The following is a 115,343-nucleotide window of genomic DNA, read 5'->3' as shown; positions in this document are numbered from 1 at the left end:
ACTGATGGTCACCAGACGAGAGGGACGCTCCACCTCTTCACCAGCTCTTGCGTACTCATAGAGCTTTTTTCCTTTAACCTTGACAGCTGAGTACATAGGTGGCACTTGGGTGATCTCCCCAAGAAAATGTGTCATAGCCTCGTCGATCATGTGTTCACTCAGACTCAGTGGGACCTGCTTTTCTTCAATCACTTCACCGCTTGAGTCCTCAGTCGTGGTTGCAAGACCAAGCGTGACTTCTCCCTCATAGACCTTGCCACTATCGGTCATGTACTCAATCACCCTGGTCGCTTTTCCAATAGCGATGGGCAAGACCCCCTCAACATCTGGGTCAAGCGTGCCACCATGACCGATTTTTTTCTCGCTTAAAATCTTTCGGAGCTGAAACACTGCATCATGCGAGGTCATACCCGCTTCTTTTTTCAAATTGATAATTCCATTTACCATATACCCTATTATATCAAAAAATGAATAGAAAAGGACGTTTAGGCGGTAATTTAAAGAAAATTAGTCGGTTTTCTGAACTAAAGCGTCAAATTTTGCTTTCATCGTTGGATTTTTACGGGTCAATTTTTTCACAGACACATCATCCAACTTGTTATTGGCAAGACGGAGTTGATTTTCACTGGTGGTGAGGGCTGCTTTGACCGCTTCCATGCGTTTAATAGCCTTGTCGATTTCATCAATGGCTTTTTGGAAATTATTGCTGGCAGACTGGTAGTTCTTGGCAAAGGCATTTTTGAAGGTTTCTAAATCCTCTTCAAAATGGGTGATGTCAATATTTTGTGCCTTGACCAAAGCCAGCTCTTGGCGATAAGCCAAACTATTTAAGGCAGCGTTGCGCAAAAGACCGATAAGCTGGATACAAAACTGAGGGCGAACCATATACATCTTGGGATACTTGTGGCTAAGATCGACAATCCCTGTATTGTAGTAGTCGCTGTCTGCCTCTAGCATACTGACCAAAACCGCATACTCACAGCCTTTTTCCCTCCTATCCTTGTCCAGCTCTTTGAGGAAGTCTTCGTTTTTATGCTTGGTCTTGGTGGTGTCGGCTTCATTTTTCATCTCAAACATGATGGATAAAAATTCCACCCCATTCTCATCCGCTTCACGAAAGATAAAATCCCCCTTAGAGCCACTGTCTGAAATCTGATTGTCCTTTTCAAAATAAGCATTGGGAAAGGCGAGGTGGCGCACCTTGTTGAACTCAGTTTCGATGTAGCGCTCTAGGCTTTCTCCTACCTCTTTGGTGGATTGTTGCGCCTTAAAGTCCTTGTAAAAAGCAACTTGTTCATTGGCTAGGGTCAGCTGGTTCTGGTAGTCCTGTTGTACCTTGTTAAGCTCTAGAGCTTGTTCTTTTTCTTGCAGAAGGAGTTGGTTTTCGAGTTCTCTTTGTTGCTGCTCAAGACCCGCTATTTTTTCTTGCCACTTGTGCTGCTCTAAGAGTTTGAGCCGCTCTAGGTCTTGCTCTAGTTGGCTAATGGCCTTATCTTTTTGCGCTAGGGCTTCTTGGAGTTTGAGATCGTGGGTTAGGGCGACTTGTTCCAAACTCGCTTTAAGGGATTGACTTTCTTGTTCTTTTTCGTGGAGCAGGGCTTGAAGACGCTTGTCTTCTTGCTCCTTGATGAGCGCTACCTCACGCGCTAAACGACTGTCCACCTCTTTTTCAAATTCTTGACTACGAACTTGCTCTAAAAGTTTGGCGTACTCACTTTCATTAACAGTAAAAACCGTCCCACAGTGGGGGCATTTAATATGATTCATAGATGATCCTTTCCTAAGATACAAAGGAGCGGTTCGCTTTAGCGAAAACTTCAAAAGAAAAATAGGAGATTTTTGGAAAAGTCCAAAAAACTTTGAAAAAATCTATCTTTTTTCTAAAGAAGTTAGCTCCATGTTCAGTTATTTAAGATACAAAGTTGCGATTTGCGTTAGCAAAATTTTCAATGGGAAAATAGGAAGTTGGACGCTGGAACCCTAAGTTCCAAGGACAACTTATCTTTTTCCCGAAGAAAATAGCGACGTGTTCAATTACTCTAAGATACAAAGCCCGTTAAGCGAACACAGGAAAATTAGGAAAGCTGACGAAGAACCCTAAAGTTCTAGGAAGCTTTATCTATTTTCCAAAGTTCGTAGGGCGTGTTCAGTTTCATAAGATACAAAGCCCGTTAAGCGAACACAGGAAAATTAGGAAAGCTGACGAAGAACCTTAAAGTTCTAGGAAGCTTTATCTATTTTCCAAAGTTCGTAGGGCGTGTTCAGTTTCATAAGATACAAAGCCCGTTAAGCGAACACAGGAAAATTAGGAAAGCTGACGAAGAACCTTAAAGTTCTAGGAAGCTTTATCTATTTTCCAAAGTTCGTAGGGCGTGTTCAGTTAGTAAGATACAAAGTCATGTTTTGCGTTAGCAAAATTTTCGATGAGAAAAAAGGAAGTTGGACGCTGGAACCTTTAGTTCCAAGGACAACTTATCTTTTTCTCGAAGAAAATAGCGACGTGTTCCACTCGCTAGTGCTAAAGGTCGCTTACGCTCCTCTTTATCACACACTTCTTGCTATAAGGCAAGAAGCTAGGCGACTGACTAGCTTTTTCATTCGGTCAATTTGACCTCAGAAAAAGCGTCGCAGTTTTAAGATACAAAGGGCGTGAAGAACGCACAGCAAAAACAGACCCCTAAATCATTTTCTCTCCATTATACCACAGGCAGGAAAAAGAGACGAGAAATTTCCTCGTCTCTTTGATGTCTTTATTATTCCACTTCCTTAATATCTGCTAGCAGGTCGTTGAGGGGGAAAGGTGTGGTGCGATAGGCTGCATTTTCCATTGGCAAATGTTGCTCAAAATCACCAATCAAACCAATTTCAACCCTTCCTTTGTCTAGGGTGTAATCCATGACATGTCCGCCAAAGGTTTTATCCTCTGAAATAAAATGCCAGTGGTAACCGCCAAGGCTAGGCCCGTGAAAAAGTTCAGGAGAGTAGAGACCTACCAAGGTGCCTGCGACCCCTTCTTTGAGATATTCTGGCTGATGGGCAGCAGCTTCTGTAAACTTGACCCCTGTTTTTGTTTTGGTAATCAAGCGCACATGCATGCTAGCAAAAACCCCGTCCACTCGAATGGATTGAAAGAGGTTTGGAGCCTTGCTTACCCCTTCAATCTTTTCCTCTAATGCCTTGTCATCCAAAGGTTGGTCAATCTCAAACGCCACATCTGCCGCATGATTGGTCACAGCAGCATAAGGGACTTGAGCATCGTCTGGAACTTCGATAACCTGAAGCTCGCCGTCCTCACTCTTCATCTGATAGGCTTTCCCCTCTAAAACGATGAGTTCACCGTCTAGTTGATCAAGCGTACCGATGCCAAAATGCCCTTTTTTGAGCAGGTCTTTCATGCTTAGCGTGCCGTCATAAAGTCCAGACATGAGCCCGATTAGGGTAGCATGTTGATACAAGCGTTGTTCTTTAGTCATGATACGCTCCTTAGAATTCCTCTGGTAAAAGGGTTTCCCCTAAAATCTTACTGTCCTTGTAATCGACGGGCACATCAATGATGACAGGACCATCTTCTTTAAGGGCAGCCTTAAAGAGGGTTTCAAATTCTTCTTTAGAATGAGCACGCATGCCTTTTGCACCAAAACTCTCCGCATATTTGACAAAATCCACAGCACCAAAGTCAATCCCTGAGCTTCTGCCGTATTTCATCTCTTCTTGGAATTCCACCATGTTGTAATGACCGTCGTTCCAAATCACATGAACAATCGGCGCCTTCAAGCGCACAGCTGTTTCCAATTCTTGGGCAGAAAAGAGGAAGCCACCATCTCCAGATACAGATACGACTTTTTTACCAGGGCGCACAAGACTAGCTGCGATTGCCCAAGGTAGAGCTACCCCAAGGGTTTGCATCCCATTTGAAAAGAGCAGGTGACGTGGTTCGTAGCTCTTGAAGTAGCGTGCCATCCAAATGTAGTGCGTGCCCACATCCACTGTCACAGTCATATCATCGCTGATATTTTCTTGGAGCACTTCCACGATAGAAAGGGGATGAAGGTGATTATCCTTGGTCTTTTGGCAATCAAACTTGACATCTTCTTCTCTTTGTTTTTTGAGATCGTGAAGGTAATCGCGTGACGCTTTTGGAAGGTCATAGCCTGCAATGGCAGGAATCAAGAGGTCAAGCGTTCCTGTGATATCTCCGATCAACTCACGTTCTGGTTGGAAGAATGTATCAATCTCTGCTGGCTTAACATCAATGACGATGATACGAGCATTGTTATCTGGGTTCCAGTTTCTTGCTTCGTACTCGATTGGGTCATAACCAATCGCAATCACCAAGTCTGCTTGGTTAAGAAGTTTATCCCCCATTTGGTTGCGGAAAAGACCAATCCGTCCAAAGAAGGTTTCTTCTTCTAAATCACGAGAAACAATCCCAGCTGCTTGGAAGGTTTCCACCACTGGAAGTTTGACTTGCTCAAGCAAACGGCGTAGGCTCTTTGTGACCTTGGCAGATGAAGCACTATTTCCAAGTAAAAGGACAGGTAACTTAGCATTTTTAATGGCTTGTGCCAAGTAGTTGATGTCCTCTACCGAACTAGAACCGTAGCGTGGTTCGGTTAGCGGTTTGATGGCTTTGGTTGCAACAGGGCTATCTACCACATCTTGAGGCACTGAGATAAAGCTAGCACCCTTGACCCCTGTTTTTGAAATACGGTAAGCATTGGCAATGATTTCAGATAAAATCTTTGCATCTTCCACTTCCACTGCATATTTGGTAATGGGAGTAAAGAGGGCTGCGTTATTCATGGATTGGTGAGCACGTTTGAGCAAATCCTCACGCTTGACCTGACCAGCAATGGCAAGGACAGGGTCGCCTTCCGCTGTCGCTGTCACAAGTCCTGTTGCAAGGTTGGACGCCCCAGGTCCACTCGTCACAAGCACCACCCCAGGTTCGTCTGTTAAACGACCAACACCTTGCGCCATAAAGGCAGCATTTTGTTCATGACGAGAAACGATAAGCTCAATGTCATCACGTTCTTCAATCGCATCAAAGACACGGTCAATCTTCGCTCCTGGAATCCCAAAAACATACTTCACACCATGATTGACAAGGCTATCTACGATTAAATTTGCACCATATTGTTCCATTTGAATCCTCCACATGTTATTCAATACAGTTTCCATTATACGCTTTTTTTCTTGAAAAAACAGGAAAAGAAATTAGAAAATCAAAATCTTATTTTTCTGTCTATTCTTGCACCAAAAACAAAAAAGAAGTTGGGCGAAAAAGCCAACTTCTTTTCATCTTATTCTTCCTCTTCTCCCTCATCAAACTGAGAATTGTAGAGGTCTGCGTAGAAGCCATTTTGAGCGATCAGTTCATCATGATTTCCTTGCTCGATGATATTTCCTTCCTTCATCACAAGGATGAGGTCTGCGTTTTTAATGGTTGACAGACGGTGAGCGATGACAAAGCTGGTTCTGCCTTCCATGAGGCGGTCCATGGCTTTTTGGATCAGCTCTTCCGTTCTGGTATCAACAGATGAGGTCGCTTCATCTAAGATGAGAAGCGGCGCATTTTTAAGCAAGGCACGCGCAATGGTCAAGAGCTGCTTTTGCCCCACAGAGAGGGTCACTGAATCATCAAGGAGCGTGTCATAGCCTTTTGGTAGGGTGGTGATAAAGTGATGCACACCCACTGCTTTGGCGGCTTCGATGACTTGCTCATCGGTAATCTGTTCTTGGTTGTAAATAAGATTTTCCTTGATGGTGCCCTCAAAGAGCCAAGTGTCTTGTAGTACCATTGAAAAGGCATCATGAACCGCTTCTCTGGTCACATCATTGATATTGGTACCATCGATTTCAATCGCTCCTTTGTCAATCTCATAGAATTTCATAAGGAGATTAACAATAGTGGTTTTCCCAGCTCCGGTCGGACCAACAATGGCAATCTTTTGACCAGCCTTTGCCTTAGCTGAAAAGTCATGAATGATGGTCTTATCCTTGGTATAACCAAAGGACACATGGTCAAAGGTCACATCCCCCTTAACAGCGCCAAGACTTTGTTTCTTATCTTTTTCATTGGTCATCTCAGGCTCACCAAGGAACTCTGAAATGCGACCAAGGGCTGCATTGGCTGATTGCAACTGAGTGAGACCTTGGGCAATTTGAGCCAAGGGTTGAGAGAAGATGCGCACATAAGTCATAAAGGCAACGATGGTTCCGATGGTGATCTCGCCATCCACCACAAGGGCAGCACCCACCACACAGACCATGACGTAGGCAAAGTTTCCGATAAACTGCATGAGCGGCATCATAATCCCTGAGAAGAATTGGGACTTCCACATGCTGCTGTAAAGGGCTTGGTTGAGCTCTTCAAAGTCGGACTTCATCTGTCCAGCAGCGCTGTAACTGGTGATGACATTGTGACCTGAATAGGCTTCTTCGACAAAACCGTTGACATTAGCTAAGTTTTGTTGTTGGCGTTTAAAGAGGGGCTGAGATTTGCCCATGATGACACCTGTCGCCACATAACCAATGACCACCGAACCAAGAGCGGTCAGTGCCATCTTGACATCGGTCGTAAACATCATGACGATGGAACCAGCTAAGAGAATCACAGAAGAGAGCAACTGTCCCACACTTTGCCCCAAGGCTTGGTTCGCGGTATCCACATCATTGGTCACCCGTGAGAGAGTATCTCCGTGAGAATGACGGTCAAAGTAAGACAAGGGCAGACGGTTGATTTTTTCAGAAATAGCCGTTCTCAAACGGTTTGAGAAGGTTTGGATAACGGTTGAAACGATAAAGCCTTGACCATAGTTGACTGCCCAACCAATTCCGTAGAGAACAAAGAGGTTGCGGGCAATCTCTGCTACCTTATCCGTATCAATCCCGTTAAGGTTGCCTTTTGCAATCAAAGCAAGGCCTTTGGTGATCTCATCTGTGATGGCCTTGAGCTGATCGGGTCCAATCACGGTGATGATGCTGGCTATGGTCGCTCCAATAACCGCAAGGACAAAGGGAAACTTGAGCCCCTTGAGGTAAGGAGCCATCTGGCTAAATAAAGATGATTTTTTATTTTCCATGTTCTAACTCCTCTCTTGATAATTGGGAATAAGCAATTTCTTGATAAACACTGTTGCTTTCTAGCAAGTCTTGGTGAGTCCCTTGACCAACGACCTTTCCTTGGTCGAGGACAAGGATTTGATCCGCGTCCATGATGGTTGAGATACGCTGTGCGACAATCAACTTGGTCATCTCTTTAGTCTTTTTGTTTAATTCTGTGCGTAGAATCTTATCAGTCTTGTAGTCTAGGGCAGAGAAAGAATCATCAAAGATGAGGACTTCAGGCTTTCTTGCCAAGGCACGTGCGATAGCTAAGCGCTGACGTTGTCCTCCTGAGAAGTTGGTTCCACCTTGGGCGACTTCACTATCTAGACCATCTTCCTTGCTCTCAACAAAAGATTTGGCTTGAGCTAGATCAAGCGCCTGCCAGATGGCTTCGTCTGAAAGAGGACTTTCCTTGCTCTTTCCAAAATCAATATTGGAACGAATGGTACCACTAAAGAGAACTGCCTTTTGTGGAATGTAGCCAACCTTATCATTTAAAGCTTCATGTGAATAATCAAAAAGCGGTACCCCATCTAGGAGGATGCGACCAGCCGTCACATCATAAAAACGAGACAAAAGATTCACCAAGGTGGATTTCCCTGAACCAGTCGAACCGATAAAGGCAATGGTCTCTCCACGTTTTGCGGTGAAACTCACGTCCTGCACCACGGCTTCTGAGGTTGGACTGTAACGGAAAGAAACCTTGTCAAAGACGATTTGGTCCGCTGAATCAGCTGCCACGTCTTTGGTTTCCTTAGGAAAGGCGACAGAAGTTTCCAAATCTAAAACCTCGTTAATCCGACCAGCTGATACCATGGCACGCGGCATGATAAAGAAAACTGCTACCATGAGCATAAAGCTAAAGACAATCTGCATGGCATAAGATGAAAAGACAATCATATCACTAAAGAGAGACACCTTGTCCGTTAGGGCAGCCTTGTTGATGAGATCAGCCCCAATCCAGTAAATCCCAAGGGTCAGCCCACTTGCAATCAAACTAAGACTTGGGTTTAACAGTGCCATGGTGCGTCCAACAAAGAGGTTGACACCGGTGAGTTCATTGTTGGCTGCTGAGAATTTGTCATCCTCGTAGCCTTCTGCATTGTAAGCCCGAACCACCCGAAGTCCTGTTAAAATCTCACGGGTAATGCTGTTGAGCTTATCGGTCAAGCGTTGAAGGACACGGATTTTAGGATAAGCAAGGGTCAAAAGCAAGGTGAGTAGTAAAAGCATAGCGCCAACCGCCACACCTGTTGCCACCAACCAAGCCTGACTTTTATCTACGATTTTACTAAGCGCCCAAACCGCCATGATAGGACCACGCACCACCACTTGAAGTCCCATAGTGATAAAGGTCTGCAAGTTGGTCAAGTCATTAGTCGTACGCGTCAAAAGACTAGGGATTGAAAAACCCTTAATCTCGGTTTGAGAATAGTCCATCACTCGGTTGAAAATCTTTGCACGTAACCTTGTGCTAAAACTAGCTGCTAAGCGTGCTGCGAGAAAACCGATAAAGACCGTCACCACAAAACTGCTAAGAGATAGGGCGATCATCTTGCTTCCTGGATTCATGATGTCTGAAACCGTTGTCCCCTTTTGGGTCAAAAGGGTGGTAATCTCCGACATATAAGATGGTACTTCTAATTCTAACCAGACGGTTAGTCCGATTAAAAGAATGCTCAAGACGACCATGCCAACTTCTTTGGCGGTCATTTGTTTGAACAATTTGAACATAAGGACTCCTTTTCTTTTTGAATATTTATTTTGAGTTGATGGAACACTCTTCGTGTGGCTTCCAAATCTTCTTTTGAGATCTGCGTCCAAAGGCGATTTCTCGCATCTTCGTGAAAGCGACTAATTTTCTGCGCTTTTTCAAGACCGATAGCCGTTAGGACAATCTGCTTATAACGTTTATCCTTGCTAGACGGGATAACTTCGATAAAGCCGTTTTTTTCCATACGCTGAATCAAGTTACTGGCTACCGACTTTGAAATCCTCAGATTTGCCATGATATCCTTGATAAAGATCTCCTCACCTTGATGCTGATAGAGATAAGCCACCGTAAAGCCCTGCGGACCAGACAAATGCTCGATTTCATGCGCCTTAGCCAGACGGGTCATGATGGTGTCAAAGTCATGCAGGAGTTCCTTGATTTCAATCATGCGATCTTTCACATCGCTCCACCTCCCTTGTTTAAATAATTCTCGTGAGAACTATTATACTTCCCATGAGAACTATTGTCAAGATAAAAACCTTCTTTTTTGAAATTTTTCTTTTCTGAAAACCTATCCCATCTTTTTTCTACACCAAAAAAGAAACGGACACAATATCCGTTTCTTTTCATAAACACGATTAAATCAACCCTTGTTGGGACATGGCTTCTGCCACCTTGAGGAAGCCTGCAATGTTGGCACCTACCACCAAGTCACCAGAGTGTCCAAAGTCTTCTGCGGCTTGGCTGGCGGACTGGTGGATGCCCTTCATGATGGCGTAGAGCTTTTCATCCACCTCATCAAAACTCCAAGATAAGCGCATGCTATTTTGCGACATCTCAAGGGCTGAAACAGCCACACCACCTGCATTGGCAGCCTTGGCTGGACCAAAGAGGACGCCTGCTTTTTGGAAGGCCTTGGTGGCTTCTAGGGTCGAAGGCATGTTTGCCCCTTCAGCGATGGCGATAAGACCATTTTGGATGAGGGTTTTGGCATCCCTTTCTTCTAATTCATTTTGTGTCGCACATGGAAAGGCGAGATCGGCCTTGAGATCCCAAATTCGTCCTTCTTCTCTTGGATAAAAGACTGCATCTGGATGGTGGTCGAGGTAAGCCTTGATCCGTCCTCGTTCCACCTCTTTGATTTGCTTGATGGCCGCAAGATCTAAGCCATTTTCATGGTAGATGTAGCCAGAGGAGTCGGAGCAGGCCACGACTTTAGCGCCTTTTTCCTGTAATTTCTCAATCGCATAGATGGCGACATTGCCAGAACCTGAAACGATAGCTGTCTTATCCGCTAGGCTATCGCCTTTTGCCTCTAGCATTTGCTCCATAAAGTACACCACGCCGTAACCGGTCGCTTCCTTGCGGGTAAGAGAACCCCCATAAGCCAAGCCTTTGCCAGTTAAGACACCATTTTCATAGCCATTTAAACGCTTGTATTGCCCAAAGAGATAGCCAATCTCACGCCCACCGACACCGATGTCGCCAGCAGGCACGTCAAGGCTTGGACCAATGTGTTTTTGGAGTTCCGTCATGAAACTTTGGCAAAAACGCATGATTTCAGCATCTGATTTGCCCTTAGGGTCAAAATTTGAACCACCCTTGCCACCACCAATAGGCAGACCCGTGAGGGAATTTTTAAAAATCTGCTCAAAACCTAAAAACTTGATGATAGACTGGGTCACGGATGGGTGAAAACGCAAGCCCCCCTTATATGGACCAATCGCAGACGAATACTGCACCCGATACCCCCGATTGACCTGCACCTGCCCCTTATCATCGAGCCAAGGCACCCTAAAAGAGATGATGCGCTCTGGCTCTACCAAGCGCTCCAAGAGATTCTCAGCGATGTAGTTAGGATAAGCGTCAAAAACAGGGGCAAGAGAGTCAAAAACTTCCTCTACTGCCTGCAAAAATTCCACCTCATGAGGATTAGCCCTCTTGACCTTTTCAAAGACTTCTGCCACATAGGCTTGACCTGCTGTTACCATAAAAACCTCTTTCTAGCCAAAAAACGGCTATTTTTCTTCTATTATCCTTTATTTTGGGGAAATGTGCAAGAATTTGAAATCGGTTGCCCAAACTTCTGTTTGTTCTCTGTAACAGCCTGTCAAACAAAAAGGGCAATATGTCTTATATACCTCAAAAAGAAAAAAGTTGAACCAAAATGTCCAACTCCTTTTTCTAGGCTTCCTTTTGACTAAACTGGCTCATATAGAGGTCGTAGTAGAAGCCTTTATCTTCTAGAAGGATCTCATGAGTCCCCTGTTCGATGATTTGTCCTTCGTTGAGGACAAGGATTTTATCCGCTTCTTGGATAGTAGATAGGCGGTGGGCGATGACAAAGCTGGTTCTGCCTTTCATCAACTCTTTCATGGCCTTTTGGATCAAGAGTTCCATCCGCGTATCAACAGATGAGGTGGCTTCATCAAGGATGAGAATCTTAGGATCTACTAGCAAGGCCCTAGCAATGGTCAAAAGCTGCTTTTGCCCAAGAGAGATATTGCTAGACTCTTGGTTAATCTCCATCTGGTAGCCACCAGGTAGGGTCTTGATAAAGTGATCCACATTGGTCGCACGGCATGCCGCCTCAATCTCTTCTTTGGTGGCATCGAGTCGTCCGAAGCGAAGATTTTCCTCAATAGTGCCTTCATAGAGCCAAGCGTCCTGCAAGACCATGCCAAACTGGCTGCGGTAACTCTGCCGTGACAAGGTTCTGATGTCCATGCCATCCACCTGAATACTGCCCTTGGTCACATCATAAAAGCGCATCAAAAGGTTAATCAGCGTGGTTTTTCCAGCTCCCGTTGGCCCAACGATAGCCACCATTTCACCAGGCTTGACCTCAAGATTGAAGTCACGAATCAAGGTCTTGTCCTTGCTATAACCAAAGTCAACCTGCTTAAAGCTAACCTGTCCTGTCAAGGGCGCTTCCAAAATGGCTGCTGCATTATCTTCCTCATCAGACTCATCCAAAACCGCAAAGATCCGCTCAAGAGAGGATCTGGCACTCTGGATGGTGCTGGCTAATTGAGTTAGGGTCTGAATGGGTTGACCGACCTGCCAAATATACTGCACAAAGGCCTGCATATTTCCGATCGTCAGCTTACCTGCTAGGACCTGCAATCCTCCTAAAAGGGCAAGGATCAGATAAGTCACATCGCTAATCCCATTTAAAATCGGCCAAGCTAGCCCAGAGGTGAAACTAGCTTTAAAACCAACTTTTTGCAGGTGATCCGTGATGCGGTGAAACTCTTCTTGAGATTTTTCTTCGCGGCCATAAAGTTTTAACACGTTAAAACCTGTCAAATTTTCCTGCACAAAACCGTTCATTTCTCCCAAAACATCCGCCTGCTCTTTGAAATAAGGCTGTGATTTTTTAAGAATGGCATTGGCACTGAAGTAGGTCAAAGGCATACTAATCACAAGGATCAAAGCCAGCTGAACATTGAGGTAAAAGACCATGGAGATGACTAGGATCAAGGTCACGACAGCATTGACCACCTGCAAGAAACTCTGCTGAAGAGCATTAGAGACAGTTTCCACATCACTGGTGAAGCGCCCCAAGAGATTTCCAAACTGCTCCCTGTCAAAATAAGAAACTGGCAGGCGATTAATCTTTTGACTGAGGTCAGCCCTTAGATCTCGCATACTGTTTTGCACGGTATCTGTCATAAAAGCATTGGCCCCGTAAGAACCTAGCTCATTAAACAAACCACGAATGCCGTAAAGCAATAGTAAAAAGGCGATATAAGAGACGTTGATTCCAGCTCCTGTTACACCTTTTGCCATAGCCATAAGATTATTGGTCAGCTCGGTAATGATCAATCCCAAGACAAAAGGCTCTAACACATTCATCAGCGCACTAAAGATTTTAAGAAAAATAGCCAAAAACAAGGACCAGCGATAGGCTTTTAAGTAAGTCCATAAGCGTTTCAATAGCACTGTATTAGACATTTCTCCTCCTTTACTCTTCATCTGTCAAACTCGCTTGATTGAGTTGAGAATTGGCGATTTCGCGGTAAATGCTATTGGTTTTCATCAACTCATCGTGAGTGCCTCGTCCGACAATCTCGCCCTTATCAAGGACAATAATTTGATCAGCGTCCATGATGGTTCCTACCCGTTGGGCTACAATAAGTACCGTTGCATCCTGCGTGACTTCTTTTAGTCGTCTGCGTAATTCAGCATCCGTCTTGTAGTCAAGGGCAGAAAATGAATCGTCAAAGATATAAATATCTGGCTGTTTCACCACCGCCCGCGCAATAGAAAGCCGTTGTTTCTGACCTCCTGAGAGGTTGCTTCCGCCTTCTGCTAGATGGGTTTCATAGCCTTCTTCCTTGCTCTCGATAAAGGCCTTGGCCTGAGCGACATCGCTGGCCTGATCTAGCTCAGACAAGGTCGCATTTTCCTTACCGTACTTGAGATTTTCCCCGATACTTCCGGTAAAGAGCAGCGCTTTTTGCGGGATAAAACCAATCTTATTACGAAGAGCTTTAAGATTGTAATCTCTCACGTCCACTCCATCTACCAAGATGCGCCCCAAGGTCACGTCATAAAAACGTGGAATGAGGTTTAAGAGCGAGGACTTTCCAGAACCAGTTGAGCCGATAAAGGCGATGGTTTCCCCTGGTTTGGTCTTAAAGCTGATATTGTGTAAGACCGGATTCTGGGTTTCCCCTGGATAAGAGAAGGTAACATTATCAAACTCCAGATAGCCTCTGGTTTTTGTCGTGGTCACACCTCCTTCATTGGGGTCAATAGACATCGGCATCTCTAAGACTTCCCTAATACGTTTACTGGAAACTGCCATCTTTGGGTACATGGTAAACAGATTAGCAAACATCAAGAAAGAAAAGAGCGCGTGAAAGCTATACTCGATAAAGGCAACGAGATTTCCAATCATCAGACTGCCAGCAGCCAAAGGTTTTAAGGCAAACCAAACAATCGCCACAATCATGGCAATAACAATCTGCACAAACAAAGGCTCCGTCAAGCCGGTAAGTTTAAAGAGACGTGTGGATACCTCGCGATATGGACGATTGGCTTCTTCAAAACGCTGCTCTTCAAAATCTTCCCGAGCAAAGGCACGGATAACCCGAAGACCGGTGAGATTTTCCCTAGCGTATTGGTTAATCTTATCCAGTAAGGCTTGTTGCTTTTCAGATAAGGGAGCGGTCTTGGTTGCGACAAACCAGATTACCAACACCAAAAGTGGCATAAAAGCAGCCACAATCCAAGCCAGAGAAGGGCTGGTCACTAGGATCATCACCACACTAAAAATCATCATCAAAGGTGTTATAATCCCAAGACGAAGTGTCTGCTCAGCAAATTGCATCAGCACAAAAGCATCACTAGTAATCCGAGTGACCAAAGAGGATACTCCAATTTTTTCATATTCTTGGTGCGAATAGCCCTGCAAGACAGTGTACATGTCATTACGCATATCTCGGATCATACTGGTGGTTAATTTCCCTGACGCATAGGAAAGAAGCACCCGACCAATAATCCCTAGGACAATAATCACCAACATGACCAAGGCTAAAGTATGGAGCCTAGCCGTATCTCTTGGGGTAATGGCCTCATCAATCATCAGAGCAAGCACAGTTGGCAGCCCCAAATTGACCAAAACAAATAACAAAGCGCCAACCAAATCCAGCACCAGCCACTTGGGATAACGCTTCAAATAAAACCAAATCAGCTTCATCGTTCCTCCTTTAATGCTCATTAAGTAAAAGGGGCAGAAATAACCTTTCAACCCCACTTTCTCTTGTATTTGGTACAGTTTATCACAAGAAAAAAACAAAGTCAACCCCTATTCCTCTAGAAGTCTAGAAAAAGCGTTTTAGACGTGTTCGCTATCGCCCTTCTCTTTCTTTTTATGCTATAATGAAAGAAAAACATAAGGAGATTCTCATGCCCTACCAGTCCAGACACCAAAAAAAGAAGACATCCTCTTCTTTTTTAAAAGTCCTCAATATCATCTTAACCTTGGCCCTTTTAGTGGCACTTGGTTTTCTCGGCTATCGCCTAACCGATCGTTATCTTTTACACCCAACAAATCCAAGCACAACGAGCCAAAAAGCCCTAACAAGCAGCCAATCTTCTCCCAGCAAAGACCAAACCAAACAGGAAAAAGTCACTTGGACCAAACAGGATCAGCCCGTCAAGATTCCTATTCTCATGTATCACGCCGTCCACATTATGGCACCAGAAGAAGCTGCCAATGCCAACCTGATTGTGGCACCCGATGTCTTTGAAAGTCAGATTAAGGCCCTAGCAGATGCTGGCTACTATTTCCTCACCCCAGAAGAGGCCTATAAGGCACTAACAGAAAACAGCCTGCCCCAAGATAAAGTGGTTTGGCTGACCTTTGATGACAGCATGATTGACTTTTATAACAATGCCTTTCCTATCCTTCAAAAATACAAGGCAAAAGCCACCAACAACGTCATCACCTCTTTCACCGATGAAAAACGCCCTAGCAACCTCTCTTTGGAGCAAATGACAGAGATGAAAAAACACGGCATGTCTTTTGAAAGCCACACCGTCAACCATCCTGACCTCTCCACCACCGATGAAGCAGGGCAAAAGAGCGAGTTAGACCAGTCTAAAGCCTACCTCGATAAAAACCTTCACCAAGACACCATAGCCATCGCTTATCCGTCAGGACGCTACTCCGACACGACCCTCCAGTTGGCAAGCAGCGACTACAAATTAGGCGTCACCACCAATGAAGGCCTCGCTAGTCAAAGCGATGGACTACTCTCCCTTAATCGTGTTCGCATCTTACCAGATACCAGCGCAGAAGTCCTCCTCGCTGAAATCAATCCTTAAACACTAGAAAACAGCATCCGACAAACAGATGCTGTTTTCTTATGATTAGCTTTTCTAATCCACTAGGCTAATATCTGCCCCCAAGGCGCGTAGTTTTTCAATGATATTAGAATAACCACGCAGGATAAACTCAATATTGGTAATCTCTGTCACCCCTTCTGCCATGAGTCCTGCTGTCACCAAGGCTGCACCGGCTCTAAGGTCTGTCGCTTTAACTGGCGCACCAGTCAAACGATTGGGCGAGTGATAGACGATTTGATTGCCAAGAACAGAAATATCTGCCCCCATACGGGCCAACTCTGCCACATGATTAGTCCGTTTTTCATAGATGGTATCAAGGATAATCCCACGTCCTTGTGTTTTCAACAACAAAGGCGTGATGGGCTGCTGCAAATCTGTCGCAAAGCCAGGATAAGGCGAGGTCTTAATGGAAACTGCCTTAAGGTTATCTTGCTTTTCAACAAAAATGCTATCTTCCTCAACAGTCATGCGTACCCCCATCTCCTCAAGTTTTGCGATAAAACTCTCAAGATGTTCATACAGCACATTGGTTATGCGAATGCCCTCACCAACAGCTGCCGCCATAGCGATATAAGAGCCTGCCTCAATACGGTCTGGAATAACCTGATGACGGGTGCCGTGCAGACGCTCCACCCCCTCAATGGTGATGACATCCGTCCCAGCCCCTCTGATACTCGCTCCCATGTTATTCAAAAGCGTTGCCACATCAATGATTTCTGGCTCACGCGCTGCATTTTCAATCACGGTCTTGCCCTTGGCCTTAGCCGCAGCAATCATGGTATTGATTGTCGCACCAACACTGACCGTATCCATATAAATATGCGCACCGTGAAGAGGCTCGCCACTCGTCGCTAAACGCATGGACTCCCCTTCATAGGAAATCTGAGCCCCCATGGCTTCAAAAGCCTTGAGATGGAGGTCAATCGGACGCGGCCCCAAATCACAGCCTCCCGGAAGCCCCACCGTCGCCTCTGCAAAACGACCCAAAAGACTGCCGTAAAAATAGTAGGACGCACGTAAACTATTGATTTTACCGTAAGGTAGGGGTTGATTCTTCACCCCTCTTGGGTCAATCACTAAGGTCTCACCATCACGTGCGACCTTGCCTCCCATAATTTCAATGATCTCAATCAAACTATCTACATCGCTGATAGCAGGCACCCCATCTAAGGTCACCACCTCATCAGCTAAAATAATCGCAGGAATCAAGGCAACGACACTATTTTTAGCGCCAGAAACCGCCACCTCTCCTTTTAGAGGCTTCCCGCCATTGATGATAATTCTTCGCATACTCTTTCGTTCTCTCTCATACTATAATTCAACCCTACTATTATACCATAACTGTATTATTTTGACAAACCTTACCTTAATATCCTCCAAGGGGCACAATAAAGAAGGCAAAAAGAGTCTAGAACCTTCGTTCTAAACTCCTTGCAGTTCCTTAGTTGAAATAAGCCTTGAGCTTATCTAACTTATCCAATTTTTCCCACGGCAGGTCAATATCCACTCGTCCCATGTGGCCATAAGCAGCCGTTTGGCGGTAAATGGGACATTTCAAATCAAGCATCTCGATAATCCCTGCTGGACGCAGATCAAAGACCTCCCTGACAGCCGCTTCGATCTGGCTTTCAGCCACGCGACTAGTACCAAAGGTATCAACCCGTACCGAAACGGGCTTAGCCACTCCAATAGCATAGGCTAGCTGCACTTCAGCCTTTCTAGCTAGACCAGCTGCAACGATGTGTTTAGCGATATAACGCGCGGCATAAGAGGCCGAACGATCCACCTTGGTCGCATCCTTACCAGAAAAAGCGCCACCACCATGTCTAGCATAACCGCCATAAGTATCGACAATAATCTTGCGGCCCGTCAGACCCGAATCTCCTTGCGGCCCTCCAATGACAAAACGGCCAGTTGGATTGATAAAATACTTGGTCCTCTCATCCAGATACTGATCTGGGATGACCGCCTTGATGACAGAAGCAATCATATCCTCACGAATGGTTTCTTGACTAACTTCTGGGTCATGCTGGGTAGAGATGACCACCGTATCCACTCGAATCGGACGGTCCTGTTCATCATACTCCACTGTCACCTGACTCTTGGCATCTGGTCTGAGATAAGAGAGCTGCCCTGACTTTCGCAAATCCGCTAGACGCTTGACGAGGCGGTGAGATAGAGAAATCGGTAGCGGCATGAGTTCTTCAGTCTCATCAATAGCAAAGCCAAACATAAGACCTTGGTCTCCTGCTCCGATCTGATCTAACGGATCTTCCTTTCCATCACGCGCCTCTAAGGCTTGATTGACCCCTTGGGCAATATCTGGCGACTGCTCCACTAGAGAGGGATGCACCCCAACTGTTTCAGCCGAAAAACCATAATCGGTCTTGGTATAGCCAATCTCAGCGATGGTATCACGAACGATTCGGTTAATATCCACATAAGCCGTCGTAGAAATTTCACCAAAGACATGGACCGACCCTGTATAAACAGCTGTTTCAACCGCCACATGGGCATCTGGATCTTTTTCTAAAATGGCATCTAAAATAGCGTCTGAAATCTGATCCGCCAGCTTATCTGGATGTCCTTCTGATACAGACTCTGATGTGAACAACTTTCTTTCTGACATGTAACTGTCCCCCTTTTAAATAAAAAATAGCTTGTCGCTTGTTAAAAAGTTACAAAGAACTGATGGCAAACCATCACCTTTTCGGGACTTTATAACCTCTTTATTTTACCATAAAATTTTCTAAAGAACAGGTGACAAACCTTTCTTTTTTTAGGAGAATGTATTATACTAGCACTATGACAAGTGAGAAAACCCTCCAAAACATGAGCCAAACACTTGGCTTTCCCATTTTTTTCACCCCAGATAGCCAGTCCACCCAAGAAGATGCTAGAAAAGGCTTAGAAGAGGGACAGCAACCTCCTGCCCTCTATCTCGCCCCCCATCAAGGTGCAGCCAAGGGACGATTCGGCAGACCCTTTTATACCAGCCAAGGGGGAATTTACATGACCCTTTTGCTTCAGCCAAGGCATGAAACAAAGGACCTGCCCCTCTACACCATGATGGTAGCTGCCAGTATCGTCAAAGCCATCGATAAGCTCACGCAAAAATCCTGCGATATTAAATGGATCAACGACATCTATCTGGATGGAAAAAAACTAGCGGGTATCCTAACCCAAGCGATTGCGAGTAAAGAAGGGGAAGGAACGGCCATCCTCATCGGGGTGGGCTTAAATTTCCATGTGACCGATTTTCCTCCCGAGCTAGAAGAAACAGCGACCAGCCTCTTCTTTAGCCCCCCTCCTTTTTCAAAGGAAGAACTCATCACACAAATCTGGCAAATCTTTTTCACCACGCCAGAAAAAGACCTAATCAAGGTCTATAAGGAAACCTCCTTGGTTTTAGACAAAGAAGTGAGCTTTGTCCAAGACGGTAAAACCTACTCTGGTCTTGCGACCGATATTCTCCCGACCGGTCAGCTCGAAGTCCTCTTAAAAGATGGAACACTGACCCTTCTCACCAGCCAAGACATCAGTCTCTCGTCTTGGTTTTAGCTGATATAGAAAAGGAAAATGCCCATGATGAAAAAATTTTTGCTGGTCCTAGCCAGCCTCCTCTTTGTTCTCTTGGCAACGGGCTGTGCTTCAAGTCAGACACAAACTGCCAAGAGTGATTACGTGCAGTCCACCACACCGACCCTCTTTTTCCACGGTTATGGCTCAAGCGCTAATGCCGAACGCCACATGACCGAAGCTGCTAAAAAAGCAGGGGTCACCCAAACGATCATTCAAGCCAATGTTTCTAAAAATGGTGAAGTCACCCTCCTTGGAAAAATTCCAAAAGGCGCTACCAATCCCATCGTCAAGGTCAATTACGAAGACAATCGCAATCCTGATTTCCCAACCGATGCCAAGTACGCCAAGGCTGTCATCGACCGTCTAGTCGCTGAGTATGGCTTTAAAAATATCAATATGGTCGGACACTCCATGGGAAACATGTCTATTCTCTTTTACCTGCTCAACTACGACAACAACAGCCCCAAGGTGAGAAAAATCGTCCACATCGCCAACCACGTCAATGGGCTTGGGGGAAGAGATGTCCCAGCCAATCTTACCATTGATGAGAAAACCAAAAAACCAAGTGGCATGAGTCCCAACTATCAGACCCTGCTCACCCTCCAAGAAACCTATCCGCTGCATCAAATCGATGTCCTAAACATCTACGGAGACTACGAAAATGGCTCTGATGGCTCTGTTCTCAACACCTCCTCTAGAAGCCTCGCCTATCTGGTTCAAGATAGGGCAAAATCCTACCGTGAGGAAAAAATCACCGGAAAAGGAGCCCAACATAGCCAGCTCCATGAAAATCCAGAAGTGGATAAACTCCTCATCGATTTCCTCTGGAAAAAATAAAAAAATACCAAGCCTTATGATGAAGGGGCTTGGTATTTTTGTATTCCTGTTAGGACAAGAGCATAAATGACTATAAAACCTAATCCGTAATTTCTGTGACCTTATCCTTTAAAAAGAGAAAGGCCTCTGGTAAATGCAGTGTTTCTTCTTTTGTTTCCTTATCCTCTAGAGAAGTGGCTTGTCCTTTTTTGTATTGCTTGGCAAAATCTTGTCGGATACTAGCAAAATCTTGCTTGGATAGGGCTAAAATCTCTGGTGAGAAACCAGCTATCTGACTCATGAGATTGCCAAAAAGAGTGTTCAAATCCTCACGCTTCATGGCCTGCTCAGCATTAAAGGCCGCATCAAAAGCCAAGATCGCATAATCTGGACTGGCCAAAACAGGCTCTGATCCCATCAGTAAGGCTCGCTCTTGAGCGGACAAATGCTCTAAAATCTCTGGCCAAGCCTGCTTGAGCCCTTCTAGATACTGTCTTGATTCCTGACCTTTTTCGGCAGTTTCTGTCATGATGGCCATGATTTTCTCACGATTGACACTGGCTGTCACCTTAGGACTTGGTTTGGCTTTTGGAGGTGACTTCTTCGCTTGAGGTTGATTCTCCAACAAGTCTTGGAGCTTTCGGACTTCTTGGCGCAGGCGAAGAAGCTCGCTTTCCACCTCCTGAGATGGAAAACTTTGACTGGCTTTACTGATATTGATAAGGCGAATAGTCATCACTTCTGCGTAAATCTTGGGATGGCTACTGCGCTTGATCTGATCAAGGCTAGCCGTCACCTGATCAATCATGGCAAATAGCTGCTCTTGGGTCAAAGCAACTGGGTCTTCTTCTTGCGTTAATTGATGGAGCAAAAGTGTGCGCAAATAATCCAGCAAGTCAATAGCAAAACGATGCATGCTCTTCCCATTTTGGAAAATGGTTTCAAGATCCAAAAGCGCTGCCTGACTATCTCCAGTTGAGATCGCCTGCACATACGATTCTAGGGCAGCTAGCGACACATAGCCCGTGATGTCCTCAGCCAGCTCTAGCGTCACCCGATTATCAAGACTCAGGCTGAGGGCTTGATCCAACATGGAGAGCGCATCACGCATCCCTCCTTCAGCCCGTCTTGCAATCATCTCAAGCGCCCCATCTTCATAGCTGAGGCCTTCTTTGTCTAAAATTTTAGCCAAATGGGATTTGATGGCCTGCATTTGAATAGCCTTAAACTCAAACCGCTGAACCCGAGACAAAATGGTAGCTGGAATCTTATGGAGTTCGGTCGTCGCTAAGATAAAGACCACATTTTCTGTCGGCTCTTCTAGTGTCTTTAGCAAGGCATTAAAAGCCCCTGTCGAGAGCATGTGCACCTCATCGATAATATAGACCTTATACTTAGCAAGACTCGCTGCATAGGTGGATTTGTCCCTGATGTCACGAATTTCATCCACCCCATTATTTGAAGCAGCATCCATCTCGATGACATCTTCAAGACTGCCCTTGGTAATGGCCTTGCAAAGCTCACACTGGTTACAAGGTTCACCGTCCACTTGATTGGGGCAGTTCATGGCCTTGGAAAAAATCTTAGCCGCACTGGTCTTTCCCGTCCCTCTTGGTCCAGAAAAGAGATAGGCGTGGCTAATCTTTCCTGAAGCCACCGCCTGTTTTAGGGCTGTTGCCACCAAGTCTTGTCCCACCATCTCATCAAAGGTCTGACTGCGATACTTGCGATAGAGGGCTTGATACATTAAGAAACGACCTCAAATTGGGCAAAAGACCAGTCTGTTCCTGAGATAAGAATAGAAACAAAGTCTTCGAGATAAGTTTTGTCCACCTCATCATAATCCGCCACCAAACGAGAATCCAAGTCCAAGACACCTAAGAGTACACCGTCTTTAATCATAGGCACCACAATCTCGCTACGGGCCTGTGAATCACAAGAAATATAGTTGGCGTGTGTTTTAACATCGTCCACGATTAGGGTTTCTCGCTTCTCAGCTGATTCACCGCAAACTCCCTTACCAAGAGCGATATGAACACAAGATACTCGTCCTTGGAAGGGACCTAAAATCAGCTCCTTACCATCAAAGAGATAAAAACCAGTATAAACCGAGTTGGGTAGGGTTTCTTTTAGCATGGCACTAGCATTAGCAAGGTTGGCCAAGGCATTTTTTTCATGGGCAAATAAACCTTTGGCTTGAGCAAGCAGCAAGGTATAGGCTTCTTGTTTGGCTGTTTTTTCCATTGGTTTTCCTCCTAGTTTTCCGCCAAGATACTCTCAATCTTGGTACAAATCAAATCAATCGCCACGACATTGGTCACCCCTTCAGGAATCACGATATCCGCATAGCGCTTGCTGGGTTCGATGAACTGGTGATACATGGGCTTAACCACACTCACATACTGCTCGATGATGCTATCTAGACTTCTGCCACGCTCCACTGTATCACGTCTGATACGTCTGATAATCCGAATATCATCATCCGTATCCACAAAAAGCTTGATATCCATCAAATCGCGCAGTCGCTTGTCCTCTAAGACCAAAATGCCCTCCACGATAAAGACATCCTGCGGCTCTTGCACATAAGTCGCATCACTTCTCGTATGGTTGGTATAGTCATAGATGGGAATCTGCACCGCCTTTCCTTCCATCAACTCTTGGAGGTGTTCAATCAACAAGTCCGTCTCAAAAGCAAAGGGATGGTCATAATTGGTCTTGATACGCTCCTCAAACGTCAAGTGACTTTGATCCTTGTAGTAAGAATCATGTTCAATCATCGCCACTCTAGCATTTGGAAAATGATCTAAAATCGCTTGTGATACACTGGTTTTTCCCCCACCAGAACCACCTGTGACACCAATAATAATCGGTTTTTTCGGCATGGTTTCTCCCTAATTTTAAACAATCTTTACCTTCTATTCTACCAAATTTTACACCATTAGAAAAGCACAAAACGAGCTTCCAAAAAAAGCAAGACAGAACGCTTTATGTTATAATGGATAAGATTAAAGAAAAAGGACGAAACAATGATCAAACAATTTCCCACCCCGTGGCAAGAGCAACTCCAAGCCCTCGGCTTTTCCAGCCTCACCCCTATCCAAGAAGAAGGATTCGCCCCCATTACAGATGGTGACAGTATCCTTCTCAACAGCCCAACAGGGAGCGGCAAGACCCTTGCTTATCTCCTGCCTAGCCTACTCAAGTTAGATCCAAAAAAAGGGCAACAACTCCTCATCCTAGCTCCCAATTCTGAGTTGGCTGGGCAAATTTTTGACGTCACCAAAACTTGGGCAGAACCACTAGGCCTATCTAGCCAAGTCTTTCTATCCGGTTCTAGCCAAAAACGCCAAATCGAACGTCTCAAAAAAGCCCCTCAGATTCTCATCGGAACCCCAGGACGCATTTTTGAATTGGTCAAACTAAAGAAAATCAAGCTCCTCAGTATTGATACCATCATCCTAGATGAATTTGATGTCTTGCTGCAAGATTCGCAGTATGACTTTGTCAAGCGCATTCTCAACTATGTGCCCAAAACACATCAGCATATCTATGTCAGCGCCACGACCGATATTGACCCAAGCGTCTTGGCCGAAAGAACCAAGACCATCCAAGTAGGCGAAAAAGCGCCATCCTCTATCTCTCACTACTATATCCAAGTCGAAAAGCGAAATCGCCTAGAGCTACTACGTAAAATCGGCAATCTCCCTGACATGAGGGCCCTAGTCTTCTTTAACCAATTAGCAGAATTAGGTGCTGCCGAAGAAAAACTCCAGTATAACCGAGTTGCTGCCATCTCGCTTGCTAGTGATGTCAATCTTAAATTCCGCAAGACCATTTTGGATAAATTCAAAGACCATCAGATTACTCTACTGCTTGCCACTGATTTGGTGAGCCGAGGTATTGACATTGATAATCTTGAGTTGGTCATCAACTACGAATTACCCCAGCAAGAAACGGACTACACCCATCGCTCTGGACGGACTGGTCGCATGCAAAAAGAAGGAACTGTGATAACCTTTATCAGCCATCCAGACGAACTCAAACGCCTCAAAAAAATAGCAAACGTCCAAGAAATCTACCTCAAAGGACAAGAATGGTACTTAAAAGACTAAAAGAGTTGAAAAATCCAACTCTTTTTATTGTGTACATAAAAAAGAACAAACTAGCCCTCTCAACATGTTAGCATTTTATCTACCACTTCGATTGACAATCAAAAAAGAGCTTAGAACAAGACTGCTCTAAACTCTCATCATAATTCATTACAATTCAATATCACCGAACAAATCAGCCATTGAGAATCCAGTTTGTGTTTCTGGCAACTCATAATCACGTTTTTCTTGACGACGTGGACGACGTGGACGTGATGGACGTTTTTCAGATGCTTCTGAAGCGTCTTGAGCTGGACGTTCTTCAAGTGCTTTGATAGAAAGGGATACACGCTCATCTGCTGCGTTGACATCCAATACTTTCACTTTCACATCTTGACCAACTGACAAGACATCTTTTGGATTTTCAACACGTTTGTGTGAAATTTGTGAAATGTGAACCAAACCATCAATACCTGGCAAGACCTCAACAAAGGCACCAAAGTCAGTCAAACGTCTTACTTTACCTTCGATGACATCGCCTGCTGCAAGTTTTTGCTCAACACCATCCCATGGTCCAGGGGTTGTTGCTTTAAGAGAGAGTGACACACGTCCTTCTTCTTCATCGATAGCAAGAACTTTTACTTCAACATCTTCACCAACGCTGACAACAGATTTTGGAGACGCGTTACGTTCGTGAGAAAGCTCAGTCACATGTACCAAACCATCAACACCACCAAGATCAATGAAAGCACCAAAGCTAGTCAAACGAGCCACTTTACCTGTAACAACAGAGCCAACCTCAAGGTTAGAAAAGACCGCTTCACGTGCTGCTTTTGCTTCTTCTTCAACAACGTCACGACGTGACAAGATGAAACGATTTTCAGCTGGATCAACTTCTTTAATTTTCGCTGCAAATTCTTGACCAACGAAACGCTCAGTGTTACGAACGAAACGTGTATCAATCATAGAAGCAGGGATGAAACCACGGATGCCTTCAAATTCAACTGAAAGACCACCCTTAACGGCGCGAGTCACCTTAACGTTAACCACTTCGCCTTCACGACCAATCAATTTGTCCCAAGCCTTACGAGCTTCCAAGCGTTTTTTAGAGACTAGGAAAGTCACAGTATCTGTATCTTTACCTACAACTTGACGAAGAACAAGCACTTCAAGTGTTTCGCCAGCTTTAACCAATTCGTTAATGTCAGCGTCTCTGTCATTTGTCAATTCACGAAGGGTCAACACGCCTTCAACGCCTGTACCTTCGATGACAAGGTTTGCTTGACCATTATCAACTGTTAAAACTTCCGCTGTGACAACGTCACCAGGGTTCACTTCGCTAACACTGTTTAGCAAATCTTCAAATTCATTCATTCTAAAAAATCCTCCAACAAAAGCTAGCAACGCTAGCTTTTGACAACAATATATTTTAAGGCAACCCGCAAGGACAACTGATTTTATCTTTGACGGTGTTAGGCAAAGCCCAATACCTCAACTGGGGTAGCTGGATTCGAACCAACGCATGAGGGAGTCAAAGTCCCTTGCCTTACCGCTTGGCGATACCCCATTATTAAGATGTGAGAGCGTTAAACGAATGTAGAAAAAATAGGAAAATTGGGGTAGAAACGAATGTTTCAAGGCAATTTTATCTTTTTTTCAAAATTCGCAGCTCGAACTCAATTACAAGATATGAACCCATCTAGAACTCAAAGAGGAAGTCTATCTCTTTTTAAAAGATCAGGGTACATTTCATTATCCAAGATATAACAGTTCTACATCTCAAATATGGAGAGAGAGGGATTCGAACCCCCGAACCCGAAGGAGCGGATTTACAGTCCGCCGCGTTTAGCCTCTTCGCTATCTCTCCGTAACAACAGATACAATTATAGCATACCTGTCGCATCATTGCAAGACCTTTTTACTATTTTCTTAATAATTTAAGTTATAGTCTTCAATCACGTCTTTGATGGCTTGGTCCAAAGTCTTAAAGAGTTTAGACACTTGGTCTTGTTTTAGGACAGCAAACTGTCCTTCGACTTCAACGATTTGCCCAATCATGTGTTTGCCAATCTTAACCGCATAACCATCCAAGACTTGACCATTCAAGGTTAGACGTTCATCTGTAACCGATACTTCGATTTTTTTCTCTTTTTTACTCATCGTTACCTCACTCTCCTTTTTATTTTACAAAAAAATAAACCAACTGGCAAGAGCCAGCCGGTTTTCACTCTAATCTTTGTCCATCTCAAGTAAGTCAGCAGACAAGAGATTTTCTTTGGAGAGACTGCTTTCGATAAAGCTACCATTACTGGTGCGCTCTGAAAGGTTCAAATTGCTTAAATCCACCGTTTGTGTTTGTCCCGTTAACCATGTCACACTCAAAAGCGTTGCTTCTTTGACTGGTCCAGCTAGGAAAACACGGTGGGGTTGGCTTTTGAGTTCGCGTAAAACCAAAAGACCGCGTTTGGACCGTCCGGTGATGGGAACGGCATCATTGGCCATGACCTTGAGGCTAGCCCTTTGGGTCAAGACAAAAATCGGGTCTATCGCCAAGGCAAAGAGGCTTTGTACCTGATCCTGGTCTTTAAGGTTAACCGCCTTGACTCCTGCTGCTTTGAGGCCACTAATAGGAACATCACTAGCTTCAAAGCGGACCGCATAACCTTGATGAGTCACCGCCATCACTGTTTCCGTTGGCTCTTCAGGGAAAACATTTAACACTCGATCATGCTCTTGCTTGAGCTGGATAAACTTGAGCGCCTTGGAACGATAGGTCCGCCAAGGTTTCAACTCGGCTTGCTCAAAGCGTTTGATCTGACCAGATAGGGTCCCTGTGATATAGGTTTTTTCGCCAATCTCATCAACCAAATCCACAAACACTACTTCTTCATCTGTGCTAAAGCTACTGATGGTCTGCGACAGATGTTCACCAATATCCTTCCACTTGACATCTGGCAGCTCATGCACAGGACGATAGATGACATGGCCAAGATTGGTAAAGACCAGGAGATGTTGGGTGGTTTTAGCTTGGGCTAAGAACAAGAGGCGATCGTCCTCACGCTTGCCCAGCTCATCCAAGCTAGATGCCGCAAAGCTCCGTGGACTAGTACGTTTGATGTAGCCTGCCTTGGTCACGCTGACATAAGTATCCTCAGCGACAATCAAGCTAGCCGTATCAATCTCGATGACTGCTTCTGCCTCTTTTAGCTCCGTGCGTCGTGGGCTGGCAAAGGTCTTTTTGACCTCCCGCAATTCTCGTTTCATGACGTTAAAGAGAGTGCTCTCATTAGTGATAATGGCAGACAAGACAGCGATTTTCTCTCGCAGTTCCTTTTCCTCTTCTTGCAGGGTCACAATATCGGTATTGGTCAAACGATAGAGCTGTAAGGTCACAATAGCTTCCGCTTGAAGCTCGGTAAAGTCATAGCTGACCTTGAGATTTTCCTTAGCATCTGCCTTGTTTTCACTGGCACGAATGAGGGCAATCACCTCATCAAGGATGGACAAGACCCTAATCAAGCCCTCAACGATGTGCAGACGATCCTCCGCTTTTTTCTTGTCAAACTGGGACCGCGCGACAATCACAGCCTTGCGGTGTTCAATATAGCTTTCCAAAATGCGGCGCAGCCCCACTTGACGAGGGGTATAGTGGTCGATAGCCACCATGTTAAAGTTATAGTTGATTTGCAAATCCGTGTATTTCAAGAGATAGTTGAGCACCACTTGCGTATCTGCATCTTTCTTTAGCTCAATGGCAATCCGTAACCCATCACGGTCTGACTCATCCCTGATTTCAACCATCCCTGGCACCTTGTTGCTAAGACGAATATCGTCCATCTTCTTGATGAGGCTGGCTTTATTGACCTCATAGGGAAGTTCTGTCACGATAATCTGTTCTTTCCCCCCTTTTAGAGGCTCAGTGTGGGTCTTGCTCCTTAACACCAAGCGCCCTTTTCCTGTTTCGTAGATGTCTTTTAGACCCGCTGTTCCTTGGATGATGCCACCTGTTGGAAAATCCGGAGCTGGCAAATGCTGCAAGAGTTTGTCCAAGGTCGCTTTAGGGTGATCGATCAGGTAGATGGTTGCATCGATGACCTCCGCCAAGTTATGCGGTGGAATATCCGTAGCATAGCCAGCAGAAATCCCTGTGGAACCATTGACCAATAGATTAGGAAAGGCAGCAGGTAAAACCGTCGGCTCTTTTTCCGTGTCGTCAAAGTTCCAAGCAAAAGGCACGGTCTTTTTGTCGATGTCCTGCAAGAGATAGCCAGACGCTTCAGACAGCCGTGCTTCGGTGTATCGCATGGCAGCAGGCGGATCCCCATCCATGGATCCATTATTTCCGTGCATCTCGATGAGGATTTCTCGATTTTTCCAGTCCTGACTCATCCGCACCATGGCATCATAAATGGAGGAATCCCCGTGCGGGTGGAAATTCCCCATGACATTTCCGACTGACTTGGCAGACTTACGATAGCCCTTATCAAAGGTATTACCATCTTTATTCATGGAATAAAGAATTCTGCGTTGTACCGGCTTTAAGCCATCACGAATATCAGGCAAAGCCCGATCCTGTATGACGTACTTGGAGTAGCGTCCGAAACGCTCTCCCATGATGTCTTCTAAAGACATGTTTTGAATGTTAGACATGTAATCATTTCCTTATTCTTTTTAGAACTCTGATAAGTTCTTCCATCGTTTCATTTAAATAATTGTCCGTAAGAGACATTAGGTTTAATCTTTATCATGTTGAATTTGATCAATTTTATTGTTTTGCTTGCGTATCGTCACTGCTTGAAATGAGGAAAAATGAGGTAACCAAAGTCATAAAAAATACGCAACAAAGACTATAGTTTGAACTAATACCACTTTGTTATCATGACAGGTTTTTTCTTTGCGCTATGCTCTTTTAAGTCCTCTGGTAAATCAAACTCTGTTATTTCTTTCTCGACATGAGAAAGAACCAGAATTAAGCCATTTGCTGGGGCAAACCTAACCCAGCGAACCCCTTCTATTTCCCCAGCATCATCTAGTGAAAAACGAATAGAGCTAATCCATTGGTCGTAGGTTTCTGTTTTATTTTTCAATTGATCAAATAACTTAAGAAGTGGCTCTAATTTCTTGGTTTCATAAGCATCTAATATCTGCCCAAACTCGGCATGTGTTAGAGGCGTTAGAAATACTCGTGCTAATCCTTTTCCTTTTGTCATAGAACCTCCTAAAAATTCTTTTTGTGAATCTGAACGGCAACTTTTTTTGATGAAAGGAACATCTAAAACAGATTTTTGTTTTAATCTCTTGCAACCACTTCTCTTGTCGCCTCAACCCTCTTATCCATCCACTCTACCAAATCTTTGATAACTAATTTTTCGACAACCTTGATAAAGTCAGACATGAAAGTGTAGTCGGGTTCTTCTTTTTTGATTACTGGAACATCAAATTTGAAATCATAAGTTTGTGATGCTCTTAGCTTATTCCCAAAATCATATTTTCCTTGCAAACTCTTACTGATAACCGTTTGTAAAAACGGTAAACTTTTTGGCTTCTTATTCGCAGGATTCCAAAAAACACCTGTATCATCACCTGCTCCAAATTCGTAAGAACGGTAAAAGGTATTTCCAAAAATGTCAATCGTCAACGAATGCTTCGGAAAAATCCTCACATCGTTTCCGATTGAACCAACCACTCCTGTATTGGTTGTTCCTGCCATGACAAAATATAAATCCCCTTTGATTTGGTCGTCCTTTTTCAAACGTCTTCCTTGGTGAATCTCTGGAAAAAGGATTTTCATGGAAATAGGTTGAAAGGCATAAGCATCCACATCCTCTACTCTACTCTTAGTATCGCTGAGTTCAGACCACCTGTCAAGTATTTTCTCATCATTTTGTGTCAGTTTATACTCTTTCAGTCCAGTGACTGTTAGATAAGCCTCGAGCGTCTCGATGCGTTCAGCCTCGAGCGCTTTGATGTAGTTTTCCATGTAGGGAAATGCTAACTCATCTTCAAAAAAAGGTAAGGTTATTTTCATATTAATTACATTAGCCATACCTGTGCCATATTCAAAATTATTAAAATGTCTCCTTAGTATAGATAGCAAAAATAATATATGGTATTTATTATAATTTTTAAATCTTGGATACAATCCTTGAAATGCCCCGTTATTCCCGCTTCTATAAAAAGTTTCAGAAATCATTCCTATTTCTCCTACACTAGATGTGTAGGCAAGAATTGGTCTCTTAGGATCGACAAAATGTAAATATTTAGAATCCAGTAGAATCTTTTGGGGATACTGATACTGGATATTTTGACCAAACATATGATAACCATTGCTTTGCTCTGTCAAATTTTCAGCTGATTTAGGTACGCCCTTAATCGTTCTTTTTGTAAATAATTGATTAAGCTTCACTTCCCGCCACTCGCCCCCAGCTTTTACAAAGTCATCTTCTAACTTCTGCAAGCGAGGGCTTAGGATTTTTTTGAGGAGGCTTCTCCCTTTTGTTGTAAAAGCTGGGTCACTTCCCAAGAAAGGTAATCAGCGACCGTCTGTTTAAAGTCCTCAAGGGTGGGCTTGGTATCGATGACTTGATGTTGCTCAAAGTTCCAATCATTGCCCTGATCGGTGATAAAAGATTCTATATAGACTTGATCTAAATCCCAAAGCTTCTCCGACACTCTAGCTTTTGTCCCTGCTTTATAGATCTTGACGATGTCCTGATAGCGATTTGTGGGATGATCCACCTCTGTGAGTCCTCTTCTAGTTCGTTTATAGCCGTCATTTCTAAAGTCGATAAATTTCACCGTCTGCTCAAAATCATGAGGTTCGTGCGCCTTAAAGATGTAGATAGAAGTCTGCACCCCAGCCATAGGCACAAAAAGATCCACTGGCATTTTGATAGAGGCTAAAAGTGTGTGCTTTTTAAGAATTTCTTTTGCTGTCTTTACAGCCCTACCAGATCCTGCGCTATCTTGGATGATGATAGCACCGAGACCTCCTTTTTCCATCTTATCCAGACCATAAGCGATGAAAGGAAGTCCGTTTTCATCATAGGAAAAAGGTGGATTTAACAACACACGGTTTGCCCCAAAATCTGTAAAGAGATTTTCAGGTCGGTTAAAGGCAGAACCTTTCTCTATACGGCTAGAACCATCTCCACGTAGGATCATATTGGTAGCCGCTAGCGTGTACATCTCAGCGTTAAGCTCAATCCCTAAAAGATGATTCTTCTTGACATCTGCGATTTTTTCCTCCGCTCTCGTCGTCCCCTTACCATATTTGCGATTGATGTCCTCCACCATCAACTCCATAGCTGAGATCAAAAACCCTGCCGAACCAGTTGCAAGATCCATGACACGGTTTTCACTCTTGATTCCTAAGATTTCTGCCATCATTTTAGTCACATAAGGGGGAGTAAGGACAATTCCGATCTCTTGTCCATCTCCAAGAGCATACTTAAGAAACTCTGAGTACATCTCACCCATAATGTCAATATGACCTCCTAGACCATCGATGGACTTATAGATATACTCATAGATAAAAGTAAAAATCTGCTTATTGACAGAAGTTTGAGTATCCAAAAGTTTAGCGACTTCCTTATCAAGCTCTGTTTTTTCATCTCTTTGAGGATCTTTTGAAATCTCACTAAAGGAAGCGAGCATCAGACTGTGCTTACTTTCCTCAATCCCTCTGGCTTTTAGAAAATTAGAGATATGCTGAACGATTTTTTCCCCGTCACGCGCATTTTCGACCTGCTTACCCTTTAAATCCTCTGGAATCAAGCCATCATCTAGCTTATCGCCCTCTTTATCCACAATTTCCTGCATGGCAAGGAGCATACCAGACACATAAAGGACACGCTGTGGCGCTGTGATATTGTGATTATGCATGAGACGGTTGAGTTTTTTAGCATAGGTTTTTAAAAGTGCCTGAGAACTGATGAGGATCTGGTGTTTTTCCTCTTCGCTTAGGGTTGCATTCTTGTAAAAGGTCGTAAAGGTTGCTTGATTTTCTAAGAAATCAAAACTGGTCACTTCCTGCAGTTCCTTATAAGCATTGAAAGCCGAACCAAAGACATAGTAGACCTTGATGGTAACCGTTTCAGGGCTATCTCCTGCAACACCGATAGCGATACCGTCCGTATACTTTCCGCTAGCGATAGCCGAGCGCACGTAGTGAAGCGCACCATTGACCGCAAAATTGCTGATCGACTTGTCGTCTTGTTTGATACCGTCCTTGGTCAGCGCGACTAATTTTTTTAGTCCTAACTTATCCTCGATAAGGACAGGAACAACTCTATCTCCACTTTTATAGCCCTCTAGGTGAAAATCTGGTTTTCCAAAATTGGTTTTAGTTTTAGTTTTGGCAGAGCCAGCTAAAGCTTCTTTGAGATAGGGACTCATAGCAGACTCTTCATTGTAGTCACTATGTTTTTTTAGCCCAAGCCTTGCAAACTGAGACTTGACGTAGTCATTGACATCTGATTCTAACTTCCAGTTCATGGTTTCTCCTTTATTCTTCATCACAGCTCTTTGGTTTGATAGAGGGCATACCCCTCATAGGCGTAGCTTTGATCAATCCCTTTCATATAAAGATTCCTATTTTTAATCTCCTCAGAAAGAGCTTGTTTTAGAATGATTTTGATTTCCCTATCTCTCACTGGACTTCTCTCCATGGCAAGAAGATAATCTTCCTTATCCACCTTAGACCAGTCGATAACTTGGTTTAATTCAACTTTCAAGATATGATCTAGCCAAATCCGCATGCTCCTGCCATTTCCCTCACGAAAAGGATGAGCGATATTCATTTCCACATACTTTTCAACAATCTCATCAAAGCTAGACTGAGGCATTTTTTCAATTGCTCGAATAGACTCCCTGAGATAGAGAATGGGAGCAAAGCGAAAATTCCCTTTTGCAAGATTGACGATTCGCATTTGCCCTGCAAAATCATAGATCTCCTCAAAGAGAAAAGTGTGGATAAAAGCGAGTGTTTCATAAGTCCCTGCTGATCTATCCCCTAAGAGGTTTTCTTCAAATAAGACTTTAGCACGTGCTTTACTGCGTTTTTCTTCCTCTTTCGCTAAACGGAAAGAATCTTTGATCCCTAGCTTATTCTCTAAAACCATCTTTTCTTCCCTTTCTCCCTAAAACACCGTATTCTCTTCCAGCGTGAACTTCACGTTATCCTCAATCCACTGGCGTCTTGGGGCTGGTTTATCGCCCATGAGGATGGACACGCGCCGCTCGGTCCTTGCTAAGTCATCTAGGGTCACACGAATGAGGGTTCTAGTATCTGGGTCCATGGTGGTCTCCCAGAGTTGGTCAGCATTCATCTCACCTAGTCCCTTGTAGCGTTGGAGCGTTGCCCCTCGACCAAAGGTCTTGCGCAGATCCTCAAGCTCATTATCCGTCCAAGCATAAGCAACCTTTTCTTGCTTGCCCTTACCTTTACTCATCTTGTAAAGCGGAGGAAGAGCAATATAGACTCGTCCGCTTTCGACAAGCGGTCGCATATAGCGGTAGAAAAAGGTGAGCAGAAGTGTCTGAATATGAGCGCCGTCCGTATCCGCATCGGTCATGATGATGACCTTATCATAGTTACAATCTTCTAGAGTAAAGTCTGCCCCCACACCAGCACCGATGGTGTAGATCATGGTGTTGATTTCTTCATTTTTGAGAATATCTGCCATCTTGGCTTTTTCCGTGTTTAAGACCTTACCACGTAGGGGTAAAATCGCTTGAAACTTGCGGTCACGCCCTTGCTTGGCAGAACCTCCGGCTGAGTCTCCTTCCACCAAAAAAAGTTCATTTTTAGCTGGATTTTTAGACTGGGCTGGGGTGAGCTTGCCTGAAAGTAGCCCTTTGTCTTTCTTATTTTTCTTACCATTTCGACTAGCATCACGCGCTTTTCTCGCTGCTTCTCTGGCATCACGCGCCTTGATGGCCTTGCGAATAAGCTGAGCAGCCATCTCGCCATGTTCCATCAAGTAAAAGGTCAGCTGATCAGCCACGATTGACTCGACAATGGGACGCACCATGGGGCTTCCTAGTTTGTCCTTGGTTTGCCCTTCAAATTGCAGATAAGCTTCTGGAACCAAAACTGATAAGACAGCCGAGAGACCCTCACGGTAGTCAGAGCCTTCTAGATTTTTATCCTTCTCTTTTAAAAGACCCGTTTTTCTCGCGTAATCATTCATCACCTTAGTAATGGCGGTCTTGAAGCCCGTCTCATGGGTTCCCCCATCCTTGGTGCGCACATTGTTGACAAAGGAAAGGATATTATCTGAAAAACCGTCATTGTACTGCATGGCAAGAGAGACCTGAACCTGAGATTCCTCGCCTGAAATGGCAATCACAGGCGTGAGAGTTTCTTTTTCCTCATTGAGATAGACCACAAAGTCCTCCACCCCATTTTCATAATGGAAACGCTCGGATTGACCGGTGCGCTCATCGGTTAACATCATGGTCACGTTTTTCAATAAGAAAGCCGATTCCTTTAGGCGCTCCGCAATAGTGTTGAACTTAAACTCAGTGGTGGAAAAGATCGTGCCGTCTGGCATAAAGCGCACACTGGTGCCTGAAACAGACTTAGGTGCTTTTCCGATTTTTTCCAGCGTGGTGACAGGCTTGCCTCCTACTTCAAAGCGCTGACGATACACAGCTCCATCACGCGTAATCGTTACCTCAAGCCAAGTAGATAGGGCATTGACGACGCTGGAGCCGACCCCGTGGAGACCTCCAGACGTTTTATAACCGCCTTGACCAAATTTACCACCAGCGTGCAAGACAGTGAAGATGACCTCAACCGTCGGAATCCCCATAGCATGAAGACCCACAGGCATCCCTCGACCTTGGTCACTGACACTAATCGAGCCATCCTCATGAAGGGTTACGGCAATCTCCTCTCCAAAACCAGAAAGAGCCTCATCCACTGCATTATCCACAATCTCCCAGACCAAATGATGCAGTCCGTTGCCATCCGTTGAGCCGATATACATACCTGGACGCTTTCTGACCGCATCCAGCCCTTCTAAAACTTGAATGGCCTCATCGTTATAACTTCTTAGATTTTCTGTCTCTTTCGCCACTGCTTTCCTCCACCTCTTTGGACTTGTTTTGATACCTGTCTTATGATACAAGTTTTTAAAGGATTTTGCAAATCAAAAAAGAGCTGATACTAGCTCTTTTAGAAATCAGGATAGTCTTTTTCAACCACATACCAACCATCGTTTTTCTTCACTTCCAGATAACCTTGTCCAGAGATCCGATAATAATGAGTACGTGAAACGCCATTATCAAAGCTGGTTATCACTGTTGCATAAGCCAATCCATCAGCTCTTTTCTCAATCTGAATATCCATATCATCCCATTTTATCCGCTTCTCTAGATCATGAATCACCCAGTCTTTCATTTCTTGAGTTGTTAAATTTTTAGTATCCACTCTGTGAGATAGAGCGGTGTCAGAAGAAGACGAAGGAGAAATCGGTGTTTCACCTTGATTTGCATAAGGGGCAACAACCTGTGAGGTGTCTTCCCCATATCTTGAGGAAGATACTTTTTTCTCACTGGTTTGTTGAGCTTTTGACTCAGACGAACTCGCCTCGACTCTATCAGATGACTTCTGAGTACTCAGGTGTTGCACTTCCTTCCTTTCGTGAGCTGTATCCATCATCCACTTTAAACCTAAAATAAGCGCTAAAATCAGCAATGGAAACACAATCAAAGCACTCAGCACAGCCTTAATTCGCTGTTTACGTTGCCATCTTTTTTGCTGTCTTTCATTTTCAGCCTGCTCTCTCAAATATTCTTGATGAGCCTGCTCCCTGGCTTGTTCTTTGGCTATGCGTTGTCTTTCTAAGTCATCCAAAAACACTTGATAGTCCTGCTTGGCCTCCTCTAATAAAATAGCTATTGGCTCTCTTGCTAGAGGGTCTGGTGTTTGTGCCAAGGTTAATTTTAAAGCATAAATTTTATCTCGATACTCTTTATCTTTGCGGTCCAAACGTTCTCTTTGATACCGCTCTTCTTCAGCTGCAATTTGCTCTCTTTTTAGACGATTGAACTCTTTTTGTTCACGGTTGTGCTTTTCTAAAAGCTCGTTTCGCCTTCTTGCTTCATCTTCTATTGCACGATTCTGTGCCTCCAAAAGGTCATTTTGCCTTTTGGCTTGAGATGCCATCTCACTGCGATGGTTTTGTTCCTCCCAATCTCTCATTTTTTCTTCTTTTTACACCTCATCTGTTCATTTTTAATTGGCATTATAGCCAAACTTTCTTGATTGCAAGACTTCTTTCCACCATGATTCTCTTTCGAGTACGAAATGGTCATCGATTTTTCCGTTATAATTTTCCAGCAAACTATACTGAAAATAGGTTTTTACATAGTCAAAACCTTCTTTTTCCACCAGTACTTTTAGCTCTTTATTGCCCCCATGACCGTTGGCTACATAGCTGGACCATCTAGCAAGCAACATCCCGTGATCACTCGTCGCTGATCCGACATAAAGTTTTCCTGTCTTTCGATCAGTGATGAGATAGACCGCTTTTTGATTTTTCAAAGCAGTGAGCCAATCCCTTTTCTCCAATCTAAAAATCCGCTCTAACTGCGTATAAGATAAACAAATATCATCATACCCTTGAAAATCAGAGCCACTATAAACCTCGGGAAGCAGTTGATAAACTTCCAAATCCTGCATGATGGAAGCATAGTTTCGAATCCCGATACGTCCTTGCTTTTTATAACGAATGACTAAGCGACCAAAATAAGAAGAGTATTGCTCTAAAGCCTCTCCCTCATAATTTTGACCGTATCTAACCCCCAGCTCTCTTGTCACTTTCTTTATCGTCGTCAAAAGCCACTTATCTTCATCTAGTTTAATAAAATTAAGTGCCACATCTCCTACACTGAAGTATCTAAGGTTGCTCCGCCAAAAAAGATTCATATTATTGACGTCTTCTGGATTTCTTAGATAGCTATCAATAGGATGCTCGCCTGTCCAGTTATTAAATTTGACCTTGATCTGACCTAAATCCTCTGCCAAAAGATGCAGACAATCTTCTAGTTTTAACATTTCTGAACCTTTCTCTATTCATGCTCTTTAGATTAAGTATTGACTGTTAAGTCAATACTTGTTATACGTAGTATAGCAAGGCTTTTCCTGATTTTGTCCCTCTTCTTAAGATTCTTTTTCTGACCTAAAGTCTTCTCTTTTAGCCTTTTCGTGATATAATAAGAATATGATGAAATCGATATTACTGATCTTAGTCGCTTATCTGCTTGGGTCCATTCCAACTGGGCTTTGGATTGGGCACTATTTCTACCACAAAAATCTGCGTGAACACGGCAGCGGCAATACAGGAACCACCAACACCTTTCGTATCTTAGGGGTTAAGGCTGGTTTAGTGACACTCTTTGTCGATCTCTTAAAAGGGACTTTAGCGACCCTGCTTCCTTTTTATTTTGGCTTTTCGGGTGTCGCACCACTACTCATTGGCTTTTTTGCCATCATCGGTCATACCTATCCTATTTTTGCTGAATTTAAGGGAGGCAAGGCTGTTGCGACCAGTGCAGGAGTCCTGCTTGGCTATTCCCCCTTGTTCTTCCTGTATTTGCTTATCATCTTTGCTATCACCCTTTATCTGACCAGCATGATTTCTTTTGCCAGTGTGACCGTAACTTTTTTTGCGATTCTAGGGGTTCTAATCTTTCCCAAATACCAGATCATTTTGACCCAGTACGATCCCATCTTTTCTGTTGTCGTTATTTTGATTGCTAGCCTCATCATCATTCGCCATACCGACAATATCAAACGGATTGTCAAAAAACAGGAAAATCTCGTTCCTTTTGGACTCAATCTGACCAAACAAGCCGTTAAGAAAAAACAAAATAAATGATACCAAGGTTCCAAAGTTTATGTTAGCCTCGGAACGTTTGCTTTATCTTCTTTAGAGAAACCAAATAAAAAAGCAGGTTTGACCTGCTTTTTTGTTTCTATTAGCTTAGTTTTGTGCTTTTTTTCTTGCCAAGACAAGACCAGTTGTCATAAGAGATAAACCAAGAGCCAAGCCAAGCGCTGATTCTTTGCTAGCGGTTTCTGGGAGAGTTTTCTCAGAAACTTTAGCTGATTTTTCCATCATGCCCATTGGTTTAGCCATTTCTTTACCAGCTGACATTGGGAAAGAAGCCAAATCTGGTGTCGTTTCCTTTGCTGGTGTGAGATCAAATGTTGGTTTTGTGAAGGTCAAATCTTCACTAACCACACCAGTGTAGTGACCATTACCCTTATCTGTGATCTTAATACCAGGAAGCTCAGGTGCTTTTGCCTCTTTTTCCATGTAATCTGGAACACCGTTGCCGTTGGCATCAAGAGTTGAATCTACTGAAATCAAGCGTGCATTTGGATTGATGACGTCATAGACAGACAAATCAAGTTCTGGATTTTTGAGGTATTCCTCAAAGACTGTATCAAGAGATGGACCTTCTTCACGCGCCCCACCAAGCATAGTGTAACCATCTCCTCCTGCTGCAAGGAAATCGTTAGTCGCGAGGTAGTAAGTGCCTTTCAAATCAAGTGGTTCAAAGTCATCTTTTTCTGGGTTGTAGATAGAGATATGAAGCACACGATCAGCACCGTTTAAAGCTGTGTCATAATAGACAATAGCTCCTGAAACATGTAGGAAACCACCACTTGGTTCAAGAAGTGGACGACCATTTTCATCCAAGACCGGTTGACCTTCAGCTGTCTTTTGTTGGATAGAGCTGAGAGACTTCACAAACATGTCTTGAATATTTTGACCAGTTACCGTGATTTGTGACATGGTATTTCCAAATGGAAGAACCGCAATCACATCACCTTTAGTGATCGGTTTGTCTTTTTCAAGTGTTTCACGGATACCGCCACCATTCATGACCGCAAGGTTTGATGGGTGGCTAAAGCCTGTTTGACCATAAGCTAGCATGCTGTCTGAGATAAGATCGCCAAGGTTGGTTTCACGCACACGCACATTCATGCGGTCAGAATCAAGGTGAACAGGGTTGTTTGCGACAACCACTTGAGCATTGTGAGCTTCAAATTTCGCCTTGATATTCGCCACTTCAGCTGCGATTGTTGGGTCTTCTTGGATATCTTTGGTATCCTTATAGGTGATGACACCAGCATTTAATTTGTTCGTTGCACGATCAAGTGTGATACGACCGATATTGTGAAGGTAGCTACCAGTTTGGTTATAGACATCGTGGTCGCCATAAGTCGCTGTCGCTAACGTGTGAGAGTGTCCATCGATAACAATGACATTCTTCCCTTTAAGAAGCGGGTTTTTAGACAAGGTCTCAGCTAGAGTACCACCTTGCCATTCTGGTTTTGTCGTTTGGTCAATGCCCAAGTGACTGAGAACGACATAGTTGTTGTAAGTTTTGCCTTCTGCTTTGGCTTTTGCTTCCACCTCTGCGATGACATTTTCTACTTCTTGGATTGGTTCAGTAAAGGTCACTCCTTCGACATTGCGTGGATGTGTTTTGGTTGCTGTTTCTGGAGTTGTTACCCCAATCACGACAAACTCATCGCCTTCGACAGTTTTATCCTTATCGACAACGGTATAAGGTTGGAAAAGACGAACGCCATCAACATAAACGTTTGAACTCAAGATTGGGAAGTTGAGCAATGATTTGTACTTAATCAGCTCATCCTTACCAAAGTCAAACTCATGGTTCCCAACTGCCATGGCATCATAACCGATTTGGTTCATGATGTTAGCAAGATCTTCTCCCTTGGTGCTATTTGAAATAGGCATGCCTTGGAAAGCATCTCCGGCATCAAGGACGATCGTTTCACCTTTTGCTCGTTGATCTTCCACCACAGCTGCCAATTTAGCAGCTCCAATAACTCCTTGACCTGGCTCAGCCACAATGTGACCGTGCATATCATTGGTATGTAAGATAGTCACTGTATCTGAAGAAACGGGTTGGGTTTCTTTGACAGCTTTTGGTGCTGGTGTTGTTGTCGCTGTTGTGGTTGCTGTTTCTGTTTGGGCAGTCGCAGTGGTTGCAGGTTGGTTTGAAACAGGAGTTGTTTCTTCTGCTTGAGCTTTTTGTGCCAAAACAGCGGCTGAGATCAACAAGGTTGATAGTGCTGGAACGATAAGAGATTTCTTCTTCATAATCTCCTCCTTTTTAATATTACATCTCCATTATATCAGAAATCGGAACATTTTCAATCAAAAACAAAAATAAGATTCGACAACTTTTAATGTAGCCAATCGATGGGAACAAGCCCTTTGTCTTTCAAAAAAGCATTGGTTCTAGAAAAAGGTTTGGAGCCAAAAAAACCCCGATAAGCCGACAAAGGGCTTGGATGCGCACTCTCAATCACTAGATGTCTGGTGCTATCAATCAATGATTTTTTCTGTCTTGCATAACCTCCCCAAAGGATAAAGACCACCGGCTCTTCCTTTTGATTGACCACTCGAATGACGGCATCTGTAAAAGGCTCCCAGATCTGACCTGCATGCCCATTAGCTCGACCTGCTGGTACGGTTAAGCAGGCATTGAGCAAGAGAACCCCTTGCTTGGCCCAGCTAGTTAAATCATGGTGAGCTCTAGTGCCTAGATCATCTGCCAATTCTTTTAAAATATTTTGCAAAGACGGTGGGGCAGGGAGATCATCTGGCACCGAAAAAGAGAGTCCTTGAGCTTGCTTAGGTCCATGATAAGGATCTTGACCAATCAAGACAACCTTGACTGTCTCAAGAGGCGTTGTTTGAATGGCATTAAAAACCTTATCTCTTGGAGGATAGACCGTCTCTTCTTGATAAACTCGGTCCAAAAATTGATTAATCTGACGAAAATAGCCATCTGGCAACTCTTTTTTGATGGCCTCATGCCAAGTTGAATGCTCCATCACACCCTCCTTTACCCTAAACGTAAGCGTCTCTCAAGCAGAGCCTGACCTTGCTCCAAGAGAATGGTCAAAACCCAATAAATCAAGGCAACCAAGATATACATGGACATGTAATCCCATTTGGAGCCACCAACAATCTTAGCATTTTGAAAAATATCGGGAACCGTAATCATGGCAACCAGTGACGAACTTTTCACCATATCAATGATGACATTGCCAAGTGGGGGAATGGCAATCCGCATGGCTTGAGGTAAGATTACATAGCGAATAGTCTTTGCCTTTGGCAGACCAAGAGCGGTCGCAGCTTCCCACTGTCCCTTATCCACCGCACTAATAGCCGAGCGAAAAATCTCGGAAATATAAGCCGAACTCACCAAACTAAAACCAATCAAGGCACACAATAAAGCAGGGAGCTGGATACCATAATAGGGTAGCCCAAAATAAAGGACAAACAAGACTACAATCATCGGAACCCCCCGCATAAGAGAGATATAAATGGTGGAAGGAAGGGTCAACCATTTTTTGCCAGAAAGGCGCATCAAGGCGAGAAAAAAGCCTAAGATTAAGCCTAAAAGAAAGCTGGCAAAAGAAATCCCAAGAGTGTATGGCAAACCCGAAATGACAAAGCTAAAGCTATCTCGGATCAGTTGCAGGTCAATAAATTGCTTCATGACATCTCACTTTCTGTTAAGAGCGGAGGGAGAAAAAGGCACCAGCCTCTTCTAGTGTTTGTGCTAAAGCTAAAAGGAGGTCTTCTCTTCCCTTAGCGGCTGTGAATTGCACACCTAAAGGCAGACCTGATTCATCTTCAAACAGGGGAAGGCTAATCGAAGGTTGGCCTGTTTGATTGGCCAATTGGTTAAAAGGAGTCAGATCTAGACCTGGTCGAAACATATCAAGCACCAATTCCTGCTGCTCTGTGACACTCAGCTCATCTACTCTATCCATACGTTCGCGCACAAATGACGATAGAGTGAAATAATCTAGCTTAGGAGCCACATCTGCGGTAGCAGGTGACAGCAAAATATCATAAGTTTCGTGAAAGACGCTCATCTGATGGCTATACTTATCCCATTTTTGAATAGCAGCACTATAGTCCTTGGCAAGAATTTTTTGCCCACTGCGATACAAGACCCAAGTCATGTCCTCCATATCCCCTTTTTCTAGCGGTCTTTTCAAACCACTTTCAATCTGGTCAAACATCAAGGCCGTCTCTACACTATTCATTAGGTAGTAACTTTGAATCGCCTCAAGACCATCCACCCCGACAGTATCCACAAAAACCAAATCATGCCCCATCTCCTCAAGCAAAGAACAAGTCGAAAGGACCGCCTTCCTAGCTGCCTGTGACACATCCCCTCCAACTGGAGAATCCAGCTGCACAGCAATGGTCAATCCTTTTTTCAAAGGAGCTTGCAAAGCCTCGAGAGACAAGGTCGGAAGAACAAAGGGACTCTCCATTTGACAACTCTGCAAGTGGTAGAGGAGATTTTTGGTATCTCGTACCGTTTTTGTCAAGGCAAAATGCACCGACAAGCCCTGCCACCCTCTAAAAGAGCTAGGACCGACAGGAATCCTACCACGACTGGGTTTGAGACCAATGAGCCCATTAAAGGAAGCTGGAATCCGAATAGACCCCCCTCCATCACTGGCTCCTGCAAGGGGAACCATACCAGCAGCCACTGCCGCTCCAGATCCTCCACTTGACCCCCCAGCATTGCGACTATGATCATAGGGAAGTTTCACTGGTCCATGAAGCCTGCTATCGCTAATATTCTTAAAACCAAATTCGGGCGTATTGGTACGCCCAAGCACGATAAAGCCAAGGCTTTCTATGGCTTTGACATAGTTATCACTGCTCTTTGCACGATACTGAGCAAACAAAGAAGAGCCTGATGTGGAGAGCTCTCCCTCTTGTTCTTGCCCCAAGTCTTTAAGTAAGATAGGTACACCAAAAAAAGGCTGGTTGCGATAAACACGCTCTTTCGCCTCCTTCAAAGCTTTCTCATAACGCTTGGAAACCACAGCATTTGATTTTGGATTGAGGGACTCAATCGTTGAGATAGCTGCCTCCACCAACTCTTTAGGGGACCGTTTGTTTGTTCTTACCTCTTGGGCAAGAATGGTGGCATCTTCTTTAAACACAAGACATCCTTTCTAGTGACTGCTTTTGATTACCCTTTCATTATATCTTAAATAAACATAAAAATCATCCCTAGAAAATGAAAAAGACCAAAGTCAGTGTCTAGACTTTAGTCTTTTTAGGTTTTATTTTGCCAATTTAGCTTTTGCAGCTTCAGCCAAAGCTGTGAAGGCTGCTGCATCATTAACTGCCAAGTCCGCAAGCATCTTGCGGTTTACTTCGATTTCAGCTAATTTCAAACCGTGCATCAATTGAGAATATGACAAACCGTTCATACGAGCTGCTGCATTGATACGAGTGATCCATAGTTTACGGAAATCACGTTTCTTTTGACGACGGTCACGGTATGCATAGTAGTATGCATTCATCACTTGTTCTTTAGCTGTCTTGAACAAGATATGTTTAGAACCGTAGTAACCCTTCGCTAATTTTAAAATACGTTTACGACGTCTTCTTGAAACAACGCCACCTTTAACACGTGCCATTTAACTTTCCTCCAAATAATGTTCTCTAAATAGTGTAATCTAATCAACGCTTGATCTTATTTAAGACCAGTTAGCATAGCTTTGATGCGCTTAAAGTCGCTATGTGATACCATAGATGCTTTTCTAAGGTGACGACGTTGTTTTTTAGTTTTTCCGTGGAAACGGTGAGACGTATAAGCACGGAAACGTTTCAAGCCACCAGAACCGGTACGTTTAAAACGCTTAGCTGATGCGCGGTGTGTTTTTTGTTTTGGCATGTTAATGTTCTCCTTAAAATGATCGTTTTTGGGAAAAATCCCTATTTTTTCTCAGGAATTGGGGCAAGCTGCATGAACATTTGACGACCATCCATCTTTGCACGTTGCTCAATGATGGCAATGTCTTGTGTTGCTTCAGCATAGTCTGCAAGGACTTTTGCTCCGATTTCCTTATGCGTAATCATCCGTCCTCTAAAACGAATGGATACTTTAACCTTGTTTCCTTTTTCAAGGAACTTGCGTCCGTTGCGAAGTTTGGTTTCAAAATCACCCTTGTCAATAACAGGACTCAAACGAATCTCTTTGACCGTCACAACACTTTGTTTTTTGCGTTGTTCCTTTTGTTTCTTTTGATACTCAAATTTGAACTTGCCATAGTCCATAATCTTTGCAACAGGTGGGGTCGCTTGAGGCTGAATCAGTACTAAATCTACATTAGCATCATCTGCCAATGCTTGAGCTTCTGACAATGGCTTGATGCCAAGCTGCTCACCCTCAAGACCTATGAGACGTACTTCGCGAACGCGAATCTCATCATTGATGAACAAATCTTTTTTAGCTATGTTCTTCACCTCTTCATTTTTTTAGAGAAAAACGAAAGCGGACCCTTTTCACAAAAAGTCCGCACTACATTATATCCCATACTTGGAACTGTTCATGTAGAGCCAGACAACGCTAGTCGCAAGGCGAGAAGTTCTCACTTCTGCTTTTCTCGTATAATATCTTATCATCTTCTTTATGGTTTGTCAAGGATTTCTTTTGCTTTTTCCAAAATAAAATCTGTCACGCCCTCAATGGACACTCCTGTCGTATCAAACAAGATAGCATCTTCTGCTGGTTTCAAAGGAGAAGTCTCGCGGTGGCTATCCTTATAGTCTCTTTCTTCAATGGATGTTTTAATAGCTTCAAGATCTGATGGAATGCCTTTTTCTTGATTTTCCTTAAAGCGACGTTGAGCTCTTTCTTCCACCGAAGCGACCAAAAAAATCTTGAGTTCGGCATCAGGAAGAACAACCGTTCCAATATCACGCCCATCCATGATAATGCCACCTTTGCTTGCAATTTCACGTTGCATCTCCACCAAACGTTCTCTCACTTCTGGAATGGCTGCTACCCAAGAGACATTTTGCGTCACATCATTTTGACGAATAGCATCCGTCACATCCTCATCGCCTACAAAAACCAACTGCTGATCTTGGCTAGAGCGCTTAAAAGAAATAGGGTGTTGGTCTAAAGTCGCTAAAATCTCTTCTACCATCCCTTCAGACAGCCCCTCTTTCAAGGTCAAATAAGTCACCGAACGATACATAGCCCCAGTATCCAAATAAGTATAGCGGAGTTTCTCGGCTAAGATTTTCGCCACCGTACTCTTTCCACTAGAAGCTGGTCCATCAATAGCAATTTTTATCTGTTTCATCGTTTCCTCTTAGTTGATATAAACCACATCACCTGGGTTAGCGTACCAAGCCCCTGTCGTCATATGATCCGGATTGAGTTCTTGGAGTTGAGCCACTGAAATCCCAGCTCTCGCTGCAATAGCACCTGCTCCCTCACCTGCTAGGACAGTAATCGTTTGCCCTTGACCTCTCGTCTTGCTACTAGAGCTACTGGTTTCCTCACTGCTAGCGCTGGTACTACTGGCTTGTTCTTCTTCCTCTTGGCTGTCTGACGTTTTTGAGGAGGACGCCTCAGATGAAGACACTGCCTCGCTCTTTGATGATGAGGCTTTTGAAGCCCCATAAAAAGCATTGGTCGCTGACGTTTGATCGCTCCCACCATTTGACGTATAAAAGACCACAAATAAGATAGCCACCACAATGAAAAAGAAAATGCTCAAGAGCAACGTCAAGACAGGTGTGCTAATAAAAGCCCCCTTGGCCTGCCTCGTTGCTTTCTCGGTCTTGCTATCATCGATTTTTTGTTCCCACGGTTGTTTTACCATGCCTTCCCCCTTGTTAATTTCTTCATTTCGTATTACAATAATAGTATGAAAGTATCACTTATTCCAGAAAGATGTATTGCTTGTGGTTTGTGTCAAACCTACTCGGATGTTTTTGACTACCATGATGATGGGATTGTCAAGTTTGCTCATACAGAAGATCTCACCGCAGAACTCCCTGATGACAAGGACACTCTGCTTGCAGTGAAGTCTTGCCCTACCAAAGCCCTTATCGTTGATTAGGGGCTTTTTTTTCTTTCTGATAAAACTCAAAATAATCGAGATTGATAAAATTATCCATCAACTCCACCTCGCCCTTAAAATCTGGGTGAAGAGCCAAGTCATCTAGAAAATACTTCTTGGTCCATTTTCGCATGTAAAACAGACGCTTTTTTTGATGAATCATGACTAAGGTCAGCGTTGATTTGGTCACCTCTATCTTCTCAATATCACTAATCTTAACGCGAGATGGTTTAAAGGGATTTAGGGAAATAATACGCAAATAATCCCTTTCAATCACAAAGTAACGATGAAAACCAAGTCCCACCAACACAACAAATAAGATAAACAAAATAAAGATATTGCGAGGAATGGTTGTGTGTTCATAAACCAAAGCCAAACTAAGAAAGATAGGAGCAATGGCGATAGACCAGTAAGTGATAAACCAAGACAATTCTGGTTGCCAGTGGTACCTCACCTTACCAAATATTTTTATCATATCGAAACCTCCATTACTACCCATTCTATCATAGTTCGTCCTTTTTTTCTAGTTTTCTACGGATTTACGAGTCGAAATTCCGACAATCACTTGGACAGCCTCTTCCATGGTTTCTAGACTGACAAACTCAAAACGCCCATGCATGTTTTCACCACCTGCAAAGATATTTGGCGTTGGAATCCCCATAAAGGAAATCTTTGACCCATCGGTTCCACCGCGAATCGGCTCAACAATCGGGGTAATCTTCAATTCTTCCATGACTGCCTTAGCGAGCTCAACAGGTGTCATATCTTTTTCGATGACTTCTTTCATATTACGATATTCATCATGCAAGGTCAAGATAATCCGCTCTTCACCAAGTGCTTGATTCATCCGATCAGCGATTTCTGCCATATAAGCCTTGCGGCGCTGAAAGTCCTTTTCTTCAAAATCACGGATAATGTAGTAGCTCTCTGCCTCTTCAACAGTACCTGCCATCTCTAGCAAGTGGTAAAAACCTTGATAGCCATCTGTCACTTCTGGACGCTCCGTTTCTGGCAATTCTTTGTGGAAATCCATGGCTAATTGAAGGGCATTAATCATTTGTCCCTTGGCAGTCCCTGGATGGACATTGCGTCCTAAAAAGCGTAAGCTAGCAGAAGCAGCATTAAAAGTTTCATACTGCAATTCTCCTAAAGGACCACCATCCACCGTATAAGCAAAATCCACATCAAAATCAGCCACATCAAAAAGATCGGCACCACGTCCAATTTCCTCATCAGGACCAAAGGCCACACGAATTTCTCCGTGGGGAATTTCTGGATGAGAAGCCAAGTAGCTCATCGCCGTCATAATTTCTGCGATACCAGATTTGTCATCACTCCCCAGCAAAGTCGTGCCATCTGTTGTGATAAGGGTCTGACCGACATAATTCTTTAACTGCGGAAACTCCGCAGGATTGAGCTGAAAACCACTCTCGCCTAGCGGAATCACGCCACCATCATAGTTTTCAACAAGTTGTGGATTAACCCCTTCAGCATTAAAGTCCGCAGTATCAATATGTGAGATAAAGCCGATTTTATAAGAGAAATCCTCACTATTAGCAGGCAAAGTGCCTACCACATAGCCATTGTGTTCAAGGTAGTGAACCCTTTCTAAACCGATAGCTTCCATCTCTGGCTTCAAGACATTGAGCGCAAAATCAACCTGACTTTGGGTGGAAGGGACAGTCGTGCTATCCGCATCACTTCTCGTGTTGATTTTAACATAGGATAAAAAGCGATTTAACAAGGCATCTTTCATTGCTGCTTCCTCATTTCTTTTCAGTTAGTTCCATTATATAAGAAAATACAAAGAAAACAACTAAAAAGTATGTCAGGGACATACTTTTTAGCAAACTATTGTATCGCTACATTTAGGCTTTCGTCATCAATTTGACAAAAGGCAAACCTTGTGTGCGATCTTCTGGGAATTGACTTTGCGTATTAAACAAATGATCAATACTATACCATCCACTAAGGGCTGGAGTATATGGGTCCTTGGCATAGGTCTTACCATTGTCATAACCTTGTAGAACGAGCTCGTGACTGAGGCTGCCTGCAATCCGAACAAATGGATTTCCTTGGATGGCTGCCAAGACATAAGCTCCCTCTTTCAGAGCATCTGCGATTGCTTCTTTGGAATTAAGAACCATCGCATCCAAGTTCCATTTTTCTGCTGCCCTAAAGATACCATCTTGAGAAGTACCCGCTTCTCTTTTATTAAAGGTATCTGTTTCCTTATACAAGTAATCAGCCACATCTGTTGGCTTCACATTTTCCCCTGTCATAGAACGAATAACCATAGCAAGACTGGTCGGTACACAGCCAGAATAGTCAAGATTATAAGAACCGTAAACTTTTCTACTCCATTCTGGGTCTCGTTGAGAATAGTAAACATCACTAATCTCATTTACATTACGATCGGCTATTTTTGATGTCTTAACCGCTTCCTTAACCACTGGAGTAGCTGGTTGAGAGGCTGCCATTTGCTCTACCGCGATATAACGACGGTGACCTCCAAAAGAGATGTAGCTGAGCCAATTGTAACCGTCCGCATTCACAACCTTGTCATAATTGACTCTGTCACCAACTTGATAAGTCGCTAAAACGGGTGAGGATACTTTGGGCTCTGCTTTAATATCAGACGCTTTGGTAAAGGTGTAAGTACCTGACGCTGGAAGATTAGTCGTTGGACGACTCACTACTGGTTGCGCTGGCGTGCTTGGTTTGACTGTTTCAACGGGTTTAGTCTCAACCTTAGGTTCTTCCTTGACTGCTGGAGTTGTTGGTTGAGTAGCCACAGCCTTTTCAACCGCTACATAGCGGCGATTGCCGCCATAAGAAATGTAACTGAGCCAGTTATAGCCATCAGCGTTGACGACCTTATCGTAGTTGACACTTTGACCAACTTGGTAGGTCGCTAAAACGGGTGAAGATACTTTAGGCTCTGCTTTAATATCAGACGCTTTAGTAAAGGTGTAAGTACCTGAAGCTGGGAGCTTAGTCGTTGGGCGACTCACTACTGGTTGTGCTGGGGTACTTGGTTTAACTGTTTCAACAGGTTTAGTTTCAACCTTAGGCTCCTCCTTGACTGCTGGAGTCGTTGGTTGAGTGGCTGCCATTTGCTCTACTGCGATATAACGACGGTGACCTGCAAAGGAGAGGTAACTGAGCCAGTTATAGCCATCTGCGTTGACGACCTTATCATAGTTAACACTTTGACCAACTTGGTAGGTCGCTAAAACGGGTGAAGATACTTTAGGCTCTGCTTTAATATCAGACGCTTTAGTAAAGGTGTAAGTACCTGACGCTGGGAGTTTAGTGGTTGGGCGACTCACTACTGGTTGTGCTGGGGTACTTGGTTTAACTGTTTCAACAGGTTTAGTTTCAACCTTAGGCTCCTCCTTGACTGCTGGAGTCGTTGGTTGAGTGGCTGCCATTTGCTCTACTGCGATATAACGACGATGCCCTGCAAAGGAGAGGTAACTGAGCCAGTTATAACCATCTGCGTTGACGACCTTATCATAGTTAACACTTTGACCAACTTGGTAGGTTGCTAAAACGGGTGAAGATACTTTAGGCTCCGCTTTAATATCAGACGCTTTGGTAAAGGTGTAAGTACCTGAGGCTGGAAGCTTAGTCGTTGGGCGAGTGACTACTGGTTGTGCTGGCGTGTTTGGTTTAACCGTTTCAACAGGCTTAGTCTCAACTTTTGGTTCTTCCTTGACTGCTGGAGTTGTTGGTTGATTAGCCGCAACTTTTTCAACTGCTACATAGCGGCGATTGCCACCGTAAGAAATGTAACTGAGCCAGTTGTAGCCATCTGCGTTGACGACCTTATCATAGTTAACTCTATCACCAACTTGGTAAGTTGCTAGAGCTTGTGATGATATTTTTGGCTCCGCCTTAACATCTGAAGCTTGCGTAAACGTATAACTACCAGACGCTGGGAGTTTAGTAGTTGGGCGACTCACTACTGGTTGTGCTGGCGTGCTTGGTTTGACTGTTTCGACTGGTTTATTCTCAACCTTAGGTTCTTCCTTGACTGCTGGAGTCGTTGGTTGAGAGGCTGACATTTGCTCTACCGCGATATAACGACGGTGACCTCCAAAAGAGATGTAGCTGAGCCAATTGTAACCGTCTGCATTCACAACCTTGTCATAATTGACTCTGTCACCAACTTGATAAGTCGCTAAAACGGGTGAGGATACTTTGGGCTCTGCTTTAATATCAGACGCTTTGGTAAAGGTGTAAGTACCTGAGGCTGGAAGATTAGTCGTTGGGCGACTCACTACTGGTTGCGCTGGCGTGCTTGGTTTGACTGTTTCAACAGGCTTAGTCTCAACTTTGGGTTCTTCCTTGACTGCTGGAGTTGTTGGTTGAGTAGCCGCAACTTTTTCAACTGCTACATAGCGGCGATTGCCACCGTAAGAAATATAGCTGAGCCAGTTGTAGCCGTCTGCATTGACGACCTTATCATAGTTAACTCTATCGCCAACTTGGTAAGTCGCTAGAGCTTGTGATGACATCTTTGGCTCTGCCTTGACATCTGATGCTTGCGTAAACGTATAACTGCCTGAAGCTGGGAGCTTAGTGGTTGGGCGAGTGACTACTGGTTGTGCTGGCGTGCTTGGTCTTGATGGTGCTACTGTTCCTGATGATTTATCATTTGGATTGAAGGCCTTATAGTAGCTCAAGATCCCTTTGACAATTCCATCTGCTAATTTTTCTTGGTAAGCAGGCGTCACCAATTTTGCCCGCTCTGCCGGGTTTGACACATATCCCAACTCAACGAGAACTGCTGGTGCAGTGGTCTCTCTCAATACAGAGAAAGTATTTCTTTGGACACCACGGTTGATGGCTCCTGTTTCTTGGACTGTGTATTTTTGGATCTCATCAGCCAAATAAGCACTGCGCTTGAGGCGTTCTGGGTTAACATGGTATTGGCTGTTAATTCTTGAAGGGTATTCAGGAAAAGCTTCATACCAATAGGTCTCAATTCCAGAAGCGCTCGCACTTGGAGAAGCATTGATATGAATGCTGACAAATAAGTCAGAATCACTGGCATTCACGTCTTTAGAGCGGTCGATCAATTCGACAAAATGATCCGTCGTTCTAGCAGAATGAACCGCATAGCCTGCATCTTGCAATTTTTCCTTAACGAGATTATGAATAGAAAGCGTTAAATCTTTTTCATTCACTCCGCCATAGCTAGCACCTGGATCTTTCCCGCCATGACCTGCATCAAGATAAACGACTTTATTGATGGTTTGATAGTCACCTTGTGACGCAGACGTCGCTGCCTCACCTAGCCCTCCAACTTCTGAGACAGGAGCTGGGGCTTTAGGAATATCAGATACCACTGGGGCGCCCGCATTATTGACAGACGCACTCGTATCGCTTTGGGACGACGCTTTGTCAGATACAGTCGTTGCTGTTGTATCGACCGTGCTAGTCGGTGTCCCTTCTGTGTCCGCTGAAACAAGAGCTGCTTGCCCTACTGCCGCTACAATAGCTATACTAGCGACAACCCAGCGTTTTTTTGCTTTATACATCTTTTTACGCATAAGCTTCTCCTTCTTTATTAGAACCTGTTCGGGGTAATTCTACCACAATTTTGTTAACTTTTCAACAAGAAATCTATTGCTCTTTTTTGATTTCTAGTCTTCATTTCTTTATTCGTAAAATAAAAAAAGAAATGAGCCAATAATCTCATTTCTTTTTAAAAAACAATGGTTTCTTTAGTCTTGTCATAAGAAGATACAAAACGCTCTGTCACGCCTGGCTCAACCAATTCTAAGGCGTAAGAAATCTCATCAAAAGAGGCTTGATAATCATAATCTTGCTCAAAGAGTTTCAAGGCATGCTCAAAACTACTTTGAACGTTTGGTTCAAAACTACGATAGCGATTGGAATATTGTAGTAACTGCTCTGTCAAAACAGCATTCTTAACTACTTGATAAGTGGTCCGCTCTAGGTTTTCAATCGCTTTAATCACCACTTCTCTTAGGCGCGCGACTGCTTGAATATCAATTTTAACTCTGCTCAATTCTCCGATTAAGGCTTCTAATTGCGAGCTGGTTGTAAAAAAGACGCTCAAGAAGTCCTGCGGGATGCCAGGGAGATTGCGTTTTTCCATGTAACGTTTGATGACATGGAGTTTATTAACATAGGAATCGATATTTTGACGTGCTTTGTCCTCGATTTGTTCAAGGTCTTGCAAGTTCGTAAACAGCTCGATTTGAGCTGCTTCTAGTGCATTCAATTTTCTAAGCTGCTTGGTCAAAATACTTTCCAATTCAGAATAAGGCTTGGTCTGTTCTTCCAAAATGGGCTCAACAATCGCCTTAACCTTATCAAGCTCTGAAGCAAATTGATGAATGGTGGCACTGTGGTTATCTGTTAAGGTATAACGCTTCAATAAGCGATCAAGCTCTTCATTTAACTTCTCATTATTAGAAGTCACATGCTCCAAGTAAGCTGGAAGCATCTTGAGATCCCTTGCGACCACCTTATAAGAAGCTATCTCTCTTTGGAACAAGTCGTATAAGAAATCAATCTTGCGCTGGATTTCTTCATTTTCACGCTTGGCGCGCTCCAAATCCAAGCTAACCAACTCCGAACTATTGCTACTGATGGCTTCTCGGATAGATTGGAAACGTGCTTCAACATCACGTTCTACAAAGTGATAGTGCTCCTCAAGCAGTTTGCGATAGCCAGACTCTAAGTCCTCCAACTGATCTGGAAAATCATCTTCTAGTTTTGCAACAATAGCTGGAATCTGCTCTGAAATTTGCCCCAGTGCAATGGTATGCTCTTCTGCACGATCCAAGATTTCGGAGGCTTCAATTGGATCTCCTGAAGAGTTGAGGGCGACAAATTGAGAAAACTCTGCCTCAATATTCCCCAACTGTTTTTGAATTTCAGGAAAGGTTGACCCAAAATTATCCGAATTTTCCTCGATAGAAGCCTGCAACTCTTCATACAAATCAAGAGCGTGGGTCACTCTAGCACTATTTTTTTCTTCTTGCTCACGCAATAAAGCGAGACCTTCTTGGATAGCTGTGATGTCATCTTCAATGACCTTTAGCTGACTTTCCACTTTTTTGATTTCATTATTAGCACGAACAAAGTTAAAGGTGGCATTGTAGTTTTCCGCTTCAACCAGATGTTGTTCAAGGCTCTCTAAAGAATTAACCGAAACATCTAACCACTTTTGATGCCACTCTCTAAAACTCGCCTGACTTTGACCAATCAAGTTGAGTTTTTTGACCCGATCCATCTCTTCTTCGACTGGTCGTTGCATCAATTCTTGTTTTTGTTCTTCTAAATGAGCGATTAAGGCGTCATTTCGCCTTCTCACTACGATGCTGAATAAATAGACGGCTATGAGAATAATCACAATCGCCACAATCAGCCAAACAATTCCGCTCGACATTTTTTTCTCCTTCAGTAATCTTTTTTCTTCTAAAAATACGCGATAACGTTACGATTATACCATACTCCTAGCGGATTTTCAAAAACAATCCTGAATTAAATATCTAACGTACTGTACACGGCATTTTCTTCAATAAATTCTCGTCTTGGCTCAACCCGGTCTCCCATCAACATATCAAAGATTCGGTCAGCCTCTGCTGCATCGTCCACTGAAACACGCGCCATTAAACGGTGTTCTGGGTCCATGGTGGTTTCCCACAGTTGGTGATCGTCCATTTCTCCAAGTCCCTTATAGCGCTGAACCGTCGGTTTTGACCGCCCTTGGCTGTATTTTTCAAGAGCTTCTTGGAGTTTGATTTCTTGATCCGCTCCTGGTTGGATATAAGCCTTGACTTCACTGCCGACCTTGACCCCATAGATAGGAGGTTGGGCAATATAAACATAGCCTGCCTCTAAAATTGGGCGCATGAAACGATAGATCAAGGTCAACAATAAGGTTCTGATGTGGGCGCCATCGACATCCGCATCCGTCATGATAACGAGCTTGTGGTATCTCGCCTTTGCCACATCAAAATCCGCCCCAAAACCAGTCCCCATGGCTGTAAAGAGGCTACGAATTTCAGCATTGGCCAAAATCTTATCCATCGTGGCTTTTTCCACGTTCAAGATTTTTCCACGAATGGGCAAAATCGCTTGAAACTCACGGTTACGACCAGACTTAGCAGAACCACCTGCCGAATCCCCCTCCACGATGAATAACTCTGTTTCTTGAGGGTTATTAGACGAGCAGTCCGCTAACTTACCCGGAAGATTAGAGATCTCAAGACCAGACTTGCGCCTTGTCACTTCGCGCGCTCTTTTAGCAGCAATTCTAGCCTTGCTGGCTAAGATCCCTTTTTCAACAATCTTCTTAGCAATCTGTGGGTGTTCTAAAAGAAATCGACTAAAAGCATCGCTAAAGAGGCGATTGGTAATCTTAACCACCTCAGAATTTCCCAACTTGGTCTTGGTTTGCCCTTCAAATTGCGGATTAGGGTGTTTAACAGAAATCACAGCTGTCAAGCCTTCTCTGACGTCCTCACCGGTGAGATTGTCGTCATTTTCCTTTAGCAGTTTATTTTTCTTAGCATAATCATTGATGACCCGTGTGAGGGCTGTTCTAAAGCCTTGCTCATGGGTTCCCCCTTCATGGGTGTGGATATTGTTGGCAAAGCTGATGACCGTTTCATGAAAACTGGTGGTGTATTGCATAGCGACTTCGACGGTAATACCGTCCAACTCACCGTCCGTATAGATAGGATCTTCAAAAATAGCCTCTTTGTTGGCATTGATATACTCAACATAGCTGACAATACCACCTTCGTAGTGGTAGCTTCTTTCTTGCTCTTTGCCCTCACGTTTATCCACTAAGGTCAACTGCAAGCCACGATTTAAAAAGGCCAACTCTTGGATACGTTTGGCTAATTTATCAAAGTCATAGTCCGTTGTCTCGGTGAAAATCTCGTCATCTGGGGTAAAATGAACCGTTGTCCCTGTGCGATCTGTCTCACCAATCTGCGCCAAGTCAGCCACGACTTGCCCTTTGTGGTATTCTTGGAAATAGACTTTTCCGTTTTTATAGACCGTCACATCTAACTGGGTGGATAAGGCATTAACAACCGAAGAGCCGACCCCGTGTAGGCCTCCTGATACCTTGTAGCCGCCTCCGCCAAATTTACCTCCAGCATGGAGAACAGTAAAGACCGTCTCAACGGCTGGACGGCCCGTTTTTTCTTGAATATCAACTGGAATCCCACGTCCGTCATCGATGACCGTAATCGAATTGTCTGCCTCGATAATCACCTCGATATGGCTCGCAAAGCCTGCCAAGGCTTCGTCAATGGAATTGTCCACAATTTCCCAGACCAAATGGTGCAACCCCTCTTTTGAGGTTGATCCAATATACATCCCCGGACGCATCCGAACAGCTTCAAGTCCTTCTAAGACTTGAATCTGGCTGGCATCATAGGTGTCCAGTTGCTCCTGTTTTTTCTTGTCTTCTTCTCTTGTCATGTTTTCAACCTTTTTTCGTTAGTAACTCTTTTTATTATAGCACATTTTTAGTGAAATGGATAGCCTAGAGCGCTTTCATCACCCTGATTGTTCTTTCTAAGACTAAAAAAGAACGAGATTAGTTTCTCGCCCTTTTTTTGCGGGTCCGATTGGGGGTAAATTGCTGGTCAATGCCTTTTTCTTTTTTCACTTCTGTCTGATAAGACATAGATAAAATCAAGCCAACACCAATCATATTGCTAATCAAAGCACTGCCACCTTGTGAGATAAAGGGGAGGGGAATTCCCGTCAACGGTAAAATACCAAGACTGGCTCCGATATTTTCAAAAATATGGAATAAAATCATCATGATAAAGCCCGTCGCAATATAAGTGTAAAAGAGGTTATTGGAAATAAAGACCACTCTCAGCATACGATAAATCAAGAGAAGGTAAAGCCCCAGCACCACAGCTGATCCGATAAAGCCAAAATTTTCTGCAATGACAGTAAAAATCATATCACTTTCTCTGACTGGAACACTTAAATCCAAATGATTGATGCCTTTGCCAAAAAGACCGCCCGTTCCAATCGAAACCATCCCTTGGGTCTGCTGGTAAGCAATGGTCCCTGCATAATCAAAAGGATTGAGCCAAGCAGAAATCCGGTTAATCTGGTAGGTGTCCATTCCTAGGCTATGGAGCCATTCCCGACCTTTTTCATTGAGAAAAATCGCAAGAAAACCCACGACACCAATGGCAAAACTGCCAATGACAGGTAAAATAATCTTCCAAGAAATCCCAGATAAAAGGATAATGCCAGACAAAATAGCCACAAAGACCAGCGCCGTTCCAAAGTCTTTTTGCAGCGCCAATAAGACCAACACAGGAAGGGTCAATAATAAATCATAAGTGATGAGAAGCCCATCTCGCTTGAGGCTCGCTTCTTGCTTTTGCTGTTGAAACCAGACCGCTAAACGCGACAAAGAAAGGATATACGCGATTTTCATAAACTCTGAGGGCTGAAAAAGGGTCACAGAGCCAATACTTACCCAGTTTTTCGCCCCAGTCGCAGCTACTAGTCTGGGATTGTAAAGCACTAAGGGTAAGACCATCAAGACCAGACCCAAAACGTAGAAATAAGGGGTCCACTTCCACAAAAACTCCGTGCTAAAAAACATCACAACCAAGGCCGCCAGACAACCAACTGTCACCCAGACCAACTGCTGTCCCATCACTGGAAGAAGATTGTGAGGGTAATCATGATTGATGGCAACAAAAATAGCCAATAAGCCCATCAAGAGCAGACAAATCACGGGAAAAATAATGGAATAATCAATACGCTTGTCGTTTAACAACTGATGTTTCACTCACATCTCCTTTCTACCATACCTACCTGAAAATTTAAAATAAGATACCTTGGAGCAATAGGCTTGAAATAGCAACTGCCGCCCAAGCTGCTAAGCCTGTTAAAATGGGCTTGAGTCCTGCTTTTTTAAACTGTTTAAAGGAGACCTTGCAACCAATACCTGCTAGAGCCATGGCCATCAGACACTGCGATAGGGTCTTAGCAAGTCCCACCCCTGATTTTGGAAAGAAGGGAAAACTAGAGAGAACAGAAGCCAAAAAGAACCACAGAATGAACCAAGGAAAGACCGTTTTAAAGGAAAACTTGCTCTCACTTTTCTTTGAACGATAGACTTGAATCCCTGCTAAAATCAAGCACCCCGGCACGATCATCAGAGCCCTTGCTAGTTTAACAATGGTCGCAAAATCGCCAGCCTTGTCGCTATAACTATACCCAGCTGCCACCACAGATGAGGTATCATTGATCGCTGTTCCAGCCCAAAGTCCAAAATCAAAATCCGACAGGTGCATGAGATGCCCAAGCGCTGGGAACAAAAAAACTGCAATGATGTTAAAAAAGAAAATGGTCGAAATGGAAAGTGCAATATCTTCATCTTCTGCCTCTAAAATAGGAGAAGCCGCAGCAATAGCAGAGCCGCCACAAATAGCTGTCCCAAAACCGATTAGAGTGGCTACCTTAGAAGCTAATTTGAGGCGTTTTCCTACCAAATAAGCCACCAAAAACGAGACGCTAATCGTGATAAAGGTAAGAGGCAAGGAGCTCACCCCAATTTTTGATACTTCACCAAAAGACATAGTAAAGCCCAGCATAATCACCGCATATTGCAACAAACTCTTGCCACTATAAGCCACACCAGCTTGATAACGCTCGCTAACACCAAGGGTATTATTGACTAAAATCCCCAGGATAATCGCAAAAACACTCGAGCCAATGAGAGGAAAAAAACGCCCCAAACCAATCGCCACACCGCCTAAAAGCAAACACAGTCCGATACCAGGTAACTTCATCTTCCATTTATCCATTTGTCGTCTCCTTTGACTTCAAAACAAAAGAGAACCTTTGTAACAAAGATTCTCTTAAAAAATACTATCCCCTGCAGGAATCGAACCTGCAACTACTCCTTAGGAGGGAGTTGTTATATCCATTTAACTAAGAGGACTTAAAATCAGAGTGAGAACATCACTCTGATAGCGTCATTTCATTTGCTTTTAGGACAAGGCAACGCGTCAAAGACATCAACAAGACGGGCTAACAAAGTCATAAGAAACAAAGTAAATGACCATAACAGTGAAGAGCTAGTTGTTTCCTCCTAGCTCTCACTTTTTTCTTAACGGCGGATTTCTTTGATACGAGCCGCTTTACCTTGAAGGGCACGAAGGTAGTAAAGTTTCGCACGACGAACTTTACCGTAACGAACCACTTCGATTTTTTCAACACGTGGTGTGTGAAGTGGGAAAGTACGCTCTACACCGATACCGCTTGAAATCTTACGAACTGTGTACATTTCAGAAATGCCTTGACCTTTACGAGAGATAACAACCCCTTCAAAGATCTGGATACGTTCTCTAGAACCTTCGACAACTTTCGCGTGGACACGAACAGTGTCACCAGGACGAAAAGCAGGGATATCGCTACGCAATTGACCTTCGGTCAAACTTTGAATTAATGGATTCATGTTTATTTTTACTCCTTCTCTTGCTAATCATAAGTGCTTGTCCCAGCGGATTAGCCGTTTTTTGTGTATCCATTTTACACAAGTTTTATTATACCTTGTTTTTGGTTTGATTGTCAAGAAATTTTATACCAAAAATCCTAAAACCAAGGCTAAAAAGCCACCCACATAGGTCAAGAAAGTATAAAGGACAAAGATTTTTTTGTGCTTTAAAAGACGCAATAATTCATCATTTAAGGTCGAGTAGGTGCCTAAACCACCCAAAAAACCCACGGTAAAAATAGGATACATGGGAGAAGAGAAAAAATGCTTGGTCGCATACCCCATCAAAAAGGCCGCACATAAATTGACCAATAAGGTGCCTAAGGGGAAGAGGCGGTTCTGATTAAAGGCGGTGAAGGTATAACGTACCACAGCTCCCAAACCACACATCAAAGCGATGGCTAACCACATCAAACCACCTCCTTAAAGCAGCGATTGGCTAAATAATCCGCCACAAGAGCCACCAAAAGTCCGCCTATTAGGGTTAAGACAAGATCGCCTAAAAATGGCAACCACTCCCCTTTTGCTAGCTCTTCGTGTAGAGTGAGTAGAGGCGTTGCAATGGTGGTTAAGCCTCCTAAAAAACCAACTTGTAAGCCAACAATCCAAGTGGACGAAACGACTTTCCTTCGCAATAAATAACCCTTCACCAAAAAAGTCAGTAAAAAAATACCAACAAAGTTAATAACAGGAATCGTCCACCTCGAGACAAACCACTGCGTCAAAGTATAGCGCAACAATCCTGAAAGAGCAGCTAATAAAAACACCAAACTAGCTTTTTTTATACTCAAAAGAATCTGAGACAAAATGAATCACTCCCTATCTTGATTTTCTCATAAAGGATTGACGCAGTAGATGACTGGACTTTTCATTGGCTTTTCAAGATCACAAAAAGCGCCTAATCACCCTTGCGGAAGCAAGGGGAACTAAACATTTTTAATTTTGAGTTCTGTCCCACTCTCAAAAAGAGGCGTTTGTTTCGCCTCTTAGTTCAGTTGATCTGAAATCGCTTGAGCAAAGGCTTCTAAGCGTTCAATATCCTCTTCCTCTGCAGATAAATCGACTTTAACCGCATCAGCACCTTTGGTGGCGCCTGTTTCTTCAAAAGCGTCTTCAAAGTCATCCACAGCCTTACAGAAATAGTCGTAAAAAGTATCGCCAGAGCCAACAACACCGTATAGCTTGTCGCTCAAATCCAATTCCTTTAAATCATCGTAAAAATCAACAATCTCATCTGGCAAATCCCCATCCCCATAAGTATAAGTGGCAACAATGGCGACATCTGCATCTTCAAAATCACTGGCATCTACCGCTGTGCATTCATCAATATCAACGGTATGACCGAGTTCTCTCAGTCGATCGGCAACAATATCTGCAATTTCTTCAGTATTGCCCGTCATACTCGCATAAACAATTTTAGCTAATGCCATAATATCCTCCAATAAAACTTGCCTACATTATACCACATTTCCTATTCCTTGAGAACTAATAAGTTATCTTTTCTCCTCGCTGAGATAAGGAGCATAAGCCTCTTTTAGAACCGCTAGGAGTTGGTCTTTTTCTTCTTGCGAGGCAAAAGAAGCCAACAAAGCATCGCGGTTGTGCTGGTAAAAATCGGCAAAACTGGTCTGAAAATAACGCTGATAGAGGCCATATTCTCTCGTGAGAGTGGTCTGTGACACCGTTCGATTATCAGTATTGATACTAAGGGGGGCTCCTGCTTGTTTCAAGGTCAGATAAGGAAAAGCTTCTATCGAATCAATCGCCTTCGTTTGCAGATTACTGGTCAAGCAGAGTTCTGGTGTGACCTGATGCTTGATGAGATTTTCAACAACATCGGGATGCTGGGTGATGGCGGTGGCATGTCCAATGCGTCTTGCTCCAAGCTGGATGGCAGAGGAAATATTAGCCACACAGCCACATTCACCCGCATGAAAGGTCATGGGATAGCCCGTTTCTTGGTTGAATTGCTGTAATAGCTCTGTAAAGACTTCGGTCGGAAAATCAACTTCATTGCCCGCAAAATCACCGCCCAACAAGGTGTCACCAATCAAAGACTGACTTTCTTCAAAAATAGCTTTGGTTTTATCCTGCTTACTTTGTTTCATCCCACAAACCAAGGCTTTTGCCACCACTCCAAAGTCTTCCTGTCCTTTTTTCAAGCCAGCAGAAACCGCTTCAACGACTTCTCTCACACTCAAGCCTTGATCCATGGATAACTCTGGTGCAAAGCGGACTTCAATATAAATCACACCGTCCATAGCAGCCTGCTTGACCACATCATAGGCTGCCAAAAAGAGGGCTTCTTTGGTCTGAAGTAAGGGACGGATCACGTCAAAGGTCTTGAGGTAGTCCATCAAATTGGTACAATCTTTTGGCGCACTGACCAAGGCTTTCAAAGCCGCATCGCTTTCTGGCAAAGTCACCTTGGATTTTCGAGCCAATTCTCGGATACAGTCCAAGGACAAGGAGCCATCCAGATGACAATGCAACTCCACCTTGGCCAGCTTTTCTAAGGATTTATCGTTCATTTTTCTTACTACTCCAAATGTGTATTTTGACTATTATATCATAAGGTTCGATAAATACAAGACATTTTTTAGTTTATATTCCTTTTCTTTTTAAAAAGAACCAAAAGACGATTTTAAATCAGATTTCAACCAAAAAGGTTCGGCTTCGTTCTTGGTGACCTGTCTTTTTTACAGAATATGCTATAATAGAAAGAAAACATTTAGGAGACCAGTTATGTTTACGCAAATCTTAGAAACCATTCAAAATTATGATACCATTATTATCCATCGACACCAGCGTCCTGACCCAGATGCTTTGGGCAGTCAGGTGGGGCTTGCCCTCTTGTTGAAAGAGCATTTCCCCCAAAAAACCATCAAGGTAACCGGCTGCGACGACCCCAACCTCACTTGGCTAGCACAAATGAACGCAGTCTCTGACCAAGAATACGAAGGGGCCCTAGTCATCGTAACAGATACCGCTAATAGCCCACGTATCGATGACGAGCGCTATCAAAAAGGAGCTTACCTCATCAAGATCGACCACCACCCCGCAGATGACCAGTACGGCGACCTCAACTACGTTGATACGACTGCCTCTAGCACTAGCGAGATCATCACTGATTTTGCCTTAGCGACTGGGCTTAGTCTGACCAACGAAGCCGCTCGCTTGCTTTATGCAGGAATCGTTGGAGATACAGGCCGATTTTTATATCCAGCCACCACCAGCAAGACCTTGGAACTCGCAGCCATTCTAAGAAACTATGATTTTGATGCCAGTTTATTAGCGCGTATGATGGACACCTTTTCGCTTGATATAGCGAAGTTGCAATCTTATGTCTTTGAGCATTTGACCATCGATGAAAATGGTGTGGCTTATGTCACCTTGACGCAAGAGTTACTAAACAAGATGGGACTGAGCGATCTCGACACAGGGGCTATCGTTTCCAGTCCCGGCAAGATTGATACTGTCGAAACTTGGGCTATTTTTGTCGAGCAGCCAGAAGGCTACTACCGCGTGCGCTTGCGTAGCAAATCCGTTCCCATCAATGAAGTCGCAAAACGCCACGGTGGAGGCGGGCATCTCTTAGCCAGTGGCGCTGTTTCTGCGTCTATTGAGGAAAATGAAGCCATTTACCAAGAACTTCAAAAATTATTTGAAGAAAAATAGCGTTTTGACTTGAAAAATCAGGTACGATTTGATAGAATGTAATGGTTAATAACTATGGCTCAAAAGGGCTATGGCAGAAAGGAAATAGAAATGAAAAAAGATATCCATCCAGAATACCGCCCAGTCGTATTCCTTGACACAACCACAGGTTACAAGTTCCTTAGCGGATCAACAAAATCTTCTAAAGAAACTGTTGAATTTGAAGGTGAAACTTACCCACTTATCCGTGTGGAAATCTCTTCTGATTCACACCCATTCTACACTGGTCGTCAAAAATTCACCCAAGCAGACGGACGTGTGGACCGTTTCAACAAAAAATACGGTCTCAAATAAGAATCGTATCATCAAAATCAAAGCCTTTTTCGGGAAACCGAAGAAGGCTTTTTTTATCCCCTAAGACCTCTTAAAAAGGCAAAAAAGAGTTGGGATCTAAACCCAAACTCTTTATCCTTCAACCAATTCTAGCTTGCCGTCCTCCAAGCGGTAAATTCGGTCCACTAGATGCAGCACCCGATCATCATGGGTAACCATGATGCCTGCCTTTTGACGTTGTTTGATTTCTTTTGCGATCATCTCCACCACCTGAATCCCTCTTTCACGGTCAAGGCTGGCCGTGGGTTCATCAGCCAAGATGAGCTCTGGATCATTCATAAAGCTTCTTGCAATGGCTACCCGTTGGCGCTCACCACCAGACAAACTTTCTGGATATTGATCTTGCTTGCCTTTTAACCCTAGACTCTCTAGCAGGTCTTCTGCTAACTGAGATGAGGCTTGTCCACTGAGCTGCTGGCTCAACAAAAGCTGTTCTTTGACCGTCAAGAAAGGTAGTAGCTGATGGGTTTGAAAGATAAAACCAATCTGATGACGGCGCAACTGTGTCCATTCCTTTTGACTTTTACCAACCAAGTGATCGCCTAAGCGAATTTCACCACTATCTGCTGATAACAGCGCACCTAGGATAGATAAAAAGGTAGATTTCCCTGAACCAGATGGCCCAACAATCGCAATCAAAGCCCCTTTTTCTAACTCAAGAGAAATATCATCTAAAATCACCCGTCTTTCTTTACCGTCTTGGTAACTCTTAGACAGATTTTTAACCTGCAAATTCAATTTACTCATGCTGGATTACCTCCTATGGTCATCAATGGATCAACTTTGGCTACTTTTCTTACAGATAAAAGCCCCGCCAGTAGAGAAATCAATAAGAAAGCGACAGTGGTCACGAGCATATCCTGTCCTGACAAATCAAATGGCATCGCATCTGGCAAGCCAAGAGATAAAGCATACACCAACGCATTGCCCCCAACTAGACCAAAGACAGCCAACAAGAGAATCTGACTGAGTAGCATGCGGCTAATCTCACCCATGGTCATACCAAGTGCTTTCATTACGCCATACATGGCTTGTTTTTGAATGGTAATGATATAGAAGAAAGCTCCTAAAATAGCTGAGCTAACAGAAATCAAGACCCAAATAATCAAATGAATGGTCAACTGTTCTGCCTCATAACCTGGCAAGTTTTGAATAATCACTGCCTTATCCACGACATGCGCCCCAGACAAGGTCTTAATCGATGGTTTTTCCTTTAAGGCTAGAGCCGTATAAGTGACTTCTCCTTTTCGATGGCCGGCTTGACGCAAATGCTCAAGCGTATCAAGTGAGATATAACCAACACCCACATGACTATATTTCGCATCCTTGATAAAGCCCTGAACCGTCAAGGTTTCCTTAGAGCTACTATCGATCACCTTATCTCCAACCTTGATACCCTTATTTTCAAAAGAACGGTCTAAAACAATACTATTTTCCTGACTAAAATCTGCCTTTGGTGCCATAAAACCTTTTGGATCAACAGCAAAGTAAGCCACATCTAACTTTTGATCTTCTGCTTTCTTGGTCAGATAAGCACGCTGGACACTCAGCAAAGCCGATTCTTGATCACCCAACTCTTTTTTCCACTCTTTGACTTGGTCCTTGGTCAAATTAGATGCCGATAAACTATTGTTATCCCCTTCGCTTTCAATCACATAATAGGAAGCAGGGCTAGTATTAATAGCCGCAGAGATAGCTTTTGACAGACCATGTGCCAAACCAGATAAAAAGATGACCATGAAAATCATCAAAACCAAAATCAACTCAATCAGCAAATAATGCTTGCGATTTTTACGCATCTCTTTCCAAGATAAGAACATAAGAGACTCCTTTAATTAGAATGATTATTATTTATAAACTTATGATAGCATGAGATAGTTCTCCTGTCAACTATTTAGAATTATTCTAATTTATTTTTAGATAATCTAGTCGTTTCATTTGCTTTTAGGACGAGGTCTAGACATAACTGGAGTTAGGCAAGATGAGTTAACAAAGTCAGAAAAGATAAACGAAAAGACTATAAAAAGAAGACTAGGAATTCCTAGTCCTCTCATGAGATATTAGTGTGCGATGATTTCCTGAGCGATTTCATGACCGCTGAGTTTCTTTGGATAGTAGGTTGGCCAGTTATCCATCTCTTCTAGGAGTTTTTCTTGGCTTTCGCCACCAAAGAAGATATGGAAGTGCTCAGCATCTTGTGGCGCAATCGCATGATCGCTAAACTGCACATACTTGAAGGAGCCGGCATCCTTGTTCGTTGCTTCAAACAAGTAGCGTACACCACGATTCCCTTTCTTATAGGTCAAGACCTTATAACCCACATACTTGTAAGTGTAGGTTTTGGACTCACCATTTTGCACAAAGGTCATGGTGTTTTTCTTGCCATTAATTTTAATCTCAGAAACATCGGTTTGATAACCCTTAGTGTAGTATTCTTTGTACTCTTTTGCGGTTTTATCCTTGTTAGCCTTGGCCTTATAGTCCCATACAGGATCGAGTGTGCCGTCTTCGAGGTAAGGGTAAACAGACTGCCAATCTCCAGACCAATCGGAGAGTTTACGGTTCTTGATGTCCTTATCCTTGAAGTAACCTTTTTCCACCGTCTTACTGTCATCTTTTTCTGCTTGGATAGCTTTACCTGCTTTATCTGTCGTCAGACGTAGATGTTTCAAATTCTCCCGCATAATAGAGAAATAATCCTCACCTGCTGCGACCTCTTTTTTAGTCAGACTTTCAATAGGATTAAGTACTTCAGTCTTCACTCCAGCTTCTTTGGCAAGGGTTTTGGCCACAGCTTGAGAGGCATTTTCCTCGAAATAAATATAGTTAATGCCATATTTTTTAACGTACTTACTCAACTCAGCCATACGTTTTGCGGTTGGTTCACTCTCAGCAGAGACCCCTGTGATAGGCACTTGATTGAGCCCATAATCAAGCGCCATGTAACCAAAAGCAGCATGCTGGGTTACAAAACTTTTTTGCTTAGCATTAGATAAACCTTCTTGGTATTCTTTGTCCAAGGCCTTTAATTTTTCAATATAACGTTCAGCATTTTCCGTGAAGGTTGTTGCATCTTCTGGATGCGCCTTGATCAAGCCATCTCGGATGTTCTCCACTAGGGTGATGGCACGCTGAGGCGAAAGCCAAAGATGAGGATCATAAGCATGATGATGGCCTTCATGACCTTCCTCTTCTTCCTCTTCCACGCCCTTGGTCAAGAGCATATTACCACTGGCTTTGACCACATTGAGTTTCTTATTATCAATTGATTTTTGTGTTTTTTTGACCCAAGTTTCGAGACTATCATCCATGTAAACAAAGTCATTGGCTTTTTGGATACGCGTGATGTCCTTGGTTGATGGCTCAAAATCATGAACCTCTGTCCCAGGGCCAATCAAGAGACTGACATCCCCTTTATCGCCGACAATATTTTTGGTAAATTCATAGACAGGATAAAATGTGGTGACAATGCTAATCTTTTTGTCCTCTGCTTGGCTTTGCTCGGTCTTGGTCACTCCAAGAATAAGCAAGAGGCTAGCCGCCAAAAGGGCTAATAAACGTAACGGTTTCATCTGTTCCTCCGTGATTAACTGGTTAATTTTTTTACCAGTTAAGTATATCATATTTTCATGATTTTGCAAGGAAAAAATTCCTAGATGCAAAAAGCGAGGTGGAAAAACTCCAACCTCGCTATTTGACTTAAAATCCTGATGTAATATCTTGATAAGCAGCGATACCTGCTGTTGCACCGTCTCCGACTGCTGTGGTGATTTGGCGCAAATCTTTCTTTCGCACATCTCCCACCGCATAGACACCAGAAACAGCCGTTCTCATGTGGTTATCTGTCTCAATCCAGCCGGCTTCATCTGTAATTCCCAAGTCCTTAACCATGCTAGAAACTGGGTCTAAGCCAACATAGATAAAGACTCCGCCAAAGGCTTGAGTGCTGATTTCCTTAGTCTTGACATTTTCAAACTCGACCTCTGTCACCTTAATATCATTTCCTTTGATTTCACGTACCACGCTATCCCAGATAAAACGAATCTTAGGATTGGCAAAAGCACGTTCTTGAAGGATTTTTTGGGCGCGCAGTTCATCACGTCTATGAACAATGGTGACGCTATTGGCAAATCGAGTGAGAAAGAGGGCTTCTTCCACCGCAGAATCACCGCCGCCAACAACTAATAAATCTTGACCTCTAAAGAAGGCGCCATCACAGACCGCACAGTAGGAAACCCCTCTGCTGGCATAGGTAGCTTCTCCAAGAACACCCAAGGTTCTATGCTTAGCTCCTGTTGCGACAATCACAGTTTTGGTTTCATAAGTTTGATCGGCTGTTTTGATGATTTTAACGCCATCCTTATCGGTAATGCTCTCTACAATACCGTAAATGTTTTCCACCCCAAATTTTTCCAGAGGTTCGTACATCTTCATAGATAGCTCCGGACCAGAAATCAGCTCATAACCAGGGTAATTCTCAATATCAGCTGTGTTATTCATCTGACCGCCCGGTGCGCCTTGCTCTAAAAGCGCCACTTTAAGGTTACTTCTTGCAACATAAAGAGCCGCAGTCATCCCTGCTGGACCTGCGCCAATCACAATCGTATCATACATCTTGCTTTCTCCTTTTTGACTGAGTGATTTGCTTTATCTTTAGGCTTTGATCATAATGATAATCGCCATAAACGCAAAAGAAAGAATAGGCATGCTGACCAAAGCCATCATCAAGGTATCATAGAGCGCCGCTTGGCGTTCTTTGAGCGTTTTGTCAAGTCGTTTGCCAGCCCTATAAAAGAGCCAAACCCCACCTGATAGCGTCACCATGATGACAGACATCAGCAAGCCTTGTAAGTAAAAATTAAAAATTTCTAATAACATCTTGAATTAAATATAAGTCTTTTGATAAGACGCAAAAAATTCCTTGGTCCGTTCATGCTTAGGGTGATGGAAGAGCTCTTCTGGTGTGCCTTCTTCCAAGATTTTTCCCTTTTCAAGAAAGAGCACCTTATCTGCCACTTGATAGATAAAATTCATGTCATGGCTGACCAAGAGCATGGTTTGCCCTTCTTTTGCCGCCTTGAGGATGGATTTTTCTACCTCACCAACTAACTCTGGGTCAAGAGCTGAGGTTGGCTCATCAAGCAGAAGAACATCTGGTTTCATGGCAAGAGCCCTCGCCAAGGCTACCCGTTGCTTTTGCCCACCTGACAAGTGTCTTGGATAGTGATTTTCACGGTCAGACAAACCGACCTTGGCCAACTCTTCTTTGGCAATGCGGGTCGCTTCCTCATCTGATAAGCGCTTCACAACAACTAGACCCTCCTTGACATTATCAAGGGCTGTTCGTCTTTCAAAGAGGTTAAACTGCTGAAAAACCATGGCTAATTTGCGTCTAAGAGCGATCGCTTGCTCCTTGGTGATGGTTTTAAAATCCACTTTGAAATCATCAAGAGAAATCGTGCCAGAATCGGGTTCTTCTAGATAATTGAGACTGCGTAGAAAGGTTGATTTCCCCGCTCCAGAAGCCCCAACGAGAGCCACCACTTCACCTTTTTTGATATCTAAATTGAGATGATCGAGGACTTTTTGCCCAGAAAAGGTCTTGGTCAAACCTCTAATTTCAATCATGTTGCCCTCCTACTTGTAACTCTTCTGAAGATGGAATAGCCATCTTGCGCTCGATAAAGCGACCGAAGAACTCAATGACAATGCTCACCGCCCAGTAGATCAAGGCTACCGAGATAAAGCGTTCAAAGTAACGGTAATCACGTCCACCTAAGATCTGCGCTTGAGCAAACATCTCTACGATTCCTGCATTAAAGGCAAGGGACGTCCCCTTGGTCAAACCAATCAAGGTGTTGATGAGAGTTGGTGTGGCAATAACGGCTGCATTTGGAATAATGACCCGCCGATAAATCTGACTAGAGGTCATCCCTAGACTTTTTGCTGCCTCAATCTCACCACTATTCACCGCTAAAATCGCCGCTCGAATGGTCTCACTGGTATAGGCTGCTTCGTTAAAAGCAAAGGCTGTGATGGCAAAGACCACTGCTGGAATTTGATTAATCTGCCAGTTGAGACCGTAGGATTGATTCAACGCCTTTAAAAGAAGCGGAATCCCGTAGTAACTGAGCATGAGCTGTACCAAGACCGGTGTTCCCCTTAAAAAGCTGACCACTACCGCTTGAATGGGATAGATGATTCTAACTCGATTGAGCTTGACAATGGCAAATAAAAGCGCCAAGAGGAGGCCAAAAAGAGAGCCTCCTAAAGTCAAACCAAGCGTTACTGGTAACTGTTCTAAAATGGTTGGAATGGCATCAAAAACGGCTCGCACGCTAAAGAGCCGACCATCTGGAAGGCTATCTACAAAGCCTTGATACCACCCAGCTGCTAATACACTATTCATATCTTATCCTTTACTTTGTCGGTAAATGACGGGTAAGGTCTGAACCAAAATAGGTTTGGCTTAACGTTTTCAAGGTGCCGTCTTTTTCCAAGCGCTCAAGTCGTTTATTAACGAATGTTCTCAGCTGCTCCCCTTCTTTGTCTTTGGCAAACAAGAAATATTCCAGACCATCCTTGTCACTTCCGACCTTGTCTTTTATATCTGTGATACTAAGGTTGATCCCTTGATCTTTTTTGATGGTTTCAAGGGAAACGCGATCAAACAAGACAAAGTCTATCTGGCTACTTTCCACATGTTGGAGACGCTGGGTCAAGGGCACACTATTGGCAACATAGTTAATCTTAATGGGTTCTTTATCTGGATTTGCCTTGTTCCAATCTTCTAAGACTTGTGTGTAGTTGGCACCAGCATAAGCTTCTGTGGTCTTTCCAGACAACTGGCTTAACTTAGTCCATTTGCTGCCTTTTGGACCAGCAATAGCATAATTGGATTTAGAAATAGGACGTGAGTAAAGATACTTACTAGAACGCTCCTTGCTGTAGTTGAAATTATTAGCAGCCACCTGATAGCGACCAGCATCCAGACCCGTTAAAATCGAAGAAAAAGGAACGGTTTCAAACTTGAGGTCGTAATCCTTTTGCCCCTTAAAAATCGCCTTCAACAGATCAATATCATAACCCTTAAAATCGTCCTTATCCTTGTAGGTAAAAGGCGCAGTATCTGAGTCTGTCGCAACGACAATGGTCTTGCTGGCTGCAAATACTGATTGACAGGCCAAAGCAAGTCCTATTCCCAACAACCAAAGACTGGATTTCAGCCATTTTTTCATCCTATTACCTCACTTTCATTTGTAATGGTAATAGTTTATCACAAGTTAGTCCTTTTTCCCAATATTGATTTTCTATCTATTTGATAAAGAAACCTTATCAAGCCCTTAAAAGGTTTGCTTCTTCGCCTTACGTTCAGCTCTACCTTGGGCGCGGCGTTTGGCACGATTTTCCTTACGGCGTTTTTCATTAACTGCCCATTGGATCTTTTTCTTGTAGCCCGGTTTGATCTTTTTCTTTTTCTTTTTGACAAGACCAAGCATTTCTGTGTCTAGTTTTTCCTTGGTCTTTTCACGGTTAGCCCTGCGATCTCGGTCGTAAGTGTCTTCGATTTGCCCATTTTTCAAGACCTTTGGCACAAAGCGGATACCCATCTTCTCCAACTCACGAATATCTGAATCGTCACTCGGCTGATAAAGGGTAATGGCAATTCCAGAAAGCCCATTGCGCCCTGTACGCCCCACCCGATGGACAAAGAAGCTCAAATCTTGTGGAATGGCATCGTTGATGACATGGCTGACTCCCTCAATGTCAATACCTCTGGCTGCCAAATCAGTGGCCACGATGTACTGATAATCAAGGTTTTTGACCTGATTCATGATACGCTTGCGCTCACGTGGCGGCATATCTCCGTGAATCTTGGCGACTTTTAAACCATTTGCCACTAGAAAATGATGCAACTCATCAGCTCTGGTCTTGGTATTGGCAAAAATCATAGCCAAATAAGGCTGCATGGTTTTTAGGATGGCGAGAATTTCTTGGTTCTTATCGCGTCCCTTGGTGGAAATCAGCCAATTGTCAATGGTATCTGCAATCACCGTCTCAGTTTTGATTTTCTCCATGAGGGGTTGATGCAGGTATTTTTTCAAGAAAGGTTGTAATTTTTGCGGAATGGTGGCTGAAAAGACGAGAATTTGCACCTCTTGACCCAGACGACCAGCAATCCGGTCCACCGTATCCAAAAAGCCCATATCAAGCGTCATATCCGCCTCATCCACCACAAAAGTCTTGGTCTTATGAACCAAGAGCTCCCCAGACTGGATCATATCCTCAATCCGACCAGGTGTTCCAATCACAATATGGGGCTGGGCTAACTTGAGCTTGTCTAATTGGCGCTGCTTATCCGTTCCTCCCACATAATTGACCACACGAACCTCGTCGTCAAAAAACTTAGCAACTTGCTGACTAGCTTGGTAAATCTGGGTCGCCAATTCTCTACTTGGTGCTGTGATGATGGCTTGCACCTCATTTTTTTGGGGATCTAGCTGCTCAAAAATAGGGAGCAAAAAGGTATGAGTCTTGCCTGAGCCGGTCTTTGACTCTCCGACCACATCTCGTCCAGACAGGACAACTGGAATCAACTTTTCCTGAACAGGCGTTGGGGTCACAAAGCCAATATCGTCCAAGGCTGCTTGTATTTCTGGTTTAAACTTAAATCTTTCAAATGTCATGCTTCCATTATATCACAAAAGAGCGCAAAACGACCATTCTTTGCCCTTGCTTTAAGAAACACAAAAAAAGATTGGGCCTAGCCCAACCTTTACGGATGCTTATAAATAGAGGATGGCAAGCGTGATAAGACCCATCACAAGCCCAACTAGCCAAAAGAAACCATCAACCTTCCACTCACTCCAAGCCTTTCCTTTTCCGCTAAAGCCACCGAGTTCAAAATGATGGTGAAGTGGAGTCATACGAAAAATGCGCCTGCCCTCGCCGTATTTTCGCTTAGTGTATTTGAAGTAAGCCACCTGAAGCATCACCGAGCTGGTCTCACAAACATAGACCAAACCGATTAAAAGCAAGGTCCACTCTTGATGGAGGATGATGGAGAGCGCTGCTAGCATGGCACCAAGTGCAAGACTACCGACATCGCCCATGAAAATCTTAGCTGGTTTTTTGTTGTAGCAAAAGAAGGCCAAAAGTCCACCAATCATACTGATGATAACAAGAAGCATATCATACTGCTCTTGTACATAAGCAATGACTCCATAAGCCGACAAACTAATCACGACTAAAATCGAAGCAAGCCCGTCTAAACCATCTGTCAAATTGACCGCATTGGAAAAACCAACCAGCCAAAAAAGGACGAAGAAAAAGTAAAGAAAGCCTAGAGGCAAGGACCAGCCAAAGACATTGAGCTGGTCGCTACCGCTTGGATAGACATAAAAGATGTAAAAGAGAAGACCAGCTAGGATCTGCGCTAGCATCTTCTGACGAGGGGTCAAGCCTTCATTGATCTGACGAAAAATCTTTAAGAAATCATCCATAAAGCCAATCAAACCGTAGATAAAAATGACCAATAAAAGACCGACCACAGCTCCTGTGAGGTGCGTTGCAGCTGCTAAAAAGAAGCTCACCACCAAAGAAACGAGCAGAAAAACGGTTCCTCCCATGGTCGGGGTCCCTGCTTTTTCTTGGTGTTGATGCACATCTTCGTGCATCTGCTGACCACCTATTTTTTTCTTTTGAAAAAAGGTCATAAAATGCGGAATAGCTAGGAAAGTCAACACAAAGGTCAGCCCTCCTGCAATGAGACTTAAAAACATAATCTTTCTACTCTTCTCCTAATGTAATGGTTATTTTTTTCAACTTGGTCATGCTGGTGCCGACGTCAATATTTTGTTTAACGACCACTCCAGATGAATCACCTTTATAAGTGACCTTCAACCCTAACCACTTGGCAAAGGTCTCTACATTTTCCTTGGTCCAGCCGTACATATCCGGCATGGTTTCAAGATTGCTGGTTAAAATAAGGATTTGTTCATTAGCCTTTAGCTTTTCGCCTTCTTTGACAGACATCTTGCTGACCTTGCTTCCTGTTCCAAGAACAATTGGATGCACAAGGTTTCTTCTTAGAATATCAGAAAGAGCTCCTGGTGAGGTTTTCCCGACTTCTGGCATGCGGTAGGTCATCTCCTTATCTGAGGTCACAGCAGGTTCCATCAAACTATCACGCATGATCATAGCTTCTTCTAAGACAGGATTGACCACATCTTTCCAGAAAAGACCTGAGAAGGTTTTCGCTTGCTGAACGGTCACATACATGAGAAAGTCTGGGTTTTCAGAAGGCACCATGGCCACCACTGAGTTGATGGTATCTTTTTCTCCTTGCAGATACCCTGACCCATCTGGTGCTGGAATTTGCGCAGTTCCTGACTTGACGGCAACGGATTCATTTCCCACTTGGATAATGGGGCCATCGGTTCCATAAAGCGTTCCCTTATCTGGGTCTGTTCCAACCGTTACCATATAATCCCTAACTTTTTGAGCCACTTCTTTTGGCACGGGATGTCCCACGACTTCTTTTTGAGACAGTCTAGCTGTGTTGGTATTGGGATCATAGATTTGGCTGATGAACTGCGGCTCTAACATATCGCCGTCATTTGAGATGGAAAGAAAGGCTCTTAGCATCTGAGTTTGCGTGACAGCGATTCCCTGACCAAAGGCACTCATGGCAATACTAACGGCATTGTCTGAAGGCAAAAGTCCAGTGGATTCATCTCCCATACCAAAACGTGTTGGAAATCCAAAACGGAACTTAGACAAATAGTTCAACCACTTGTCATTACCCATTTTTTGCTCCAAAAGAGTCATCCCAACATTACTTGAAAAGGCAAAACCTTGGGCAAAAGACATATACTCTCCACTTGAGAGCCCCATATTGACACTCCAGTCCCTAATCGTGGCATCCGCAATTTTAAGCTCAGCATTGTTATAGATTTCGTTTGGATGAAAGACCCCTGAGTCAATCGCAGCGGCCAGCGTCATCACCTTCATGGTCGATCCGGGTTCATAGTTGGTCTGATAAAGAGCGCTACGCCAGGTAAAATCCTTGGTTAGCCCCTTTTTAGTGTCCGAATTAAAGGTCGGTCTTTGCGTTGTGGCTAAAATTTCACCGGTCCTTGCATTGACCAAAGTAGCGCTTGCCTCCACCCCTTTGGTTTCTTTTTGAAAGACATCCATCTGCGTTTCCAAATAGCGCTGAATAGGGTCAGAGAGCGTGGTGTAGATATCCTTTCCATCAACAGCCTCACTCTTTTTCGTGCCTGTTCCAAGGAGGGTATTGCCGTTTTTATCTTTTTGATAGGTAATTTTACCATCTTGACCCGACAAAATATCATCAAAAGCGGCTTCAAGACCAGTTGTTCCCACCAGACTCTTGTTGCCTTCCTTATCTTCCTTGGTTTGGGCAAGCCCAATAAACTGCGACGCAAAAGTTCCATTTGGATACATCCTGCTGACACTGGTTTCAAAGGAAATACCTTCAATTCCAGCTTCTTTTGCCGCATCCTTGATGCTGGTCATAGTGCTGTAAGTCAGACCAGATCCCTTATTTCCAAAATAAACTTGGGTCAGATTATCTTGAGCGAGCTGCTTTTTAACATAGTCCTTGTCCATTTTAAGGTACTGGCTAAAAAGATCCGCCACCTTATCATACTGGGATTGGGTGACATATAGCTTTTTTTGATCCGCCGATACATAAGACTTGTCAATAATGGCATAAACCGTATAAGTCACCGAATCTTCTGCGATGACATTGCCATCACGGTCATAAATGGTCCCACGCTTAGCTGGAATGGTCTGCGTTCTTTGATAAACTTGCTTAGCCCCTTCTGATAGCTTGACACCGAATCTTTTATCTGTTCCAACGATAATGACAAAATTGATGATGAACACAAAAAAGATAAACACACTCATCATCATCAAATTTTGTCCGACACGTTCTCGATTTTCAGCAGGCGTTTTTCTGTCTTTTTGCACATAAGCTAAAAATCGCTTTTTTAGATCTTTCAATCGTCCTATTCCACCTTACCAATATTGTCATGTTTGATGGTCATCCCATCATCCGTCGCTATCTTAGACACGCGGTCATAACGACTCAATTCATTGACTTCTTGTTTTGCATCATTGAGCTCTGTTTCTTTCTCGTCAATGCGGTTGTTTAACTGAGTGATTTGTTGCTGGACTTGCTGCTGCTTGCTTTGCAGGTAAATAATGCTAATCGCCATGGTAATAGCGGTCAACACAATAGCTCCGTAAAAGGCCTTTTCAAGACGCGTCAAGGTTCTAATATGGTCTTGAAGCGCCTGTGAAAGGGCATCTTGTCGTCTTTGTCTTGTCATCTTAATTCCTTATCTTTTCAGCCACCCTAAGTTTGGCAGAATGAGCACGATTATTACTTTCAAGCTCAGCCTCACTCGGCAAAATCGGCTTTCTGGTCACCAATTTCATCTTTGGCTCTAAGTCTTTTGGCACAAAAGGCAAGCCCTTTGGTACATCAAGCGTACTTGCTTCCTTAAAAAGCTGCTTAGTTAAGCGGTCTTCTAAGGAGTGAAAGGTAATCACTGAAATCCTGCCACCAGGTGCCAACATTTCCATAGCTTGACTAATGGACTCATCAGCTGCACCTAGCTCATCATTGACCTCGATGCGGATAGCTTGGAAAATTTGCTTGGCAGGGTGACCTTTTTTCTTGAGTTCTTTGGCGGGCTTTCCTGCCTTAATCAACTCCACCAGCTCAGTTGTGGTTTCAATCGGTTTAACTTGTCTAGCTTGCTCAATCTTTCTAGCGATTTGTTTGGCATAATTGTCTTCACCGTACTTGAAAAAGATACGCACCAAATCTTGATAGGAGTAAGTATTGACCACCTCATAAGCTGAAAAAGCAGCCTCTTGATTCATCCGCATATCGAGCTTCGCGTCTTGCTTATAAGAAAAACCGCGCTCTCTTTGATCCAGCTGAGGGCTAGAAACACCTAAATCATAGAGAATGCCGTCAATCGCCTCGACTCCATGTTCCAAGAGTCTTGCTCTCAAATGCCTAAAATTATCCTTGATAAAGGTGACTTGTCCTTTTACGACATAATCCTTGAGGCTTTCCTTCGCATGGTCAATCGCTGTTTGATCTTGATCAAAACAATAAAGGTGACCTTTTTCACTCAGTTTGGAAAGCAAATAACGGCTATGCCCTGCCCCTCCTAGAGTGGCATCCACATAAATGCCATCTGGCTTGACCTCTAATTGATCAACGGTTTCTTTTAATAAAACGGTTACATGCTGAAAATCTTCTGTCATGCTTCTATTTTATCATATTTCTAGGATTTTTCTAAACCAGAAACCAACTTCTCCCTCAAATCTGTCCAAAAAAGGCTGGGACACTGACCCAACCTCCTTTTTCCTCTTTTAATCATTATCCACAGGCTCTGAACTCTTTGAGATCATTTCCTTAGTATCTGCATTGAAGGTATAGTCGTATTCCTTCCCATTAGAAACAAATTCGATTTCGATTTCATTGATTCCGTCATCTAGATCGGTTGCAACCTTAGTAAAAGTGGCATTGCTCTCCTCGATACCTGCATCTTCAAGAGCAGCTTTTTTAGCCTCGTCCTTGGTCATCTGATTTGCTGCACTGGTGTTAGTAGCTGTTTTTTCAGATGAAGTGCTAGAGGCAGCTTGCGATGAAGAGCTAGAAGCCACTGTTGCTTGGCTAGATGATGGTGCAGTTGCCGTCTGCTTACTCGCACAAGCTCCTAAAACCAATAAGCTAGCAAGAGTGAGTCCCGAGAGGAACAGTGTTGTTTTTTTCATGATGGTTTGTCTCCTTTAATCTTTCGTGTTAGTTTACACGATATTTCCCAATTTTAGCTTAAATCCTTTAAATTGTCAATGAAAAACTACCCAAGCTAAATTAGCTTAGGTAGCTCTTTTCTCTTAATCTTTATCGTCTAGGGAACGACCGTGCAGACCTTTTTCACGTTGCACTTGTTTGAGTTTTTCAGGGGTCACATCATTGCCTTCTTCATCAACAATCTTGATGCCTTCGATATGGGCACGCACAGAACGGCGGTAACCTTCGATATATTCCTCACGAAGAGTAGCTTGTTCCGCTGCTTCTTCTGGTGTGAGGCCTTCTTCTTTTTTCTTTTTAGCCAGTTCGTTAATGCGATCGATTTTTGCTTGTTCCATGGTTATCTCCTTTTAATCTTGTATTATTTGGTTTCGAGGTGGTTAAATTGGGCTAGTTTTTCTGCTTTTTCTTTTAAAAGGCTAAGCAGTGCTAGACGGTTGGCTCTAATCTCCTCGTCTTCAGCCATGACCATGGTTTGGTCAAAAAAGGCAGTGATGACAGGTTCTAGAGCAAAGAGTTTTTCAAGGTTCTCTTTTGGATCTTGAGTCAAGTCAAGGTCTAAGACAGCTTGATAAAGCCTTCTTTCTGCTTCATTTTCAAACAAGTCCTGGCGAATCTCTGTGACAGTTGTTGTCTTTTGTGCCAAGTTAAAGACACGCGCCAAACTTTCCACAGCTGTTTTGTAGCCTGCTGTTTTGGAGAGTTCGACCAAGGCAGTCGCCACATCGATGCGCTCTCTCACGACAAAGTTTGGACTAAGCAGTACCGCCTCACGGATGTCTTTGGCTACCTTTTGATCCGACAAAATTTTCTCTACCCGTGCCTTGATAAAGGCCTTGACCTCTTCCTTATTGGCATAGGTAAGCCCCACTAAGTCTAAATCATAGAGTTGATCCACCAAGTCTAGGAGGTCAATATCCCAGCCAAACTTATCCAAGATACGTACCAGTCCTTGCGTAGCCCGACGCAAGGCATAAGGATCGTTTGAGCCACTTGGAATCAAGCCGACACTAAAGAAAGAAAGCAGTGTATCTAGCTTATCTGCCAAGGCAAGAAGGGCACCTACTGGGCTGTCTGGTAAGTCTCCCTCACTGCTGATAGGCAGATAATGTTCTCTGATGGCAGTGGCAACAGTTGGTGTTTCTCCTGCTAAAAGGGCATATTTTTCCCCCATGAGACCTTGAAGCTCATCAAATTCACCCACCATCCCCGTGAGGAGATCAAATTTGTAAATGTCTGCCGCACGTAATAGGTCTGCTTGATCCACATCTTCTGGAATCTGCTTGGACAAGACTTCTGCGATAGCTTTGGTCCGCTTCATGTGTTCAGAAAGAGAACCGATTTTCTCGTGGAAGGTGACATTAGAAAGTTTTGCCACCAAGTCTGCAATGACCAATTTTTGATCCTCACGCCAGAAAAATTCCGCATCTTCTAGACGAGCAAGGAGCACTTTTTCATTTCCCTTGATGACATTCTCTAGCTCCTTGTCATCTCCGTTACGCACTGATACAAAGGCAGGAAGCAGACGACCAGACTTATCTCTCACGACAAAGTAACGTTGATGATTCTTCATGGAGGTCACCAAGACTTCCTCTGGCACATCAAGGTATTTGGCATCAAAATGTCCCATAAAGGCAGTTGGGTATTCCACTAGATTGAGAACTTCGTTGAGCAGGTCTTCGTCAATCTCCACCACCACATCATGGGCTTTTTCTAAAGCCTTGATCTGCTCAATGATGAGGTTTTCGCGCTCCCGAGCATTAGTCACGACAAACTGACGGCGCAAATCTTCTTCGTAACTGCTAGCATTTGCAATCTCTGTCTGACTACCCAAGAAACGATGACCACGGCTCACTCGTCCACTCTTGATGCCTAAAAAGTCCATCTCAAGAATCTCATCACCAAGCAGTACCACCAAGGTGTGAACTGGGCGAATGTATTTAAAGCGATGATTGCCCCAATGCATATTAACAGGGAAGGTCATGGCGTTTAGGACCTCTGGTAGGTCTGCTAACACGTCCTTAGCTGGTTTTCCTTTTTCATTTTTGGTCACATAGAGATAACTTTCCCCCTTGACTTCACGAAACGTGATGTCCTCTAGGGTCAAGCCCTTCCCACGCACAAATCCTTGAGCTGCCTTGGTAAAGTTGCCCTCCTCATCCAGAGCAATCTTCTTAGACGGCCCCTTGAAGTCCTCGGTCAAATCTTCTTGTTCATCGGCTAAATCTACCACACGAACCGCCAAACGACGCGGGGTAGAAAACATCTCAATGCGCTCAAAGGACAATCGATTGTCCTTTAAAAAGGCAATCATGCGCTCACGCAACTGCTCCATGCTCGGTGTCACCACATAAGCGGGCATCTCCTCCAAACCAAGCTCCACTAATAGATTTTTAGGCATGGTCTTCCTCCTTTAGTAAGTCTGCTCTTGTTTGTTCATCTAGCAAAGGATAGCCCAGACGCTTTCTCTCTGCCACAAAGGTTTTGGCTACTTGACGAGCCAAATTGCGGATACGCGCGATATAGCCTGCCCGCTCGGTCACAGAAACAGCCCCCCTAGCATCCAAGAGGTTAAAGGTATGTGAACATTTAAGGACATAATCATAGGCAGGATGAACCAAATTCTCCTCTAAGCAGCGCTTGGCTTCTGCTTCAAATTTTTCAAAATTCGCTAGAAGCAAATCCTGGTCACTGACCTCAAAGCTGTATTTAGAATGTTCATATTCAGGCTGGGTAAAGATTTCACCGTATTTCACCCCTTTAGTCCACTCAATGTCATAGACCGAATCCACCTCTTGGATATAAGAGGCAAGACGCTCCAAGCCGTAAGTCACCTCTGCGGTCACAGGCATGGTCTCAAGTCCCCCCACTTGTTGGAAGTAGGTAAACTGAGTGATTTCCATCCCGTCTAACCAGACCTCCCAGCCCAGACCAGCTGAACCAGTCGATGGGTTTTCCCAGTTGTCCTCAACAAAGCGAATATCATGCTCTAAAGGATTGATACCCAAAACTTCCAAACTTTCCAAATAAAGCTCTTGGATATTATCAGGACTTGGCTTCATGACCACTTGAAACTGGTGGTGCTGGTAGAGGCGGTTAGGATTTTCCCCGTAACGGCCATCTGCTGGTCGTCTGCTTGGCTCCACATAAGCCGCATTCCATGGTTCTGGTCCAATCGCCCGTAAAAAAGTATAGGGACTCATGGTTCCTGCTCCTTTTTCATTATCATAAGCCTGCATCAGCATACAGCCCTTGTCGCTCCAATACTGTTGCAAGGTCAGGATAATCTCTTGAAAGGTTAATTTTTTTGCCATCTTACTCTCCTCTCGACAAAAGAAAAAGAACCACGCTTTTTCCCCTCTATGCCTTAACATAGGGGCGTTGAAAACGCGGTTCCACCCTAATTTATTACTTCATTGTTTATATATAATATGGTATCTATCCAGCTGAAACTGCCTCAGTCAAAACGTCTCATCATCTGGCTCTCACCACCCCAGACTCGCTTGGATAAGTCCTGTCTTGTCCTTTTTCAGCTGTGATTATTGTAGCACAAAGTCTGGTCAGTGTCTAGTCAGAACTGTTAGGCGTCAAAGACTTTTTCACCATCCACAAAGGTCGCCTTTAATTCCAAGTCTGGGGTCAAGACGATAAAATCTGCCGCGTGACCTGACTTGATTTGACCACAGGTGTCTTCGAGCCCCATGGTTTTAGCTGGTACGTAGCTAGCCATGCGAATGGCCTCAACCACATCAGCCAAGTCCCACTCGACCACATGTTTCACCCCATCTTTTAGCTTGAGGATAGAGCCAGCAAGGCTTCCATTAGATTTGAGGCGAGCGGTTCCATTTTCCACGATAACAGGAAACTCACCCAAGATATAGTCGCCATCTTGCATGCCCCCTGCACTCATACAGTCGGTGATCAAAGCCACATGGTCATAACCCTTTTGCTCCATTAAGATCTCACAAGCAGATGGATGCACATGGTAACCATCACAGATAAGCTCAGCATAGGTGTTTGGCAAATTATAGACGGCTCCCACCATACCAGGTTCACGGTGGTTGAGACCGCGCATGCCATTATAGGCATGAACCCAAACACTGGCGCCTGCTTCCACTGCTTTTTTGGCTTCATCATATCTAGCATCTGAGTGACCTAATGCAACGACCAAGCCTTTTTCCTTAGCATAAGTGATAAACTCTACTGTCCCCTCACGCTCTGGGGCAATGGCCATCTTGGTCAAAAGACCTTGGGAAGAAGCCAACCACTGATCCAGCTCTTCCTCGCTTGGATTTCTCATATAGCTTGGATTTTGCGCGCCCTTATATTTTTCTGTAAAATAAGGTCCTTCAAAATAAAGCCCTTGAATCTTAGCCCCTTTGACCTTATCCTTGGCTTCCACACTAATCCTACAAACCTCATCCAAGGTCTCAAAATCAGCCGTCAAAGCCGTTGGCAAAAAACTGGTCACCCCTGTTGAAAGTAGTTTCTCACTCATGATTTCAAGACTTTCACACTTACAGTCCATGACATCTGCACCCGCATAACCATGCACATGCGTGTCAAATAGACCTGGCGCAATCCAGTAACCAGTATAATCCAAGAAGTCCTCACCAGCTGGAAGAGTCTCTAACCACTCGCCAAAACGACCATCTCTGACTTCCAAATATCCTCCCTCTTTCTTGTCATAAGGGTAAATAAAGGCATCTGCTTTGATATACATCATCGTCTCCTTTTTCAGTGTTTTTTATCATTATACACCTATTTGACCCACTTGTGTCAAAGAAAACGTGAAAGTAATACCAAAAAAAATGCAAACCGTAGTTCACATTTTTGGCGATTTAGAGCGCTTGATAGAAAAATGATCAGGAACCGGGTCCTCTCCACCCTTGACAAAAGGATGACAACGCAAAATCCGAGCTAATCCCATGATAAAACCTTTTAAGCCATGCTTTTGAAGCGCCTCTACCATATACTGCGAGCAGGTCGGCTGATAGCGACACGTCGCAGGAAAAAGAGGAGAAATATAGCGCTGATAAAACCGAACGAAAGCTAGTAAAAGTTTGGTCATGATTTGGTCACAGCTTCATTATAGAGGCGGCTGACTTCTTTTTTATTGAGGCGTCTGGCTTCACCTGGTCTTAGCCCTGTCAAATCTAAACTACCAAAGCGCACACGCGAGAGCTTGTCCACCAAAAGCCCCACACTCTCAAACATTTTCTTGACTTGGTGATTGCGCCCTTCATGGATGATCAATTCCACCACGGAACGATTTTTCTCAGTATCTACCTTGAGGATGTTGTATCTAGCTGGTTTGGTTTTCTTGCCATCAATCACAACACCACGCGTCAACGGACGCAGATTTTCCTTATTGGCAATGCCTTTGACCCTTGCCACATAGACCTTGTCGATTTCGTTTCTTGGGTGAATCATCTTATCCGTGAAATCCCCATCATTAGTCAAAATCAAAAGACCAGACGTGTCCCAGTCCAAACGACCAACAGGGTAGATGCGCTCCTTGACCTGTGGGAAGAAATCCACTACTGTCTTACGCCCCTTATCATCGGTCACGCTAGAGATGACCCCACGCGGTTTATGAAAAAGGTAATAGACCTTCTCCTCATTATAGATTGGGCTACCTTCGACTTCGACCACGTCACCTGATTTGACCGTAGTTGCTAGCTCAACCACTCGCTTGCCATTGATAGTGACCTTGCCTGCTTTGATCAGCTCTTCAGCCTTACGCCTGCTAGCAATGCCTGCATGGGCGATGTATTTATTGATTCTCATGATTCCTCCTCTTTTGTTGCAAATAAATCAAACTCTCCTGTCTCTTCATCTAGTCCTGTCACCTGAACCAGTTCATCCAAGTGATTAATCCCCATATAATCAAGAAAATAAGTCGTGGTTGCATAGAGATTCGGACGTCCGATGACCTCTTTTTTACCAGCCTCTTTGATCAAATCAAGCGCCTGTAATTTACTAATCGCCCCACTCGAATTGACCCCGCGAATGGCATCAATCTCCACGCGTGTGATGGGCTGCTTATAAGCGATAATAGAGAGGACCTCCATACTCGCGCGAGACAAGCTCTGATTGATGGGCGTTCTTGCATACTGTTTTAAGAGATCTGCAAAATGCTCTTTAGTGACCAATTTATAAGTACCTGCCGTTTCAATCAAACACAGACTAGTGGTGTCATCTTTTTGGTATTTTGCCTTTAACTGCTCTAGCTGTTGATACAAAGCAGTCGGTGCCATATCCAACAAACTGCCTAATTGCCCCAAAGAAAGCCCTTCTTCTCCAGCGACAAATAAAAGGGCCTCTATCTTAGCCAGATATAAACTCATTGATGCGTCCTTTCTAGTTGAATGTCTGAAAACGGCTGCTCTTGATACAAAACGATACTGCCACGCTTAACTAACTCAAGCAAGGCCAGAAAAAGCGTCACCAATTCCCCCAAGCTCTTTTTTTGACACATCAACTCAAAAGATTGCCTTCCTTCTTGGCAGGCCGCCTCGATAGTTGTCATCATATCCTCAATGCGGTAATTTTCTGCGCTCACTACTGTTTGCGATTGGCTTAATTCTACCTTTCGCCTCTCCCAAATCTGGGAAAAGACCAAGTAAAGGTCAATCGGCGACTTGTCTTTTTTCAAGGTCAAATCATTGGTCAAAAGCTCCATTTTGGGTTTTGAAAAATAAGCTGCCCGTTCTTCATGCTGAGTGGACAATTCCTGACTGAGCGCCTTAAATTGACGGTATTCCTCAATTTGCTGCAAGAGGTCATACTCCGGCAATTCCTCCACATCCTGCACCTCTTGGACAATGGGCAAGAGTTTTTGACTTTTAATGACCATCAACTGACTAGCCATCACCATATAGTCCCCAGCCAGCGCTAACTTTTCTTGCTTCAAGGTTGATAAATAAGCAAGGTATTGCTCAATCACGTCAACAATCGGCACGTCATAAATATCGACCTCGTACTTGGACACCAAGTGAAGCAGGAGATCCAAGGGGCCTTCAAAATCTTTTAATTTGATATCCATTACTGATAGTATTTTTCTAATGTCACAGACGACTTCAAGCCCAGTTTTTTGGCTAACTGTCTTGGAAAGACGCCTTTTTTCACTTCTCGTCTGATGTAGTCTTCGCGCAAGGTTTTAGCATTTAGCCCCTCTAAACCAAGGGCTTTGCCGTAAGAGCGAATTTGAAGCAAGACCCACTGTCTCGTGTAAGGTTTTCCCTCATGTTCAAACAAATAATGCCCGTCCAAATAAGGCGATAAAAAAGACAACAACTCCTCAGACAAGCCAAGCACCCTCAGCCGACCTTCATCACGAATACTTAACAAGCGAAAAGTCGGATCCACCCAGGACGACTGAAGAGACACCAACTCATGGGCAGACAAACCCAACTCAACAATCAATCGCACCAACAAATGCCCCTGTTCTTGCCCTTTAATCAAACGCAGCCTGCTCAAATCAAGCAAGTCACCAGAAACCTCTTGGGGGAAAGATTTGATAGCCGACGTCTTTAAGCGATAAGAAACGGCTAAATCTCCTTGATCGTAGAGATAGGCTAAAAATTGATTGACGCTTGAACACTTGCGCTTTCTCGTTGCTGCTGATAGCTGGTATAACCAACGCTCATAAAAGCCTAGTGCCTCACGATTAATGTTCTCTCCCACCAGTTGTTTAAATTGGCTCAAGTCATACCGATAAGCCTCCTGCGATAAGGCAGACAAAGACTTATGTTTTAAAAAGGCTTCAATCTTTTCTTTCATTCTCTCTAGGCCTTATGTCATAATATTGGTTGAAATCATGCAACAAACTATTAATAGCTTTTAGTACTGACTTTCTGGTAATAATGCCGATAAAAAGCCCATCTTCTCCCAAGACCGGAAGAAAAGAGGTATCTACTAGTTTATGCATCACTTCGGTGAGATCAGAAGTGATCGATACTGTCTTGATGCGTGTATTGACCATATGAGCAATATCTAAGTCCGCCAAATCCTCCTCGCTGAGGTCATGGTCTCTTTGATACTTGATAATATCAGACATGCTGATGGTGCCCACATAGTGCTTGTCCTTGGTGAGGACAGGCACGCGCGAAAAACCGTTGCTGGCTAAAAGTAGCATGACATGGCTAACGTTATGAGTATCAATAAAGACCGCCAGCTCCTCAGCTGGTGTCAAGTAGGTCTCCATATGAGCTAGTAAAAACTCTTCAAATTCTTTTGCAATCATCGGCTAAACTCTTTCGATAAACTAGGGAAAAGCTCATGATCAAGGGTGTAAAAATCAACCGTGATGGTCGTCTCACTCACCTCGATTTTAGCGTACAATTTCTCACGAACCAATCCTCTTGGCTGTTCAACGCTACCTGGGTTGATAAAGACACACTTTCCCTCTTTCCAAGCATCTGCTTGGTGCAAGTGACCATAAAGGCAGATGTCAGCCTGTGTTTCTTGTGCCCAAAGTTCTAAACGATCCCAGAAAAAGTTAATGTGGTAGAGATGTCCGTGTGTTTGGGCAATTCTAAGCCCTGGAAACTCTGTGATAAGCACTTCTTTAAAACGAGTATCCACATCACAGTTCCCTCGAACCACCTGAACATTTGACCAGACCGCTTCTTCACTGGATAATTCCGAATCACCATTATGGAAAATGGCATCCACTTTCCCTTGATAGTGTTTGACAATATCTTCGACAACGGCTTTATTGCCATGGGAATCACTCATGGCGATTAGAGTGTACTTTGCCATTCTGGAAATACCTCCATTAGTTTTCTAACCGCTTGTGCGCGGTGGGAGATTTGATTTTTTTCATCAGAGCTGAGTTCTGCTGCTGTTTTGCCTGTCTCTTCCACCAAAAAGAGGGGGTCATACCCAAAACCATTCTCTCCTTTGGGCGAAAAGGCGATATAGCCCGGCCACTGCGCCTCAACAACGAGGCTATCTTTATCTGGTGCAGCCACGACTAATGTGGTGTGAAACTGGGCCGAGCGATCCTTTTGCTCAAAAACCATGGCCAACTCGTGGAGGAGTTTTGCATTATTTTCTAAGTCGCTCGCCTCCTGACCTGAGAAACGCGCCGACCAGACCCCTGGCAACCCACCTAAAATATCCACCTTGAGTCCTGAATCATCTGCCAACACCATCTGACCTGTCAACTGCGAGATGGTCTCCGCTTTTAGGCGAGCATTTTCTTCAAAGGTCATGCCCGTTTCTTCGACTTCTGGGAGTTCTGGATGGCTATTTAGATTTTCCACTTCATAACCTAAGGGAGCAAACAAGGCCCGAAATTCTTTCGTTTTTCCCTCATTGTGAGTGGCCACCAAGAGGTTTTTTTTCTGGGATTCTCCAAGAAAATCAGGCAAAGCTACACCTTCTTTTGGCAGATAAAGTCCCAAGAGTTGCTCCTCTTCCACCAAAAGCAGAGCCCCATTTCTAGACTCTAGGCGAAGGTTACGATGCGTCTCTTCATTAATCATCTCAAGGATAAAGGTCATCAAGCGAAAATCAGAGCCATAGCGGATCACCTCAACGCTAAAACTTCCCTCCTGCTCAGAACAAGAACGCAAACCTGCCAAATCAAAGAAATCAGAAACACGCGCAAATGGCTCATAGAGCCTCCCCCTATCAAAGGAAAAAGCGCCGATAATCTCACCTTGACCCTGCCATTTTCCGATATACCAATCGGAATCTGTTTTATACTCATATATCTTATCTGTCATAATGTCACCTGTTCTACCTGAATAGCTTGTCCCAGCCATTCTTCTGCGATTTTTTGAAACTGATTCGCACTGGCTGTAGTGTAAAAGCGATGCTTAAGAGGGAACTTTCCTCTCTCGTGATTGATTTCAAAATAATTGAGCAAGACCGACACATCCCTAATGCACTCCGCCCCACTATCAATCAAGGTTACTTCTTTTCCCACCACATGCTGGATAATGGGACGTAACAAGGGATAGTGAGTACAGCCGAGGACCAAGGTATCAATGCCACTTCCAGAAAAGGGAGCTAGTGTTTCATAGACCACTTTTTTACTCAAACTCCCCTTAATCTCCCCTGACTCTACTAGAGGAACAAAGCGTGGACAAGAAAGGCTCTCAACCACCATCTGGGGCGCTAGATTGGTAATCTTTTCTCGGTAAATGTCTGACTGGATGGTCATGGGCGTTCCGATCACACCAATGCGACCATTCTTGGTCGCTTGAATAGCCGCACTAGCTCCAGGAAGGATAACCCCAAGCACTGGAATTTCAAGCGCCTCTTTGACCTCCTCCCAGACAACAGCAGTCGCTGTATTGCAGGCAAAGACAATCATCTTGACCTCTTTTTTGAGCAAAAACTGCACCAACTCCCAAGTGAACTCACGAATTTGCTCGCGTGAGCGCGGACCATAAGGTGCCCTTGCCGAGTCTCCGATATAGACGATTTCTTCGTGAGGAAGCTGGCGCATCAACTCTTTGACCACCGTAAGACCTCCTACACCCGAGTCTAGAAAACCGATCGGACGATTATCCATACTTCCTCCTTAACGAAAAAACAAGGAGCAAAGGGGCAAGCGCCCTGCTCCTTTTGATTTATTTTTTACTTTTAGCCTTTTCCACAGCTGCTTTTTGTTGGCGGATGATTTGGTGATAGACCTGTTGCACCTTGGCTTCACTTGGTTTTTGCCCATTGGCTGAGAGCATCATTCTGACTGCATCAGCGTTTAGTCTTGGGTTTTCCGCTAATTCTTTTTCAATTTGTTTTCTTACCACAAATGTTGCTAATACAAAACCGCCACCAAAGGCAACGATGACCAATAAAATCCAAAGAAATGTTGTCATTTCGATTCTCCTCAATTTTTTACTTCTCTATTATACCAAATGTCCCTTGATTTGACAAAGAAGTGCGGTTAATTTTCTCTTTTCCTAATAAAAATGAAGTGTCAAGGACACTCCATCTCCTAATTCCGGTCATTGCTACCAAAAAGACGAAGCAAATTAAGGAAGAGGTTGATAAAATCCAAATAGAGACTTAGCCCCATTGAAATAGCCCAACCATCATTGACCTGACCGTTCGTTGCTTGATAGACACGTGTAATCATCTGATTGTCATAAGCAATCAGCCCTGAGAAAATCAACACAGAGATAATGCTAATCCCAAAGGTCACAGCGCTACTGGCTAGGAAGATATTGACAAGACTAGCAATCAAAATCCCAATAAAAGCAGCCATCAAAGCCTTACTCATTCCTGAGAGATCACGCTTGGTCGTTCGTCCAATCACTGCCATGACAAAGAAAACCAAGGCAGAAGACAAAAAGGCTTGAAAAACACTCGCCTGTGTATAAGCCCTAAGGATAAAACTAAGGGTGAAACCGTTTAAGGCAGAGTAAGTCAAAAAAAGTGGCAAGGCAGCAGGGGTGTTACGTCTTGCAGCACTGCTAGCAACAAAAACAAGCCCCAGCTCCAAAAAGACAGAAGCGTAATAAACCCACGGGTAATTGCGCAAAATCATAGCCATATTGTCTGGAAAGACATAAAGCATCAAGGCAGAAACCACTGCCGACAAACCGATACCAAAACCGACAATACTATAAACTCTGGCAAAAAATTGATTGAGGCCTGTATTTGCCCCAGTATATACGTTTGTACTCATAGAACTCCTTTATTTTTGATGAGAGAATTTTTTCCACTGTTTTCTCAGTGGCGTCAAAGCCTCTTTAACCGCCCAATACTTATCCACTAAGGTCACGATATAGCCTTCTTTGTAACGAGGAGGAGCAATAGTTGCTCCCCACATATGTTTTAGGATAATGTCTTCTTCTTTTTTATTGAGCTTGACCAATTTTTTAGCATTTCTAACAGCTATCCTTGGATGAACCCAAGCATGACTCTTGTTAAACTTAGTCACGCGCCAATCGTAATAGAAAAAGTCGTGGAGCAAACCGCCTCTTGCGGTACTCTTAGCATCCCAGCCAAATTTTTTGGCAATCTTATAGCTCGTATAAGCCACATTGATAGAATGCTCATAACGTGTCGAGTGGTGGTGTTGGACAATTTTATCTAATTTTTCAAAGCGAGGATGGTGAATGAGATGCCCCACATAGGACATAAACTCACGATCCTCTGTATAACATTTTACCATAATCTTACCTCTTTTGTCTCATTATACCATTAGAACTTAAAAGAGGCTTAACTTTTTCTGAAAATAAGCTGAAACATCATGATCCCACCTGCAACAGCGACATTGAGACTTTCCGCCTGACCGGGCATGGTGATATGAGCAAGAATATCTGCCTTTTTAGCCACTTCTTGAGAAATCCCACTGCCTTCATTGCCCATGACCAGTACAAACTCATCTAGACTAGGCAAACTTCTATAATCCACCGAATCTTTGGACAAAGTGGTTGCAATCAAGGTCAAGTGACTATCTTTGACCAAGTCCAACAAGTCCTCTTTTTTCCCCTGATAAATAGGGAGGTGAAAATGGCTACCTTGCATGGAGCGTAGGGTCTTTTGATTGTAGAGGTCTGCTGATCCTTGAGTTAATAGCACTGCAGAAAAACCTGCCGCATCCGCTGTTCGCACGAGCGTTCCGACATTGCCTGGATCTTGAACATCGTCTAGATAGAGGATTTTTCCACTCAAGTTTTGAGGAAAATCCCGCTCACTCCTAGCAATTTCTGCAACAATCCCCTGAGGAGATTTGGTTTCAGACAGACTTGCAAGAACCTCCTCGCTGACCACAAAGACTTGATCTCTTTGACCATCCAACTTTTCTAGGTCTTTTTCTAGAACAAAAATACGAAGAAAGCTAGCGCCTGCCTGTCTTGCTTCTTCAAACAAGTGCCAGCCTTCAATCAGGTAGCTGGTCTTGCGGTGTTTTTTCTGATGCAGCTTTCTTACTGCTTTAATCACTTTATTTTGGGTTGAGCTAATCACTAACATAGCCCTATTATAGCACACATTCTGTGGTATAATAAAAAGAAAAAGGAGAATAGCCCATGCAAAAATTACGCTTACGTGCTTCTGGTCGGGTTCAAGGAGTTGGTTTTCGCTATGCCACCATGAGTTTGGCGAGGGAGATGGGAGACCTCTATGGTCGAGTTTGGAACAAGGATGATGGCACCGTGGAAATCCTCGTGCAATCCGAAAACCCGCAAAAACTTTCCCAATTTGTCCACGCCATCCGAAAAGGGCCTAGCCGCTTTGCCAAGGTCACTTACCTTGATGTCACCCTCACTCATTTTCCAGATTTTAGCGATTTTCAAATGGGAAATTAAAATGGGCCTAGAGAACTATTGAGAAATTTGTCAAAAAAAGGTAAAATAAGGGGTACTATTAAAAATAAAGGATTTATAATTGTGAAAAAATATCAACGTTCAGCCCTTTTATCTGGGCTCGCTCTTAGCCTGCTCTTTGTCTTATCAGGCTGTGTCCAGACCAAAAATGGTCTTCCAACCGGTGAAGGCTGGGTCTATAACCTCTTGGTTCGCCCGATGGGATACTTCATTCAATACTTTGCTAATGACATGGGACTTGGCTTTGGGATGGCACTGGTGCTAGTCACCATCATTGTGCGTTTGATTATCCTACCCCTTGGTCTCTACCAAAGCTGGAAATCTACCTACAAAGCAGCTAAGATGGAGTACCTCAAGCCCATCCTAAAACCTTTCCAGGATCGTCTCACTGAGGCAGAAACCCCTGAAGAAAAAATGGCAGCTCAATCTGCCCTCATGGCGGCTCATAAGGAAAATGGTGTCAGCATGTTTGGGGATTTGGGATGTTTACCCATCTTGATTCAACTTCCTTTCTTCTCTGCCCTTTTCTACGCTGCACGCTACACCCAAGGCATTAACGGACAGCATTTCCTTTGGTTTCAGTTGGATAAACCAGATATTTTCTTAGTCCTTGTTGTCGGTGTACTCTATCTCATCCAATCTTGGCTCTCTGTTTCTACCATGCAAGGGATGGATCCTAACCAAGCTCGACAAATGAAGAGTATGATGTATATCACACCGATCATGATGCTCGGTATTTCTTACAACATGCCAGCAGCCGTAACCCTCTACTGGTTTGTCGGTGGATTCTTCTCCATCTTCCAACAACTCATCACCATGTATGTCATGCGCCCTTACCTGCGTAAAAAAGTTGAGGAGGAGTTCAAAGCTAATCCGCCAAAGACCCCAAGAAATATCCCTACGCCAACTCGCAAAGACGTCACACCAACGAACAGCAATAAAATTAGCCAACCTAAAAAGACCAACCGCAACGCTGGAAAACAAAAGAAACGTCAAAAATAACAACTAAAATGAGCTCCCCTTCAAGGGGAAGCTCATTTTAATTATGTTTCTTCAAACGGCTTCTGACCACACCAATCATCATCGGAAGCAAGGTCACAAAGACAATGCCGATGATAATGGCTGAGAAATGCTCCCGAACAAAGGGAATATTACCAAAAAGATAACCAGAACCCGTCGCAATCAAACTCCATGATAAGGCCGCAATAAAGGTACGTTTGATAAAAGCGGCAATCGGAAATTGGCTCAGTCCTGCTACAAAGGGAACAAAGGTCCTCACGATAGGAACATAACGTCCCAAGATAATAGCGCTTGAGCCGTGTTTTTCAAAATACTGTTCAGCTTCTTTGATGTGCTCTTCCTTGATAAAGCGACTAAAGAAACGATTATGGACAAAGCGATAACCCCAAGTCCGACCAATTAAGAAATTACAAGTATCCCCAACAAAGGCTCCAATGAAAAAGAGAAGCATAAAGAGACCGACATTAAAATTCATCTCAGGATTGGCCGCAACTGCCCCCGCTGCAAAGAGCAAGCTATCCCCAGGTAAAAAGGGGAAAATAATGGCTGCCGTCTCAATGAAAATCACCAAAAATAAAATCAAGTAGGTCCAACCACCTACTGCATTAGCAATATTGTAGATATGATCATCAATATGCAAAATAAAGTCAATAATAAACATGTTTCCTCCTGTTTCTCTCCATTATATCAAAATTCTGATGATTTGACAGAAAAAAACAGGGATGGCTGGAACAATGCCAAAAAACACCCCAATCTCTAGACTTTCCTAATCTTTTGGGGTGTGATTTATTGGCATCATAAACGGTAAGGGCGTTCCTTTTTAGACTTTTAGGCGTGCTTTGAACGCTTTAGGCTAAGAAGACCTGCTGCACCAAGAAGGAGCATACCTGTCATAGCAGTCATTACTGTTTCTTTTTCACCCGTTTTTGGTAGGGTATGATGCGTTGACTTTTGAGCCACTGGTGCAGGTGCTGACTGCCTTTCTTTATCCTGATGGTTCATCATTTTGTTCTCAGATGATGGGTCCATAGCAGGTTTGGTGTCTTTTTGAGGAGGCATATTTTCTTGGATATGACTGTCTGGATTGACCACGTTAGAGGATGGTGCTGTACTTGGTTCTGATGATGGAGCCGTCTCGGTCTCTGTTGACGTTGTTCCCATATTTTGATTGGCATCCATTGAAGATCCTTCTGTTGACGCAATCACCATGCCTGTTCTTGGGTCAATGGCTTGTCCTGCTTGATTATAGGCAGAGCCAAAAGCCAGCTTAATTTCTTGACCATTTCCATCATCAGAAAGCCCGACGAGATTACCCGCTTGATCAACCAAGTAAGCCGTTGCCCCATCTGTATAGTAAGGATTTTTTCCATCGTGCTTGGTAAAGACAACACCGTCAATGACAATGCTATTATCAACCGTTGTCGGAGCAGAAAGGCTTGGAGCACTTGGTGTCACGTTAGGCTGTATGTCATCCGCAAGAACGTGCCCAAACGATAGAAAAGCAGCTGCGGAAAGAGAGGTCAATAAAATTTTTTTAGAAGTCATGTCAACTCCTCCTTGTTTGTTATCGCTTTCATTTTACTCCTCTCTTTGCCGTTTGTCAAGGCATTTAACAGCTATTGACAAAAACTTGACAATAACGTAAAAAATATCCGATTTTTTAGGCTAAATTCCCGAAAAAGCATGACAAATAGCGGTTTTTGTGATATGATAAGGGGGCAACGTAAAGGAGCGATACATGTCTGTAAAACCAAAGTATGAGGAAGAGCTCTTACAAGAGAGCGCATCTGCCTCACCTAAGTACCGAGAATTTAAAGAATTAAATAGCAATAGCGCCAAGTTTCGTGAATTGGTCTTTTTTGCGCGGATTGCTGTTTTTTCTATTGTAACGGTTTTGACTTGCTTTGTTTTACTCACTTTACACTTGGCTAGTATTTGGGCTTTTCTCCTTGCTATTTTGATTGGAGTAGCCATTACCTCAACCCTCTTTTACTTTATCTTAGCCATGCGCTCCTAATCCTATTTTGACACAAAGAACCCCCAGCTCTTTTTAGAGTTTGTACTGATCCCCAAAAGTTGGACATTTTATTTATCTAAAGGATTTAGTTCTGTACCCCACAGGACTAAGTCCTTTTAGTTTTGCTTTGATTCGTTTGTTGTTGTAGTAAAAAATGTAATCTGTGATAGCTTGCTCAAGGTCATCAAGGGATTGATAAGACTTCTCAAATCCATAAAACATTTCAGATTTGAGAATGCCAAAGAAGGACTCCATCATCCCATTATCTGGACTATTTCCCTTGCGAGACATAGAGGAACGAATTCCTTTGGTTTTCAAAAAGTGATGATAAGACTGGTGCTGGTATTGCCAGCCTTGATCGCTGTGAAGAATGGTTCCGCTATATGAATCTGCTGGAAAAACCTTCTCAAGCATGGTTTTAATCTGTTTCAAGTCAGGTGAGCGAGATAGGGTAAAATCAATAATCTCACTATTATAGCCATCAAGAACAGGGGAGAGATAAAGTTTCCCTTCAGGTAAGGCAAACTCCGTCACATCGGTATAGCCCTTCTCGTAAGGTTTAGAGCCTTCGAATTGACGTTTAATCAGATTATTAGACTTCTTACCCACCTCACCTTTGTAAGAAGAATACTTGCGCTTACGACGAATACGAGCGGTCAAGCCTAACTCTTTCATCAAGCGCTGCACTTTTTTGTGATTGATGATAAAGCCACGATTTCGTAATTCTAAATGAATCCGACGATAGCCGTAATCACCTTTATGGTCATCATAAATAGATTGTATTTCATCCTTGATAATTTTCTCCTTATCTGGCTTAGCCAGTCGCCTCACTTGATAGTAATAGGTGGAGCGTGGCAAATCAAGGATTTCGAGTAGCGTTTCTAGGGAAAACTGATTCGTTAATGCTTGAATGATTTCTGTTGCTCTTTGCGCTTTGCTTCGTCCCTCAAGCGGTATTCTCTCAGCTTTTTTAGCACAGCATTCTCCGCTCTAAGGTATTCTAATTCCTTCTGAAGACGTTCCAGCTCTGTCATCTCTTCCCAGTTTTTCTTACGTTTACGTCCCATCTTTGGTGGTCTCCCTCTTGATTTTTCAAGAATAGTATAACCGTTTTTCTTGTATTTGGCTATCCAATTTGGGAGCATCCCTCGATTTGGCAAGGCATAATCAAGGGAAACTGAGAGTTGAGAGCAACCATGAATCAAGACTTTATCCATTATTTCCTGCTTTAATTCGGGTGAATAATACCGATTTTTACCCTTTTCAACAATCTCAACACCATATTTATCCATGAGTTTAACCATGTACTTGAGATTGGAAGGACAGACTTCATATCGCTGACTGATCTGAGGCCATGATACACCTCTCTTTCTCAACTTGTATATACCTCGTTTATCTTCATAACTTAATTTCATAAGAAAAGCACCCCAATCGTTAGATTTTGTGTCTAACTTTTGGGGTGCAGTTCAGTTGGGGGTTTGTTTTTATGACACCTAGCAGTCGCCTTAGACTTCTTTTGCCCTACGATAAATAACAAAGCGCTGAACCATAATAGTGACGCCTAGATAAAGGAACAAACTAGACAAGCCCGTATGCGTGATTTCTGCAATCCCGTGTCGCACGCTCATGGTCAACAGCCACAAAAGAACTGTCCAGAGATTGCCTTGTCTGTAAATGACCCCCTGTTCTTTCCAGACCCGCATGCTTCTTGCTCTAATATAGCCCATCAGCGCTCCAAGTAGCAAAAGACCAAGCACTGCCAAAAGAAATAGCCCCTCAGACAGACCTTCACTACTAATCTCCTTAACCCCGTAAAGGGTGATTAAAATAGGAAAGATGAAACTCCTTTTAATCTCAACTTCTTTCTGACGTAACTGCTGATAAATCAAATACCCCACAATCAACAGGGCGATAGCTAAAGGTTGTAATTGGTTCATTGTTCTTCCTCCTCTTCCAGTAATGCAATACACTCATCCAACCACTCTAAAAGCATGGCAAGATAACGCTCCCCGTAGCGAATGGTCATTCGCCAGTAAAGACTGCGGTTACTGGTTTGATCCAGATTTTCTACTTCAGGGATTTGTGTCATTAACTCTTGATAGTGTTGGCAATCTCTTCTTTGTTGCTTAAAAAATTGAAGATTGGTCTTTCTATCGACCTCCCCCATGAAAAAGACCCTCATTAAGAGCGGATTGTTACGCTTGGCACTAAAATCTGCCACAGATAGCCAGTCGCTCAAGGCTTCTTGACCTTTTTCATTGATGGAAAAAAGGTACTTATCTGGTTTTCCCTGTTGCGGAATCTTTCTCCCATCAATGAACCCCTCACTTTCTAGCTTAGCCAGTTCGCGATAAATCTGGCTTTTTTGCGCTATCCAAAAATGACTCAAAGACTGTTGAAACAAGCGCATGATGTCATAACCGGTCTGATCTTGATAGCTTAACAGACCTAAAATGCCATACCTTAACATAACTTACCTTTCTAAACTTGATAATTCTATTATAGTCCACAAGTGGACTATTTGTCAAGACAAAAAAAGAAACAAGGGAACTCCTTGCTTCCTATCATAAGAGTGACAAAATCCCTTATGCTTCCTTGTCACTCTCTGTTTTTGCTTCTTCCTCTTTTGGTTCATGGTAGTCAATGACAATGTCATCAATCTGACCACCTACTGCTGGTAACTCTTGGTTTTGAGCGCTTTCTTGTTGATTCGCCTGTAAACTTTCTTGCACCTGTGCGACGGCTTCATTAGCCTTTTCGACCGCTTGAGCCGCTTTTTCCTTAGCAAAGGCAATCACATCATCAGAAGTCATCTCTCCTGTCAACCACTTATCCTTGTAGCTATTAAGAGTATCAAGGACTTGATTGGTATAACGAGAGGTTTTATCCAAGGCTTCTTGCTTGAAATCTTCTGGGTTTTCTTGGTAATCTTTGATGAGACCATCAACCTTTTGAGTCAAGGCTTTTCCTTGTTTACTCGCCACCAAATAAGCAGCTGCTGCTCCAGATAGGGCTGAAATAACAACCGTGTTAACCCATTTCCCCATCTACTTTTCCTCCTTTTTCTTACCAAAAACCTTACCTGCCATACGAAGAGCAGTGGTCGCTGCCCCTGCCTTGGCAAGATTTGAGCTGGTTTCTCCTGCTCGCTTACTCCAAGTTCTCGCTTGTTTATTGAGATCAGATACGCTCACAGATAAATCTGCCACTGCTTCAAACAAGGGATCAATGGTTTCGACCTTACCATTGATATCTGCAACCAAAACATTGGTTTTTGCCAACAATTCATTGGTTAAATGAAGAGTCACATCCACGTCACTGGTCAAAATCTGAATGGTTCTCGTTGTTTCATCTACGGTCTTGCTCACTTGCTTCAACAATAAAACAAGATAAGTCACCAAAACCACTACTGCAATCGCAATGATGAGTAGGGCAATTCCTCCTAAATTCATTCGACACTCCTTTTCTTATTTTCTCTAGTTTATCATATTCTAAGGGCTTTGACAAATCTTGTTTCTAACTTAATGAGAATCATTCTTTTATTGCCATTCATCTTTTATTTAACTTGACTTAAATTTATTTTTAAATTAAACTTAAATATAAAGAGGTGACTATTATGCTTGATATCAATCAACTAAGCGTCAATTATCAAGGACGACTGGCTTTAAAAAATATTTCCCTAACCCTTACAGAGCCTGGTATTATCGGGATTTTAGGACCAAATGGTGCTGGAAAATCAACCCTGCTGAAAGCACTGCTTAGCATCATTCCCTACCAAGGACAAGCTCGCCTAGACGGACAAGATTTGAGAAAAAATCAAGGGCAGATTGCTTATGTAGAACAAAAGACCAATATCGACCTTCAGTTTCCCATCACTGTTCGTGACTGCGTTTCCTTGGGGCGATACCCTAAAATCAAGAGTATTTTTGGTCTTTCTAAAAAAGACTGGCTTATCGTGGACCAAGCCTTGGACCTGGTTGGCTTGTCTCAGCTCGCCAAAAAGCAAATTAGCCAACTCTCTGGCGGGCAATTTCAGCGTGTTCTCATCGCACGATGCTTGGTGCAAGAAACAAAGACCATCTTTTTAGACGAACCCTTTGTTGGGATTGACACCACCAGTGAATCCATCATTGTCGATGCCCTCAAGCAACTCAAGACAGAAGGAAAAACCATTCTCATGATTCATCATGATTTGAGTAAGGTAGAGGCTTATTTTGACCAACTGCTCTTACTGAACCAAGAGCTCATTGCCTTTGGACCGACAAAGACCGTTTTTACACCAGATAATCTCAAAAAAACCTACGGGGAACAAGTCATCATCATGGAGGGGAGCAAATGATTACAGAATTTATTGATGGGTTATTCCAATTTCACTTTCTGCAAAATGCCTTAGTGACGGCACTTGTAATAGGGATTGTCGCAGGGGCAGTGGGCTGTTTTATCATCCTTAGAGGCTTGTCGCTCATGGGAGATGCCATTTCTCACGCCGTGCTACCAGGAGTTGCTCTTTCTTATATTTTAGGGATTGACTTTTTCATTGGCGCCACCATTTTTGGTCTTTTAGCTTCTGGGCTCATCACTTACATCAATGGTAACAGCATCATCAAAAGCGATACCGCAATCGGTATTACCTTTAGCGCCTTTTTGGCTCTGGGCGTCATCCTCATCGGTCTTGCCAATAGCTCAACTGACCTTTTTCATATCCTATTTGGTAATATCTTGGCTGTCCAAGACACGGACAAGTGGGTTACCATTGCCGTTGCTATTAGTGTGCTCGTTTTGATTTGGCTGTTTTATCGCCCGCTGCTTCTCACCACTTTTGATCCCTTACTCGCTCAATCCATGGGAATCAAAGTCAAACGCTACCACTATCTCTTAATGTTGCTTTTGACCTTGGTTTCAGTCACTGCTATGCAAAGTGTCGGCACCATCCTCATCGTTGCTCTTCTCATCACTCCAGCTGCTACTGCTTACCTCTATACCAACAACCTCAAGAGCATGATTTTTTTATCCTCTACTCTAGGTGCCTTATCTTCCTTGATTGGGTTATTTATCGGATATAGTTTTAATATCGCAGCAGGATCTAGCATCGTTCTTACTTGCGCTAGTTTTTTTGGAATTAGTTTCTTCATTGCCCCAAAACAAGGCTATCTATCATCGAAAGGAGATCACTCATGAAATCATTACGTTTTTTCATCACTAGTCTCATTCTCTTGCTCTTTTTAAGTGCTTGTCAGTCTTCTACCTCATCCTCAAAAAAATTAAAGGTCGTCACAACCAACTCCATCATTGCTGACATGACCAAGCAAATTGCAGGCAATCAAATTGATCTGCACAGCATTGTCCCTGTCGGAAAAGATCCTCACGAATATGAACCCCTCCCCAATGACGTGAAAAAGACATCTCAAGCAGATCTCATTTTCTATAATGGCATTAACCTTGAAACAGGGGGAAACGCTTGGTTCACTAAATTGATAAAAAATGCTGGCAAGGTGAAAGACAAAGACTATTTTGCTGTTAGCGATGGCGTCAAAATCATCTACCTTGAAGGGAAAAATGAATCCGGAAAAGAAGACCCTCATGCTTGGTTAAATCTTGAAAATGGAATGATTTATGCCCAAAACATTGAAAAACAACTTTCCAAAAAAGATCCTAAGAATCAAGCTTTCTATGCTAAAAATCTCAAAAATTACCTCAACAAACTAGAACAACTCGATCAAGAAGCCAAGGCTAAATTTGCCCGTATTCCAGACCAGAAAAAACTCATCGTTACCAGTGAGGGCTGTTTTAAATATTTTTCAAAAGCCTATCAAATTCCATCAGCTTATATCTGGGAGATTAATACAGAAGAAGAAGGAACGCCTGATCAAATTAAAAATTTAGTGACACATCTAAGAAAGACTCAGGTCCCTCGTTTATTTGTTGAATCAAGCGTGGATGATCGCCCTATGAAAACTGTTTCCAAAGATACTCATATCCCTATTTTTAGCCAAATTTTTACCGATTCCATCGCTGAAAAAGGGCAAGACGGCGACAGCTATTACAGCATGATGAAGTGGAATTTGGACAAGATTGCAGAAGGACTCACCAAATAAAAGAAATCAAATCAGTGGACGAATACTCTTTTTTAGACTACAATAAAAAGAAAAAGGAGTCTTTCGTATGACAACATTTCTTGGAAAACCCGTTACCTTTACAGGAAAGCAGCTAGAAGTTGGCGATACTGCTCTTCCTTTCACCTTGGTTGCCACTGACCTCAGCCAAAAGAGCCTAGCCGATTTTGCGGATAAAAAGAAGGTCATTAGCGTCGTTCCGTCCATTGATACTGGCATCTGCTCCACTCAGACCAGAACTTTTAACCAGCTCATTGGAGAGCGAAGCGACAGTGTTGTCATCACGATTTCAAAAGACCTCCCCTTTGCCCAAGCCAGATGGTGTGGCGCTGAAGGCTTGGAGCATGCCGTGATGCTATCGGATTACTTTGACGGTTCATTCGGTCGCGACTATGCCCTATCTATGAACGAAAACCACCTACTCGCTCGTGCTGTCCTCGTCCTTGATAAAGACAACCGTATCACCTACACCCAATACGTCGATAACGTTAATAGCGAACCAGCCTACCAGCCTGTTCTTGATGCACTAGATGCACTGAATTAAATTCCTTATTTTCATAACACTAAAGAGAGCCCCCGATGCAAAGGGCTCTCTTTTTTGAATTGATAATACTCCTAAAAGCATAACACGATTCGAATAAAAAAACAAATGTCACGATTTTACCTGCTCGTAAAGTCAATTATCACCTGCTAAGTCCGATTCCCCTACATTAACTGTCCGCTGTATGGGGAAAAGCGCACCAAATACGACTTTCAAAGACCTTCAACAATTCCCATTCTTGACACTCAAGATTTTACAACCCTGTTTCGCCTTATAAAGAGACGATTTCAAGGTAAAAACTGTCGCAAAATGACAGTCGCTGAATCTCCTCTCGTCAAAAAAATCATCAAATCTCTCACCTTCACACCGAGAAACACACCAATACTGCGAACGCAAGGCGTCTCCATATCTCCATCTCTGTGGTCCAACGACAGCTCAATCAGTTTACCTTCAAAAACAATTTCTCACACATGCCTAGAGTGCTCTTGGGAGTGACCAGATCTGAGAATAGACTGGTGCAGCCCATAAATAAGAACAAACCTACTTTTATCACCCAAGATTTCGAGACCAAAAAAGTCATTGCGCTTCTTGAGAACACCCGCCAAAGTAGTATCAAGAACCATTTCTACAAGTATCCGAGAAAGGTTTGAGCATCGGTCAAAGGCGTCACCTGCGATATATCTAACACCTCTCATTCTCAAGCTCGGGCTGAAATAATTTGGGAGATTGTTTCACTTCCAAAATCCTACATGATCGTTTCCCCTCGCTGTTTTGTTTCTAAGCTCAGGCTAAACTAATCCAATGGACTCAACACCTTAGCTAGGCTTTCCTATACTATTACGAGCTTGGTCAACTCCTGCTCTTTCACTCTCAGGAGAAGAGAGCCAAGCACTTTTTCCGAGATGAATACGATCTTTCAAACTGTTTTTAGAACTTTTAAATCCTACAAAACCTACATCACCAACGCCCTCGAACTCTCTTATTCCAATACCAAACTAGAAGCCACCAACAAGACTATCAAAGACATCAAGCGCCAAGCTTTTGGCCTCCACAACTTCAAAAAGATCAAACCAAAATTCTCATCGCTTTAACTAGTGTCAAAAGCTGTGAATAGCCCTTGACAGCTTGTTTCCTAAAAATGAGGAGAAGAAACAAGAAAAAGAGAGAACACATTGGTCCCTCCCCGATTTCATTGATTTCATCATAAGTCACTCACTACAGTGACATTAAATTTATAGTCCGTACGGGATTCGAACCCGTGTTACCGCCGTGAAAAGGCGGTGTCTTAACCCCTTGACCAACGGACCATCTTATAATGGGCACGAGTGGACTCGAACCACCGACCTCACGCTTATCAGGCGTGCGCTCTAACCACCTGAGCTACGCGCCCAAATATTTATTTATATAGTAAAACTATATAATGCCGGCTACATGACTTGAACACGCGACCCTCTGATTACAAATCAGATGCTCTACCAACTGAGCTAAGCCGGCCTATCTCTTTATGCGGGTTAAGGGACTTGAACCCCCACGCCCTAAGGCGCCAGATCCTAAATCTGGTGCGTCTGCCAATTCCGCCAAACCCGCCTATATGACCCGTACTGGGCTCGAACCAGTGACCCATTGATTAAAAGTCAATTGCTCTACCAACTGAGCTAACGAGTCTGACTTCTACTAGATTCTCATCTAATACGGTCCCGACGGGAATCGAACCCGCGATCTTCGCCGTGACAGGGCGACGTGATAACCGCTACACTACGGGACCTTCAGTATTTCTACTTATGGGAGTTAACGGGATCGAACCGCTGACCCTCTGCTTGTAAGGCAGATGCTCTCCCAGCTGAGCTAAACTCCCTTCGCTAAGCAACGACCATATCTCACAGGGGGCAACCCCCAACTACTTCCGGCGCTCTAGGGCTTAACTGCTGTGTTCGGCATGGGTACAGGTGTATCCCCTAGGCTATCATCACTTAACTCTCTAAGTCGCTTAATCGACTCAAAATTGAATACCTTATCATTATAACAACTTCTAAACCAACTGTCAATACTTCTTAAATTGTATTCGAACTAAAAAGCTAGTGATTTAGATAAACCGTCTAAGAAATCAGGATTTCTTGCCGTTTTCCTAAAATCATACGCTCTTCTTAACGTTCTCATTACTTCATTTGGATAAGTCCTCGAGCTATTAGTATTAGTCCGCTCCATTGCTCACACAACTTCCACTCCTAACCTATCGACCTGATCTTCTCTCAGGGCTCTTACTAACTTAACGTTATGGGAAATCTCATCTTGAGGGGGGCTTCGCACTTAGATGCTTTCAGCGCTTATCCCTTCCCTACATAGCTACCCAGCTGTGCCTCTGGCGAGACAACTGGTACACCAGCGGTAAGTCCACTCTGGTCCTCTCGTACTAGGAGCAGATCCTCTCAAATTTCCTACGCCCGCGACGGATAGGGACCGAACTGTCTCACGACGTTCTGAACCCAGCTCGCGTGCCGCTTTAATGGGCGAACAGCCCAACCCTTGGGACCGACTACAGCCCCAGGATGCGACGAGCCGACATCGAGGTGCCAAACCTCCCCGTCGATGTGAACTCTTGGGGGAGATAAGCCTGTTATCCCCAGGGTAGCTTTTATCCGTTGAGCGATGGCCCTTCCATACGGAACCACCGGATCACTAAGCCCGACTTTCGTCCCTGCTCGAGTTGTAGCTCTCGCAGTCAAGCTCCCTTATACCTTTACACTCTACGATTGATTTCCAACCAATCTGAGGGAACCTTTGGGCGCCTCCGTTACCTTTTAGGAGGCGACCGCCCCAGTCAAACTGCCCGTCAGACACTGTCTCCGATAGGGATCACCTATCTGGGTTAGAGTAGCCATAACACAAGGGTAGTATCCCAACAGCGCCTCCAGCGAAACTGGCGTCCCGCTCTCATCGGCTCCTACCTATCCTGTACATGTGGTACAGATACTCAATATCAAACTGCAGTAAAGCTCCATGGGGTCTTTCCGTCCTGTCGCGGGTAACCTGCATCTTCACAGGTACTAAAATTTCACCGAGTCTCTCGTTGAGACAGTGCCCAAATCATTACGCCTTTCGTGCGGGTCGGAACTTACCCGACAAGGAATTTCGCTACCTTAGGACCGTTATAGTTACGGCCGCCGTTTACTGGGGCTTCAATTCATACCTTCGCTTACGCTAAGCACTCCTCTTAACCTTCCAGCACCGGGCAGGCGTCACCCCCTATACTTCATCTTACGATTTCGCAGAGAGCTGTGTTTTTGATAAACAGTTGCTTGGGCCTATTCACTGCGGCTGACCTAAATCAGCGCCCCTTCTCCCGAAGTTACGGGGCCATTTTGCCGAGTTCCTTAACGAGAGTTCTCTCGCTCACCTGAGGCTACTCGCCTCGACTACCTGTGTCGGTTTGCGGTACGGGTAGAGTATGATACAACGCTAGAAGCTTTTCTTGGCAGCGTGACATCACTCACTTCGCTACTAAACTTCGCTCCCCATCATAGCTCAAGGTTATAGGTACAAGCATTTAACTCATACCACCCCTCACTATTTAGACGTGCTCTTCCAATCGCACGCTTGAGTTAGCCTTCTGCGTCACTCCATCACTTCATACTCTAGTACAGGAATATCAACCTGTTGGCCATCGGATACACCTTTCGGTCTCTCCTTAGGTCCCGACTAACCCAGGGCGGACGAGCCTTCCCCTGGAAACCTTAGTCTTACGGTGGATGGGATTCTCACCCATCTTTCGCTACTCATACCGGCATTCTCACTTCTATGCGTTCCAGCGCTCCTCACGGTACACCTTCTCCACACATAGAACGCTCTCCTACCATACCATAAAGGTATCCACAGCTTCGGTAAATTGTTTTAGCCCCGGTACATTTTCGGCGCAGGGTCACTCGACTAGTGAGCTATTACGCACTCTTTGAATGAATAGCTGCTTCTAAGCTAACATCCTAGTTGTCTGTGCAACCCCACATCCTTTTCCACTTAACAATTATTTTGGGACCTTAGCTGGTGGTCTGGGCTGTTTCCCTTTCGACTACGGATCTTAGCACTCGCAGTCTGACTGCCGACCATAATTCTTTGGCATTCGGAGTTTATCTGAGATTGGTAATCCGAGATGGACCCCTCACCCAAACAGTGCTCTACCTCCAAGAATCTTAATGTCGACGCTAGCCCTAAAGCTATTTCGGAGAGAACCAGCTATCTCCAAGTTCGTTTGGAATTTCTCCGCTACCCACAAGTCATCCAAGCACTTTTCAACGTGCCCTGGTTCGGTCCTCCAGTGCGTCTTACCGCACCTTCAACCTGCTCATGGGTAGGTCACATGGTTTCGGGTCTATAACATGATACTAACTCGCCCTTTTCAGACTCGGTTTCCCTACGGCTCCGCTTCTTCCACTTAACCTCGCATCATATCATAACTCGCCGGTTCATTCTACAAAAGGCACGCTCTCACCCATTAACGGGCTCGAACTTCTTGTAGGCACACGGTTTCAGGTTCTATTTCACTCCCCTCCCGGGGTGCTTTTCACCTTTCCCTCACGGTACTGGTTCACTATCGGTCACTAGGGAGTATTTAGGGTTGGGAGATGGTCCTCCCAGATTCCGACGGGATTCCTCGTGTCCCGCCGTACTCAGGATACTGCTAGGTATAAAGACTATTTCGAATACGAGGCTTTTACTCTCTTTGGCTCATCTTCCCAGATGATTCTTCTATAATCTTTAAGTCCACATCGCAGTCCTACAACCCCGAAGTGTAAACACTTCGGTTTGCCCTCCTGCCGTTTCGCTCGCCGCTACTCAGGCAATCGCTTTTGCTTTCTCTTCCTGCAGCTACTTAGATGTTTCAGTTCACTGCGTCTTCCCTCCTCTACCCTTAACAGGTAGGGATAACAGGCATAACCTGTTGGGTTCCCCCATTCGGACATCTCTGGATCTACGCTTACTTACAGCTCCCCAAAGCATTTCGTTGTTCGTCACGTCCTTCATCGGCTCCTAGTGCCAAGGCATCCACCGTGCGCCCTTACTAACTTAACCTTATTTTTTTGACTCTACTCTTAAGTCTCGTATTACAGCGTTTCGGTTTATTTTCTTGTTACTATTTGATATAGATATTCAATTTTCAATGGACTAAACTTAGGATAACAAACGTACCCTATGGAGCCTAGCGGGATCGAACCGCTGACCTCCTGCGTGCAAAGCAGGCGCTCTCCCAGCTGAGCTAAGGCCCCACAAGACCTCTCAAAACTAAATAAGAACCAAGTAAATCCGTGCAGTATTTCTACTGTTCCTTAGAAAGGAGGTGATCCAGCCGCACCTTCCGATACGGCTACCTTGTTACGACTTCACCCCAATCATCTATCCCACCTTAGGCGGCTGGCTCCTTACGGTTACCTCACCGACTTCGGGTGTTACAAACTCTCGTGGTGTGACGGGCGGTGTGTACAAGGCCCGGGAACGTATTCACCGCGGCGTGCTGATCCGCGATTACTAGCGATTCCGACTTCATGTAGGCGAGTTGCAGCCTACAATCCGAACTGAGACTGGCTTTAAGAGATTAGCTTGCCGTCACCGACTCGCAACTCGTTGTACCAGCCATTGTAGCACGTGTGTAGCCCAGGTCATAAGGGGCATGATGATTTGACGTCATCCCCACCTTCCTCCGGTTTATTACCGGCAGTCTCGCTAGAGTGCCCAACTTAATGATGGCAACTAACAATAGGGGTTGCGCTCGTTGCGGGACTTAACCCAACATCTCACGACACGAGCTGACGACAACCATGCACCACCTGTCACCTCTGCTCCGAAGAGAAAGCCTATCTCTAGGCCGGTCAGAGGGATGTCAAGACCTGGTAAGGTTCTTCGCGTTGCTTCGAATTAAACCACATGCTCCACCGCTTGTGCGGGCCCCCGTCAATTCCTTTGAGTTTCAACCTTGCGGTCGTACTCCCCAGGCGGAGTGCTTATTGCGTTAGCTACGGCACTAAGCCCCGGATAGGGCCTAACACCTAGCACTCATCGTTTACGGCGTGGACTACCAGGGTATCTAATCCTGTTCGCTACCCACGCTTTCGAGCCTCAGCGTCAGTTACAGACCAGAGAGCCGCTTTCGCCACCGGTGTTCCTCCATATATCTACGCATTTCACCGCTACACATGGAATTCCACTCTCCCCTTCTGCACTCAAGTCCCGCAGTTTCCAAAGCGTACTATGGTTAAGCCACAGCCTTTTACTTCAGACTTACGAAACCGCCTGCGCTCGCTTTACGCCCAATAAATCCGGATAACGCTCGGGACCTACGTATTACCGCGGCTGCTGGCACGTAGTTAGCCGTCCCTTTCTGGTAAGTTACCGTCATAGTGTGAGCTTTCCACTCTCACACCCGTTCTTCGCTTACAACAGAGCTTTACGAACCGAAGTCCTTCTTCACTCACGCGGCGTTGCTCGGTCAGGGTTGCCCCCATTGCCGAAGATTCCCTACTGCTGCCTCCCGTAGGAGTCTGGGCCGTGTCTCAGTCCCAGTGTGGCCGATCGCCCTCTCAGGTCGGCTATGTATCGTCGCCTTGGTAGGCCTTTACCCTACCAACTAGCTAATACAACGCAGGTCCATCTCTTAGTGACGCTCTTGCGCCTTTCAAACCTATGCCATGCAGCATAAGCTGTTATGCGGTATTAGCTATCGTTTCCAATAGTTATCCCCCGCTAAGAGGTAGGTTACCTACGCGTTACTCACCCGTTCGCAACTCATTAGAGAGAAGCAAGCTCCTCTCCTCTGCGTTCTACTTGCATGTATTAGGCACGCCGCCAGCGTTCATCCTGAGCCAGGATCAAACTCTCGTTTAAATCTTACTCATGCTATTGCTAGCTTTTTCTTTATTGACGGGTTACTTGTGTAACCCTTACTTGGTTGTTTCTTATTTAGTTCTCAAAGGTCTTTCTATCGCTCTCTCAAGCGACAACTATTATATTCTAGCAAACTTCAGCACAACTGTCAATACCTTTTTTAAACTTTTTTTACTTTTTTTCTCTGCCTCTCAAAAACCTTAGAACAAATGGGATTGAGGCGGATTGGAATAAAAAATAGAAACCAAAAGTTCCGCTTTTGGTTTCTATAATTCTGAGGCTCAAAAGAAATTTAACCATCTTCCAATCTAGCCTTCGCTATAATAGGGAACGTCTTTGTTCTTCCGATTGTAAATCACAAGACCTAGACCGAGTAGCACCAAAATGACGGATAACCACTGGGAAACGCGAAGACCTGAGAACATGAGGCTGTCCGTGCGCATGCCCTCAATCACAAAGCGACCACAGCCATACCATATGAGGTAAAAGGCAGTCGGATCACCTTGCTTGAGAAAGTGAGGACGGTGTCTGATGCTCATGAGAAGAGCAAAACCTAGGAAATTCCATAAGGATTCATAAAGGAAGGTGGGTTGACGGTAGCTACCATCAATATACATCTGCTGCTTAATCCAATTGGGCAGATAAGGAAGATTTTTGACAGCTGCTCCGTAAGCTTCTTGGTTGATAAAGTTTCCCCAACGTCCGATGCTTTGCGCAATCATCACACCGGGGGCTGCAATATCGGTAAAGTTTAAAATTGGGATAAAACGCCTGCGACTAAAAAGGTACATGACCAAAAGGCCAGTGAGTAGCCCTCCATAGATGGCAATTCCCCCATTCCAGATGGCTGGGATCTCTGCCAAATGATCCTTATAATAGGACCATTGAAAGGCAACGTAGTAAAGCCTTGCGCCGATGATGGCGATAGGAAAGGCGATTAAAATCATATCTAAGACATCATCTGGTTTAATGCGACGTTTCGGTGCTTCTTTTCTCGCCAGATAGACGGCTAAAAAGAGACCAGAAACAATGCAAATAGCATACCACCGGATGGCAAAGGGACCAATTTGGAAAGCTGTGGGATTAATCATGCGTGACCTCCATTTTGGTTAATGAGCTTGGTTAGGCGCTCTTCAAAGGTTTTGGTAGCATCATACCCCATATTTTTTGCGCGGTAATTCATGGCAGCAGCCTCAATCACGACAGAGACGTTGCGTCCTGTTTTAACAGGGATGCGAACAAACGGGATCTTGACTCCTGCCAATTCTAAGGTTTCGCCTTGATTGCCCAAGCGGTCAAAAACCTTATCTGGTTCGTAGTTTTCAAGGTAAACGGCCAACTGGACTTGGGAAGAATCCCTAACAGCGCTGGCACCGTATAGGCTCATGACATCAATAATACCGACTCCTCTGATTTCTAAGAGGTGACGTAGGATTTCAGCTGGCTCTCCCCATAGGGTTTCCTCGTCCTTGGCATAGACATCCACACGATCATCCGCCACCAAGCGGTGTCCACGCTTGACTAGCTCAAGCCCTGTTTCGCTCTTTCCAATACCGCTATCACCTTGGATCAAAACTCCCATACCGTAGATATCCATCAAGACCCCATGAACACTGATGCGCTCAGCTAGACAAGCGTTGAGATACCATGAAATCTCACCAGAGAGCTGACTGGTCCCCATCCGACTTTTTAAAATGGGAGTGCCTTTTTTCTTGGCGGCTCTAATCATCTCTTCTGGAATCTCTAAGTTCCTTGCCACAATAAGAGCTGGGGTTTCTTCCTTAAACATGGCCTTTAACACTGAATAGCGATTGTGCGGTGTCATGGCCATCATATAAGACCACTCTTTCATGCCTAAGAGCTGAATGCGCTCTGGTGAGTAATAGGTGAAGTAACCTGTCATTTCAAGACCCGGTCTTGAGATATCGGCTGTGGTAATTTCTTTTTGTAAGTGTTCAGGTTCAGCATAGACCACCTCTAGCTTGACCTTTTTGATTAACATCTCAACCGTAACTTTCATATACACTCCTTTTCTTTCTCTTATTTTACCACATTTCAAGCAAAAGAAAAAACAGGCAACATGCCTGCTTTCCTCTAATCCTTGTCTGATACGGGTCTCGCTTCTTTTCTGCGTCTTGGACCTGTATAATCATAATCTTGATAATAATGATGGTTTTCTGTTTTATAAGGGAAGAAGATTGCCGCTAGGATATAAAGCAAAAGCCCCAAACCGTGGGAGAAGATGATAAACAATCCTCCTAAAACACGGGCTAATCCTAGATCCCAACCAAATTTATCAGACAAGCCAGCAATCACGCCACTGACTACTCTTCCTCGCCTTAGTTTATAAAATCCAGACATCTGACTTATCCTCCAAATTTTTAATGATGAATCTATTATAGATTAGTTTCTCACAAAAAACATCAGCCCTATGACGGATTTTTTTGAATCAGCTGCAGGTGTCCACTGCATTTGCCACAGACCATCCGCTTGGTGTCAATTCTTCTTTTGCGGTCGTAAAAAAGGCGGCAGTTCTGACACTGGTAGCGGTATTTGACGAGGGTTTGGCGTTTTGGGGCGTAACGTAAGCCGTCCACCTGCTTGAGCAGCTCTTTAAAATCTTTATCCTTGTGGCGATAGCCCTTGCCTTGGAAATAAAGGTGATAGTGGCAGAGTTCATGGCGAACGATTTTGCGAAAAACGTCCAAGCCCTGCTCACGGTAGAGGTGGGGATTGAAATCCAAGTGACCATCCTGCGGAAAAAAGCGTCCTCCTGTTGAAGAAAGGCGGCTATTCCAGTGGGCTTCGTGACGAAAAGGCAGCCCAAAATCCTCTAGGGAAACCTGCCTAACATAGTCGGTCAGGTTCATTTGGGAGCAACCAAGCTCAGACTGAGCTTTTCTTTTTCAAGATCCACGCTCTTCACATAAACCGTGACGATATCGCCAATCGACACCACTTGACTAGGGTGTTTGACAAAGCGATGGCTAAGATCGGAAATATGTACCAAGCCATCCTCATGCACGCCCACATCAACAAAGGCACCGAAGTCCACGATGTTACGAACTGTTCCTTCTAGGCTTTGACCCACACGAAGATCGGATAAATCCAAAACATCCTGACGTAAGACTGGTGCTTCAAAGTCGTCACGCAGATCTCTACCTGGTCTTAGCAAATCCTCCACAATATCTTGCAAGGTCGCTTCACCAATACCCAGCTCAGGAGCGGTCGTCACAATATCAATGGCTTTTAGCTTGCTCTTTGCGCTATCATCAAGGTCTATGATGCCAAGTTTTTCAAAGAGTTTTTCCACCGCTGGATAACTCTCTGGATGGACACCGGTGTTATCTAGAAGATTCTCTCCATTTGGAATACGAAGGAATCCTGCTGCCTGTTCAAAAGCCTTTGCGCCCAGGCGTGGGACAGCTTTTAGCTCTTCTCTGGTGCGTAGCTCCCCATGTTCTTCACGGTATTTGACCAGATTTTCAGAAATGGTCTTGTTAAACCCAGCGACATGAGAAAGGAGGGTAGGACTAGCAGTATTGACATCAACACCGACTTGATTGACCACGGTATCCACAACGAAATCAAGGTTTTCACTGAGTTTCTTCTGATTGACATCGTGCTGATACTGCCCAACACCGATAGACTTAGCATCAATTTTGACCAACTCAGCCAGCGGATCTTGGAGTCGTCTGGCAATAGAGATGGCGGAGCGTTTTTCAACACTGAGGTCTGGAAATTCTTTTCTGGCTAGCTCACTGGCGGAGTAGACAGACGCGCCACTCTCATTGACAATGACGTAGGCGGTTTCTGGATGGTTTTTAATCACCTCTGCCACAAAGGCTTCGCTCTCCCTGCTGGCTGTCCCATTTCCAATGGCGACAATATCAATCTCATATTCTTGAAGGAGTTGACTCAAACGCTCTTTAGCAGCTTCAATCTGTGCCTTGGAAGCGGGCTTAACAGGATAGATGACCTCAGTGGTCAAGAGTTTTCCGGTCTGATCGACAATAGCCAGTTTTGCTCCTGTCCGAAAGGCAGGGTCAAAACCTAGCACTCGCTTTCCTTTTAGGGGGGAAAGCAAAAGGAGGTGACGTAGATTATCAGAAAAAAGCTGAATCGCCCCTGTTTCTGCACTTTCCGTCAGCTCAGCACGAATCCGACGTTCCATGGCTGGGAGGATTTTGGTCTTGAGAGCCTTTTGGATGGCCTCATCGATATAGGCATTTTTCGCCTTAAAGCGCTCCTGATAGACTCGCACCATCTTGTCATACTGGTGTTCAAACGATAAACGCAAAACGCCTAGCTTTTCCCCACGGTTAAGAGCTAAGGTGCGGTAACCCTGCATGTCCTTGATCTTGGATGAAAAATCATAGTAAATCTCAAAAATCCCCTTGTCATCAAGGCCTTCATCCTTAACTTTGGACAAGAACAGACTGTTTGCCCAGATGTCATTGTAGGTCCACGACCTAAGCTTGGTGTCTTCTGCAAAGACATCAATCAAAATATCCAAAGCCCCTGCAATTGCGGCTTCCGTCGTTGGATAAGCCTCACTCAAGAAATCTTGAGCAGCTTCTTCAAGCTGGGGCTGATTTTGCAAAATCAAGCGGGTCAAATTAGAAAGACCTGCCTCACGCGCCGCAGTCGCCTTGGTTCTGCGTTTTTCCTTGTAGGGCAGATAGAGTTCTTCGACATCCGCGAGCTTTTCTGCTGCTTCGATAGCCGCTTTTAGCTCTGGAGTGAGCTTGCCCTTGGCCTCGATGCTACTAAGGACGCTGGCTTTTCGCTCAGAAAGACTGGTCAAGCTCTTGTCCATATCTAAGATCGCTTTGATCTCGACCTCATCGAGGTTGCCGGTCATCTCCTTACGATAACGTGCCATAAAGGGAATGGTATTCCCTTCTTTAGCCAGCTCTAAGACGCTGGTCACTTGTTGTTGTTTTAACTGTAACTGCCTTGCGATGTGTTCCATTTGTTTCATAACCCTTATTATACCATCTAAGGCCTGCTTTTTCAAAAAGCAAAAGACCTAGAAAATAGGATTTTCCTAGGTCTCACGGTAGGCTGTTAAGCCTCTTCCTTTTCCGCAAAGTATTGTCTAACGCGTGGCGCGACTTCTTCACCAAAAATGCGGATGGCTTTTAGGGTGTCCTCATGCGGCATAGAACCCACTGGCAAGTGGAGCATAAAGCGATCTAAGCCCAGATCTTCGACCATGCGGATGATCTTTTGTGCCACCGTATCAGCATCACCGACAAACATGGCACCATCTTCTCCGATGGACTGCAAGTAAGCCTCATAAGAGAGGGGTTGCCAGTGTAGGCGATCCTTACTGATACTATCCACCAGCTGTTTGGTTGGGTAGAAATATTCTTTTTCTGCCTTTTCCTTGTCATCAGACAACCAACCCCATGAGTGGGCAGCCACCTTCATCTTGCTGGTATCTTGCCCCTTCAAGCGACCGACTTGGCGGTACATCTTGACCAACTGACGAAAGGCCTTTGGATTGCCTCCGATGATAGCATAGGCGATTGGTAAACCTTTTTCTGCAATCTTAATCGTCGATTCTGGATTGCCGCCTGTTGCAACCCAAATCGGAAAATCCTCTTGGACTGCTCGTGGATAAACGCCGCGCCCTTCTACGGTTTGTGTGTGGTGACCTTGCCAAGTCAAGGTTTCCTTATCCTTAATCTCTAGTAACATATCGAGCTTTTCATCAAACAAGGCATCATAATCTCTCAAATCATAACCAAATAGAGGGAAGGACTCGATGAAAGAGCCACGCCCTGCCATAATCTCAGCTCGTCCATTTGAAAGGGCATCGATGGTGGCGTACTGCTGATAAACCCGAACGGGGTCAATAGAGGACAAGACCGTCACCGCACTAGAAAGACGGATGTGTTTGGTATTAACCGCCCCTGCTGCAAGAACAATCTCAGGCGCTGACACGGCAAAATCCTCCCTGTGATGCTCGCCAATCGCATAGATGTCTAACCCCACCTCATCAGCTAGCTCAATTTCTTCTACCATATTGCGCAAGCGCTCGTCATGAGGAAGGGGCTTGCCTGTTTTTTCAAGTGGTGTCGTTTCTCCAAAAGTTGAAATACCTAATTCAATCATCTTATTTACCTCTTGTTCTTTAATGATGAATTTATTTTATCACTATGTAGTGATAAATGCAAGTCTTTTGCTCAAGGAAATCTTAACCGTTTCTAAAGCCTAATTTTTCTACTGTTTATTTTCAAGAGAAGAAGGTATAATGGACATAGAGATTAGAAAATGGAGGTTACTATCATGGCTTTGACCTATAAACGAAAAGACGATTTGGAAAAAATGTTGGAAAACTTTGCGACCCTGCCAAAATTAGATGGTGCAGATGATCCAAAAGACAAAGACGCTACCGAACACACAAAGAACTAGGTCGTCTGGTGAACGTAAAAAGAAGCGTTCCCAGTCCAGCTGCTTAGGAGCGCTTCTCTTTTCTTTTTTATCACTCAAATAAGGAGAGTACCATGTCACTGTTTTCACAGTTGCCAGACAGTATCTTGCAGTGTTTGGCAATTTTTTTATCCATTATCATTGAGGCTCTGCCTTTTGTGCTTTTAGGCAGTATTCTCTCTGGTTTTATCGAAGTCTTTTTAACCCCTGAAAAGGTGCTACGCATCCTGCCTAAGCAGAAGGTGTTGCGCATCTTATTTGGTACCTTGGTGGGCTTTTTATTCCCCTCGTGTGAGTGCGGGATTGTCCCCATTGTCAACCGATTTATGAGCAAAAAGGTTCCTAGCTACACGGCTATTCCCTTTATGGCGACAGCGCCGATGATTAACCCTGTGGTGCTGTTTGCGACCTACTCGGCCTTTGGGAACTCTTGGCGTTTTGTTTTGTTGCGTCTCTTTGGTGCCATTATCGTCGCACTGGCTCTTGGAATGCTCCTTGCCTTTTTTGTGGATGAGGACATCATGAGTCCCAAGGCAGACTGTCATGTGCATCATTATGGTCATCTCAGTTTGGGAAAGAAAATCTTTGCCAGTCTGTCACATGCCATTGATGAGTTTTTTGATACGGGGCGTTACTTGGTCTTTGGGAGTTTAGTGGCTGCTATGATGCAGATCTATATCCCAACACGCGTCCTCACCAGCATCACCCATACACCGATTTTGGCGATTTTCCTTCTCATGCTCCTTGCCTTTCTTCTTTCGCTTTGTAGTGAGGCGGATGCCTTTATCGGCGCTTCGCTTTTGGTCAATTTTGGTCTTGCGCCTGTCATGGCCTTCTTACTCATCGGCCCTCTTCTTGATGTTAAAAATCTCTTGATGATGCAACGTGCCTTTAAACCGCGCTTTATTGTCCAATTTGTGGCAACCGTTGTGCTGGTGATTCTTTCCTATTGTTTGTTATTGGGGGTGGTGTTATGATTCGATTTCTCATTTTAGTTGGCTATTTGGAAATGACCATTTACCTCCAGCTGACCGGTAAGCTCAATCAATACATCAACAGCCACTACACTTATCTGGCTTATCTATCCATGGGGCTCTCTTTTATCCTAGCTTGTGTGCAACTGGTCATCTGGATGAAACAGATCAAGACCCATTCTCATCTCTCCAAGTGGGGAAAAATCACTAGTCCTTTTATCCTGACCTTTCCTGTCTTGGTGGGACTTTTGGTGCCGACCGTGACGCTCGATTCGACAACTGTTTCAGCCAAGGGCTACACTTTTCCACTCGCTGCGGGGAGTTCTCCATCTGGTGAGAGTAGCGATGGCACGCGCGTGCAATATCTCAAGCCAGATACCAGCCTTTATTTCACCAAAAACGACTATGACAGAGAGATGCAGCGCTCCTTGAAGCACTATGCCGGCACAGGTCCTGTCACCATCACCACCAAAAATTATATGGAGGTCATGGAGCTCATCTACCTCTATCCTGACCAGTTTACCAACCGTCCTATCACCTATACGGGCTTTGTCTATAATGATGAACACGCTAAACATCAGCTCTTTCTCTTTCGTTTTGGCATCATCCACTGTATCGCTGACTCAGGCGTTTATGGGCTTTTGATGGATGGCTTTGAGCAATCCTATGCCAATAACACTTGGTTAACCGTAACGGGGCATCTCTCTCTTAGTTACAACCAAAATCTCAAACAGACCCTACCGGTCCTCCATGTGGACAAGGTCAAACAAGTCGATAAACCTGAAAATGCTTATGTCTATCGTGTCTTTTAGAAAGAAAACCGCTATGTTTCAACCACATGTGATAACCATGCTTTATGTCAAAGATGTCCCTGCTGAAAAAGCCTTTTTCGAGGCAATCGGCTTTACCATCTTAACCGAGGGAGACCTCATGGGATATCCCACCTTTGACATGGCACCCCATCGCGAATCAACGACTGTCTTTCGTGTCTATGCCCTTGATTTTATCCAAGAGTTTTCACCCGAAGTGGCTGACTTTAATCCTAGTCTCCTCTTTGAAAGCAAGGAACTAGAAAAACTCTATGCCTGTATCAAAAAGCAAGAACTGGGAATCAGTCCTATTCAAGAGCAGCCGTTTCGGCATTTTAACTTTCAAAGTCCAAGCGGTCATTACTATGCCGTCAAAGAAAGCTAACATCAACTCCCTCGTCTTCCTCACATCCTAGGAAACGAGGGATTTTTTGTAGGCTTAAAAGATAGCAATTCGCCAAAAAAATAGAACCAAGGAAAATCCTTGATTCTATACAAAAGAATCGCTTTTTTCTACGCGTAATGCTCAATCTTTTACAGTGACCTTATCCTTCCAGCTGGTTGCCGTTTCTTTCAACACCTGATTAATGGCTTCGATGTTGGTGCGTCCTTGTTCTGCTAGCCAAGTTTGGGCTGCTGATTCTCCTTGGTCCGCAAAGACCTTGACCGCATCCTTCCATGT

The 115,343-nt window shown here is 44.0% G+C and carries 109 protein-coding genes, 11 tRNA genes, 3 rRNA genes, 3 pseudogenes and 1 other annotated feature (2 of these 127 running past the window's edge); of the genes and pseudogenes, 20 read left to right on the top strand and 106 right to left on the bottom strand.

What is annotated here, in order from left to right:
* The 11 genes and pseudogenes from truB to ACZ49W_RS02560 form a co-directional block, all read right to left on the bottom strand.
* Window positions 1–447 carry the 5' portion of a tRNA pseudouridine(55) synthase TruB gene (truB, locus tag ACZ49W_RS02610; protein ID WP_464813783.1) on the bottom strand. Its footprint begins 435 nt before the window's first position, so only the first 447 of its 882 coding nucleotides appear in the window; its start codon is at window positions 445–447; its stop codon lies off the left edge, out of view.
* A gap of 60 nt (window positions 448–507) precedes the next feature.
* A pseudogene (locus ACZ49W_RS02605) lies at window positions 508–1,392 on the bottom strand (DUF2130 domain-containing protein); the annotation flags it as partial.
* 227 nt (window positions 1,393–1,619) lie between these two features.
* A pseudogene (locus ACZ49W_RS02600) lies at window positions 1,620–1,767 on the bottom strand (MJ0042-type zinc finger domain-containing protein); the annotation flags it as partial.
* Window positions 1,768–2,753: 986 nt separating this feature from the next.
* Entirely contained in the window at window positions 2,754–3,473 is a 720-nt protein-coding gene (budA, locus tag ACZ49W_RS02595; RefSeq protein ID WP_464813782.1) for an acetolactate decarboxylase, read from the bottom strand.
* A 10-nt stretch (window positions 3,474–3,483) separates the two neighbouring features.
* Entirely contained in the window at window positions 3,484–5,160 is a 1,677-nt protein-coding gene (alsS, locus tag ACZ49W_RS02590) for an acetolactate synthase AlsS (protein ID WP_464813781.1), read from the bottom strand.
* Window positions 5,161–5,303: 143 nt separating this feature from the next.
* Window positions 5,304–7,085 (bottom strand): ABC transporter ATP-binding protein, encoded by a 1,782-nt coding sequence (locus ACZ49W_RS02585; protein WP_464813780.1) that lies wholly within the window; start codon window positions 7,083–7,085, stop codon window positions 5,304–5,306.
* The gene (locus ACZ49W_RS02580) at window positions 7,075–8,844 is read right to left on the bottom strand and encodes an ABC transporter ATP-binding protein (RefSeq protein WP_464813779.1); all 1,770 of its coding nucleotides are present in this window, start codon (window positions 8,842–8,844) and stop codon (window positions 7,075–7,077) included. Before ACZ49W_RS02580 ends, ACZ49W_RS02585 begins: the two co-directional genes overlap by 11 nt.
* Window positions 8,820–9,284, bottom strand: coding sequence for a MarR family winged helix-turn-helix transcriptional regulator (locus tag ACZ49W_RS02575; RefSeq protein WP_464813778.1), 465 nt, complete (start codon window positions 9,282–9,284; stop codon window positions 8,820–8,822). The genes ACZ49W_RS02580 and ACZ49W_RS02575 overlap by 25 nt, the downstream gene beginning before the upstream one ends.
* Window positions 9,285–9,462: 178 nt before the next feature.
* The gene (gdhA, locus tag ACZ49W_RS02570; RefSeq protein ID WP_464813777.1) at window positions 9,463–10,815 is read right to left on the bottom strand and encodes an NADP-specific glutamate dehydrogenase; all 1,353 of its coding nucleotides are present in this window, start codon (window positions 10,813–10,815) and stop codon (window positions 9,463–9,465) included.
* 193 nt (window positions 10,816–11,008) lie between these two features.
* Window positions 11,009–12,781, bottom strand: a complete 1,773-nt coding sequence (locus tag ACZ49W_RS02565; RefSeq protein WP_464813776.1) for an ABC transporter ATP-binding protein — start codon at window positions 12,779–12,781, stop codon at window positions 11,009–11,011.
* Window positions 12,782–12,791: 10 nt separating this feature from the next.
* On the bottom strand, window positions 12,792–14,531 hold the full coding sequence (locus ACZ49W_RS02560; RefSeq protein WP_464813775.1) for an ABC transporter ATP-binding protein: 1,740 nt from the start codon (window positions 14,529–14,531) through the stop codon (window positions 12,792–12,794).
* Window positions 14,532–14,740: 209 nt separating this feature from the next.
* Between ACZ49W_RS02560 and ACZ49W_RS02555 the strand changes: the two genes are divergently transcribed.
* Window positions 14,741–15,661, top strand: a complete 921-nt coding sequence (locus ACZ49W_RS02555) for a polysaccharide deacetylase family protein (protein ID WP_464813774.1) — start codon at window positions 14,741–14,743, stop codon at window positions 15,659–15,661.
* A gap of 54 nt (window positions 15,662–15,715) precedes the next feature.
* On the opposite strand, the gene ACZ49W_RS02550 is transcribed toward ACZ49W_RS02555, so the two are convergent.
* Both ACZ49W_RS02550 and metK read right to left on the bottom strand, forming a co-directional pair.
* On the bottom strand, window positions 15,716–16,972 hold the full coding sequence (locus tag ACZ49W_RS02550; RefSeq protein WP_464813773.1) for a UDP-N-acetylglucosamine 1-carboxyvinyltransferase: 1,257 nt from the start codon (window positions 16,970–16,972) through the stop codon (window positions 15,716–15,718).
* A gap of 151 nt (window positions 16,973–17,123) precedes the next feature.
* Window positions 17,124–18,311, bottom strand: a complete 1,188-nt coding sequence (gene metK, locus ACZ49W_RS02545; protein WP_464813772.1) for a methionine adenosyltransferase — start codon at window positions 18,309–18,311, stop codon at window positions 17,124–17,126.
* Window positions 18,312–18,469: 158 nt separating this feature from the next.
* Between metK and ACZ49W_RS02540 the strand changes: the two genes are divergently transcribed.
* Together ACZ49W_RS02540 and ACZ49W_RS02535 are read left to right on the top strand one after the other, a co-directional pair.
* Complete coding sequence (locus ACZ49W_RS02540; protein ID WP_464813771.1) at window positions 18,470–19,243, top strand: biotin--[acetyl-CoA-carboxylase] ligase; 774 nt, start codon at window positions 18,470–18,472, stop codon at window positions 19,241–19,243.
* A 24-nt stretch (window positions 19,244–19,267) separates the two neighbouring features.
* Window positions 19,268–20,101 (top strand): alpha/beta fold hydrolase, encoded by an 834-nt coding sequence (locus ACZ49W_RS02535; protein WP_464813770.1) that lies wholly within the window; start codon window positions 19,268–19,270, stop codon window positions 20,099–20,101.
* 79 nt (window positions 20,102–20,180) lie between these two features.
* Here the strand turns inward: ACZ49W_RS02535 and dnaX are convergent, their stop codons facing one another.
* From dnaX to udk, 3 genes are read right to left on the bottom strand one after another with little or no spacing between them, the layout of a single operon-like run.
* Window positions 20,181–21,827, bottom strand: a complete 1,647-nt coding sequence (gene dnaX, locus ACZ49W_RS02530) for a DNA polymerase III subunit gamma/tau (protein ID WP_464813769.1) — start codon at window positions 21,825–21,827, stop codon at window positions 20,181–20,183.
* Complete coding sequence (locus ACZ49W_RS02525; protein WP_464813768.1) at window positions 21,827–22,324, bottom strand: GAF domain-containing protein; 498 nt, start codon at window positions 22,322–22,324, stop codon at window positions 21,827–21,829. Before ACZ49W_RS02525 ends, dnaX begins: the two co-directional genes overlap by 1 nt.
* Before the next feature lie 11 nt (window positions 22,325–22,335).
* On the bottom strand, window positions 22,336–22,962 hold the full coding sequence (udk, locus tag ACZ49W_RS02520) for a uridine kinase (RefSeq protein WP_464813767.1): 627 nt from the start codon (window positions 22,960–22,962) through the stop codon (window positions 22,336–22,338).
* Between the two features lie 144 nt (window positions 22,963–23,106).
* On the opposite strand from udk, the gene ACZ49W_RS02515 reads away from it, so the two are divergent.
* Entirely contained in the window at window positions 23,107–24,192 is a 1,086-nt protein-coding gene (locus ACZ49W_RS02515; RefSeq protein WP_464813766.1) for a DEAD/DEAH box helicase, read from the top strand.
* A gap of 147 nt (window positions 24,193–24,339) precedes the next feature.
* Here ACZ49W_RS02515 and rpsA read toward each other — a convergent pair whose 3' ends face one another.
* The 12 genes from rpsA to ACZ49W_RS02455 form a co-directional block, all read right to left on the bottom strand.
* The gene (gene rpsA, locus ACZ49W_RS02510) at window positions 24,340–25,542 is read right to left on the bottom strand and encodes a 30S ribosomal protein S1 (RefSeq protein WP_464813765.1); all 1,203 of its coding nucleotides are present in this window, start codon (window positions 25,540–25,542) and stop codon (window positions 24,340–24,342) included.
* A gap of 121 nt (window positions 25,543–25,663) precedes the next feature.
* Window positions 25,664–25,735, bottom strand: a tRNA-Gln gene (locus tag ACZ49W_RS02505).
* Window positions 25,736–25,954: 219 nt separating this feature from the next.
* Window positions 25,955–26,035: transfer RNA gene (locus tag ACZ49W_RS02500), tRNA-Tyr, on the bottom strand.
* Between the two features lie 62 nt (window positions 26,036–26,097).
* Window positions 26,098–26,328 (bottom strand): DUF2969 domain-containing protein, encoded by a 231-nt coding sequence (locus ACZ49W_RS02495; RefSeq protein ID WP_464813764.1) that lies wholly within the window; start codon window positions 26,326–26,328, stop codon window positions 26,098–26,100.
* A 69-nt stretch (window positions 26,329–26,397) separates the two neighbouring features.
* Window positions 26,398–28,818: a DNA topoisomerase IV subunit A gene (gene parC, locus ACZ49W_RS02490; protein WP_464813763.1), complete on the bottom strand. Its 2,421-nt coding sequence runs from the start codon at window positions 28,816–28,818 to the stop codon at window positions 26,398–26,400.
* A gap of 209 nt (window positions 28,819–29,027) precedes the next feature.
* A complete protein-coding gene (locus ACZ49W_RS02485; RefSeq protein WP_464813762.1) occupies window positions 29,028–29,378 on the bottom strand; it encodes a hypothetical protein in 351 nt (116 codons plus the stop codon).
* An 80-nt stretch (window positions 29,379–29,458) separates the two neighbouring features.
* Window positions 29,459–30,625, bottom strand: a complete 1,167-nt coding sequence (locus tag ACZ49W_RS02480) for a hypothetical protein (protein ID WP_464813761.1) — start codon at window positions 30,623–30,625, stop codon at window positions 29,459–29,461.
* An 8-nt stretch (window positions 30,626–30,633) separates the two neighbouring features.
* Window positions 30,634–32,664, bottom strand: a complete 2,031-nt coding sequence (locus tag ACZ49W_RS02475) for an HsdM family class I SAM-dependent methyltransferase (RefSeq protein ID WP_464814944.1) — start codon at window positions 32,662–32,664, stop codon at window positions 30,634–30,636.
* Window positions 32,665–32,684: 20 nt separating this feature from the next.
* Window positions 32,685–33,290, bottom strand: coding sequence for a protein adenylyltransferase Fic (fic, locus tag ACZ49W_RS02470; RefSeq protein WP_464813760.1), 606 nt, complete (start codon window positions 33,288–33,290; stop codon window positions 32,685–32,687).
* An 18-nt stretch (window positions 33,291–33,308) separates the two neighbouring features.
* Window positions 33,309–35,252, bottom strand: coding sequence for a DNA topoisomerase IV subunit B (gene parE, locus ACZ49W_RS02465; protein WP_464813759.1), 1,944 nt, complete (start codon window positions 35,250–35,252; stop codon window positions 33,309–33,311).
* A 98-nt stretch (window positions 35,253–35,350) separates the two neighbouring features.
* Window positions 35,351–36,166 carry a hypothetical protein gene (locus ACZ49W_RS02460; RefSeq protein ID WP_464813758.1) on the bottom strand — a complete coding sequence of 272 codons (816 nt, stop codon included), beginning with the start codon at window positions 36,164–36,166 and terminating at the stop codon, window positions 35,351–35,353.
* A gap of 246 nt (window positions 36,167–36,412) precedes the next feature.
* The gene (locus tag ACZ49W_RS02455) at window positions 36,413–37,234 is read right to left on the bottom strand and encodes a GIY-YIG nuclease family protein (RefSeq protein WP_464813757.1); all 822 of its coding nucleotides are present in this window, start codon (window positions 37,232–37,234) and stop codon (window positions 36,413–36,415) included.
* 169 nt (window positions 37,235–37,403) lie between these two features.
* Here ACZ49W_RS02455 and plsY point away from each other — a divergent pair, with 169 nt between their 5' ends.
* Window positions 37,404–38,057, top strand: coding sequence for a glycerol-3-phosphate 1-O-acyltransferase PlsY (gene plsY / locus ACZ49W_RS02450; RefSeq protein WP_464813756.1), 654 nt, complete (start codon window positions 37,404–37,406; stop codon window positions 38,055–38,057).
* A 105-nt stretch (window positions 38,058–38,162) separates the two neighbouring features.
* Here plsY and ACZ49W_RS02445 read toward each other — a convergent pair whose 3' ends face one another.
* From ACZ49W_RS02445 to ACZ49W_RS02405, 9 genes are all read right to left on the bottom strand, one after another.
* On the bottom strand, window positions 38,163–40,319 hold the full coding sequence (locus tag ACZ49W_RS02445; protein ID WP_464813755.1) for a 5'-nucleotidase C-terminal domain-containing protein: 2,157 nt from the start codon (window positions 40,317–40,319) through the stop codon (window positions 38,163–38,165).
* An 86-nt stretch (window positions 40,320–40,405) separates the two neighbouring features.
* A complete protein-coding gene (locus ACZ49W_RS02440; protein WP_464813754.1) occupies window positions 40,406–41,059 on the bottom strand; it encodes a uracil-DNA glycosylase in 654 nt (217 codons plus the stop codon).
* Window positions 41,060–41,070: 11 nt separating this feature from the next.
* Window positions 41,071–41,730: an amino acid ABC transporter permease gene (locus tag ACZ49W_RS02435; RefSeq protein ID WP_464813753.1), complete on the bottom strand. Its 660-nt coding sequence runs from the start codon at window positions 41,728–41,730 to the stop codon at window positions 41,071–41,073.
* Window positions 41,731–41,746: 16 nt separating this feature from the next.
* On the bottom strand, window positions 41,747–43,204 hold the full coding sequence (locus ACZ49W_RS02430) for an amidase (RefSeq protein WP_464813752.1): 1,458 nt from the start codon (window positions 43,202–43,204) through the stop codon (window positions 41,747–41,749).
* 123 nt (window positions 43,205–43,327) lie between these two features.
* Window positions 43,328–43,687 carry a 50S ribosomal protein L20 gene (rplT, locus tag ACZ49W_RS02425; protein ID WP_464813751.1) on the bottom strand — a complete coding sequence of 120 codons (360 nt, stop codon included), beginning with the start codon at window positions 43,685–43,687 and terminating at the stop codon, window positions 43,328–43,330.
* Between the two features lie 56 nt (window positions 43,688–43,743).
* Entirely contained in the window at window positions 43,744–43,944 is a 201-nt protein-coding gene (gene rpmI / locus ACZ49W_RS02420; protein ID WP_464813750.1) for a 50S ribosomal protein L35, read from the bottom strand.
* Between the two features lie 41 nt (window positions 43,945–43,985).
* Window positions 43,986–44,516: a translation initiation factor IF-3 gene (gene infC / locus ACZ49W_RS02415; RefSeq protein ID WP_464813749.1), complete on the bottom strand. Its 531-nt coding sequence runs from the start codon at window positions 44,514–44,516 to the stop codon at window positions 43,986–43,988.
* 14 nt (window positions 44,517–44,530) lie between these two features.
* Window positions 44,531–44,659 (bottom strand) — a sequence feature (ribosomal protein L20 leader region).
* 21 nt (window positions 44,660–44,680) lie between these two features.
* Window positions 44,681–45,361, bottom strand: coding sequence for a (d)CMP kinase (gene cmk / locus ACZ49W_RS02410; protein ID WP_464813748.1), 681 nt, complete (start codon window positions 45,359–45,361; stop codon window positions 44,681–44,683).
* A gap of 9 nt (window positions 45,362–45,370) precedes the next feature.
* Window positions 45,371–45,886, bottom strand: coding sequence for an SAG1386/EF1546 family surface-associated protein (locus ACZ49W_RS02405; RefSeq protein WP_464813747.1), 516 nt, complete (start codon window positions 45,884–45,886; stop codon window positions 45,371–45,373).
* A gap of 45 nt (window positions 45,887–45,931) precedes the next feature.
* On the opposite strand from ACZ49W_RS02405, the gene ACZ49W_RS02400 reads away from it, so the two are divergent.
* Window positions 45,932–46,126 carry a ferredoxin gene (locus ACZ49W_RS02400; RefSeq protein ID WP_464813746.1) on the top strand — a complete coding sequence of 65 codons (195 nt, stop codon included), beginning with the start codon at window positions 45,932–45,934 and terminating at the stop codon, window positions 46,124–46,126.
* Here the strand turns inward: ACZ49W_RS02400 and ACZ49W_RS02395 are convergent.
* The 13 genes from ACZ49W_RS02395 to add form a co-directional block, all read right to left on the bottom strand.
* Entirely contained in the window at window positions 46,113–46,601 is a 489-nt protein-coding gene (locus ACZ49W_RS02395) for an EbsA family protein (protein ID WP_464813745.1), read from the bottom strand. The two genes, ACZ49W_RS02400 and ACZ49W_RS02395, sit on opposite strands and share 14 nt — an antisense overlap.
* A 48-nt stretch (window positions 46,602–46,649) precedes the next feature.
* A complete protein-coding gene (gene pepT, locus ACZ49W_RS02390; RefSeq protein WP_464813744.1) occupies window positions 46,650–47,882 on the bottom strand; it encodes a peptidase T in 1,233 nt (410 codons plus the stop codon).
* 112 nt (window positions 47,883–47,994) lie between these two features.
* Complete coding sequence (locus ACZ49W_RS02385) at window positions 47,995–51,687, bottom strand: SH3 domain-containing protein (RefSeq protein WP_464813743.1); 3,693 nt, start codon at window positions 51,685–51,687, stop codon at window positions 47,995–47,997.
* Between the two features lie 155 nt (window positions 51,688–51,842).
* On the bottom strand, window positions 51,843–53,558 hold the full coding sequence (ezrA, locus tag ACZ49W_RS02380; RefSeq protein WP_464813742.1) for a septation ring formation regulator EzrA: 1,716 nt from the start codon (window positions 53,556–53,558) through the stop codon (window positions 51,843–51,845).
* Window positions 53,559–53,653: 95 nt separating this feature from the next.
* Window positions 53,654–55,609 carry a DNA topoisomerase (ATP-hydrolyzing) subunit B gene (gyrB, locus tag ACZ49W_RS02375; RefSeq protein ID WP_464813741.1) on the bottom strand — a complete coding sequence of 652 codons (1,956 nt, stop codon included), beginning with the start codon at window positions 55,607–55,609 and terminating at the stop codon, window positions 53,654–53,656.
* A 118-nt stretch (window positions 55,610–55,727) separates the two neighbouring features.
* Window positions 55,728–56,954 carry an FtsW/RodA/SpoVE family cell cycle protein gene (locus tag ACZ49W_RS02370; protein WP_464813740.1) on the bottom strand — a complete coding sequence of 409 codons (1,227 nt, stop codon included), beginning with the start codon at window positions 56,952–56,954 and terminating at the stop codon, window positions 55,728–55,730.
* Between the two features lie 34 nt (window positions 56,955–56,988).
* The gene (locus ACZ49W_RS02365) at window positions 56,989–57,975 is read right to left on the bottom strand and encodes a YeiH family protein (RefSeq protein WP_464813739.1); all 987 of its coding nucleotides are present in this window, start codon (window positions 57,973–57,975) and stop codon (window positions 56,989–56,991) included.
* Window positions 57,976–58,040: 65 nt separating this feature from the next.
* Window positions 58,041–58,112: transfer RNA gene (locus ACZ49W_RS02360), tRNA-Arg, on the bottom strand.
* Between the two features lie 168 nt (window positions 58,113–58,280).
* Window positions 58,281–58,628, bottom strand: a complete 348-nt coding sequence (rplS, locus tag ACZ49W_RS02355) for a 50S ribosomal protein L19 (protein ID WP_464813738.1) — start codon at window positions 58,626–58,628, stop codon at window positions 58,281–58,283.
* A gap of 123 nt (window positions 58,629–58,751) precedes the next feature.
* Window positions 58,752–59,078, bottom strand: a complete 327-nt coding sequence (gene crcB, locus ACZ49W_RS02350; protein ID WP_464813737.1) for a fluoride efflux transporter CrcB — start codon at window positions 59,076–59,078, stop codon at window positions 58,752–58,754.
* Window positions 59,078–59,473, bottom strand: coding sequence for a fluoride efflux transporter FluC (locus tag ACZ49W_RS02345; protein ID WP_464813736.1), 396 nt, complete (start codon window positions 59,471–59,473; stop codon window positions 59,078–59,080). Before ACZ49W_RS02345 ends, crcB begins: the two co-directional genes overlap by 1 nt.
* A 180-nt stretch (window positions 59,474–59,653) precedes the next feature.
* Window positions 59,654–60,097: a flavodoxin gene (locus ACZ49W_RS02340; protein WP_464813735.1), complete on the bottom strand. Its 444-nt coding sequence runs from the start codon at window positions 60,095–60,097 to the stop codon at window positions 59,654–59,656.
* 63 nt (window positions 60,098–60,160) lie between these two features.
* Window positions 60,161–61,198, bottom strand: a complete 1,038-nt coding sequence (add, locus tag ACZ49W_RS02335) for an adenosine deaminase (RefSeq protein WP_464813734.1) — start codon at window positions 61,196–61,198, stop codon at window positions 60,161–60,163.
* A 214-nt stretch (window positions 61,199–61,412) separates the two neighbouring features.
* Between add and ACZ49W_RS02330 the strand changes: the two genes are divergently transcribed.
* Together ACZ49W_RS02330 and ACZ49W_RS02325 are read left to right on the top strand one after the other, a co-directional pair.
* On the top strand, window positions 61,413–62,345 hold the full coding sequence (locus ACZ49W_RS02330) for a DHH family phosphoesterase (RefSeq protein WP_464813733.1): 933 nt from the start codon (window positions 61,413–61,415) through the stop codon (window positions 62,343–62,345).
* A 90-nt stretch (window positions 62,346–62,435) separates the two neighbouring features.
* Window positions 62,436–62,678 carry a type B 50S ribosomal protein L31 gene (locus ACZ49W_RS02325; protein ID WP_273414229.1) on the top strand — a complete coding sequence of 81 codons (243 nt, stop codon included), beginning with the start codon at window positions 62,436–62,438 and terminating at the stop codon, window positions 62,676–62,678.
* 111 nt (window positions 62,679–62,789) lie between these two features.
* On the opposite strand, the gene ACZ49W_RS02320 is transcribed toward ACZ49W_RS02325, so the two are convergent.
* The 31 genes from ACZ49W_RS02320 to ACZ49W_RS02170 form a co-directional block, all read right to left on the bottom strand.
* A complete protein-coding gene (locus ACZ49W_RS02320) occupies window positions 62,790–63,464 on the bottom strand; it encodes an ABC transporter ATP-binding protein (RefSeq protein ID WP_464813732.1) in 675 nt (224 codons plus the stop codon).
* The gene (locus ACZ49W_RS02315; protein ID WP_464813731.1) at window positions 63,461–64,537 is read right to left on the bottom strand and encodes an ABC transporter permease; all 1,077 of its coding nucleotides are present in this window, start codon (window positions 64,535–64,537) and stop codon (window positions 63,461–63,463) included. Before ACZ49W_RS02315 ends, ACZ49W_RS02320 begins: the two co-directional genes overlap by 4 nt.
* Window positions 64,538–64,777: 240 nt before the next feature.
* Window positions 64,778–66,289, bottom strand: coding sequence for a zinc ABC transporter substrate-binding protein AdcA (locus ACZ49W_RS02310; protein ID WP_464813730.1), 1,512 nt, complete (start codon window positions 66,287–66,289; stop codon window positions 64,778–64,780).
* Window positions 66,290–66,416: 127 nt separating this feature from the next.
* Window positions 66,417–67,331 carry a thioredoxin-disulfide reductase gene (gene trxB, locus ACZ49W_RS02305; protein WP_464813729.1) on the bottom strand — a complete coding sequence of 305 codons (915 nt, stop codon included), beginning with the start codon at window positions 67,329–67,331 and terminating at the stop codon, window positions 66,417–66,419.
* Between the two features lie 39 nt (window positions 67,332–67,370).
* On the bottom strand, window positions 67,371–67,595 hold the full coding sequence (locus ACZ49W_RS02300) for a DUF4059 family protein (RefSeq protein ID WP_464813728.1): 225 nt from the start codon (window positions 67,593–67,595) through the stop codon (window positions 67,371–67,373).
* A 6-nt stretch (window positions 67,596–67,601) separates the two neighbouring features.
* The gene (locus tag ACZ49W_RS02295) at window positions 67,602–68,345 is read right to left on the bottom strand and encodes an amino acid ABC transporter ATP-binding protein (RefSeq protein ID WP_464813727.1); all 744 of its coding nucleotides are present in this window, start codon (window positions 68,343–68,345) and stop codon (window positions 67,602–67,604) included.
* Entirely contained in the window at window positions 68,338–69,126 is a 789-nt protein-coding gene (locus ACZ49W_RS02290) for an amino acid ABC transporter permease (protein ID WP_464813726.1), read from the bottom strand. The genes ACZ49W_RS02295 and ACZ49W_RS02290 overlap by 8 nt, the downstream gene beginning before the upstream one ends.
* A 10-nt stretch (window positions 69,127–69,136) precedes the next feature.
* Window positions 69,137–69,955: a transporter substrate-binding domain-containing protein gene (locus ACZ49W_RS02285; protein WP_464813725.1), complete on the bottom strand. Its 819-nt coding sequence runs from the start codon at window positions 69,953–69,955 to the stop codon at window positions 69,137–69,139.
* A 105-nt stretch (window positions 69,956–70,060) separates the two neighbouring features.
* Window positions 70,061–71,404: a DEAD/DEAH box helicase gene (locus ACZ49W_RS02280; RefSeq protein WP_464813724.1), complete on the bottom strand. Its 1,344-nt coding sequence runs from the start codon at window positions 71,402–71,404 to the stop codon at window positions 70,061–70,063.
* Window positions 71,405–71,503: 99 nt separating this feature from the next.
* A complete protein-coding gene (gene mraY, locus ACZ49W_RS02275) occupies window positions 71,504–72,499 on the bottom strand; it encodes a phospho-N-acetylmuramoyl-pentapeptide-transferase (protein WP_464813723.1) in 996 nt (331 codons plus the stop codon).
* A 7-nt stretch (window positions 72,500–72,506) separates the two neighbouring features.
* Window positions 72,507–74,747 (bottom strand): penicillin-binding protein PBP2X, encoded by a 2,241-nt coding sequence (gene pbp2x / locus ACZ49W_RS02270; protein ID WP_464813722.1) that lies wholly within the window; start codon window positions 74,745–74,747, stop codon window positions 72,507–72,509.
* A gap of 5 nt (window positions 74,748–74,752) precedes the next feature.
* On the bottom strand, window positions 74,753–75,076 hold the full coding sequence (ftsL, locus tag ACZ49W_RS02265) for a cell division protein FtsL (RefSeq protein WP_464813721.1): 324 nt from the start codon (window positions 75,074–75,076) through the stop codon (window positions 74,753–74,755).
* 1 nt (window position 75,077) lies between these two features.
* Window positions 75,078–76,028 carry a 16S rRNA (cytosine(1402)-N(4))-methyltransferase RsmH gene (rsmH, locus tag ACZ49W_RS02260; protein ID WP_464813720.1) on the bottom strand — a complete coding sequence of 317 codons (951 nt, stop codon included), beginning with the start codon at window positions 76,026–76,028 and terminating at the stop codon, window positions 75,078–75,080.
* A gap of 108 nt (window positions 76,029–76,136) precedes the next feature.
* Entirely contained in the window at window positions 76,137–76,541 is a 405-nt protein-coding gene (locus ACZ49W_RS02255) for a hypothetical protein (protein WP_464813719.1), read from the bottom strand.
* Between the two features lie 123 nt (window positions 76,542–76,664).
* Window positions 76,665–76,919: a DUF896 family protein gene (locus ACZ49W_RS02250; RefSeq protein ID WP_464813718.1), complete on the bottom strand. Its 255-nt coding sequence runs from the start codon at window positions 76,917–76,919 to the stop codon at window positions 76,665–76,667.
* Window positions 76,920–76,942: 23 nt separating this feature from the next.
* Window positions 76,943–78,982: a glycine--tRNA ligase subunit beta gene (glyS, locus tag ACZ49W_RS02245; RefSeq protein WP_464813717.1), complete on the bottom strand. Its 2,040-nt coding sequence runs from the start codon at window positions 78,980–78,982 to the stop codon at window positions 76,943–76,945.
* Entirely contained in the window at window positions 78,975–79,895 is a 921-nt protein-coding gene (gene glyQ, locus ACZ49W_RS02240) for a glycine--tRNA ligase subunit alpha (RefSeq protein WP_464813716.1), read from the bottom strand. Before glyQ ends, glyS begins: the two co-directional genes overlap by 8 nt.
* 266 nt (window positions 79,896–80,161) lie before the next feature.
* Window positions 80,162–81,304 carry an N-acetylglucosamine-6-phosphate deacetylase gene (nagA, locus tag ACZ49W_RS02235; protein ID WP_464813715.1) on the bottom strand — a complete coding sequence of 381 codons (1,143 nt, stop codon included), beginning with the start codon at window positions 81,302–81,304 and terminating at the stop codon, window positions 80,162–80,164.
* Window positions 81,305–81,406: 102 nt separating this feature from the next.
* A complete protein-coding gene (gene yidD, locus ACZ49W_RS02230; protein WP_464813714.1) occupies window positions 81,407–81,652 on the bottom strand; it encodes a membrane protein insertion efficiency factor YidD in 246 nt (81 codons plus the stop codon).
* Window positions 81,649–82,371 (bottom strand): pseudouridine synthase, encoded by a 723-nt coding sequence (locus tag ACZ49W_RS02225; protein WP_464813713.1) that lies wholly within the window; start codon window positions 82,369–82,371, stop codon window positions 81,649–81,651. Before ACZ49W_RS02225 ends, yidD begins: the two co-directional genes overlap by 4 nt.
* Complete coding sequence (gene scpB, locus ACZ49W_RS02220; RefSeq protein WP_464813712.1) at window positions 82,368–82,931, bottom strand: SMC-Scp complex subunit ScpB; 564 nt, start codon at window positions 82,929–82,931, stop codon at window positions 82,368–82,370. The genes ACZ49W_RS02225 and scpB overlap by 4 nt, the downstream gene beginning before the upstream one ends.
* Window positions 82,928–83,629, bottom strand: a complete 702-nt coding sequence (locus tag ACZ49W_RS02215; RefSeq protein ID WP_464813711.1) for a segregation/condensation protein A — start codon at window positions 83,627–83,629, stop codon at window positions 82,928–82,930. The genes scpB and ACZ49W_RS02215 overlap by 4 nt, the downstream gene beginning before the upstream one ends.
* Window positions 83,629–84,366 carry a site-specific tyrosine recombinase XerD gene (gene xerD / locus ACZ49W_RS02210; protein ID WP_464813710.1) on the bottom strand — a complete coding sequence of 246 codons (738 nt, stop codon included), beginning with the start codon at window positions 84,364–84,366 and terminating at the stop codon, window positions 83,629–83,631. Before xerD ends, ACZ49W_RS02215 begins: the two co-directional genes overlap by 1 nt.
* A complete protein-coding gene (cbpB, locus tag ACZ49W_RS02205; protein WP_464813709.1) occupies window positions 84,350–84,829 on the bottom strand; it encodes a cyclic-di-AMP-binding protein CbpB in 480 nt (159 codons plus the stop codon). The genes xerD and cbpB overlap by 17 nt, the downstream gene beginning before the upstream one ends.
* Window positions 84,826–85,347: a metallophosphoesterase gene (locus tag ACZ49W_RS02200; RefSeq protein WP_464813708.1), complete on the bottom strand. Its 522-nt coding sequence runs from the start codon at window positions 85,345–85,347 to the stop codon at window positions 84,826–84,828. The genes cbpB and ACZ49W_RS02200 overlap by 4 nt, the downstream gene beginning before the upstream one ends.
* Window positions 85,329–86,318, bottom strand: a complete 990-nt coding sequence (locus ACZ49W_RS02195; protein ID WP_464813707.1) for a nucleoside-triphosphate diphosphatase — start codon at window positions 86,316–86,318, stop codon at window positions 85,329–85,331. Before ACZ49W_RS02195 ends, ACZ49W_RS02200 begins: the two co-directional genes overlap by 19 nt.
* Window positions 86,315–87,112, bottom strand: coding sequence for a glutamate racemase (gene racE, locus ACZ49W_RS02190; RefSeq protein WP_464813706.1), 798 nt, complete (start codon window positions 87,110–87,112; stop codon window positions 86,315–86,317). The genes ACZ49W_RS02195 and racE overlap by 4 nt, the downstream gene beginning before the upstream one ends.
* Before the next feature lie 58 nt (window positions 87,113–87,170).
* Entirely contained in the window at window positions 87,171–87,419 is a 249-nt protein-coding gene (locus ACZ49W_RS02185) for a YneF family protein (protein WP_464813705.1), read from the bottom strand.
* A gap of 119 nt (window positions 87,420–87,538) precedes the next feature.
* Window positions 87,539–88,231, bottom strand: a complete 693-nt coding sequence (locus ACZ49W_RS02180; RefSeq protein WP_464813704.1) for a Bax inhibitor-1/YccA family protein — start codon at window positions 88,229–88,231, stop codon at window positions 87,539–87,541.
* A gap of 9 nt (window positions 88,232–88,240) precedes the next feature.
* Entirely contained in the window at window positions 88,241–88,720 is a 480-nt protein-coding gene (locus tag ACZ49W_RS02175; protein WP_464813703.1) for an HD domain-containing protein, read from the bottom strand.
* Between the two features lie 47 nt (window positions 88,721–88,767).
* Window positions 88,768–89,523, bottom strand: a complete 756-nt coding sequence (locus ACZ49W_RS02170; RefSeq protein WP_464813702.1) for a TrmH family RNA methyltransferase — start codon at window positions 89,521–89,523, stop codon at window positions 88,768–88,770.
* Window positions 89,524–89,579: 56 nt separating this feature from the next.
* Here ACZ49W_RS02170 and ACZ49W_RS02165 point away from each other — a divergent pair, with 56 nt between their 5' ends.
* Both ACZ49W_RS02165 and yidC read left to right on the top strand, forming a co-directional pair.
* Window positions 89,580–89,858 carry an acylphosphatase gene (locus ACZ49W_RS02165; protein ID WP_464813700.1) on the top strand — a complete coding sequence of 93 codons (279 nt, stop codon included), beginning with the start codon at window positions 89,580–89,582 and terminating at the stop codon, window positions 89,856–89,858.
* Between the two features lie 81 nt (window positions 89,859–89,939).
* Window positions 89,940–90,878: a membrane protein insertase YidC gene (gene yidC / locus ACZ49W_RS02160; protein WP_464813699.1), complete on the top strand. Its 939-nt coding sequence runs from the start codon at window positions 89,940–89,942 to the stop codon at window positions 90,876–90,878.
* A 37-nt stretch (window positions 90,879–90,915) separates the two neighbouring features.
* Here the strand turns inward: yidC and ACZ49W_RS02155 are convergent, their stop codons facing one another.
* Complete coding sequence (locus ACZ49W_RS02155; RefSeq protein WP_464813698.1) at window positions 90,916–91,557, bottom strand: VTT domain-containing protein; 642 nt, start codon at window positions 91,555–91,557, stop codon at window positions 90,916–90,918.
* A gap of 167 nt (window positions 91,558–91,724) precedes the next feature.
* A complete protein-coding gene (locus tag ACZ49W_RS02150) occupies window positions 91,725–92,441 on the bottom strand; it encodes an LPXTG cell wall anchor domain-containing protein (protein ID WP_464813697.1) in 717 nt (238 codons plus the stop codon).
* A 193-nt stretch (window positions 92,442–92,634) separates the two neighbouring features.
* On the opposite strand from ACZ49W_RS02150, the gene ACZ49W_RS02145 reads away from it, so the two are divergent.
* A complete protein-coding gene (locus ACZ49W_RS02145; RefSeq protein ID WP_464813696.1) occupies window positions 92,635–92,913 on the top strand; it encodes a DUF3270 domain-containing protein in 279 nt (92 codons plus the stop codon).
* A gap of 72 nt (window positions 92,914–92,985) precedes the next feature.
* On the opposite strand, the gene ACZ49W_RS02140 is transcribed toward ACZ49W_RS02145, so the two are convergent.
* From ACZ49W_RS02140 to ACZ49W_RS02120, 5 genes are all read right to left on the bottom strand, one after another.
* A protein-coding gene (locus tag ACZ49W_RS02140) for an IS3 family transposase (RefSeq protein WP_464813695.1) occupies window positions 92,986–94,328 on the bottom strand; the annotation gives its coding sequence in 2 pieces (ribosomal slippage) (window positions 92,986–93,878 and window positions 93,878–94,328; 1,344 coding nt in all).
* 90 nt (window positions 94,329–94,418) lie between these two features.
* Window positions 94,419–94,850, bottom strand: coding sequence for a hypothetical protein (locus ACZ49W_RS02135; RefSeq protein ID WP_464813694.1), 432 nt, complete (start codon window positions 94,848–94,850; stop codon window positions 94,419–94,421).
* The gene (locus ACZ49W_RS02130; protein WP_464813693.1) at window positions 94,847–95,383 is read right to left on the bottom strand and encodes a PadR family transcriptional regulator; all 537 of its coding nucleotides are present in this window, start codon (window positions 95,381–95,383) and stop codon (window positions 94,847–94,849) included. Before ACZ49W_RS02130 ends, ACZ49W_RS02135 begins: the two co-directional genes overlap by 4 nt.
* A 115-nt stretch (window positions 95,384–95,498) precedes the next feature.
* Window positions 95,499–95,960: a YtxH domain-containing protein gene (locus ACZ49W_RS02125; RefSeq protein ID WP_464813692.1), complete on the bottom strand. Its 462-nt coding sequence runs from the start codon at window positions 95,958–95,960 to the stop codon at window positions 95,499–95,501.
* Window positions 95,961–96,365 carry a DUF948 domain-containing protein gene (locus tag ACZ49W_RS02120; protein WP_464813691.1) on the bottom strand — a complete coding sequence of 135 codons (405 nt, stop codon included), beginning with the start codon at window positions 96,363–96,365 and terminating at the stop codon, window positions 95,961–95,963. It abuts the gene before it with no gap.
* A gap of 164 nt (window positions 96,366–96,529) precedes the next feature.
* Here ACZ49W_RS02120 and ACZ49W_RS02115 point away from each other — a divergent pair, with 164 nt between their 5' ends.
* From ACZ49W_RS02115 to ACZ49W_RS02095, 5 genes and pseudogenes are all read left to right on the top strand, one after another.
* On the top strand, window positions 96,530–97,252 hold the full coding sequence (locus tag ACZ49W_RS02115; RefSeq protein ID WP_464813689.1) for a metal ABC transporter ATP-binding protein: 723 nt from the start codon (window positions 96,530–96,532) through the stop codon (window positions 97,250–97,252).
* Window positions 97,249–98,091: a metal ABC transporter permease subunit gene (locus tag ACZ49W_RS02110; protein ID WP_464813688.1), complete on the top strand. Its 843-nt coding sequence runs from the start codon at window positions 97,249–97,251 to the stop codon at window positions 98,089–98,091. The genes ACZ49W_RS02115 and ACZ49W_RS02110 overlap by 4 nt, the downstream gene beginning before the upstream one ends.
* Window positions 98,088–99,008 (top strand): metal ABC transporter substrate-binding lipoprotein, encoded by a 921-nt coding sequence (locus ACZ49W_RS02105; protein ID WP_464813687.1) that lies wholly within the window; start codon window positions 98,088–98,090, stop codon window positions 99,006–99,008. The genes ACZ49W_RS02110 and ACZ49W_RS02105 overlap by 4 nt, the downstream gene beginning before the upstream one ends.
* Before the next feature lie 67 nt (window positions 99,009–99,075).
* Window positions 99,076–99,570 (top strand): thiol peroxidase, encoded by a 495-nt coding sequence (gene tpx, locus ACZ49W_RS02100; RefSeq protein ID WP_464813686.1) that lies wholly within the window; start codon window positions 99,076–99,078, stop codon window positions 99,568–99,570.
* 832 nt (window positions 99,571–100,402) lie between these two features.
* Window positions 100,403–100,658 (top strand): annotated as a pseudogene (locus ACZ49W_RS02095) (transposase); the annotation flags it as partial.
* A 144-nt stretch (window positions 100,659–100,802) separates the two neighbouring features.
* On the opposite strand, the gene ACZ49W_RS02090 reads toward ACZ49W_RS02095, so the two are convergent.
* The 17 genes from ACZ49W_RS02090 to ACZ49W_RS02010 form a co-directional block, all read right to left on the bottom strand.
* Window positions 100,803–100,874: transfer RNA gene (locus ACZ49W_RS02090), tRNA-Glu, on the bottom strand.
* A 9-nt stretch (window positions 100,875–100,883) separates the two neighbouring features.
* Window positions 100,884–100,957 (bottom strand) — tRNA-Ile (locus tag ACZ49W_RS02085).
* Window positions 100,958–100,988: 31 nt separating this feature from the next.
* Window positions 100,989–101,061, bottom strand: a tRNA-Thr gene (locus tag ACZ49W_RS02080).
* An 11-nt stretch (window positions 101,062–101,072) separates the two neighbouring features.
* Window positions 101,073–101,154 (bottom strand) — tRNA-Leu (locus ACZ49W_RS02075).
* A gap of 5 nt (window positions 101,155–101,159) precedes the next feature.
* Window positions 101,160–101,232: transfer RNA gene (locus tag ACZ49W_RS02070), tRNA-Lys, on the bottom strand.
* Between the two features lie 27 nt (window positions 101,233–101,259).
* A tRNA-Asp gene (locus ACZ49W_RS02065) sits at window positions 101,260–101,332 on the bottom strand.
* 17 nt (window positions 101,333–101,349) lie between these two features.
* A tRNA-Val gene (locus tag ACZ49W_RS02060) sits at window positions 101,350–101,422 on the bottom strand.
* 3 nt (window positions 101,423–101,425) lie between these two features.
* Window positions 101,426–101,541, bottom strand: a 5S ribosomal RNA gene (rrf, locus tag ACZ49W_RS02055).
* Window positions 101,542–101,732: 191 nt separating this feature from the next.
* Window positions 101,733–104,631 (bottom strand): 23S ribosomal RNA (locus ACZ49W_RS02050).
* Window positions 104,632–104,752: 121 nt separating this feature from the next.
* Window positions 104,753–104,825, bottom strand: a tRNA-Ala gene (locus ACZ49W_RS02045).
* A 64-nt stretch (window positions 104,826–104,889) separates the two neighbouring features.
* Window positions 104,890–106,437 (bottom strand): 16S ribosomal RNA (locus ACZ49W_RS02040).
* The 16S, 23S and 5S rRNA genes sit together here with 8 tRNA genes alongside, the layout of an rRNA operon.
* 308 nt (window positions 106,438–106,745) lie before the next feature.
* Entirely contained in the window at window positions 106,746–107,528 is a 783-nt protein-coding gene (gene lgt / locus ACZ49W_RS02035; protein WP_464813685.1) for a prolipoprotein diacylglyceryl transferase, read from the bottom strand.
* Complete coding sequence (hprK, locus tag ACZ49W_RS02030) at window positions 107,525–108,457, bottom strand: HPr(Ser) kinase/phosphatase (protein WP_464813684.1); 933 nt, start codon at window positions 108,455–108,457, stop codon at window positions 107,525–107,527. The genes lgt and hprK overlap by 4 nt, the downstream gene beginning before the upstream one ends.
* A 74-nt stretch (window positions 108,458–108,531) precedes the next feature.
* Window positions 108,532–108,798, bottom strand: coding sequence for a PspC domain-containing protein (locus ACZ49W_RS02025; protein ID WP_464813683.1), 267 nt, complete (start codon window positions 108,796–108,798; stop codon window positions 108,532–108,534).
* Window positions 108,799–108,866: 68 nt separating this feature from the next.
* Window positions 108,867–109,307, bottom strand: coding sequence for a SprT family protein (locus tag ACZ49W_RS02020; RefSeq protein ID WP_464813682.1), 441 nt, complete (start codon window positions 109,305–109,307; stop codon window positions 108,867–108,869).
* Window positions 109,304–111,421, bottom strand: a complete 2,118-nt coding sequence (locus tag ACZ49W_RS02015; protein ID WP_464813681.1) for a Tex family protein — start codon at window positions 111,419–111,421, stop codon at window positions 109,304–109,306. The genes ACZ49W_RS02020 and ACZ49W_RS02015 overlap by 4 nt, the downstream gene beginning before the upstream one ends.
* Window positions 111,422–111,507: 86 nt before the next feature.
* The gene (locus ACZ49W_RS02010; RefSeq protein ID WP_464813679.1) at window positions 111,508–112,560 is read right to left on the bottom strand and encodes an LLM class flavin-dependent oxidoreductase; all 1,053 of its coding nucleotides are present in this window, start codon (window positions 112,558–112,560) and stop codon (window positions 111,508–111,510) included.
* Between the two features lie 174 nt (window positions 112,561–112,734).
* On the opposite strand from ACZ49W_RS02010, the gene ACZ49W_RS02005 reads away from it, so the two are divergent.
* From ACZ49W_RS02005 to ACZ49W_RS01990, 4 genes are all read left to right on the top strand, one after another.
* Window positions 112,735–112,860, top strand: a complete 126-nt coding sequence (locus ACZ49W_RS02005; protein ID WP_464813678.1) for an SPJ_0845 family protein — start codon at window positions 112,735–112,737, stop codon at window positions 112,858–112,860.
* 92 nt (window positions 112,861–112,952) lie between these two features.
* Window positions 112,953–113,855, top strand: coding sequence for a permease (locus tag ACZ49W_RS02000; protein ID WP_464813677.1), 903 nt, complete (start codon window positions 112,953–112,955; stop codon window positions 113,853–113,855).
* Window positions 113,852–114,664: a TIGR03943 family putative permease subunit gene (locus ACZ49W_RS01995; RefSeq protein ID WP_464813676.1), complete on the top strand. Its 813-nt coding sequence runs from the start codon at window positions 113,852–113,854 to the stop codon at window positions 114,662–114,664. Before ACZ49W_RS02000 ends, ACZ49W_RS01995 begins: the two co-directional genes overlap by 4 nt.
* Before the next feature lie 13 nt (window positions 114,665–114,677).
* On the top strand, window positions 114,678–115,046 hold the full coding sequence (locus ACZ49W_RS01990; protein ID WP_464813675.1) for a VOC family protein: 369 nt from the start codon (window positions 114,678–114,680) through the stop codon (window positions 115,044–115,046).
* A 141-nt stretch (window positions 115,047–115,187) separates the two neighbouring features.
* Here ACZ49W_RS01990 and lacD read toward each other — a convergent pair whose 3' ends face one another.
* Window positions 115,188–115,343, bottom strand: the final stretch of a protein-coding gene (lacD, locus tag ACZ49W_RS01985) for a tagatose-bisphosphate aldolase (protein WP_464813674.1). It continues 849 nt past the right edge of the window; only the last 156 of its 1,005 coding nucleotides appear in the window; its start codon lies beyond the right edge, outside the window; it ends in the stop codon at window positions 115,188–115,190.

This window comes from Streptococcus sp. STR1/CE/0325 (genome assembly GCF_055386095.1).
The sequence above is the reverse complement of the archived record's forward strand: the minus strand, read 5'-3'. Positions and strand labels throughout refer to the sequence as shown.

Bases quoted from the DNA above. Each gene is read 5' to 3' on its own strand.
- ACZ49W_RS02115 (WP_464813689.1), top strand. From the start codon at position 96,530: ATGCTTGATATCAATCAACTAAGCGTCAATTATCAAGGACGACTGGCT.
- add (WP_464813734.1), bottom strand. From the start codon at position 61,198: ATGAACGATAAATCCTTAGAAAAGCTGGCCAAGGTGGAGTTGCATTGT.
- ACZ49W_RS02155 (WP_464813698.1), bottom strand. From the start codon at position 91,557: ATGTTTATTATTGACTTTATTTTGCATATTGATGATCATATCTACAAT.
- ACZ49W_RS02000 (WP_464813677.1), top strand. From the start codon at position 112,953: ATGTCACTGTTTTCACAGTTGCCAGACAGTATCTTGCAGTGTTTGGCA.
- hprK (WP_464813684.1), bottom strand. From the start codon at position 108,457: ATGAAAGTTACGGTTGAGATGTTAATCAAAAAGGTCAAGCTAGAGGTG.
- ACZ49W_RS02540 (WP_464813771.1), top strand. From the start codon at position 18,470: ATGTATTATACTAGCACTATGACAAGTGAGAAAACCCTCCAAAACATG.
- rsmH (WP_464813720.1), bottom strand. From the start codon at position 76,028: ATGACAGAAGATTTTCAGCATGTAACCGTTTTATTAAAAGAAACCGTT.
- ACZ49W_RS02010 (WP_464813679.1), bottom strand. From the start codon at position 112,560: ATGATTGAATTAGGTATTTCAACTTTTGGAGAAACGACACCACTTGAA.
- ACZ49W_RS02200 (WP_464813708.1), bottom strand. From the start codon at position 85,347: ATGGCAAAGTACACTCTAATCGCCATGAGTGATTCCCATGGCAATAAA.
- ACZ49W_RS02180 (WP_464813704.1), bottom strand. From the start codon at position 88,231: ATGAGTACAAACGTATATACTGGGGCAAATACAGGCCTCAATCAATTT.
- plsY (WP_464813756.1), top strand. From the start codon at position 37,404: ATGAAATCGATATTACTGATCTTAGTCGCTTATCTGCTTGGGTCCATT.
- yidD (WP_464813714.1), bottom strand. From the start codon at position 81,652: ATGACCAAACTTTTACTAGCTTTCGTTCGGTTTTATCAGCGCTATATT.
- ACZ49W_RS02515 (WP_464813766.1), top strand. From the start codon at position 23,107: ATGATCAAACAATTTCCCACCCCGTGGCAAGAGCAACTCCAAGCCCTC.
- ACZ49W_RS02125 (WP_464813692.1), bottom strand. From the start codon at position 95,960: ATGGGGAAATGGGTTAACACGGTTGTTATTTCAGCCCTATCTGGAGCA.
- ACZ49W_RS02285 (WP_464813725.1), bottom strand. From the start codon at position 69,955: ATGAAAAAATGGCTGAAATCCAGTCTTTGGTTGTTGGGAATAGGACTT.
- ACZ49W_RS02560 (WP_464813775.1), bottom strand. From the start codon at position 14,531: ATGAAGCTGATTTGGTTTTATTTGAAGCGTTATCCCAAGTGGCTGGTG.
- dnaX (WP_464813769.1), bottom strand. From the start codon at position 21,827: ATGTATCAAGCCCTCTATCGCAAGTATCGCAGTCAGACCTTTGATGAG.
- rplS (WP_464813738.1), bottom strand. From the start codon at position 58,628: ATGAATCCATTAATTCAAAGTTTGACCGAAGGTCAATTGCGTAGCGAT.
- ACZ49W_RS02525 (WP_464813768.1), bottom strand. From the start codon at position 22,324: ATGGAAAAAACAGCCAAACAAGAAGCCTATACCTTGCTGCTTGCTCAA.
- parC (WP_464813763.1), bottom strand. From the start codon at position 28,818: ATGTCTAACATTCAAAACATGTCTTTAGAAGACATCATGGGAGAGCGT.
- ACZ49W_RS02135 (WP_464813694.1), bottom strand. From the start codon at position 94,850: ATGAACCAATTACAACCTTTAGCTATCGCCCTGTTGATTGTGGGGTAT.
- ACZ49W_RS02550 (WP_464813773.1), bottom strand. From the start codon at position 16,972: ATGCGAAGAATTATCATCAATGGCGGGAAGCCTCTAAAAGGAGAGGTG.
- ACZ49W_RS02325 (WP_273414229.1), top strand. From the start codon at position 62,436: ATGAAAAAAGATATCCATCCAGAATACCGCCCAGTCGTATTCCTTGAC.
- ACZ49W_RS02145 (WP_464813696.1), top strand. From the start codon at position 92,635: ATGTCTGTAAAACCAAAGTATGAGGAAGAGCTCTTACAAGAGAGCGCA.
- ACZ49W_RS02330 (WP_464813733.1), top strand. From the start codon at position 61,413: ATGTTTACGCAAATCTTAGAAACCATTCAAAATTATGATACCATTATT.
- ACZ49W_RS02565 (WP_464813776.1), bottom strand. From the start codon at position 12,781: ATGTCTAATACAGTGCTATTGAAACGCTTATGGACTTACTTAAAAGCC.
- gdhA (WP_464813777.1), bottom strand. From the start codon at position 10,815: ATGGTAACAGCAGGTCAAGCCTATGTGGCAGAAGTCTTTGAAAAGGTC.
- ACZ49W_RS02185 (WP_464813705.1), bottom strand. From the start codon at position 87,419: ATGACAACATTTCTTTGGATTTTATTGGTCATCGTTGCCTTTGGTGGC.
- ACZ49W_RS02250 (WP_464813718.1), bottom strand. From the start codon at position 76,919: ATGGAACAAGCAAAAATCGATCGCATTAACGAACTGGCTAAAAAGAAA.
- ACZ49W_RS02295 (WP_464813727.1), bottom strand. From the start codon at position 68,345: ATGATTGAAATTAGAGGTTTGACCAAGACCTTTTCTGGGCAAAAAGTC.
- ACZ49W_RS02020 (WP_464813682.1), bottom strand. From the start codon at position 109,307: ATGAACCTGACCGACTATGTTAGGCAGGTTTCCCTAGAGGATTTTGGG.
- ACZ49W_RS02175 (WP_464813703.1), bottom strand. From the start codon at position 88,720: ATGGTAAAATGTTATACAGAGGATCGTGAGTTTATGTCCTATGTGGGG.
- metK (WP_464813772.1), bottom strand. From the start codon at position 18,311: ATGTCAGAAAGAAAGTTGTTCACATCAGAGTCTGTATCAGAAGGACAT.
- ACZ49W_RS02005 (WP_464813678.1), top strand. From the start codon at position 112,735: ATGGCTTTGACCTATAAACGAAAAGACGATTTGGAAAAAATGTTGGAA.
- crcB (WP_464813737.1), bottom strand. From the start codon at position 59,078: ATGTGGTTAGCCATCGCTTTGATGTGTGGTTTGGGAGCTGTGGTACGT.
- rpsA (WP_464813765.1), bottom strand. From the start codon at position 25,542: ATGAATGAATTTGAAGATTTGCTAAACAGTGTTAGCGAAGTGAACCCT.
- ACZ49W_RS02440 (WP_464813754.1), bottom strand. From the start codon at position 41,059: ATGGAGCATTCAACTTGGCATGAGGCCATCAAAAAAGAGTTGCCAGAT.
- rpmI (WP_464813750.1), bottom strand. From the start codon at position 43,944: ATGCCAAAACAAAAAACACACCGCGCATCAGCTAAGCGTTTTAAACGT.
- ACZ49W_RS02110 (WP_464813688.1), top strand. From the start codon at position 97,249: ATGATTACAGAATTTATTGATGGGTTATTCCAATTTCACTTTCTGCAA.
- budA (WP_464813782.1), bottom strand. From the start codon at position 3,473: ATGACTAAAGAACAACGCTTGTATCAACATGCTACCCTAATCGGGCTC.
- ACZ49W_RS02280 (WP_464813724.1), bottom strand. From the start codon at position 71,404: ATGACATTTGAAAGATTTAAGTTTAAACCAGAAATACAAGCAGCCTTG.
- ftsL (WP_464813721.1), bottom strand. From the start codon at position 75,076: ATGACAAGACAAAGACGACAAGATGCCCTTTCACAGGCGCTTCAAGAC.
- fic (WP_464813760.1), bottom strand. From the start codon at position 33,290: ATGGTTTTAGAGAATAAGCTAGGGATCAAAGATTCTTTCCGTTTAGCG.
- alsS (WP_464813781.1), bottom strand. From the start codon at position 5,160: ATGTGGAGGATTCAAATGGAACAATATGGTGCAAATTTAATCGTAGAT.
- racE (WP_464813706.1), bottom strand. From the start codon at position 87,112: ATGGATAATCGTCCGATCGGTTTTCTAGACTCGGGTGTAGGAGGTCTT.
- ACZ49W_RS02105 (WP_464813687.1), top strand. From the start codon at position 98,088: ATGAAATCATTACGTTTTTTCATCACTAGTCTCATTCTCTTGCTCTTT.
- ACZ49W_RS02025 (WP_464813683.1), bottom strand. From the start codon at position 108,798: ATGTCTGGATTTTATAAACTAAGGCGAGGAAGAGTAGTCAGTGGCGTG.
- ACZ49W_RS02015 (WP_464813681.1), bottom strand. From the start codon at position 111,421: ATGAAACAAATGGAACACATCGCAAGGCAGTTACAGTTAAAACAACAA.
- ACZ49W_RS01990 (WP_464813675.1), top strand. From the start codon at position 114,678: ATGTTTCAACCACATGTGATAACCATGCTTTATGTCAAAGATGTCCCT.
- ACZ49W_RS02580 (WP_464813779.1), bottom strand. From the start codon at position 8,844: ATGTTCAAATTGTTCAAACAAATGACCGCCAAAGAAGTTGGCATGGTC.
- ACZ49W_RS02320 (WP_464813732.1), bottom strand. From the start codon at position 63,464: ATGAGTAAATTGAATTTGCAGGTTAAAAATCTGTCTAAGAGTTACCAA.
- ezrA (WP_464813742.1), bottom strand. From the start codon at position 53,558: ATGTCGAGCGGAATTGTTTGGCTGATTGTGGCGATTGTGATTATTCTC.
- xerD (WP_464813710.1), bottom strand. From the start codon at position 84,366: ATGAAAGAAAAGATTGAAGCCTTTTTAAAACATAAGTCTTTGTCTGCC.
- lgt (WP_464813685.1), bottom strand. From the start codon at position 107,528: ATGATTAATCCCACAGCTTTCCAAATTGGTCCCTTTGCCATCCGGTGG.
- cmk (WP_464813748.1), bottom strand. From the start codon at position 45,361: ATGAAACAGATAAAAATTGCTATTGATGGACCAGCTTCTAGTGGAAAG.
- ACZ49W_RS02310 (WP_464813730.1), bottom strand. From the start codon at position 66,289: ATGAAACCGTTACGTTTATTAGCCCTTTTGGCGGCTAGCCTCTTGCTT.
- udk (WP_464813767.1), bottom strand. From the start codon at position 22,962: ATGCCGAAAAAACCGATTATTATTGGTGTCACAGGTGGTTCTGGTGGG.
- trxB (WP_464813729.1), bottom strand. From the start codon at position 67,331: ATGTATGATACGATTGTGATTGGCGCAGGTCCAGCAGGGATGACTGCG.
- ACZ49W_RS02405 (WP_464813747.1), bottom strand. From the start codon at position 45,886: ATGGTAAAACAACCGTGGGAACAAAAAATCGATGATAGCAAGACCGAG.
- glyS (WP_464813717.1), bottom strand. From the start codon at position 78,982: ATGCCTAAAAATCTATTAGTGGAGCTTGGTTTGGAGGAGATGCCCGCT.
- ACZ49W_RS02315 (WP_464813731.1), bottom strand. From the start codon at position 64,537: ATGTTCTTATCTTGGAAAGAGATGCGTAAAAATCGCAAGCATTATTTG.
- ACZ49W_RS02535 (WP_464813770.1), top strand. From the start codon at position 19,268: ATGATGAAAAAATTTTTGCTGGTCCTAGCCAGCCTCCTCTTTGTTCTC.
- ACZ49W_RS02475 (WP_464814944.1), bottom strand. From the start codon at position 32,664: ATGAACTGGAAGTTAGAATCAGATGTCAATGACTACGTCAAGTCTCAG.
- gyrB (WP_464813741.1), bottom strand. From the start codon at position 55,609: ATGACAAGAGAAGAAGACAAGAAAAAACAGGAGCAACTGGACACCTAT.
- ACZ49W_RS02225 (WP_464813713.1), bottom strand. From the start codon at position 82,371: ATGAGAATCAATAAATACATCGCCCATGCAGGCATTGCTAGCAGGCGT.
- ACZ49W_RS02120 (WP_464813691.1), bottom strand. From the start codon at position 96,365: ATGAATTTAGGAGGAATTGCCCTACTCATCATTGCGATTGCAGTAGTG.
- ACZ49W_RS02555 (WP_464813774.1), top strand. From the start codon at position 14,741: ATGCCCTACCAGTCCAGACACCAAAAAAAGAAGACATCCTCTTCTTTT.
- ACZ49W_RS02585 (WP_464813780.1), bottom strand. From the start codon at position 7,085: ATGGAAAATAAAAAATCATCTTTATTTAGCCAGATGGCTCCTTACCTC.
- ACZ49W_RS02435 (WP_464813753.1), bottom strand. From the start codon at position 41,730: ATGAAGCAATTTATTGACCTGCAACTGATCCGAGATAGCTTTAGCTTT.
- ACZ49W_RS02340 (WP_464813735.1), bottom strand. From the start codon at position 60,097: ATGGCATTAGCTAAAATTGTTTATGCGAGTATGACGGGCAATACTGAA.
- ACZ49W_RS02170 (WP_464813702.1), bottom strand. From the start codon at position 89,523: ATGTTAGTGATTAGCTCAACCCAAAATAAAGTGATTAAAGCAGTAAGA.
- ACZ49W_RS02385 (WP_464813743.1), bottom strand. From the start codon at position 51,687: ATGCGTAAAAAGATGTATAAAGCAAAAAAACGCTGGGTTGTCGCTAGT.
- ACZ49W_RS02455 (WP_464813757.1), bottom strand. From the start codon at position 37,234: ATGTTAAAACTAGAAGATTGTCTGCATCTTTTGGCAGAGGATTTAGGT.
- ACZ49W_RS02300 (WP_464813728.1), bottom strand. From the start codon at position 67,595: ATGTTATTAGAAATTTTTAATTTTTACTTACAAGGCTTGCTGATGTCT.
- ACZ49W_RS02150 (WP_464813697.1), bottom strand. From the start codon at position 92,441: ATGACTTCTAAAAAAATTTTATTGACCTCTCTTTCCGCAGCTGCTTTT.
- mraY (WP_464813723.1), bottom strand. From the start codon at position 72,499: ATGTTTTTAAGTCTCATTGCAGGAGGGCTGACCTTTGTGTTGACTTTC.
- glyQ (WP_464813716.1), bottom strand. From the start codon at position 79,895: ATGGCAAAAAAATTAACCTTTCAAGAGATTATCCTGACCTTGCAACAG.
- pepT (WP_464813744.1), bottom strand. From the start codon at position 47,882: ATGAAAGATGCCTTGTTAAATCGCTTTTTATCCTATGTTAAAATCAAC.
- cbpB (WP_464813709.1), bottom strand. From the start codon at position 84,829: ATGATTGCAAAAGAATTTGAAGAGTTTTTACTAGCTCATATGGAGACC.
- ACZ49W_RS02165 (WP_464813700.1), top strand. From the start codon at position 89,580: ATGCAAAAATTACGCTTACGTGCTTCTGGTCGGGTTCAAGGAGTTGGT.
- ACZ49W_RS02365 (WP_464813739.1), bottom strand. From the start codon at position 57,975: ATGGATAAATGGAAGATGAAGTTACCTGGTATCGGACTGTGTTTGCTT.
- ACZ49W_RS01995 (WP_464813676.1), top strand. From the start codon at position 113,852: ATGATTCGATTTCTCATTTTAGTTGGCTATTTGGAAATGACCATTTAC.
- ACZ49W_RS02290 (WP_464813726.1), bottom strand. From the start codon at position 69,126: ATGAATAGTGTATTAGCAGCTGGGTGGTATCAAGGCTTTGTAGATAGC.
- ACZ49W_RS02395 (WP_464813745.1), bottom strand. From the start codon at position 46,601: ATGATAAAAATATTTGGTAAGGTGAGGTACCACTGGCAACCAGAATTG.
- ACZ49W_RS02195 (WP_464813707.1), bottom strand. From the start codon at position 86,318: ATGACAGATAAGATATATGAGTATAAAACAGATTCCGATTGGTATATC.
- ACZ49W_RS02495 (WP_464813764.1), bottom strand. From the start codon at position 26,328: ATGAGTAAAAAAGAGAAAAAAATCGAAGTATCGGTTACAGATGAACGT.
- ACZ49W_RS02130 (WP_464813693.1), bottom strand. From the start codon at position 95,383: ATGTTAAGGTATGGCATTTTAGGTCTGTTAAGCTATCAAGATCAGACC.
- ACZ49W_RS02400 (WP_464813746.1), top strand. From the start codon at position 45,932: ATGAAAGTATCACTTATTCCAGAAAGATGTATTGCTTGTGGTTTGTGT.
- ACZ49W_RS02255 (WP_464813719.1), bottom strand. From the start codon at position 76,541: ATGAAAAAAACAACACTGTTCCTCTCGGGACTCACTCTTGCTAGCTTA.
- rplT (WP_464813751.1), bottom strand. From the start codon at position 43,687: ATGGCACGTGTTAAAGGTGGCGTTGTTTCAAGAAGACGTCGTAAACGT.
- scpB (WP_464813712.1), bottom strand. From the start codon at position 82,931: ATGAGTTTATATCTGGCTAAGATAGAGGCCCTTTTATTTGTCGCTGGA.
- nagA (WP_464813715.1), bottom strand. From the start codon at position 81,304: ATGTATATCAAAGCAGATGCCTTTATTTACCCTTATGACAAGAAAGAG.
- ACZ49W_RS02485 (WP_464813762.1), bottom strand. From the start codon at position 29,378: ATGACAAAAGGAAAAGGATTAGCACGAGTATTTCTAACGCCTCTAACA.
- ACZ49W_RS02445 (WP_464813755.1), bottom strand. From the start codon at position 40,319: ATGAAGAAGAAATCTCTTATCGTTCCAGCACTATCAACCTTGTTGATC.
- ACZ49W_RS02215 (WP_464813711.1), bottom strand. From the start codon at position 83,629: ATGGATATCAAATTAAAAGATTTTGAAGGCCCCTTGGATCTCCTGCTT.
- tpx (WP_464813686.1), top strand. From the start codon at position 99,076: ATGACAACATTTCTTGGAAAACCCGTTACCTTTACAGGAAAGCAGCTA.